95 protein-coding genes, 5 tRNA genes and 1 pseudogene are annotated in these 114,002 nt (G+C 61.4%); 47 read left to right on the top strand and 54 right to left on the bottom strand.

Annotated elements, in window-relative coordinates; all coding sequences use genetic code 11:
- Positions 1–418: 418 nt before the first annotated feature.
- From M5B99_RS14955 to M5B99_RS14910, 10 genes are all read left to right on the top strand, one after another.
- Positions 419–1,129 carry an SIMPL domain-containing protein gene (locus M5B99_RS14955; protein ID WP_248804772.1) on the top strand — a complete coding sequence of 237 codons (711 nt, stop codon included), beginning with the start codon at positions 419–421 and terminating at the stop codon, positions 1,127–1,129.
- A gap of 237 nt (positions 1,130–1,366) precedes the next feature.
- The gene (locus tag M5B99_RS14950) at positions 1,367–2,968 is read left to right on the top strand and encodes an ABC transporter substrate-binding protein (RefSeq protein WP_248804771.1); all 1,602 of its coding nucleotides are present in this window, start codon (positions 1,367–1,369) and stop codon (positions 2,966–2,968) included.
- Positions 2,969–3,225: 257 nt separating this feature from the next.
- Entirely contained in the window at positions 3,226–4,851 is a 1,626-nt protein-coding gene (locus tag M5B99_RS14945) for an ABC transporter substrate-binding protein (protein WP_248804770.1), read from the top strand.
- Between the two features lie 297 nt (positions 4,852–5,148).
- Positions 5,149–6,747, top strand: a complete 1,599-nt coding sequence (locus M5B99_RS14940; protein ID WP_248804769.1) for an ABC transporter substrate-binding protein — start codon at positions 5,149–5,151, stop codon at positions 6,745–6,747.
- 170 nt (positions 6,748–6,917) lie between these two features.
- Positions 6,918–8,333 (top strand): OprD family porin, encoded by a 1,416-nt coding sequence (locus tag M5B99_RS14935; protein ID WP_248804768.1) that lies wholly within the window; start codon positions 6,918–6,920, stop codon positions 8,331–8,333.
- 80 nt (positions 8,334–8,413) lie between these two features.
- Positions 8,414–10,009, top strand: coding sequence for an ABC transporter substrate-binding protein (locus tag M5B99_RS14930; protein WP_248804767.1), 1,596 nt, complete (start codon positions 8,414–8,416; stop codon positions 10,007–10,009).
- Positions 10,010–10,085: 76 nt separating this feature from the next.
- Positions 10,086–11,096, top strand: coding sequence for an ABC transporter permease subunit (locus M5B99_RS14925; protein WP_100941231.1), 1,011 nt, complete (start codon positions 10,086–10,088; stop codon positions 11,094–11,096).
- Between the two features lie 10 nt (positions 11,097–11,106).
- Entirely contained in the window at positions 11,107–12,018 is a 912-nt protein-coding gene (locus tag M5B99_RS14920; RefSeq protein ID WP_248804766.1) for an ABC transporter permease subunit, read from the top strand.
- Between the two features lie 10 nt (positions 12,019–12,028).
- A complete protein-coding gene (locus tag M5B99_RS14915) occupies positions 12,029–12,997 on the top strand; it encodes an ABC transporter ATP-binding protein (RefSeq protein WP_248804765.1) in 969 nt (322 codons plus the stop codon).
- Positions 12,997–13,968 (top strand): peptide ABC transporter ATP-binding protein, encoded by a 972-nt coding sequence (locus M5B99_RS14910; protein ID WP_248804764.1) that lies wholly within the window; start codon positions 12,997–12,999, stop codon positions 13,966–13,968. The genes M5B99_RS14915 and M5B99_RS14910 overlap by 1 nt, the downstream gene beginning before the upstream one ends.
- 114 nt (positions 13,969–14,082) lie before the next feature.
- On the opposite strand, the gene M5B99_RS14905 is transcribed toward M5B99_RS14910, so the two are convergent.
- Complete coding sequence (locus M5B99_RS14905) at positions 14,083–14,307, bottom strand: hypothetical protein (RefSeq protein WP_248804763.1); 225 nt, start codon at positions 14,305–14,307, stop codon at positions 14,083–14,085.
- A 313-nt stretch (positions 14,308–14,620) separates the two neighbouring features.
- On the bottom strand, positions 14,621–16,204 hold the full coding sequence (locus M5B99_RS14900; protein ID WP_248804762.1) for a peptide chain release factor 3: 1,584 nt from the start codon (positions 16,202–16,204) through the stop codon (positions 14,621–14,623).
- A 339-nt stretch (positions 16,205–16,543) separates the two neighbouring features.
- On the opposite strand from M5B99_RS14900, the gene M5B99_RS14895 reads away from it, so the two are divergent.
- The 6 genes and pseudogenes from M5B99_RS14895 to M5B99_RS14870 form a co-directional block, all read left to right on the top strand.
- Positions 16,544–17,260 carry an ABC transporter permease gene (locus M5B99_RS14895; protein WP_248804761.1) on the top strand — a complete coding sequence of 239 codons (717 nt, stop codon included), beginning with the start codon at positions 16,544–16,546 and terminating at the stop codon, positions 17,258–17,260.
- Between the two features lie 20 nt (positions 17,261–17,280).
- Positions 17,281–18,174, top strand: a complete 894-nt coding sequence (locus M5B99_RS14890) for a glycine betaine ABC transporter substrate-binding protein (RefSeq protein WP_248804760.1) — start codon at positions 17,281–17,283, stop codon at positions 18,172–18,174.
- A gap of 9 nt (positions 18,175–18,183) precedes the next feature.
- Positions 18,184–18,837 (top strand): ABC transporter permease, encoded by a 654-nt coding sequence (locus M5B99_RS14885; protein ID WP_248804759.1) that lies wholly within the window; start codon positions 18,184–18,186, stop codon positions 18,835–18,837.
- A complete protein-coding gene (locus M5B99_RS14880; RefSeq protein WP_248804757.1) occupies positions 18,834–19,991 on the top strand; it encodes a betaine/proline/choline family ABC transporter ATP-binding protein in 1,158 nt (385 codons plus the stop codon). Before M5B99_RS14885 ends, M5B99_RS14880 begins: the two co-directional genes overlap by 4 nt.
- A 337-nt stretch (positions 19,992–20,328) precedes the next feature.
- Entirely contained in the window at positions 20,329–21,492 is a 1,164-nt protein-coding gene (locus tag M5B99_RS14875) for a type III PLP-dependent enzyme (RefSeq protein WP_248804756.1), read from the top strand.
- A gap of 89 nt (positions 21,493–21,581) precedes the next feature.
- A pseudogene (locus tag M5B99_RS14870) lies at positions 21,582–21,983 on the top strand (type II toxin-antitoxin system HicB family antitoxin); the annotation flags it as partial.
- Positions 21,984–21,996: 13 nt separating this feature from the next.
- Here M5B99_RS14870 and M5B99_RS14865 read toward each other — a convergent pair.
- Together M5B99_RS14865 and M5B99_RS14860 are read right to left on the bottom strand one after the other, a co-directional pair.
- A complete protein-coding gene (locus tag M5B99_RS14865) occupies positions 21,997–22,785 on the bottom strand; it encodes a tetratricopeptide repeat protein (protein WP_248804754.1) in 789 nt (262 codons plus the stop codon).
- Positions 22,786–22,788: 3 nt separating this feature from the next.
- Positions 22,789–23,469 (bottom strand): Fe2+-dependent dioxygenase, encoded by a 681-nt coding sequence (locus tag M5B99_RS14860; protein ID WP_248804751.1) that lies wholly within the window; start codon positions 23,467–23,469, stop codon positions 22,789–22,791.
- A 213-nt stretch (positions 23,470–23,682) separates the two neighbouring features.
- Between M5B99_RS14860 and M5B99_RS14855 the strand changes: the two genes are divergently transcribed.
- Together M5B99_RS14855 and M5B99_RS14850 are read left to right on the top strand one after the other, a co-directional pair.
- On the top strand, positions 23,683–25,956 hold the full coding sequence (locus M5B99_RS14855; RefSeq protein ID WP_248804749.1) for a TonB-dependent receptor: 2,274 nt from the start codon (positions 23,683–23,685) through the stop codon (positions 25,954–25,956).
- Positions 25,957–26,122: 166 nt separating this feature from the next.
- The gene (locus M5B99_RS14850; RefSeq protein WP_248804747.1) at positions 26,123–28,654 is read left to right on the top strand and encodes a PepSY domain-containing protein; all 2,532 of its coding nucleotides are present in this window, start codon (positions 26,123–26,125) and stop codon (positions 28,652–28,654) included.
- 312 nt (positions 28,655–28,966) lie between these two features.
- Here the strand turns inward: M5B99_RS14850 and M5B99_RS14845 are convergent, their stop codons facing one another.
- From M5B99_RS14845 to ptsP, 4 genes are all read right to left on the bottom strand, one after another.
- Complete coding sequence (locus M5B99_RS14845; RefSeq protein ID WP_248804745.1) at positions 28,967–30,508, bottom strand: alkaline phosphatase D family protein; 1,542 nt, start codon at positions 30,506–30,508, stop codon at positions 28,967–28,969.
- Positions 30,509–30,580: 72 nt separating this feature from the next.
- The gene (locus tag M5B99_RS14840; protein WP_248804743.1) at positions 30,581–32,329 is read right to left on the bottom strand and encodes a PTS fructose-like transporter subunit IIB; all 1,749 of its coding nucleotides are present in this window, start codon (positions 32,327–32,329) and stop codon (positions 30,581–30,583) included.
- Positions 32,330–32,340: 11 nt separating this feature from the next.
- A complete protein-coding gene (gene pfkB, locus M5B99_RS14835; RefSeq protein ID WP_248804741.1) occupies positions 32,341–33,282 on the bottom strand; it encodes a 1-phosphofructokinase in 942 nt (313 codons plus the stop codon).
- Positions 33,282–36,143, bottom strand: a complete 2,862-nt coding sequence (gene ptsP / locus M5B99_RS14830) for a phosphoenolpyruvate--protein phosphotransferase (protein WP_248804739.1) — start codon at positions 36,141–36,143, stop codon at positions 33,282–33,284. Before ptsP ends, pfkB begins: the two co-directional genes overlap by 1 nt.
- Before the next feature lie 391 nt (positions 36,144–36,534).
- On the opposite strand from ptsP, the gene cra reads away from it, so the two are divergent.
- A complete protein-coding gene (gene cra, locus M5B99_RS14825; protein ID WP_248804737.1) occupies positions 36,535–37,530 on the top strand; it encodes a catabolite repressor/activator in 996 nt (331 codons plus the stop codon).
- A gap of 2 nt (positions 37,531–37,532) precedes the next feature.
- Positions 37,533–38,324, top strand: coding sequence for a TatD family hydrolase (locus M5B99_RS14820; protein ID WP_248804735.1), 792 nt, complete (start codon positions 37,533–37,535; stop codon positions 38,322–38,324).
- A gap of 260 nt (positions 38,325–38,584) precedes the next feature.
- On the opposite strand, the gene M5B99_RS30265 is transcribed toward M5B99_RS14820, so the two are convergent.
- From M5B99_RS30265 to M5B99_RS14800, 4 genes are all read right to left on the bottom strand, one after another.
- Positions 38,585–39,289: a methyl-accepting chemotaxis protein gene (locus M5B99_RS30265; RefSeq protein ID WP_412548737.1), complete on the bottom strand. Its 705-nt coding sequence runs from the start codon at positions 39,287–39,289 to the stop codon at positions 38,585–38,587.
- A 1,708-nt stretch (positions 39,290–40,997) separates the two neighbouring features.
- Positions 40,998–41,834 carry a regulatory signaling modulator protein AmpE gene (ampE, locus tag M5B99_RS14810; protein ID WP_248804731.1) on the bottom strand — a complete coding sequence of 279 codons (837 nt, stop codon included), beginning with the start codon at positions 41,832–41,834 and terminating at the stop codon, positions 40,998–41,000.
- On the bottom strand, positions 41,831–42,394 hold the full coding sequence (gene ampD, locus M5B99_RS14805) for a 1,6-anhydro-N-acetylmuramyl-L-alanine amidase AmpD (protein ID WP_248804729.1): 564 nt from the start codon (positions 42,392–42,394) through the stop codon (positions 41,831–41,833). Before ampD ends, ampE begins: the two co-directional genes overlap by 4 nt.
- Positions 42,395–42,522: 128 nt before the next feature.
- Positions 42,523–44,730, bottom strand: a complete 2,208-nt coding sequence (locus M5B99_RS14800) for a DUF1631 domain-containing protein (protein WP_248804722.1) — start codon at positions 44,728–44,730, stop codon at positions 42,523–42,525.
- A gap of 372 nt (positions 44,731–45,102) precedes the next feature.
- Here M5B99_RS14800 and nadC point away from each other — a divergent pair, with 372 nt between their 5' ends.
- On the top strand, positions 45,103–45,951 hold the full coding sequence (nadC, locus tag M5B99_RS14795) for a carboxylating nicotinate-nucleotide diphosphorylase (RefSeq protein WP_248804717.1): 849 nt from the start codon (positions 45,103–45,105) through the stop codon (positions 45,949–45,951).
- 8 nt (positions 45,952–45,959) lie between these two features.
- Here the strand turns inward: nadC and M5B99_RS14790 are convergent, their stop codons facing one another.
- The 9 genes from M5B99_RS14790 to M5B99_RS14755 form a co-directional block, all read right to left on the bottom strand.
- The gene (locus tag M5B99_RS14790; RefSeq protein WP_248804711.1) at positions 45,960–46,457 is read right to left on the bottom strand and encodes a methylated-DNA--[protein]-cysteine S-methyltransferase; all 498 of its coding nucleotides are present in this window, start codon (positions 46,455–46,457) and stop codon (positions 45,960–45,962) included.
- Positions 46,454–47,950, bottom strand: a complete 1,497-nt coding sequence (locus M5B99_RS14785) for a DNA-3-methyladenine glycosylase 2 (protein ID WP_248804703.1) — start codon at positions 47,948–47,950, stop codon at positions 46,454–46,456. Before M5B99_RS14785 ends, M5B99_RS14790 begins: the two co-directional genes overlap by 4 nt.
- Positions 47,951–48,115: 165 nt before the next feature.
- Positions 48,116–48,295 (bottom strand): hypothetical protein, encoded by a 180-nt coding sequence (locus M5B99_RS14780; protein ID WP_248804699.1) that lies wholly within the window; start codon positions 48,293–48,295, stop codon positions 48,116–48,118.
- A 4-nt stretch (positions 48,296–48,299) separates the two neighbouring features.
- Positions 48,300–48,782 (bottom strand): zeta toxin family protein, encoded by a 483-nt coding sequence (locus tag M5B99_RS14775; protein ID WP_248804695.1) that lies wholly within the window; start codon positions 48,780–48,782, stop codon positions 48,300–48,302.
- Between the two features lie 403 nt (positions 48,783–49,185).
- Positions 49,186–50,199, bottom strand: coding sequence for an IS110 family transposase (locus M5B99_RS14770; protein WP_248804694.1), 1,014 nt, complete (start codon positions 50,197–50,199; stop codon positions 49,186–49,188).
- Between the two features lie 23 nt (positions 50,200–50,222).
- A complete protein-coding gene (locus tag M5B99_RS30260; protein WP_412548735.1) occupies positions 50,223–50,543 on the bottom strand; it encodes a zeta toxin family protein in 321 nt (106 codons plus the stop codon).
- A gap of 98 nt (positions 50,544–50,641) precedes the next feature.
- Positions 50,642–50,717: transfer RNA gene (locus M5B99_RS14765), tRNA-Thr, on the bottom strand.
- A gap of 39 nt (positions 50,718–50,756) precedes the next feature.
- Complete coding sequence (locus M5B99_RS14760) at positions 50,757–52,124, bottom strand: O-antigen ligase family protein (protein ID WP_412548736.1); 1,368 nt, start codon at positions 52,122–52,124, stop codon at positions 50,757–50,759.
- Positions 52,125–52,246: 122 nt separating this feature from the next.
- Complete coding sequence (locus tag M5B99_RS14755; protein ID WP_248804691.1) at positions 52,247–52,669, bottom strand: pilin; 423 nt, start codon at positions 52,667–52,669, stop codon at positions 52,247–52,249.
- Between the two features lie 226 nt (positions 52,670–52,895).
- Between M5B99_RS14755 and pilB the strand changes: the two genes are divergently transcribed.
- From pilB to yacG, 5 genes are read left to right on the top strand one after another with little or no spacing between them, the layout of a single operon-like run.
- The gene (gene pilB, locus M5B99_RS14750) at positions 52,896–54,596 is read left to right on the top strand and encodes a type IV-A pilus assembly ATPase PilB (RefSeq protein ID WP_248804690.1); all 1,701 of its coding nucleotides are present in this window, start codon (positions 52,896–52,898) and stop codon (positions 54,594–54,596) included.
- A gap of 3 nt (positions 54,597–54,599) precedes the next feature.
- The gene (locus tag M5B99_RS14745; protein ID WP_248804688.1) at positions 54,600–55,820 is read left to right on the top strand and encodes a type II secretion system F family protein; all 1,221 of its coding nucleotides are present in this window, start codon (positions 54,600–54,602) and stop codon (positions 55,818–55,820) included.
- A 3-nt stretch (positions 55,821–55,823) separates the two neighbouring features.
- Positions 55,824–56,696 carry a prepilin peptidase gene (locus M5B99_RS14740; RefSeq protein ID WP_248804687.1) on the top strand — a complete coding sequence of 291 codons (873 nt, stop codon included), beginning with the start codon at positions 55,824–55,826 and terminating at the stop codon, positions 56,694–56,696.
- Positions 56,693–57,313 carry a dephospho-CoA kinase gene (coaE, locus tag M5B99_RS14735; RefSeq protein WP_248798765.1) on the top strand — a complete coding sequence of 207 codons (621 nt, stop codon included), beginning with the start codon at positions 56,693–56,695 and terminating at the stop codon, positions 57,311–57,313. Before M5B99_RS14740 ends, coaE begins: the two co-directional genes overlap by 4 nt.
- The gene (gene yacG, locus M5B99_RS14730) at positions 57,313–57,516 is read left to right on the top strand and encodes a DNA gyrase inhibitor YacG (protein ID WP_248798763.1); all 204 of its coding nucleotides are present in this window, start codon (positions 57,313–57,315) and stop codon (positions 57,514–57,516) included. The genes coaE and yacG overlap by 1 nt, the downstream gene beginning before the upstream one ends.
- A gap of 11 nt (positions 57,517–57,527) precedes the next feature.
- Here the strand turns inward: yacG and M5B99_RS14725 are convergent, their stop codons facing one another.
- Together M5B99_RS14725 and M5B99_RS14720 are read right to left on the bottom strand one after the other, a co-directional pair.
- Positions 57,528–57,743, bottom strand: a complete 216-nt coding sequence (locus M5B99_RS14725; protein ID WP_191486207.1) for a hypothetical protein — start codon at positions 57,741–57,743, stop codon at positions 57,528–57,530.
- A gap of 62 nt (positions 57,744–57,805) precedes the next feature.
- Positions 57,806–58,492 carry an energy-coupling factor ABC transporter permease gene (locus tag M5B99_RS14720; RefSeq protein WP_248804686.1) on the bottom strand — a complete coding sequence of 229 codons (687 nt, stop codon included), beginning with the start codon at positions 58,490–58,492 and terminating at the stop codon, positions 57,806–57,808.
- Between the two features lie 141 nt (positions 58,493–58,633).
- On the opposite strand from M5B99_RS14720, the gene M5B99_RS14715 reads away from it, so the two are divergent.
- The 3 genes from M5B99_RS14715 to M5B99_RS14705 all read left to right on the top strand — a co-directional run bounded on the left by M5B99_RS14715 (position 58,634) and on the right by M5B99_RS14705 (position 60,865).
- Positions 58,634–59,263, top strand: coding sequence for a DUF1780 domain-containing protein (locus tag M5B99_RS14715; RefSeq protein WP_248804685.1), 630 nt, complete (start codon positions 58,634–58,636; stop codon positions 59,261–59,263).
- Positions 59,264–59,329: 66 nt separating this feature from the next.
- Complete coding sequence (locus M5B99_RS14710; protein ID WP_100941192.1) at positions 59,330–59,503, top strand: DUF3094 family protein; 174 nt, start codon at positions 59,330–59,332, stop codon at positions 59,501–59,503.
- Positions 59,504–59,566: 63 nt separating this feature from the next.
- Positions 59,567–60,865, top strand: a complete 1,299-nt coding sequence (locus M5B99_RS14705; protein ID WP_248798754.1) for an NAD(P)/FAD-dependent oxidoreductase — start codon at positions 59,567–59,569, stop codon at positions 60,863–60,865.
- 154 nt (positions 60,866–61,019) lie between these two features.
- Here the strand turns inward: M5B99_RS14705 and M5B99_RS14700 are convergent.
- The 7 genes from M5B99_RS14700 to rluD all read right to left on the bottom strand — a co-directional run bounded on the left by M5B99_RS14700 (position 61,020) and on the right by rluD (position 66,229).
- Positions 61,020–61,096, bottom strand: a tRNA-Pro gene (locus M5B99_RS14700).
- A 93-nt stretch (positions 61,097–61,189) separates the two neighbouring features.
- Positions 61,190–61,265 (bottom strand) — tRNA-Lys (locus tag M5B99_RS14695).
- A 5-nt stretch (positions 61,266–61,270) separates the two neighbouring features.
- Positions 61,271–61,347, bottom strand: a tRNA-Pro gene (locus M5B99_RS14690).
- A gap of 9 nt (positions 61,348–61,356) precedes the next feature.
- Positions 61,357–61,432, bottom strand: a tRNA-Asn gene (locus M5B99_RS14685).
- Positions 61,433–61,849: 417 nt separating this feature from the next.
- A complete protein-coding gene (gene clpB / locus M5B99_RS14680; protein WP_248804684.1) occupies positions 61,850–64,414 on the bottom strand; it encodes an ATP-dependent chaperone ClpB in 2,565 nt (854 codons plus the stop codon).
- Between the two features lie 130 nt (positions 64,415–64,544).
- Complete coding sequence (gene pgeF / locus M5B99_RS14675; protein ID WP_248804683.1) at positions 64,545–65,270, bottom strand: peptidoglycan editing factor PgeF; 726 nt, start codon at positions 65,268–65,270, stop codon at positions 64,545–64,547.
- Positions 65,267–66,229 (bottom strand): 23S rRNA pseudouridine(1911/1915/1917) synthase RluD, encoded by a 963-nt coding sequence (gene rluD / locus M5B99_RS14670; RefSeq protein ID WP_248799487.1) that lies wholly within the window; start codon positions 66,227–66,229, stop codon positions 65,267–65,269. The genes pgeF and rluD overlap by 4 nt, the downstream gene beginning before the upstream one ends.
- A gap of 150 nt (positions 66,230–66,379) precedes the next feature.
- On the opposite strand from rluD, the gene M5B99_RS14665 reads away from it, so the two are divergent.
- The 4 genes from M5B99_RS14665 (at position 66,380) to M5B99_RS14650 (ending at position 70,775) form a co-directional block, all read left to right on the top strand.
- A complete protein-coding gene (locus tag M5B99_RS14665; RefSeq protein ID WP_248804682.1) occupies positions 66,380–67,393 on the top strand; it encodes an outer membrane protein assembly factor BamD in 1,014 nt (337 codons plus the stop codon).
- 223 nt (positions 67,394–67,616) lie between these two features.
- Positions 67,617–67,850 carry a PP0621 family protein gene (locus M5B99_RS14660; protein ID WP_248804680.1) on the top strand — a complete coding sequence of 78 codons (234 nt, stop codon included), beginning with the start codon at positions 67,617–67,619 and terminating at the stop codon, positions 67,848–67,850.
- Positions 67,840–69,429, top strand: coding sequence for a sensor histidine kinase (locus M5B99_RS14655; protein WP_248804679.1), 1,590 nt, complete (start codon positions 67,840–67,842; stop codon positions 69,427–69,429). Before M5B99_RS14660 ends, M5B99_RS14655 begins: the two co-directional genes overlap by 11 nt.
- A gap of 2 nt (positions 69,430–69,431) precedes the next feature.
- Positions 69,432–70,775 carry a sigma-54-dependent transcriptional regulator gene (locus tag M5B99_RS14650; RefSeq protein ID WP_248804678.1) on the top strand — a complete coding sequence of 448 codons (1,344 nt, stop codon included), beginning with the start codon at positions 69,432–69,434 and terminating at the stop codon, positions 70,773–70,775.
- Between the two features lie 38 nt (positions 70,776–70,813).
- Here the strand turns inward: M5B99_RS14650 and thiO are convergent, their stop codons facing one another.
- The 7 genes from thiO to M5B99_RS14615 form a co-directional block, all read right to left on the bottom strand.
- Positions 70,814–71,914, bottom strand: a complete 1,101-nt coding sequence (thiO, locus tag M5B99_RS14645) for a glycine oxidase ThiO (protein ID WP_248804677.1) — start codon at positions 71,912–71,914, stop codon at positions 70,814–70,816.
- Positions 71,915–71,969: 55 nt separating this feature from the next.
- Positions 71,970–72,383 (bottom strand): type IV pilin protein, encoded by a 414-nt coding sequence (locus M5B99_RS14640; protein ID WP_248804676.1) that lies wholly within the window; start codon positions 72,381–72,383, stop codon positions 71,970–71,972.
- Positions 72,384–72,395: 12 nt separating this feature from the next.
- Positions 72,396–75,518, bottom strand: a complete 3,123-nt coding sequence (locus M5B99_RS14635) for a pilus assembly protein (protein ID WP_248804675.1) — start codon at positions 75,516–75,518, stop codon at positions 72,396–72,398.
- Positions 75,505–75,945, bottom strand: a complete 441-nt coding sequence (locus tag M5B99_RS14630) for a PilX N-terminal domain-containing pilus assembly protein (RefSeq protein WP_412548734.1) — start codon at positions 75,943–75,945, stop codon at positions 75,505–75,507. Before M5B99_RS14630 ends, M5B99_RS14635 begins: the two co-directional genes overlap by 14 nt.
- 65 nt (positions 75,946–76,010) lie before the next feature.
- Positions 76,011–76,721 carry a PilW family protein gene (locus tag M5B99_RS14625; protein WP_248804673.1) on the bottom strand — a complete coding sequence of 237 codons (711 nt, stop codon included), beginning with the start codon at positions 76,719–76,721 and terminating at the stop codon, positions 76,011–76,013.
- A complete protein-coding gene (pilV, locus tag M5B99_RS14620; RefSeq protein ID WP_263860521.1) occupies positions 76,718–77,185 on the bottom strand; it encodes a type IV pilus modification protein PilV in 468 nt (155 codons plus the stop codon). Before pilV ends, M5B99_RS14625 begins: the two co-directional genes overlap by 4 nt.
- Positions 77,185–77,664: a GspH/FimT family pseudopilin gene (locus tag M5B99_RS14615; protein ID WP_248804671.1), complete on the bottom strand. Its 480-nt coding sequence runs from the start codon at positions 77,662–77,664 to the stop codon at positions 77,185–77,187. The genes pilV and M5B99_RS14615 overlap by 1 nt, the downstream gene beginning before the upstream one ends.
- Before the next feature lie 133 nt (positions 77,665–77,797).
- Between M5B99_RS14615 and M5B99_RS14610 the strand changes: the two genes are divergently transcribed.
- Positions 77,798–78,343 carry a GspH/FimT family pseudopilin gene (locus tag M5B99_RS14610; RefSeq protein ID WP_248804670.1) on the top strand — a complete coding sequence of 182 codons (546 nt, stop codon included), beginning with the start codon at positions 77,798–77,800 and terminating at the stop codon, positions 78,341–78,343.
- Here the strand turns inward: M5B99_RS14610 and ispH are convergent.
- From ispH to murJ, 6 genes are all read right to left on the bottom strand, one after another.
- On the bottom strand, positions 78,320–79,267 hold the full coding sequence (ispH, locus tag M5B99_RS14605) for a 4-hydroxy-3-methylbut-2-enyl diphosphate reductase (RefSeq protein ID WP_152742083.1): 948 nt from the start codon (positions 79,265–79,267) through the stop codon (positions 78,320–78,322). The two genes, M5B99_RS14610 and ispH, sit on opposite strands and share 24 nt — an antisense overlap.
- Positions 79,268–79,301: 34 nt before the next feature.
- On the bottom strand, positions 79,302–79,739 hold the full coding sequence (fkpB, locus tag M5B99_RS14600) for an FKBP-type peptidyl-prolyl cis-trans isomerase (protein ID WP_248804774.1): 438 nt from the start codon (positions 79,737–79,739) through the stop codon (positions 79,302–79,304).
- A 7-nt stretch (positions 79,740–79,746) separates the two neighbouring features.
- Positions 79,747–80,262, bottom strand: a complete 516-nt coding sequence (lspA, locus tag M5B99_RS14595) for a signal peptidase II (protein ID WP_248804669.1) — start codon at positions 80,260–80,262, stop codon at positions 79,747–79,749.
- On the bottom strand, positions 80,255–83,086 hold the full coding sequence (gene ileS / locus M5B99_RS14590; protein ID WP_248804668.1) for an isoleucine--tRNA ligase: 2,832 nt from the start codon (positions 83,084–83,086) through the stop codon (positions 80,255–80,257). Before ileS ends, lspA begins: the two co-directional genes overlap by 8 nt.
- Positions 83,083–84,033 (bottom strand): bifunctional riboflavin kinase/FAD synthetase, encoded by a 951-nt coding sequence (gene ribF / locus M5B99_RS14585; RefSeq protein ID WP_248804667.1) that lies wholly within the window; start codon positions 84,031–84,033, stop codon positions 83,083–83,085. Before ribF ends, ileS begins: the two co-directional genes overlap by 4 nt.
- A gap of 120 nt (positions 84,034–84,153) precedes the next feature.
- Positions 84,154–85,692, bottom strand: a complete 1,539-nt coding sequence (gene murJ, locus M5B99_RS14580) for a murein biosynthesis integral membrane protein MurJ (protein ID WP_248804666.1) — start codon at positions 85,690–85,692, stop codon at positions 84,154–84,156.
- Positions 85,693–85,945: 253 nt separating this feature from the next.
- On the opposite strand from murJ, the gene rpsT reads away from it, so the two are divergent.
- Positions 85,946–86,224 (top strand): 30S ribosomal protein S20, encoded by a 279-nt coding sequence (rpsT, locus tag M5B99_RS14575; RefSeq protein WP_016967023.1) that lies wholly within the window; start codon positions 85,946–85,948, stop codon positions 86,222–86,224.
- Between the two features lie 198 nt (positions 86,225–86,422).
- On the opposite strand, the gene M5B99_RS14570 is transcribed toward rpsT, so the two are convergent.
- The 5 genes from M5B99_RS14570 to rplU form a co-directional block, all read right to left on the bottom strand.
- Complete coding sequence (locus tag M5B99_RS14570) at positions 86,423–86,890, bottom strand: CreA family protein (RefSeq protein WP_248804665.1); 468 nt, start codon at positions 86,888–86,890, stop codon at positions 86,423–86,425.
- Between the two features lie 19 nt (positions 86,891–86,909).
- Positions 86,910–88,028, bottom strand: a complete 1,119-nt coding sequence (gene proB, locus M5B99_RS14565) for a glutamate 5-kinase (RefSeq protein ID WP_248804773.1) — start codon at positions 88,026–88,028, stop codon at positions 86,910–86,912.
- 205 nt (positions 88,029–88,233) lie between these two features.
- Complete coding sequence (gene cgtA, locus M5B99_RS14560; RefSeq protein WP_248799468.1) at positions 88,234–89,457, bottom strand: Obg family GTPase CgtA; 1,224 nt, start codon at positions 89,455–89,457, stop codon at positions 88,234–88,236.
- Between the two features lie 200 nt (positions 89,458–89,657).
- Complete coding sequence (rpmA, locus tag M5B99_RS14555) at positions 89,658–89,915, bottom strand: 50S ribosomal protein L27 (RefSeq protein WP_042934223.1); 258 nt, start codon at positions 89,913–89,915, stop codon at positions 89,658–89,660.
- Positions 89,916–89,950: 35 nt separating this feature from the next.
- Positions 89,951–90,265 carry a 50S ribosomal protein L21 gene (gene rplU / locus M5B99_RS14550; protein ID WP_003176051.1) on the bottom strand — a complete coding sequence of 105 codons (315 nt, stop codon included), beginning with the start codon at positions 90,263–90,265 and terminating at the stop codon, positions 89,951–89,953.
- Between the two features lie 241 nt (positions 90,266–90,506).
- Between rplU and M5B99_RS14545 the strand changes: the two genes are divergently transcribed.
- The 3 genes from M5B99_RS14545 to M5B99_RS14535 all read left to right on the top strand — a co-directional run bounded on the left by M5B99_RS14545 (position 90,507) and on the right by M5B99_RS14535 (position 92,541).
- Positions 90,507–91,475: a polyprenyl synthetase family protein gene (locus M5B99_RS14545; protein ID WP_248804664.1), complete on the top strand. Its 969-nt coding sequence runs from the start codon at positions 90,507–90,509 to the stop codon at positions 91,473–91,475.
- Positions 91,476–91,657: 182 nt separating this feature from the next.
- On the top strand, positions 91,658–91,999 hold the full coding sequence (locus tag M5B99_RS14540) for a zinc ribbon domain-containing protein YjdM (protein WP_248804663.1): 342 nt from the start codon (positions 91,658–91,660) through the stop codon (positions 91,997–91,999).
- Positions 92,000–92,283: 284 nt separating this feature from the next.
- On the top strand, positions 92,284–92,541 hold the full coding sequence (locus M5B99_RS14535; protein WP_248804662.1) for a hypothetical protein: 258 nt from the start codon (positions 92,284–92,286) through the stop codon (positions 92,539–92,541).
- 292 nt (positions 92,542–92,833) lie between these two features.
- On the opposite strand, the gene M5B99_RS14530 is transcribed toward M5B99_RS14535, so the two are convergent.
- Together M5B99_RS14530 and M5B99_RS14525 are read right to left on the bottom strand one after the other, a co-directional pair.
- The gene (locus M5B99_RS14530) at positions 92,834–93,451 is read right to left on the bottom strand and encodes an FKBP-type peptidyl-prolyl cis-trans isomerase (protein WP_248804661.1); all 618 of its coding nucleotides are present in this window, start codon (positions 93,449–93,451) and stop codon (positions 92,834–92,836) included.
- A gap of 109 nt (positions 93,452–93,560) precedes the next feature.
- On the bottom strand, positions 93,561–94,049 hold the full coding sequence (locus tag M5B99_RS14525; RefSeq protein ID WP_103497050.1) for a TIGR00645 family protein: 489 nt from the start codon (positions 94,047–94,049) through the stop codon (positions 93,561–93,563).
- Positions 94,050–94,217: 168 nt separating this feature from the next.
- Here M5B99_RS14525 and M5B99_RS14520 point away from each other — a divergent pair, with 168 nt between their 5' ends.
- Positions 94,218–96,044, top strand: a complete 1,827-nt coding sequence (locus M5B99_RS14520) for a hypothetical protein (RefSeq protein ID WP_248804660.1) — start codon at positions 94,218–94,220, stop codon at positions 96,042–96,044.
- 18 nt (positions 96,045–96,062) lie between these two features.
- Here M5B99_RS14520 and M5B99_RS14515 read toward each other — a convergent pair whose 3' ends face one another.
- Positions 96,063–96,383: a hypothetical protein gene (locus M5B99_RS14515; protein ID WP_248804659.1), complete on the bottom strand. Its 321-nt coding sequence runs from the start codon at positions 96,381–96,383 to the stop codon at positions 96,063–96,065.
- 351 nt (positions 96,384–96,734) lie between these two features.
- A complete protein-coding gene (locus tag M5B99_RS14510; protein WP_248804658.1) occupies positions 96,735–99,173 on the bottom strand; it encodes a Lon protease family protein in 2,439 nt (812 codons plus the stop codon).
- 274 nt (positions 99,174–99,447) lie between these two features.
- Between M5B99_RS14510 and M5B99_RS14505 the strand changes: the two genes are divergently transcribed.
- Both M5B99_RS14505 and M5B99_RS14500 read left to right on the top strand, forming a co-directional pair.
- Positions 99,448–99,936, top strand: a complete 489-nt coding sequence (locus tag M5B99_RS14505) for a DUF3015 domain-containing protein (RefSeq protein WP_248804657.1) — start codon at positions 99,448–99,450, stop codon at positions 99,934–99,936.
- A gap of 74 nt (positions 99,937–100,010) precedes the next feature.
- On the top strand, positions 100,011–101,864 hold the full coding sequence (locus M5B99_RS14500; protein WP_248804656.1) for a DUF4105 domain-containing protein: 1,854 nt from the start codon (positions 100,011–100,013) through the stop codon (positions 101,862–101,864).
- Between the two features lie 94 nt (positions 101,865–101,958).
- Here M5B99_RS14500 and M5B99_RS14495 read toward each other — a convergent pair whose 3' ends face one another.
- Positions 101,959–102,309 carry a hypothetical protein gene (locus tag M5B99_RS14495; RefSeq protein ID WP_248804655.1) on the bottom strand — a complete coding sequence of 117 codons (351 nt, stop codon included), beginning with the start codon at positions 102,307–102,309 and terminating at the stop codon, positions 101,959–101,961.
- 305 nt (positions 102,310–102,614) lie between these two features.
- On the opposite strand from M5B99_RS14495, the gene M5B99_RS14490 reads away from it, so the two are divergent.
- Positions 102,615–103,109: a GreA/GreB family elongation factor gene (locus M5B99_RS14490; RefSeq protein ID WP_248804654.1), complete on the top strand. Its 495-nt coding sequence runs from the start codon at positions 102,615–102,617 to the stop codon at positions 103,107–103,109.
- 288 nt (positions 103,110–103,397) lie between these two features.
- Here the strand turns inward: M5B99_RS14490 and ettA are convergent, their stop codons facing one another.
- Positions 103,398–105,062 (bottom strand): energy-dependent translational throttle protein EttA, encoded by a 1,665-nt coding sequence (gene ettA / locus M5B99_RS14485; protein ID WP_248804653.1) that lies wholly within the window; start codon positions 105,060–105,062, stop codon positions 103,398–103,400.
- Between the two features lie 294 nt (positions 105,063–105,356).
- On the opposite strand from ettA, the gene M5B99_RS14480 reads away from it, so the two are divergent.
- The 5 genes from M5B99_RS14480 (at position 105,357) to M5B99_RS14460 (ending at position 113,914) form a co-directional block, all read left to right on the top strand.
- Positions 105,357–109,208: a bifunctional diguanylate cyclase/phosphodiesterase gene (locus M5B99_RS14480; RefSeq protein ID WP_248804652.1), complete on the top strand. Its 3,852-nt coding sequence runs from the start codon at positions 105,357–105,359 to the stop codon at positions 109,206–109,208.
- A 248-nt stretch (positions 109,209–109,456) separates the two neighbouring features.
- Positions 109,457–110,710: a serine hydroxymethyltransferase gene (gene glyA / locus M5B99_RS14475; protein WP_248804651.1), complete on the top strand. Its 1,254-nt coding sequence runs from the start codon at positions 109,457–109,459 to the stop codon at positions 110,708–110,710.
- A 383-nt stretch (positions 110,711–111,093) separates the two neighbouring features.
- The gene (locus tag M5B99_RS14470; protein WP_248804650.1) at positions 111,094–112,407 is read left to right on the top strand and encodes a C4-dicarboxylate transporter DctA; all 1,314 of its coding nucleotides are present in this window, start codon (positions 111,094–111,096) and stop codon (positions 112,405–112,407) included.
- A 99-nt stretch (positions 112,408–112,506) separates the two neighbouring features.
- Positions 112,507–113,220 carry a FadR/GntR family transcriptional regulator gene (locus M5B99_RS14465; protein ID WP_248804649.1) on the top strand — a complete coding sequence of 238 codons (714 nt, stop codon included), beginning with the start codon at positions 112,507–112,509 and terminating at the stop codon, positions 113,218–113,220.
- A gap of 25 nt (positions 113,221–113,245) precedes the next feature.
- Positions 113,246–113,914: a GntR family transcriptional regulator gene (locus tag M5B99_RS14460; protein ID WP_248804648.1), complete on the top strand. Its 669-nt coding sequence runs from the start codon at positions 113,246–113,248 to the stop codon at positions 113,912–113,914.
- Positions 113,915–114,002 lie beyond the last annotated feature (88 nt).

Raw genomic sequence — 114,002 nt, 5'->3', positions numbered from 1 at the left:
ACCGGGCGGCCCAAAGGGTGTCGCTCATTAACACGCGTTCCATGCGAGTAGGGGCGCGCATCGAAACATGGAGAAGGATCAGGTTTCAAGGGGAAAACCTGACTAAAAATGTAGGAGCAATCTCCATAAGTCGCTGAAAGTACCGATCTGAAAATACGACAACATCTGAACGTGGCGTGACCGTGAAGTTTCTGGCGATCTTCAGAGCCTCTTCGCGAGCAAGCTCGGCTCCCACAGGGGTCGGGGTCGACCTGGAGTGATCAGTATGGAAGTCAACCTGATCGCCACACAGCCTCTACAACCTACGCTATATGTATTGAAGTTGTAACAACGCGAACCGGACAATCCCGGCGTAGTCTGATGCCTGCACGCGGGACTGCCCGACACCAGCCGCGCACCAAACCTCAAGGAGCTCTATATGCACTTCACTCGCCGCGCCGCCCTGCTCGCCCTCAGCCTCGGTACCCTGACCAGCCTGCCGGCCCTGGCCGCCGACGAGCCGCGTTACAACCAGATTTCCCTGCGCGCCGAAGCCAGCCAGGAAGTGGCCCGCGACCTGATGATCGTGACCCTCTACACCGAGGCGCAGAACAGCGATCCGGCCAAGCTCGCCGCCGATATCACCACCACCATGAACAAGGCGCTGGGCCAGGCCAAGGCGGTCAAGGAGATCAACCTGCGCCAGGGCAGTCGCAACAGCTACCCGATCTACGACAACAAGACCCAGAAGATCACCGGCTGGCGTGAGCGCGCCGAGCTGCGCCTGGAAAGCGCCGACTTTGCCGCGCTGTCCAAGCTGACCGGCGAACTGATGCAGGACCTGAAAATGGAAAGCATGGACTTCGCCATCTCCTCCGCCACCCGCAAGACCAGCGAGGATGCCCTGCTCAAGGAGGCCGTCGCGGCGTTCAAGGCCCGCGCCCAACTGGCCACCGAGGCCCTGGGCGGCAAGGGCTACAAGATCGTCAACCTGAACCTCAACAGCAGCGGTTATCCACAGCCGTTCCCACGTGGCGTGATGATGAAAGCCGCGGCCATGGAGGCCGCGCCGACGCCGGACGTGGAAGCCGGCAAGGCACAGGTCAACATGAATGCCGATGGGGTGATCGAGGTCCTGCCGCAACCATAAGCGTGCAGGCTGAACGCGTGCCTCTGCAGGAGCCCGGCTTGCCGGCGATGACGGCCGATCAGGCGATGCAAGGCTTACCGGCCTCATCGCCGGCAAGCCGGACTCCTACAGGATTTGTGGCGTTTTCCAGAGCGAAGTTTCTCAGTCGTCTGCATTAACGGTGGGCACCAAGGCCTCGATAGGGCGTGCTAGAGTCGGAACCCTCCCCGCTCTATTACGCACCTTCGAGGCTTTTCAATGGAAAAAATCGCCTTCAAACCGCTGCTGCTGGCCGCCACTTTGCTGGCCTGCACGCCCCTGGCCCAGGCCGCCTCGACCCTGGTCTATTGCTCCGAAGCCAGCCCCGCCGGCTTCGACCCGAGCCAGTACACCAGCGGTACCGACTTCGACGCCTCGGCGGAAACCGTGTTCAACCGCCTGGCCCAGTTCAAACGCGGCGGTACCGAGGTCGAACCCGGCCTGGCCACGAGTTGGGACGTTGCCCCCGACGGCCTGAGCTATACCTTCCACCTGCGCCCCGGCGTTAAGTTCCATACCACCGACGACTTCAAGCCGAGCCGCGACTTCAACGCCGAAGACGTGCTCTTCACCTTCCAGCGCCTGCTCGACGCCAATCATCCGTTCCGCAAGGCCTACCCTTCGGAATCGCCGTATTTCAGCGATATGGAGCTCAACACCACGATCAAGAACGTCGAAAAACTCGACGAGCAGACCGTACGCTTCACCTTGAACCATATCGACGCCGCCTTTGTGCAGAACCTGGCCATGAGCTTCGCCTCGATCCAGTCCGCCGAATACGCCGCGCAACTGCTCAAGGAAGGCCGCGCCGCCGACATCAACCAGAAGCCGGTGGGCACCGGCCCGTTCGTGTTCAAGCGTTACCAGAAGGACTCGCAGATCCGCTACGTGGCCAACAAGGACTACTGGAAACCCGAAGACGTCAAACTCGACAACCTGATCTTCGCCATCACCCCGGATGCCGCCGCCCGCCTGCAGAAGCTCAAGGCCGGGGAATGCCAGGTCAGCGGTTACCCGCGCCCGGCCGATATCGAGATCATGAAGCAGGACAAGAACCTGCTGGTGCTGCAGCAGCCGGGCTTCAACCTGGGCTTCCTCGCCTACAACGTCACCCACAAGCCCCTGGACCAGCTCAAGGTCCGCCAGGCCCTGGATATGGCCATCGACAAGCCGGCGATCATCAAGGCGGTCTACCAGAGCGCCGGCCAACTGGCGCAGAACGCCCTGCCGCCGGGCCAGTGGTCCTATGACCCGACTATCAAGGACGCGCCCTACGACCCGACCAAGGCCCGCGCACTGCTCAAGGAAGCCGGCGTGGCCGAAGGCACCAGCATCGACCTCTGGGCGATGACCGTGCAACGGGCCTCCAACCCCAATGCGCGGATGTCGGCGCAGATGATCCAGGCTGACTGGGCCAAGGTCGGGATCAAGGCCAATATCGTCAGCTACGAGTGGGGCGAGTACATCAAGCGCGCCAAGAACGGCGAGCATGACGTCATGATCTATGGCTGGACCGGCGACAACGGCGACCCGGACAACTGGCTCGGCGTGCTCTACAGCTGCGCCGCGGTCAAGGGCAGCAACTACGCGAAATGGTGCGACCCGGCCTATGATCAACTGATCCAGAAAGCCAAGCTCAGCAGCAACCATGACGAGCGGGTCAAGCTCTACCAACAGGCGCAGAAAGTCCTCAAGGAACAGGTGCCGATCACCCCGATCGCCAACTCGACGGTGTTCCAGCCGATGCGCAAGGAAGTACACGACTTCAAGATCAGCCCGTTCGGCCTGACCCCCTTCTATGGTGTCAGCCTGGGCCAGTGATCCAACGCCCCAACCGGGTGCGCCAGGCGCCCCGGTTGCCCGCTTGAAGTGCGTCCCGCGCACCTGAAAATCCCCTCGAAACCTGTCAAATGCGTCAGAATTTACACATATGCGACATTCGTGTACGTTCGTGCCACTCTTTGAGGCTTCGCACGTCTCTGCATCTTGCATTGGGTATGGGGCCTGCATAAGTATCCGCAGGTCGACTCACGAGGTCGTCCTCAAAACCAAAAATGACAACAAATCATGAGGCCACCATGCTTAAAAAAGCAGTCATTCCGTTTTTAGTCGGCGCAGGCCTCTTGGCCAGCGCACCGTTCGCCGTCGCCGCGACTAACCTGGTGTTCTGCTCCGAAGGGAGCCCGGCCGGTTTCGATCCAGGCCTGTACACCGCCGGAACCGACTTCGACGCCTCCGCGGAAACCGTTTTCAACCGTCTGAGCCAGTTCGAACGTGGCGGCACCGCCGTGATTCCTGGCCTGGCAACCAGCTGGGACGTGACCCCGGACGGCCTGACCTACACCTTCCACCTGCGTGAAGGCGTCAAGTTCCACACCACCGATTACTTCAAGCCGACGCGTAACTTCAACGCCGACGACGTGCTGTTCACCTTCAACCGCATGCTCGACAAGGACATGCCGTTCCGCAAGGCCTACCCGACCGAATTCCCGTACTTCACTGACATGGGCATGGACGGCAATATCACCAAGGTGGAGAAACTCGACGACAAGACCGTCAAGTTCACCCTGAAGACCGTGGACGCCGCGTTTATCCAGGACTTGGCCATGAGCTTCGCCTCGATCCAGTCCGCCGAGTACGCCGACAAGCTGCTCAAGGAAGGCAAGGCCAGCGACATCAACCAGAAGCCGATCGGCACCGGTCCGTTCGTGTTCAAGAGCTACCAGAAAGACTCCAACATTCGCTACACCGGGAACAAGGACTACTGGAAGCCTGAGGACGTCAAGGTCGACAACCTGATCTTCGCCATCACCACCGACCCGTCGGTGCGCGCGCAGAAGCTCAAGAAAGGCGAGTGCCAGATCACCGCCTACCCACGTCCGGCCGACATTGCCCCGCTCAAGGCCGACAGCAAACTGAAGATGCCTGAACAGGCCGGCTTCAACCTGGGTTACATCGCCTACAACGTGATGCCGGTCCTCAAGGACCAGACCGCCGCCAACCCACTGGCCGACCTGCGCGTGCGTCAAGCGCTGGACATGTCGGTGAACAAGAAGCAGATCATCGAATCGGTTTACCAGGGTGCCGGCCAATTGGCCGTCAATGCCATGCCGCCGACCCAATGGTCCTATGACACCACCATCAAGGACGCCAAATACGATCCGGAAAAGGCCAAGGAACTGCTCAAGGAAGCCGGCGTCAAGCCAGGCACCGAGATCACCCTGTGGGCCATGCCGGTGCAGCGCCCGTACAACCCCAACGCCAAGCTGATGGCTGAAATGCTCCAGTCCGACTGGAAGAACATCGGCCTCAACGTCAAGATCGTCAGCTACGAGTGGGGCGAATACCTCAAGCGTGCCAAGGGTGGCGAGCAGCAAGCCATGCTGATTGGCTGGAGCGGCGACAATGGGGACCCCGACAACTGGCTGGGCGTGCTGTTCGGCTGTGATGCGGTCAACGGCAACAACTTCTCGAAGTTCTGCTACAAACCCTTCGAGGATCTGATCAAGGAAGCCAAGTCCACGCCGGACCAGGCCAAACGCACCGAGCTGTACAAGCAGGCGCAGCACATCCTCAAAGACCAAGTCCCCTACACACCTATCGCGCACTCGACGGTGTACCAACCCATGAGCGCCAAAGTGCAGGACTTCAAGATCAGCCCGTTTGGCTTGAACTCCTTCTACGGCGTCAGCGTCAGCAAGTGAGGTTGCGCGAAGACGGCGTCCTAGGACGTTGTCTTCGCCTCCCCGCCAGAATTGCAGGAATTGTCCGGAGTCCGTCGGCGGTAACACGCAAACGGATGTCCGCTGCACAGAGCTTTCCTACAGCTCTCTAAGGCTCTACGCATTTACCGCATCGACTTGGCCTCGTAACGTCAAGACTTCGCTGATATGCGTTCACGAGCGGCATTGCTGCATTCACTGACTTGATCGGTGATCGTTCCCGTGTTCCCAACACGGCCATTGTTCGCCGATGACAATAACAAAAGGATTGGGACCGTCATGCGCCAGACCTTCACTTTATCCGCTTTGGTGGGAGCCGCCCTGTGGGCGGGAGCCCCTTTTGCCCAGGCTGCCGGCAGCCTGGTGTTCTGCTCCGAGGGCAGCCCGGCCGGGTTCGACACCGCGCAGTACACCACCGCTACCGACAACGATGCCGCCGAGCCGCTCTACAACCGGCTGGTGGAATTCGTCAAGGGCGAGACCAGCGTCGCACCGGCGCTGGCCGAAAGCTGGGATATTTCAGCGGATGGCCTGGTGTATACCTTCCACCTGCGCCGTGGCGTCAAGTTCCACACCACCGCCTATTTCACACCGTCCCGTGATTTCAACGCCGACGACGTGGTATTCACCTTCAACCGCATGCTCGATCCCGCGCAGCCGTTTCGCAAGGCCTACCCCACCGAGTTTCCGTACTTCAACGGGATGAGCCTGAACAAGAACATCGCCAAGGTCGAAAAGACCGGGCCGCTGACCGTGGTCATGACCCTCAATTCGGTCGATGCCGCATTCATCCAGAACATCGCCATGAGCTTCGCCGCGATTCTCTCCGCCGAATACGCCGACCAGTTGCTCGCGGCCGGCAAACCCAGCGAGATCAACCAGAAGCCCATCGGCACCGGGCCGTACGTGTTCCAGCGCTATCAGAAAGACGCGCAGATCCGCTACGTGGCCAACAAACAGTACTGGGACCCGGACAAGGTCCAGCTCGACCAGCTGATTTTCGCCATCAACACCGATGCCTCGGTGCGGGTGCAGAAACTCAAGCGCGGTGAGTGCCAGATCACCCTGCACCCGCGCCCCGCCGATGTCGAGGCACTGAAGAAAGACCCCAAGCTGCGGGTCATCCAGAAGCCCGGCTTCAACCTCGGCTATATCGCCTACAACGTGCAGCACAAACCCTTCGACCAGCTCCAGGTCCGCCAGGCGCTGGACATGGCGGTGAACAAACCGAGCATTCTCAATGCGGTCTACCAGGGCGCCGGACAACTGGCGGTCAACGCCATGCCGCCGAGCCAGTGGTCCTACGACGAGAGCATCAAGGACGCGCCCTACAATCCGGAAAAAGCCCGGCAACTGCTCAAGGCCGCCGGCGTCAAGGAAGGCACCGAGATCACCCTCTGGGCCATGCCCGTGCAGCGCCCGTATAACCCCAATGCCAAGCTGATGGCCGAAATGCTCCAGGCCGACTGGGCGAAAATCGGCCTGAAGGTAAAAATCGTCAGCTATGAATGGGGCGAGTACGTCAAGCGCACCAAGAATGGCGAGCACGATATCAGCCTGATCGGCTGGACCGGCGACAACGGTGACCCGGACAACTGGCTCGGCACCCTCTACGGCTGCGACGCGATTGGCGGCAACAACTACTCCATGTGGTGCAACCCGCAATACGACAAGCTGATCAAGCAAGCCAAGCTCGTCACCGATCACGAGCAACGCGTGGCCCTCTACCAACAGGCCCAGCAGTTGCTCAAGCAACAGGTGCCGATTACCCCTATCGCCCACTCGACGGTCAACCAGCCGTTAAGCACCAAAGTCGAAGGTTTCAAGGTCAGTCCCTTCGGTCGCAACGTGTTCTCGGGCGTCAGTATCGAACAATAAAACCGTGACCCGTGCCGTGGGGGCGAATTTCGCCCTTATGCAAACTTGTAGCCGAAATTCGGCAAAATCCTGTCAAGCAAACGATTGCGCAAGCAAATTGAGTGTCCACCAAAAAAGCCGGATCAGCCAAGAAGGCCGGTATTAAAAAAAGAAAATTAAGGAGCTTTACCTTGAAACTCTCTCAAAAAGCATTGTTAGCCTTAGCCATCAGTAGCACCACCGTGATGGCCCACGCTGAAACCCAGAGTCAGGATTTCGTACCGACGAGCCTGAGTTCGACCAATGCCCAGGAACAGACCAAGGGCTTTTTCGAAGAACAGAGCGTGAGCGGTCTGACCCGCAACTGGTACGCCAACGAGCAACTCAAGCGTGGTGGCAAATTCCACTACAACGACAATGGCGTATTGACCCCTACCGACCGTCGCATCAACTGGTTGCAAGGCACCATCGTCAAGTACAACTCCGGCTTCAGCGAGGGTACTGTCGGGGTCAGCACCGAAGTGGCGATGTACAACGTCGTCGCCCTGGAGCGCGATACCGAACGCCTGGCTTCGGCCAATGGCGGCGCACCGATTCCAACTGTCGGCGGTCTGGGCAACAACCGTACCCTGACCAAAAACGGCGGCGACGCGCAGGGCCAGTGGAGCAAACTCGGCCTGGCCAACGTCAAGTTCCGCGTGTCGAACACCACCCTGACCGCTGGCCGGCAGAGTTACAGCACACCGATCGTCGATGTGATGCCCAACCGTGTGCTGCCCTCGAGCTTCGAGGGCGTGAGCATCCATAGCGAAGAGTTCAACAACCTGTCGTTCGATGCCGCCACCTTTGATCGGGTGTCGCCAAGGACCGAAGAGAGCCTGTCGAAATTCCGCTCCGAATACACCAACATCGATGTCGAGACCGATCACGTCAACATGGCGGGCCTCAACTATCAGCCGTTCAAGAGCCTGAAAACCAGCCTGTACGCGTCCAACGTCGAAGACTTCTGGAACCAGTACTACTTCGGCGCCACCCATGAACTGGGCGACAGTTCGGTGCTGGGCCTGACCACCGGCCTGAACTACTACAAGACCCTCGACACCGGCAAAAAGAAGATGGGTGAAATCGACAACGACGCCTACTCGCTGTCGCTCGGTCTGACCCACCAGGCCCACAGCCTGACCTTCTCCTACCAGGAAATCGACGGTAACGAGTACTTCGACTACCTGCACGAAACCAACGGTATCTACCTGGCCAACTCCCTGCTGTCGGACTTCAACGGCCCGAACGAGAAATCCTTCCAGATCGCCTACGGCCTGAACATGGCCGAGTACGGCGTTCCGGGGCTGAAGTTCAATATCTACCAGGCCCGCGGCTGGGGCATCGACGGTACTCACTACACCGGCACCGCTTACGATGTGAAGAACATGCATGACGAGAAGCATTACGAATACGGCATCGGCGCGTCCTATGCCCTCCAGAGCGGTCCGCTCAAGGCTGCGACCGTCCGAGCCAGCTACACCGCCCACCGTGCAACGGCCAACCAGGGTGACGGCAGCATCACCGAGTTCCGCCTGGTCACCACCATTCCATTCAACATTCTCTAACCACACCTGACGGCCCTGGGACCGATTCGACGAGTCGGTCCCAGCACCTAATCTGACTCAATCGATCAAGGAAGGTTTACATGAAGAAGCTTCCCCTGCGTGCCGCCATCGCTGCCGCCGTGTTCAGCGTGGCTATCGGTGTTTCGGCCAAACCCCTGGTGGTCTGCACCGAAGCCAGCCCGGAAGGCTTCGATCCGGTGCTCTACACCACCGCCGTCACCGCCGACGCCGCCGCCGAAACGATGTTCAACCGTCTGGTGGACTTCAAGCCCGGCACCACCGAGATCCAGCCGGCCCTGGCCGAAAGCTGGGAGATCAGCCCCGACGGCCTGCAATACACCTTTCACTTGAGAAAGGGCGTCAAGTTCCACACCACCGACTACTTCAAGCCGACCCGCGAGCTGAACGCCGACGACGTGGTCTGGAGCTTCCAGCGGCAACTGGACCCCAACCATCCCTGGCATAAAGCCTCCACCGTGGGCTTCCCGTATTTCGAGAGCATGGACTTCCAGAACCTGCTCAAAAGCGTCGAGAAAGTCGACGACCTGACCGTGCGCTTCACCCTCAACCATCCTGAAGCACCGTTCCTGCCCGACCTGGGCATGGCCTTCACCTCGATCCACTCCGCCGAATACGCCAACCAGTTGCTCAAGGCCGGCAAACTCGACGAGCTCAACAGCAAGCCGGTCGGCACCGGCCCGTTCATCTTCCAGCGCTATGCCAAGGACGCCCAGGTGCGCTTCAAGGCCAACCCGGAGTATTTCCGTGGCAAGCCACCGGCGGACACCCTGATCCTGGCCATCACCGTCGACAACAACACCCGCCTGCAGAAGCTCAAGGCCAACGAGTGCCAGGTCGCCCTGTACCCAAAACCCGATGATGTGCCGAATATCAAGGCCGATCCGAACCTGAAGATCGACGAAATGGCGACCATGTCCACCGGCTATGTCGCGATCAACACCGAACACAAGTACCTGAGCGATGTGCGGGTACGCCAGGCCATCGAGCTGGCCCTGGACAAGCAGAACTACGTCGACACCCTGTATGGCAAGGGCAATGCCATCCCGGCGGTCAATCCCTACCCGTCCACCTTGCTCGGCTACAACAGCCAGCTGAAGAACCCGGCCCAGAACCTGGACAAGGCTCGCGCCCTGCTCAAGGCCGCCGGCGTTCCCGACGGCACGGTGCTCACCCTCTATACTCGCAACGGTGGTGGCCCGACCAATCCGAACCCGCAACTCGGCGCGCAACTGATGCAGGCCGACCTGGCCAAGATCGGTATCAAGCTCGATATCCGCGTCATGGAATGGGCCGAAATGCTCAAACGGGCGAAAAACGGCGAGCACGACATGGTCTCCGCCGGCTGGAGCGGCGACAACGGCGACCCGGATAATTTCCTTAGCCCGCTATTGAGTTGCGAAGCGGCGAAAAACGGCGAAAACTACAGCCGCTGGTGCAATCCTCAGTTCCAGGCGCTGATCGACCAGGCTCGCGCCAAGACTGAGCCCGCCCAACGTGCCGCACTCTATGAACAGGCCCTGGCCATCCTGCACGAGCAGGTACTGTGGGTGAACGCTGCCCATCCGAAGATGTTTACCGCTATGCGCAAGAACGTAGAGGGCTACCACATGAGCCCGCTATCCCTGAATAACTTCGCCACCACCCAGGTGAAGTAGAACAACAAACGCTCGTCGGTACCCGACCCCGGGTACTGATGAGCACGCCTAACCGGCTGATGAGGTACACCACACGATGTTTAGTTTTATTGCCCGCCGACTGGGGTTGCTGATCCCCACGTTCTTCGGCATCACGTTGCTGACTTTCGCGTTGATTCGCATGATCCCGGGCGATCCCGTGGAAGTCATGATGGGCGAGCGCCGGGTCGACCCGGAAATGCACGCCCAGGCGATGGAACGCCTCGGTCTTAACAAGCCGCTTTATGCCCAGTACATCGACTACGTCGGCAAGCTCGCCCACGGCGACCTCGGCGAGTCCCTGCGTACCCGCACCAGCGTGTGGACCGAGTTCACCACGCTGTTCCCGGCCACCCTGGAGTTGTCCATGGCCGCCCTGCTGTTCGCCGGCGTCCTCGGATTGCTCGCCGGGGTGATCGCCGCCCTCAAGCGAGGGTCCCTGTTCGACCATGGGGTGATGGGAATCTCCCTGGCCGGCTATTCGATGCCGATCTTCTGGTGGGGCCTGATCCTCATCATGTTCTTCTCCGTGAGCCTGGGCTGGACCCCGGTGTCCGGACGCATCGACCTGCTCTACGACATCGAGCCGAGAACCGGCTTCATGCTGATCGACACCCTGCTCAGCGACCAGCCCGACGCGTTCTGGGATGCGCTGCACCACCTGATCCTGCCGGCCATCGTGCTGGGCACCATCCCGTTGGCGGTGATCGCCCGGATGACCCGTTCCTCGATGCTCGAAGTGCTGCGTGAAGACTACATCCGTACCGCCCGGGCCAAGGGTCTGTCGCCGGCGCGCGTGGTATTCGTCCACGGTCTGCGCAACGCGCTGATCCCGGTACTGACCGTGGTCGGCCTGCAAGTCGGCACCCTGCTGGCCGGCGCCGTACTGACCGAAACCATCTTCTCCTGGCCCGGGATCGGCAAATGGCTGATTGAAGCCATCGGCGCCCGGGACTATCCCGTCGTGCAAAACGGCATCCTGTTAATCGCCTGCCTGGTGATTGTGGTCAATTTCGTCGTGGACATCCTCTACGGCCTTGTCAATCCACGCATCCGTCACCAGCGCTGAGATCAAGATCATGAGTACTACTATCGCTTCGACCACCGTCGATCAAAGCCTGCTCTACCCCTCTCCGTACAAGGAATTCTGGCAACACTTCGCCAAGAACAAAGGCGCCGTCGCCGGCCTGCTGTTCATGTCGCTGGTGGTGTTCTGCGCGATCTTCGCGCCCTGGGTCGCCCCGCACGACCCGAGCGAACAGTTCCGCGAAGCCCTGCTGACCCCACCGTCGTGGCTTGCCGGCGGTCAGATCCAATACCTGCTGGGCACCGACGAACTGGGCCGCGACCTGCTTTCGCGGCTGATCCACGGTTCGCGCCTGTCGCTGCTGATCGGCCTGTCCTCGGTGGTGATGTCGCTGATCCCGGGCATCTTCATGGGCCTGCTGGCCGGCTTCTTCCCGCGCATCCTCGGCCCGACCATCATGCGCCTGATGGACATCATGCTGGCCCTGCCCTCGCTGCTGCTGGCCGTGGCGATTGTCGCCATCCTCGGCCCGGGCCTGATCAACACCGTGATCGCCATCGCCATCGTCTCGTTGCCGTCCTATGTACGCCTGACCCGCGCCGCGGTGATGGGCGAGCTGAACCGTGACTACGTCACCGCCGCACGTCTGGCCGGTGCCAGCCTGCCGCGCCTGATGTTCATCACCGTGCTGCCCAACTGCATGGCGCCGCTGATCGTCCAGGCCACCCTGAGTTTCTCCTCGGCGATCCTCGATGCCGCCGCCCTCGGTTTCCTCGGCCTTGGCGTACAACCGCCGACCCCGGAGTGGGGCACCATGCTGGCCTCGGCCCGCGACTATATCGAGCGCGCCTGGTGGGTCGTCAGCCTGCCCGGCCTGACCATTTTGCTCAGCGTGCTGGCAATCAACCTGATGGGCGACGGCCTGCGCGATGCGCTGGACCCGAAACTCAAGAACGCCGCCTGAGGAGATTCCCATGTCACTGCTAGAAATCAAGAATCTCAACGTTCGCTTCGGCGACACAACCGCTGTGCCGGTGGTCGACGGCCTCGACATCAGCGTGGACAAGGGCGAAGTCCTGGCCATTGTTGGCGAGTCGGGTTCGGGTAAATCCGTGACCATGATGGCGCTGATGGGCCTGATCGAGCACCCTGGCATTGTCACCGCCGACGCCTTGCGCTTCGACGGCAAGGACATGCTCAAGCTCAGCGCCCGCCAGCGCCGGCAAGTGGTCGGCAAGGACCTGGCAATGGTTTTCCAGGACCCGATGACCGCGCTGAACCCCAGCTACACCGTGGGTTTCCAGATCGAGGAAGTACTCCGTCTGCACCTGAAGATGTCCGGCAAGGCGGCACGCAAACGTGCCATCGAACTGCTGGAAAAAGTCGAGATCCCCGGCGCCGCCAGCCGCATGGACGCCTACCCGCACCAACTGTCCGGCGGCATGAGCCAGCGCGTCGCGATCGCCATGGCGATTGCCGGCGAACCCAAGTTGCTGATCGCCGACGAACCGACCACCGCCCTGGACGTGACCATCCAGGCGCAGATCATGGACCTGCTGCTCAGCCTGCAACAAGAGCAGAACATGGGCCTGGTGCTGATCACCCACGACCTCGCGGTCGTTGCCGAAACCGCCCAGCGGGTCTGCGTGATGTACGCCGGCCAAGCCGTGGAAGTCGGCATGGTGCCGGGCTTGTTCGATGTACCGGCGCATCCGTACAGCGAAGCCCTGCTCAAGGCGATTCCGGAGCACAGCCTGGGGGCCGAGCGCCTGTCGACCCTGCCGGGCATCGTCCCCGGGCGTTATGACCGGCCGGTGGGTTGCCTGCTGTCGCCGCGCTGCCCCTATGTGCAGGAAAGCTGTCGGCAGCAGCGTCCGAGCCTGGACCCGAAAGCCAACAGCCTTGCCCGATGCTTCTTCCCGCTGAACCAGGAGGTGGCGTAATGGCCGTCGTTCTTACCGCCCGCGACCTCACCCGTCACTACGAAGTCTCCCGTGGCCTGTTCAAGGGCCATGCGCTGGTGCGCGCCCTCAATGGCGTGTCGTTCGAACTGGAAGCCGGCAAGACCCTCGCCGTAGTGGGTGAGTCAGGTTGCGGCAAGTCGACCCTGGCCCGGGCCCTGACGCTGATCGAGGAGCCGTCGTCCGGCTCGCTGAAAATCGCCGGCCAGGAAGTCGCCGGCGCCAACAAGGCCCAGCGCAAGCAACTGCGCAAAGACGTGCAGATGGTGTTCCAGAGCCCCTACGCATCGCTCAATCCGCGGCAGAAGATCGGCGACCAGTTGGGCGAACCACTGCTGATCAACACCAAGCTGTCCGCCGCCGAACGCCGCGAGAAAGTCCAGGCGATGATGAAGCAGGTCGGCTTGCGCCCCGAGCACTATCATCGCTACCCGCACATGTTCTCCGGCGGCCAGCGCCAGCGTATCGCCCTGGCGCGGGCAATGATGCTGCAACCGAAAGTGCTGGTGGCGGATGAACCGACCTCGGCGCTGGACGTGTCGATCCAGGCCCAGGTGCTGAACCTGTTCATGGATCTGCAGCAACAGTTCAACACCGCCTACGTGTTCATCTCCCACAACCTGGCGGTGGTCCGTCACGTCGCCGACCAGGTGCTGGTGATGTACCTCGGCCGGCCGGTGGAAATGGGCCCGAAGGAAGACATCTATGCCCGTCCCCTGCACCCGTACACCCAGGCCCTGCTCTCGGCGACACCGGCGATCCACCCGGACCCGTTGAAACCGAAGATCAAGATCGCCGGTGAACTGCCCAACCCGCTCAACCCGCCGTCCGGCTGCGCCTTCCACAAGCGCTGCCCGTATGCCACCGAGCGCTGCAGCACGGAAGAGCCGGCCTTGCGCGAGCTCGATTCGCGGCAGGTGGCCTGCCATTACGCGGAGCAATTCCTCGGCTGACAGGCAACAAAAAAGCGCTCTCCTGAGTAAGCGAGAGCGCTGAAAACGGTAGTAGGGCCTCTTGCGTCAAGCGCGTTAGCCGCTGGGCGCAAGAGGCTTTTTCATTTGTGCGAGTCAGTCATCGCTGTCACCATCATCACCGCTGTCATCGCCCTGATCATCCTGACCGGGATCGGCTTTTTTCTCGGTGTCATCGGCATAAAGCGCCTGCACCGCGGATTTCGAAGGAGAAACCGCCCCATGATCCGATACCGCATTACTGGCCCAGGCACTTGAAGCCCCCACCATCAACAGCACCAGCACCTTGATCAGTAGTACGCCGCGTTGAAGAATTTTCATCGTCGCTCCGTCCCTCTGTGGATAAGTCACCAGCACCTTGCAGCCGACTTCAAGAAGCCGATCACAACCTGTCTGAACCTAAACCCGTTGAACGGACTTTTCCATACTGGCCAGATGAAAACTGTTGGCTGGCGATAGAATTATTCTGAATTACAATTAGTCTCAAAAGCCATAAAAGCCCTTTCGACTGCCCGTCTTGGCGCCTACAAGGGGGGCCCGCGTCAGACCTCGATTTTTTGCAGCGCCCATAAAAAATCCGCAGCCGAGGCCGCGGATTTTTATGGGGGCGGCAAGAACTACCGCGGGAAAAGCCTTAGTGATGTTCGCGGGTTGCGCGGAATTTCACGTCCGGCCAGCGCTCTTCCATCAGCGCCAGGTTGACCCGGGTCGGCGCCAGGTAGGTCAGGTGACCGCCGCCGTCCAATGCGAGGTTTTCCACAGCCTTGACCCGCAGCTCATCAAGCTTCTTCTTGTCGCTGCAATCAATCCAGCGCGCCGACCACACGGTGATCGGCTCATACGAGCACTCGACCTTGTATTCCTCTTTCAAGCGGCTGGCGACCACATCGAACTGCAGCACACCGACCGCGCCGAGGATGATGTCGTTGCTGCGCTCGGGGAAGAACACCTGGGTCGCGCCCTCTTCCGCCAACTGCTGCAAGCCCTGACGCAGTTGCTTGGACTTGAGCGGGTCACGCAGGCGCACGCGACGGAACAGTTCCGGGGCGAAGTGCGGAATACCGGTGAAGCCCAGGGCCTCGCCTTCGGTAAAGGTGTCGCCGATCTGGATGGTGCCGTGGTTATGCAACCCGATGATGTCGCCGGCGTAGGCCTCTTCCAACTGCTCGCGCTCGGAGGAGAAGAACGTCAGCGCATCACCGATGCGCACATCCTTGCCGGTCCGCACATGGCGCATTTTCATGCCCTTGTCGTACTTGCCCGAACAGATGCGCATAAAAGCGATCCGGTCGCGGTGCTTGGGGTCCATGTTCGCCTGGATCTTGAACACGAAACCGCTGAACTTCTCTTCCACCGGCTCCACGGTACGCTCGTTGGCGACGCGAGCCAGAGGCATCGGTGCCCAATCGACCACCGCGTCCAGCACATGGTCGACACCGAAGTTGCCCAGGGCGGTGCCGAAGAACACCGGGGTCAGTTGACCGTCGAGGAACTCCTGGCGGTTGAACTCGTGGCAGGCGCCCTGCACCAGCTCCAGTTGGTCGACAAACCGATCGTACTCGTCACCCAGGTGAGCGCGGGCTTCGTCGGAGTCGAGCTTCTCGATGATTTTCACATCGGTGCGTTCATGCCCGTGACCGGCGGTGTAGACAATGATGTAGTCGTCGGCCAGGTGGTACACGCCCTTGAAATCGCGGTAGCAACCGATCGGCCAGGTGATCGGCGCGGCCTTGATTTTCAGGACGGCTTCGATCTCGTCGAGCAGTTCGATCGGATCACGAATGTCCCGGTCGAGCTTGTTGATAAAGCTGACGATAGGCGTGTCGCGCAGGCGGCAGACATCCATCAGGGCGATGGTCCGTGGCTCGACACCCTTACCGCCGTCGAGGACCATCAGCGCCGAGTCGACCGCGGTCAGGGTGCGGTAGGTGTCTTCGGAGAAGTCTTCGTGGCCCGGGGTGTCGAGCAGGTTGATCATGTGCTCGCGATACGGGAACTGCATGACCGACGTGGTAATCGAGATACCCCGTTGTTTTTCCATTTCCATCCAGTCGGAGGTGGCATGGCGGTCGGATTTACGGGATTTCACCGTGCCGGCCACCGCGATCGCCTTGCCCATCAGCAGGAGCTTCTCGGTGATGGTGGTTTTACCGGCATCGGGGTGGGAAATAATGGCGAAAGTGCGGCGTTTCGCGACTTCGGCGGCCTGGTGGGTCATGGGAAATCGCCTGGCAGGTGAGTCAAAAAAGGGCGGCGAGTATAGCGCAAACCGAGGTCCACGGACCACCGCTCACCCGCTTGCCGTGATTTCCAGGGTGGCTAAAAGCTGCCAATTATGGAACCTTTTAAAAGGTGGAGGCGTCCACTCCCCTGCTACCTGACTCGTAACAGGGGCTGAAATACCAGCAAGTCAGCCTGACGAGGCTGCGCTTATGGCCCGACCGCCTGCCGCTTTGCCGGCAGTGGCGAGCTGCATTTCGCGAACACTTTCTTCGGCGGCCAGGAATGGCATTGCCACACGAAGCGGTGTTCGCCGACAGAAAAAAGGAGTCTGCCTGTGGCTATTCGCTATGGCAAAGGGCTGATAGGAGGAGTGGTTGTCGTCGCTCTCCTGGCCCTGCTGGTCCACTGGATTGGCATCAACACGATCGAACTGTACCGCGACGATTTGCTGTTTTACCTGCAAGCGCACCTGATTCTGGTTCTTGTCTCCATGCTTGCCGCCCTGATCGTAGGGATTCCCGCCGGTATCCTGCTGAGCCGACCGAACAGGGTCGGGCGGGCGGAACGCTTCATGCAGATCTTCAATATCGGTAACACCGTCCCGCCCCTGGCCGTACTGGCCATCGCCCTCGGCGTACTGGGCATTGGCAGCGGCCCGGCGATCCTTGCCCTGTTCCTTGCCTCCTTGCTGCCTATCGTGCGCAACACCTACGAAGGCCTGAAAAACGTCCAGGGCTCCCTGAAAGAAGCCGCCGTCGGCATCGGTATGACCCCGCGTCAAGTGCTCTGGCGGGTAGAACTACCCAATGCCGTACCGATCATCATCGGTGGCGTGCGCGTGGCCCTGGCGATAAACGTCGGTACCGCGCCCCTGGCGTTCCTGATCGGTGCCAACAGCCTGGGCAGCCTGATCTTCCCCGGCATCGCCCTGAACAATCAGCCGCAACTGCTGCTCGGCGCCGCCTGCACCGCGCTGCTGGCCTTGCTGCTCGACGGCCTGGTGACCATGACCAGCCGCCTCTGGCTGGAGCGCGGGTTGCGCACGTCTTAAGGCTCGGCAAAGGAATCGATATGAAAAGACTGACTGTGATACTGGTCTGCGTCCTGCTGTCCGCGGGATTCGCCCAAGCCGCTGAAAAACCCTTGATCCGCATCGGCGCCCGGGTGTTCACCGAACAGACCCTGCTGGCGGAAATCACCGCCCAGTACCTGCGCACCAGGGGCTATGATCCCCAGGTGACCGGCGGACTGGGCAGCAACCTGGCGCGCAGCGCCCAGGAAAGCGGGCAACTGGACCTGATCTGGGAATATACCGGCGTGTCGCTGGTGGCCTACAACCATGTCGACGAGAAACTCGACAGCGAACAGTCCTACGCCCGGGTCAAGGAGCTCGACGCCAAAAAAGGCTTGGTCTGGCTGGCGCCGTCGAAGTTCAGCAACACCTATGCCCTGTCCCTGCCGGAGCAGGTGGCCAAGCAATATCCGCAGATCAACAGCATCAGCGACCTGACCCGGGCACTGGCCGAAGACAGCCGGGAAAACCGCCTGGTGGCCCTGGACACCGAGTTCGCCAACCGTTCCGACGGCATGGCCGGCATGGTCAAGTTGTACCGGATGAACCTGACCCGCAAGAACACCCGGCAGATGGACGCCGGCCTGGTCTATACGGCCCTGCGCAACGGCCAGGTGTTTGCCGGGCTGGTCTACACCACCGACGGCCGCCTCAACGCCTTTAAATTGAAGCTGCTGGAAGACGACAAGCATTACTTCCCGGACTACACCGCCGCCCCCGTGGTGCGTCAGGTCTATTTAGACGCCCATCCGCAATTGGCCGCCGATCTCAAGCCACTGGCGGCGCTGTTCGACAACGACACCATGCGCGAGCTGAATGCGCGGGTCGATGTCGACCATGAAAGCCCCTCCGCCGTGGCCGCCGAGTTTCTGCGCCAACATCCGATCAACTGAGGAGAAGACATGGAATTTCTCAACGCCTTTTCCCATCTTGACTGGGCACAAGTCCTGCACCTGACCTGGCAGCACATCACCCTGGTGGGCATCGCCGTCATTCTCGCGATTGTCGTCGGCGTACCCCTGGGCGTGCTGATGACCCGTTTTCCCACACTGGCCGGGCCACTGCAAGCCAGCGCCACCGTACTGCTGACCGTGCCGTCCATCGCCCTGTTCGGCCTGCTGCTGCCGTTCTACTCCAGATTCGGCCAAGGGTTGGGACCGCTGCCGGCGATCAGCGCGGTATTCCTCTATTCCCTGTTGCCGATCATGCGCAACACCTACCTGGCCCTGACCGGTGTCGAGCCGGGTATTCGCGAAGCCGCGCGCGGCATCGGCATGACCTTCAGTCAGCGCCTGCGCATGGTCGAGCTGCCTATCGCGGTGCCGGTGATCCTCGCCGGTGTGCGCACCGCCGTGGTGATGAACATCGGTGTCATGACCATCGCCGCCACCATCGGCGCCGGCGGCCTGGGGGTGCTGATTCTGGCGGCCATCAGCCGCAGCGACATGTCGATGCTGATTGTCGGCGCCGTCCTGGTCAGCCTCCTGGCCATCGCCGCCGATCTGCTCCTGCAATGGCTGCAACGCACGCTGACTCCAAAAGGACTACTCAAATGATCGAACTTCAAAACCTGACCAAGACCTTTCAAAGCAACGGCAAGACCATCACCGCCGTTGATTCCGTGAGCCTGACCGTCAACGAAGGCGAGATCTGTGTATTCCTCGGCCCTTCGGGTTGCGGCAAGAGCACCACGCTGAAGATGATCAACCGCCTGATCAAGCCCACCTCGGGCAAGATTCTGATCAACGGCGAAGACACCACCGACCTGGACGAAGTGACCCTGCGACGCAATATCGGTTATGTGATCCAGCAGATCGGCCTGTTCCCCAACATGACCATCGAGGAAAACATCGTGGTGGTGCCGAAACTGCTGGGCTGGGACAAGCAGAAATGCCACGACCGTGCCCGCGAGTTGATGCGCATGATCAAGCTTGAGCCCAAGCAGTACCTGCACCGTTACCCGCGTGAGTTGTCCGGTGGCCAGCAACAGCGGATCGGTGTGATCCGCGCCCTGGCGGCCGACGCGCCGTTGCTGCTGATGGATGAGCCGTTCGGCGCGGTCGACCCGATCAACCGCGAGATGATCCAGAATGAGTTCTTCGAGATGCAGCGGGCGCTGAACAAGACCGTGATCATGGTCAGCCACGACATTGACGAAGCCATCAAGCTGGGCGACAAGATCGCCATCTTCCGCGCCGGCAAGCTGTTGCAGATCGACCACCCGGACACCCTGCTGGCCCATCCGGCCGACGAATTCGTCAGCAGCTTTGTCGGCCAGGACAGCACCCTCAAGCGCCTGTTGCTGGTGAAGGCTGAAGACGCGGCGGACAACGCGCCCTCGGTGAGCCCGGAGACTGCGGTGGCCGAGGCCCTGGAACTGATGGACGAACATGATCGGCGCTACGTGGTGGTCACCGACGCCGGGAACAAGGCGCTGGGTTATGTGCGCCGCCGCGACCTGCACCGCCAGAGCGGCACCTGCGCGCAGTTCCTGCGCGAGTTCAACGCCACGGCGGTCTATGACGAGCACCTGCGTATCCTTTTGTCGCGGATGTATGAGTTCAACCGTTCGTGGCTGCCGGTGATGGACGCCGAGCGGGTATTCCTTGGCGAAGTGACCCAGGAGTCGATTGCCGCCTACCTGAGTTCCGAACGTTCGCGCGGAGCCAAGACCAGTATCGTCTCGCCCGCTGAAATGGCCCTGGCCTGACACCATCGGTCAGCGATCGGGAACATCAGACTGTCATCCGGGTCGGTTAAATAGGTGACTGATCCGGGCCACGCGACGGGTGCGTGCAAAAACGCGACATTTTTAGTTGATCTCAAGCCCCTCAAGTCCTAAAGTTCGCGCCGAACGTCCATGCTGGAAACGATCCATCCGGCTCAAGTACTGACGACGAGACAGCAAGGCCAAGGGAAGCAGTTGTTCCCATGGCCTTTTTGCTTTCGGCGACATGCCTTGGGAAGTAGGCGAACCAAAGTGGGGATACGGAGGACGTTCATTTGCACCCATTGATCAATCTAGTTTGCCAGTAGGAGTTCCCAGCATGTCGATTCAGGTCGAAGACTATTTCGCGCGCGCCACTTTTGACAAAATGAAGGCGTTCGCGGACAAGCACGAAACCCCGTTCGTGGTGATCGACACCGCGATGATCAGCCAGGCCTACGATGACCTGCGCGCCGGTTTCGAATTCGCCAAGGTCTATTACGCAGTCAAGGCCAACCCGGCCGTCGAGATCATCGACCTGCTGAACAAGAAAGGCTCCAGCTTCGACATCGCCTCGATCTACGAACTGGACAAGGTGCTGGGCCAGGGCGTCAGCCCGGATCGCATCAGCTACGGCAACACCATCAAGAAATCCAAGGACATCCGCTACTTCTACGAGAAGGGCGTGCGCCTGTATTCCACCGACTCCGAAGCCGACCTGCGCAATATCGCCAAGGCCGCCCCGGGATCGAAAGTGTACGTACGAATCCTCACCGAAGGCTCGACCACCGCCGACTGGCCGTTGTCGCGCAAGTTCGGCTGCCAGACCGACATGGCCATGGACCTGCTGATCCTCGCCCGCGACCTGGGCCTGGTGCCTTATGGCGTGTCCTTCCACGTCGGTTCGCAACAGCGCGATATCAGCGTCTGGGACGCGGCGATCGCCAAGGTCAAGGTGATCTTCGAACGTCTGAAGGAAGAGGACGGTATCAATCTCAAGCTGATCAACATGGGCGGCGGCTTCCCGGCCAACTACATCACCCGCACCAACAGCCTGGAAACCTATGCGGAAGAAATTATCCGCTTCCTCAAGGAAGACTTCGGCGACGACCTTCCGGAAATCATCCTGGAGCCGGGCCGTTCGTTGATCGCCAACGCCGGCATCCTGGTCAGCGAAGTGGTGCTGGTCGCGCGTAAATCGCGTACCGCCGTCGAGCGCTGGGTGTACACCGACGTGGGCAAATTCTCCGGCCTGATCGAAACCATGGACGAAGCCATCAAGTTCCCGATCTGGACCGAAAAGAAAGGCGAGATGGAAGAAGTGGTCATCGCCGGCCCGACCTGCGACAGCGCCGACATCATGTATGAAAACTACAAGTACGGCCTGCCCCTGAACCTGGCCATCGGCGACCGCCTGTACTGGCTGTCCACCGGTGCCTACACCACCAGCTACAGCGCCGTGGAATTCAACGGCTTCCCGCCGCTGAAATCGTACTACCTGTAATACGCCGGGCCGCTGAAAGGCGGCCTTGCGGACACCGCGCATGCTTGCCGAAAGGCCCGTGAATCCTCACGGGCCTTTTTATTTACACGCTGCAAAACCTTTCGAAGCAGTGTAGTGCTGCCTCATGGAAACACGCTTGGGGCGTGGAGGTTCCGGATATTCCGGGCTGCTTCTCGGCGGGCGAAGACCTGGACGACGCCCTGGCCATGGTCCGTGAAGCCATCGAAGGGCATCTGGAGATTCTCGCCGAGGACGACGCCCCCATACCGCGGGCGAGCACCGTGACCCAGCACGCGAAAAGTCCGGACTACGCGGGCTGCATCTGCGCCCTGGTGGACATCGATATCACCCAGTACCTGGGCAAGTCGGAAAAACTCAATATCACCTTGCCCGGATACCTGTTGAGCCGTATCAACGCCTATGTGCGCAATCATCCCGAGCAGAAGAGCCGTTCCGGCTTCCTGGCCACGGCGGCCTTGCGTGTGTTGCAGGGCACCTGCCCCTTCAACCCGCCAGCGCCTGTAATGCTGCAGCATCGGTTTCATCACCCAGCAACGCCGCGTGCTCGTGGTAGTCCAGCGCCAGCGCGCGGATCTCGGGATGCACCGCCGCCAGCAGGGCCTGGCGAGCGGCCCGCAGGAACTTCAGGTTGCCAGCGGCCAAGGCCTGGCGTAACCAGCCCTGCGCCTGGTCGAACTGCCCCCGCTCCGCCAACACCGCGGCATAACTGAACTGCCCCCGAAAGTCGCCGCCCTCAGCCGAGCGTCGATACCATTCGCAGGCCGTCACCAGATCGACCGGGCAGAAACGTCCGTCCTCCAGATAACGCCCCAGCAGGTTCATCGACTTGGCATGCCCCAGTTCAGCGGCGCGCCGGTAACAGGCCAGCGCCGTGACCTGATCCTCGACGACTCCGCGTCCGGTCGCCAGCAGATTGGCATAGTTGTACAAGCCCCAGTCCAGGCCGCCTTCGGCCGCCAGGCGATATTCCTGCGCCGCCGCCCGGGCGTCGGACGCACCACCCCAACCATGTTCAAGGCAACGCCCGAGCATATTGCGCGCCATCAGGTGGCCGCCGTTCGCCGCGATCCGGAACCAGCGCAAGGCCAGCGCCGGGTCCTGCTCGATACCCTGCCCGTCCAGCAGGATCTGCCCCAGCAGCGCCTGGGCTTCGAGGACGCCCTGGCCGGCCGCCAGCAACACCGCCTGGGCCGCGCGTGCCGGATTCTCTTCGAGCATTGCCTTGAGCGCATCGCCGTCCAGCACTTCCTCCCGACGCAGATGAAAACCCATGACCTAGACCTCGACCCAGCGCCGCAACAGATTGTGATAGGTCCCGGTGAGCTGGATCAGCGCCGGATGGTCGGGGACATCGCGGGTCAGCCCCTGGATCGCTCCGTCCATTTCAAACAGCAAGCTACGCTGGCTGTCTTCACGCACCAGGCTCTGGGTCCAGAAAAACGCGGCATAGCGGGCGCCACGGGTCACGGCATTGACCTTGTGCAAGCTGGTGCCCGGATAGAGCACCAGATCGCCAGCGGGCAACTTGACCTGGCGGTTGCCGAAGGTGTCCTGGATCTCCAGTTCGCCACCCTCGTATTCATCCGGATCGCTGAAAAACAGCGTGGACGACAGGTCGGTACGGACCCGCTCCGGGTTGCCCTTGGGTTGGCGCACAGCGTTATCGATATGGAAATCGAAACTGCCACCGGCCATGTAACAGTTCAGCAACGGTGGAAATACCTTGTGCGGTAACGCCGCCGACATGAATTGAGGATTTTTCCACAACCGCTCCAGCATCGCCGCGCCGATTTCCTGCGCCAGTGGATGGCCTTCAGGCAGTTGCAGGTTGTGCTTGGCCTTGGCCGACTGATAGCCGGCCGTCACCTTGCCGTCAGCCCAATCGGCCTGCTCCAGGGCCTGGCGTATGCGCAGCACCTCTTCGCGGGAGAACAAGCCGGGAATGTGCAACAGCATGGTCGATACCTGAAAAAAAATGAGCGCCAATGGTATTGATTCTTATTGTCACTGTAAAACCCTATCCGCCACCACGCCGAACCAGAAGGTAAAAACCGTAAAGAAAAGTCCAAGAATCACGACATTACTGAGAATAATAATATATCGCAGTTGATACAAATACTCGTTTACCCTATATTCCGCCGCCTCGAAAGCTTGGGGAGGGAACGTCACATGTCACGCCAACAACCGCATCTTCCAGTCAGTTCAGCACGTCTGCTCGCTTCGGCGATGGGTGTGGCCATGACCGCCACCGCCGCCCAGATGGCGCAAGCGGCCGAGGACACCGACGGCAGGAACCCACGCAACAGCATTGCGCTGGACGCCACGAGCGTGACCGCGCAAGCCCAGGAGTCGACGTCCTACCAGGTGGAAAAAGCCTCCTCGCAAAAGTACACCGCCCCATTGACCGACACACCACGTTCGGTGACCGTCGTCCCGCAGCAGGTGCTCAAGGACATCGCGGCCACGTCCTTGCAAGACGCGCTGCGCACCGTACCCGGTATCACTTTTGGTGCCGGTGAGGGGGGCAACCCGCAAGGTGATCGGCCGTTCATTCGTGGCTTCGATGCTCAGGGCGACACCTATGTCGACGGCGTGCGCGACACCGGCGCGCAATCGCGGGAAATCTTCGACGTCGAATCCATTGAAGTCAGCAAGGGCCCGAACTCGTCTTTCGGCGGCCGCGGCTCGGCCGGTGGCAGCCTGAACCTGGTCAGCAAGTTGCCCAGGCAGCAGGACTTCACCAATGGCGGTTTCACCTATGGTTCCGACCAGACCCGCCGCTACACCCTGGACGTCAACCGCCAGTTCCTCGACAGCGCCGCGTTTCGCCTGAACCTGATGAGCCATGAGCAGAACGTTGCCGGCCGTGACGCGGTCAACTACGACCGCTGGGGCGTCGCCCCCTCGTTGAGCTTCGGCCTGGGCACCGATACCCGCGTCAACCTCAGCTACTACCATATGCAAAGCAACGACCTGCCGGATTCGGGCATTCCCTACGGTTTCAGCTCGCCAGCCGCCACGACTCACGGTCACGACAAACCGACCGACGGCGGCGACAGCAACAACTTCTACGGCCTGAAAGACCGCGATTTCCGCAAGACCCGCACCGACATCAGCACCTTTGCCTTCGAGCACGACCTGAGCGATGCGATGACTATCAAGAACACCTTGCGCCACGGCAATACCGGCCAGGACTACATCCTGACGCAACCGGACGACAGCAAGAACAACGTCAACAAGTACGGGACGGTCTGGCGCCGTGCCAACACCCTGGTATCGAACACCGAAACCACCACCAACCAGACGGATCTATTCGGCAACTTCCACCTGCTGGGCCTGAAAAACACCTACTCGACGGGTGTCGAGTTCAGCCGTGAGGAAAGCCGGACCAGCAGCTACAACGTTGCCGGCAATACTGCCCGAGTCTGCAACCCGGGCACGACGCCAAGCTGCACCTCGCTGAGCAACCCCAACCCGAATGACGCCTGGACCGGCGCCATTACGCGTAACTACGCGGGCACCAATACCACTGGCGACACCCGGGCGGCCTATGTCTTCGACACCCTCGAGCTCGATCCGAAATGGTTGCTCAACGTCGGCCTGCGGTATGACGCCTTCAGCACCAAGGCCGACAATGCCACCACCGGCAAGACCAGCAACGACAGTCATTTCTGGAACTGGCAGAGCGGCCTGGTGTGGAAACCAGTCGAGAACGGCAGCGTCTATGTGTCCTACGCCACGTCCGCCACGCCACCCGGTGCGATGCTCGGCCAGGGTAGCGACGGCAACCCGCTGACCGCCGGCAACAGTACGCTGCGAAGCGATCTGCAACCGGAAACCACCACCAACTACGAGCTGGGCACCAAGTGGGATGTGTTCCACGACCGTCTGTCCCTGAGCGCCGCGATCTTCCGCACCGAGAAGGAAAACACCCGGATCCTGGTCGCCCGGAACATCTATGAAAATGCCGGCACATCCCGGGTCGATGGCCTGGAGCTGTCGGCCAGCGGCAAGATCACCGACAAATGGCAGGTGTTCGCCGGCTACAGCTATCTCAAGAGCGAGCTGGTGGATGCCGGACTGACCGGGCGCAACGGCGCGATCACGACCGGGGCCGCACAGGCCAGCGGCAACCAGATGCCAAACACACCGAAGAACAGCTTCAGCCTGTGGACCACCTATGAAGTGCTACCGAAGCTGACCGTCGGGGGGGGGGCCTTTTACGTCGATGAGGTCTACGGCGACGCGGCCAATACCGTCTATGTACCGGCCTACACCCGTTACGACGCCATGGCCAGCTACAAGCTGACAAAGAACGTCGACCTGCAGTTGAACGTCCAGAACCTGACCAACGAGACCTATTACGACAAGGCCTATGCCGCCCACTTCGCCAACCAGGCGCCGGGACGGACTGCGCTGCTCACCACCAGCTTCCACTTTTAACGCCCGGCCAGCGACGGTGCCGCAAGCCCCGCCCATGCCCATGAGCGGGGCTTTTGTCCGTCTTGTTACACGAAAAAATGTCGTGAATATTAATTCGTCGCATTCTCACAAACACACGGCATAATGCGCGCCGTAGGAATCACTTCGAGAGAGCAAGGCGGTCGCTGTGTTGAAGAAAACACTGTTCCAATTGCACTGGCTGTTCGGCATCAGCGCCGGGCTGGTGCTGGCCTTCATGGGGATCACCGGTGCCACGGTGTCCTTCCAGGACGAGCTGTTGCGTCTGTTCAACCCCAGCGTCCTGCAACTCGAAGTGCCGGCCCAAGGCGAGGCGCTGCCCCCGGCCGAACTGGTGCGCCGGCTCGAAGCGCGCGAAGGCAAGACTGTGGCCATGCTCTGGGTCTCCCCTCATGGCGACAATGCCGCGCGAGTCGCCTTCACACCGCAGCCCGGTGAGCGCCGTGGGCAGATGCGCTATTTCGATCCCTACACCGGGGATTACCAGGGTGAGGCGCAAGGCCAGGACTTCTTCGCCCTGATGCTGCAACTGCACCGGTTCCTCGCCCTGGGCGACACTGGCCGGCAGATCACCGGCGCGTGCACCCTGATGCTGGTGTTCTTCTGCGTCTCCGGGCTCTATCTGCGCTGGCCACGTCAAGTCCTCGACTGGCGGGTCTGGCTGACCTTCGACTGGGCGAAAAAAGGTCGCGCCTTCAATTGGAACCTGCACGCGGTGGCCGGCACCTGGTGCCTGCTGCTCTATCTGCTGTCGGCGCTGACCGGCCTGTTCTGGTCCTACGCGTGGTACAGCAATGGACTGAACAAATGGCTGGCCGACTCTCCAATCCAACATCGCGGGGGTGAACAGCGCAAGCCGCCACCCGACGGCCCGCCCCCCAGCGCCGACTACGACGCGATCTGGGCCAGTATCCAGCGGGCCACGGGGCCCGGCCTCAGCGCCTACAATATCCGCATGCCGGCGGTGGCCGGGCAACCGGCAACGGTCTACTACCTGCTCAAGGACTCACCCCATGAGCGCGCCCTCAACCAGATCAACCTGGACCCGGCCAGCGGTGTTATCAGCGAACAGTTGCGCTACGCCGAGCAGAGCTACAAAGCGCAGTTGCTGACCAGCATTTATGCGCTGCACGTCGGCAGCTACTTCGGGATCACCGGGCGGATCCTGCTGACGCTGTCGAGCCTGAGCATGCCGCTGTTCTTCATCACCGGCTGGCTGCTGTACCTCGATCGGCGGCGCAAGAAACGCCAGGTCAAGCAGGCCCGCCTGGACCTGGACCCCCAAGCTGGCGATACGCCCGCCTGGCTGATCGGTTTTGCCAGCCAGAGCGGTTTCGCCGAACAGATGGCCTGGCAGAGCGCCGGTCAGTTGCAGGCCGCCGGCGTAGCGGTACGGGTCAGCCCGCTGGCCGACATCAATGAGCACGACCTGCGCGAATCGCAACATGCGCTGTTCGTCGTCAGCACCTTCGGCGACGGCGAGGCGCCAGACAGCGCTCGCGGTTTCGAACGCAAGCTACTCGGCCAGCCGCTGCCCCTCGATACCTTGAACTATTCGGTGCTGGCCCTCGGCGACCGGCAGTACCAGCACTTCTGCGCTTTCGCCCGCCGCCTGCACCAGTGGCTGGAGGCGCGCGGCGGCAATCCCCTGTTCGCCCCGATCGAAGTCGACAACGGCGATCCCTACGCCCTGCGCTACTGGCAACAGCAACTCAACCGACTGACCGGTGGCACGCCCCCGGTGGCTTGGCAGGCACCGATTTTCGCCAACTGGACCTTGCGCCAGCGTGTCCTGCTCAATCCGGGCAGCGCCGGTTCCGCCGTCTACCTGCTGGGTCTGACAAGCGAGACGTCGATCCCATGGCAAGCCGGCGATCTGGTGGAAATCCTCCCACGCCAGAGTGCCCTGGCAGTGGAACGTTTCCTCGCCGGACTCGGGCTTGAGGCCGACAGCCCGGTGCAACTCGACGGTTTGCCGGAAAGTCTCGCCCAGGCCCTGGGCGGACGCCAGTTGCCGGAGAATCGGGCTCATCTGGTCGGCCTGCATGCCCAGGCCCTGGTGAAGGCGCTGATACCGCTTGGCCCGCGCGAGTACTCCATCGCCTCCATTGCACGCGACGGGCAACTGGAGTTGCTCGTGCGTCAGGAGCGGCATGCCGATGGCAGCCTGGGCCTGGGTTCGGGATGGTTGACCGAGCATGCCGCAGCGGGTTCGAGCATCAGCCTGCGGGTACGGCGCAACAGCGGCTTCCATTTGCCGACTGCGCCGTGTCCGCTGATTCTGCTCGGGAACGGCACGGGCCTGGCGGGATTGCGCAGCTTGCTCAAGGCCCGCATTGCCAATGGCCAGCGGGACAACTGGTTGTTGTTCGGCGAGCGCAATATCGCTCACGATTTCCACTGCGCGGACGAACTGCGGGGATGGCTGGCCAGCGGTGACCTGGCACGCCTGGACCTGGCGTTTTCCCGTGACCAGGCGGAAAAGATCTATGTCCAGGATCGCCTGCGCGAAGCGGCGGCAGAACTGCGCCAATGGCTGGCAGGCGGTGCGGCGATCTATATCTGCGGCAGCTTGCAGGGGATGGCGACGGGGGTCGACCAGGTGCTGCTGGAATTGCTCGGCGCCGAAGCCGTCGAGCAATTGATCGAGCAAGGGCGCTATCGGCGGGACGTGTACTGAGGCCCGGCGAGACACCGCGTTAGCGTTCATCACCGGCAAGCCAGCGCCTACCGGGTCCGCGTCGAGTCAGATTTCCGTATACGACGCAATAAGCTGGGGCCGGCTTGCCGGCGATGGGGCCCTCAAGTATTGCGGCGCCAGGACTGACGCTTTCGCGGGCAAGCACCGCTCCCACAGTCTTCTGTTGTTCAGCAATTTTGTGTACGACATAAAACTGTGGGAGCGGTGCTTGCCGGCGAAGAGGCCGTTGAGCCTTGCGCCGCTCATAGAGACACCATCGCCGACAAACCGACTCATACAAGGAGCCACGCCTCAGACCGGCTGTAACTTCTGCTCGAACACCGCGACGCCATCCAGGTCGCGCAGCACCACACTCATCCCGCCACTCTGCCCATCGATATTCACCTCGCCAAAAAACTGGAAGCCCGCGAAGGGCGAAGCGTTCTGCGTCGGCGGCGCCTTCTCGAACACCACCCGTGGACCAAAGGTCCGGTCCAGCACATTGGGTCCGAAGCTGCCGGCATTCAGGGGCCCCGCGACAAACTCCCAGAACGGCTCGAAATCCTGGAACGCCGCCCGATCCGGATGATAATGGTGCGCCGCGCAGTAATGCACATCCGCCGTCAGCCAGACCGTGTTGTGCACCTGTTGCGCCCGCAGGTAACCGAGCAACTCGGCGATCTCCAGCTCACGCCCCTGGGCCGGCCCCGGGTCGCCATTGGCAATCGCCTCCCAACGCGGCACGCCAGGGCTGACTTCACCGTCCGGCACACCGAGGCCGATGGGCATATCGGCGGCAATGACTTTCCACTGCGCCGCCGAGCCCTTGAGTTCCCCCTTGAGCCACTCCAGTTGCTCACGCCCGAGAAAGGCCTTTTCGCCACCGAGATTAGCGTCGTTGGGCCCGCGATAACTGCGCATGTCCAGCACGAACACATCCAGCAGCGGCCCATAGCTCAACTTGCGATAGATCCGTCCGCCCTGATCGGCCTGTTGCCGGCGCATGGGTGCATAGTCCAGCCAGGCCTGACGAGCGCGGCCCACCAGGCCGTGGATATCCTTGCTGGCATAGCGCTCGTCCAGTTGTTTGCTCGGCGACCAGTTGTTGCTCACCTCGTGGTCGTCCCACTGCCAGATCTGCGGCACCTCGGCGTTGAAGCGACGCAGGTTGTCATCCATCAGGTTGTAGCGGTAATTGCCGCGAAACTCGTCGAGGCTTTCGGCGACCTTGCTCTTGGCTTCGGTAGTGATATTGCGCCAGATACGCCCGTTTTCCGTGGTGATCTGCGCCGGCACCGGGCCGTCAGCATAGATGGTGTCGCCGCTATGGATAAAGAAGTCCGGCAAGCGCAGGCGCATGGCTTCGTAGATGCGCATGCCGCCGATATCCGGGTTGATGCCGAAGCCCTGGCCGACGGTGTCGCCGCTCCAGACAAAGCGGATATCCCGGCGTTGCGCGGGCACGCTGCGCAGGTGGCCGAACCAGGACTCGCTGGCGACGCCGGTCTGGGTATCTTCGAAGTGCACGCGGTAGAAGATCGCCTGGTCCACCGGCAAGCCGCTCAGCTCGACCCGGGCGGTAAAGTCAGTGCGGGCGTCGGCCAGGGTTGAAACGAAACGGCGCGGATTGCCGAACACACTGCGGGTGTCCCACTCCACCACCATCCGCGCGGGCCGGTCGCTGCGGCTCCAGATGATTGCCTTGTCGCCCGAAAGGTCACCGGATTGCACGCCATCGGTGAGTTGCGGACGGTCCTTGACCGAGGCGATGACGGCCGGGGCCAGACCGGGCAAAAGGATACCCGCGCCCACGGCCTGCATGACACGTCGTCGTCCAAGATTGAAGTCGCTCATGCTGAACCCCTGAAGAAAAGCCAAAGGCTGAACTTAACTTCAGGGGATGAAAGAGGTGTGACAGGGGGGCAATTACGCGCGCGCCGGCGCCGGCTCCACCGCCAACTCAACCACTTCCGGCCGCTTGAGCACGGCATAGGCCAGCGCCGTCAGCAGGCTGCCGGCGACAATCGCCAGCAGGTACAGCAACGTATGGTTGATCGCATTCGGGATCAGCATCACGAACAGGCCACCGTGGGGCGCCATCAGCTTGCAGCCAAAATACATCGACAAGGCACCGGTCAGCGCGCCGCCGGCAATGCTCGCCGGAATCACCCGCAACGGGTCCTTGGCGGCAAACGGAATCGCCCCCTCGGAGATAAAGCACAGCCCCAGCACAAATGCCGCCTTGCCCGCCTCGCGCTCGCTCTGGGCAAATTTGTGCCGCGCAATCAGCGTGGCAATCCCCAGGCCGATCGGCGGCACCATGCCCGCCGCCATGGTCGCCGCCATCGGTGCATAACTCTGCGACGCCAGCAGCCCGACCGAGAACGCATAGGCCGCCTTGTTGATCGGCCCACCGAGGTCGACACACATCATCCCGCCCAGCAACACACCGAGCAAAATGGCGTTGGTGGTACCCATGCTGTCGAGGAAATGGGTCAGCCCCTCGAGCATCCCGGCCACCGGTTTGCCCACCACGTAGATCATCACCAGGCCGGTGAACAGGCTCGCCAGCAACGGAATGATCAGGATCGGCTTCAAGGCTTCAAGACTGCTGGGCAGCCGCGCATAACGATTGATCGCCTTGGCGCTGTAGCCGGCGAGAAAACCGGCGACGATCCCGCCGATAAAACCCGCGCCCAGGGTGCTCGCCAACAGGCCGCCGATCATCCCCGGGGCCAGGCCCGGGCGGTCGGCAATCGAGTAGGCGATATAGCCGGCCAGCAACGGCACCATCAACTTGAACGCGCTCTCGCCGCCGATCTGCATCAAGGCCGCCGCCAACGTGCCCGGCTCCTTGAACGCGGTGATACCGAAGACGAACGACAGGGCGATCATCAAGCCACCCGCCACCACCATCGGCAACATGAACGAGACACCGGTCAGCAGGTGTTTGTAGACACCGGTCTTTTCCTGCTTGGCCGGCGCCCCGGTGTTGCCCGTCGCAGCCTGTTCCGGCTGACCTTCGGCCAGGGCCTTGTTGAGGGTCGCGTCCGGTTGCTTCAAGGCGATACCGGTACCGCAGCGGTAGATTTTCTTGCCGGCGAAACGCTCGGTGGCGACTTCGATATCCGCCGCCAGCAACACCACATCGGCCTCGGCAATCGCTGTCGCACTCAGCGGGTTACGGGCGCCGACGGAACCCTGGGTCTCCACCTGCAAGTCATAACCCAGGCGCTTGGCCGACTGCTGCAAGGCTTCGGCAGCCATGAAGGTGTGGGCCACGCCGGTCGGGCAGGCGGTCACCGCCACCAGCCGCGGGGGGCGCTTGAGCGCAGTAACCGGTTCGGTGGCCACCGCAGGCGCGACAAACACCTGGGCCTCTTCGGCACCGCGCCGCAACACCGCCTCGACATCCTGCAACGCCTGGGCCGGGGTGCTTTGAAAAACCCGCTTGCCGATAAACCGCGACATCTCCACCGGCACGCTGCTGACCAGCAGTACCCACTCGGCGGCCTCCACCGTCGCCGCCGACAACTGGCGCTCCGGGTGCTGGCTGTCGTGGACTTCGACGCTGGTGCTCCAACCCTGACGCTGGGCCGCCGCATCGAGCAGGCGGGCGCAGAGCACACTGGTGACCATACCGTTCGGACAGGCGGTAACAATGGCTAATTTCATCACTTTCCCTCTTATTGTTCTGTCAGGGCGTGCACGCGGACGCCGCTTTCAAGCTGCGCCAACTGCGCCTTGTCACTGATGCCGAAACCGATCTGGGTCACCGCCTGGGCGGCAATCGCGGTGGCGGTGCGCAGGGTCTGCTCGGCGGAGTGAGCGCTGAGCAGCCCGTGCAGCATGCCGGCCAGCAACGAGTCGCCGGCACCGACCGTGCTGGCGACCTTCACCTTCGGCGGCAAGGCCTGCAAAGCCTGCGCGCAGGAGAACCAGTTCACCCCTTCGGCACCGTGGGAAATCACCACGTGTTCGATCCCCTGGGCATGCAGTTGCGCGGCGGTTTCGGCCTGGCTCTGCACCGAGGTGACGGGCGTCTGCAAGGCCTCGGCCAGCTCCTCGCCGTTGGGCTTGATCAGCCAGGGCGTCGCCGCGAGACCGGCGCGCAACGCCGCGCCGCTGGTGTCCAGGGCGACTTTCAAACCGAGCGTTTTCAAGCGTAGCAGCAGCGCCTGCAACCACTCGGGGCTGACCCCTTGCGGCAGGCTGCCGGCGACCACCACGGCGTCGTGCCCCGGGGCGATCAGGTCGAGTTTATCCAGCAGGGCTTGCCGCGCCTGTTCACTGACCAGCGGGCCCGGGCCATTGAGATCGGTGATCCGTCCGTCATGCTCGGCCAGCTTGATATTGCTGCGGGTTTCCCCCGGCACCCGGACAAAGGCATCGACGAAACCGCGACGCGCCATCAAGGCCTCGAACGGCTGCGGATTGCTGTCGCCGAGAAAGCCACCCACAGTCAGTTGATGCCCCAGGTCCGCCAGCACCTGGGCGACATTCAGCCCTTTGCCGGCGGCATGGGTCTGCATCGCTTCACTGCGGTTGACCTGGCCGGGCTCCAGCCGCGCCAGCTGCACGGTCAGGTCCAGCGCCGGGTTCAGGGTCAGGGTCAGAATCCGCGCCATTACAAAGCCTCCACGAGGGCACGCACTTCATCGCCGCTGCCGACCGCCAAGGCGGCCTGGGCCAGCGCCTGGGCCTCGGATAGGTTCAGCTCGCGTACCCGCGCCTTGACCTCGGGGATACTGCGTGCCGAGACGCTCAGTTCATCGACGCCCAGCCCTACCAGCACCGGCACCGCCGAGGGGTCCGCCGCCAGTTCGCCGCAGACGCCGACCCATTTGCCATGGGCATGGGCCGCGCGCACGGTGATATCGATCAGTTGCAGCACCGCCGGGTGCAGGCCATCGGCCTGGGCCGAGAGGGTCGGATGACCGCGGTCGATGGCCAGGGTGTACTGGGTCAGGTCGTTGGTGCCGACACTGAAGAAGTCCACTTCCTTGGCCAACACCGGCGCCAGCAGCGCCGCCGACGGCACCTCGATCATGATCCCCAGTTGCAGGTCGGCCACCGGAATTTCCAGGCGCAGGCGCTCGGTCATGTCCCGGGCCTGGCGCCATTCGGCAACGCTGCCGACCATGGGGAACATGATCCGCAACGGACGGTTGTCGGCGGCCCGCAACAAGGCACGCAACTGCCCTTCCATGATCTGCGGGCGTTGCAGGGTCAGGCGAATGCCGCGCACACCGAGGAAGGGATTTTCCTCTTTGGCGATCGGCCAATACGGCAGCGGTTTATCGCCGCCCACATCAAGGGTCCGCACCACCAACGGCCGCCCCGCCAGCCCATCGAGCACACGACGGTATTCGGCTTCCTGGGTCGCCTCGTCCGGCGCCTGCTGATGGGCCATGAAAATCAGCTCGGTGCGCAGCAGGCCGACGCCTTCGGCCCCCTGCTCCACCGCACTGGCAACGCCGGCGCTTTCGCCGATATTGGCGAACACCTCGACCGCGTGGCCATCGCGGGTCAACGCCGGTTCGTGGCGCTGCTCCGAGGCCAGGCGCAGGCGTTGCTCGCGGGTGTCACGTTCCTGCAAGGCGCGCTGCAGGGTCACCTCATCCGGTGATACATGCAGGCGACCGCGTTGCCCGTCGATCAGCAAGGACGTGCCGGGCGCCAGCAGCAGCACCGCCTCGCCGGCACCGACCAGGGCGGGAATGCCCAGGGCCCGAGCCACGATCGCACTGTGGGCCGTGGCCCCACCGCGGGCCGTGAGAATCCCGGCAACCCGTGCCGGATCCAGGCGCGCCACATCCGAAGGCCCGACTTCATCCATCACCAGCACATACGGCTGGTCGGGCTCGGCCAGGGTTTCGACACCACACAATTGCGCCAGCACGCGCCGGCCGACATCCCGCAGATCCGCCGCTCGTTCGGCCAGCAAGGCATCCTGCAAGGACTCTTGCTGACAGGCTGCCGCCTCGATCACCGCCATCCAGCCGACCTCGGCGCTTTCGCCCTGCTTGAGGCGGGCTTCGACGTCATCACTGAGTTCCGGGTCGTCGAGCATTTCCTGGTGGGTAATGAAAATTTCCCGAATGGCCTTGGCCTTGCTGCGCTGGATCAGCCCTTCGATGTCCGCGCGCACCAGGTCCAGGGCCTGTTGCAGGCGTTGACGCTCAAGCAGCGCGGACTCGCCGCGCAACGGGTAATCGAACTGCGCCAGCACCTGGACATGGGCCGGGCCGATGGCGATTCCCGGTGCGGCGGCGATGGCCTGGAGCTGGCTGCCGGCACTCGGCGCCAGCAGGGGCACGAGTACTTCTTCCGCCGCAGGGCTCGCGGCACTGATCGCCGGCAACGGCTCGACTTCCTCGCCGAGGCCTGCTTCCACCGCCGCCAGGAGCGCGGGCAAGGCATCGGCGGCAATGCTCGGTTCAGCGATGAATTCCAACACCTGGGCACGCCGCGCGCCCAGGCTGAGCAGCTTGCTCAGGCTTTTGACCGACACCGCGGTGGCCGTGCCATCGACGATGCGCACCCGGATATCGCCTTCAAAATTTTTCGCCAGTTGTGCCAGGACCTTCGCTGGCCGCGCGTGCAGGCCATGGGCATTGGCCAGGGCGATCCGTGCGCTCGGCCAATCGGCCGGCAACTCACCGCCAAGGACTTCGAGCACCGCACGGCTGCTGGTGGCGCGGCCCAGTTCGTGACCACGGCCTTCGATCAACAGCGCACACAAGCGTTCGAGCAGCGCCTGGTGCGCTTCGCCGAGACTGGCCAGGCAGAACAGGCCGCTCAGGGGCTGACCGAGGTAACGTATCGGTTTGTTCGGGGTCACGAAGGCCAGGCCCGGGCGCTTGACCGTCTGTTCGCTGTGCAGCCACCAGAGGCCATCGCCCAGGGGCAAGGCTTCGACCTGCTGCAACACGGCGGCAAACCCGTTGCTGACGCAATCCGCCTGGCGCAACAGGCGTGCGCCGCGCCAGACCAGCTCTTCGAAATCGTCCGCGGCCACGCCCAGGCCGATCATCTGTGCATCCAGTGCCAGTTCCTGGGGCGCGCCCTGCAACAATTTCAGCAGGGCTTCGGCGGAACTGGCACGCCGCAGGGCCTGGCCCAGATCGGTTTCACCGAGGGCGCGGGTCAGCAGTTGCAGTAGACGCAAGTGCTCGTCGGAGCGAGCCGCAATACCGATGGCCAGGTAGACGATCTGGCCGTCGCCCCAGTCCACGCCCTCGGGAAATTGCAGCAGGCGCACGCCGGTGGCGAATACCTGGTCGCGGGTTTCCGGCGTGCCGTGGGGAATCGCAATACCTTGGCCGAGAAAGGTCGAGCCCTGGGTCTCACGAGCCTGCAAGCCCGCCAGGTAACCCTCGGCTACCAGGCCGTCGGCCACCAGTCGGTTCGCGAGCAGTTGCAGGGCCGCAGACTTGTCCACGGCCGACTGGCCCATGGAAATCTGCTCTACGGTGAGCTCGAGCATGCCTTTCTCCTATTCAGCGTCAGGTGGACGCTAGGTATTGTTTTGAATGAGTCAGCTTAGGCGGATGGCCCGAACAATGTGCAACGGTCTTCTGGCAGGACTGTGACACGGGCTGAATACCGCAAAAATACGCTTGCTGAAACGTTTAATCTAGAGTGTTCGTCACGTTACTAGATTATTGTTCGGTGTTGAAGCCCAACCTGTCGGCTACAGACCGATCGCTCCCAGGCAAATGTGGCAACGTGGGCACCGCGTGTGTCAGCGAATCTTTTGCTGGGCTCACCGGCCTCTTCGCGGGCAAGCTCCGCTCCCACACAGTCGGCTGCCGGAATAGGATACGATCAACGAAAATGCAGACATGAACGCTGCAGCAAAATAAGGAACTCCCCGTTTGAAACTCAGTGATATCGCCCAGTTGGCCGGTGTGTCCGTCACCACCGCCAGCTACGTGATCAACGGCAAGGCCGAGCAACAGCGTATCAGCAACAGCACCGTGGAACGGGTGCGGGCAGTGGTCGAGCAACATGGCTTCACACCCAACCCCCAGGCCGCCGGGCTGCGCAATCGTAATACGCGAACCCTGGGTTTCATCCTGCCGGACCTGGAAAACCCCAGTTACGCACGCATCGCCAAACTGCTGGAGCAAGGCGCTCGCGCCCGTGGCTATCAGTTGCTGATCGCCAGCTCCGACGACGCCCCAGACAGCGAGCGGCAACTGCTGCAACTGTTCCGCGCACGGCGCTGCGACGCGCTGTTCGTCGCCAGTTGCCTGCCGGCCGATGACGACAGCTATCACTTGCTGCAGGCACGCGGCACACCAGTGATCGCCATCGACCGGGAAATGGAACCGGCGCATTTCTGTTCGGTGGTCAGCGATGACCATCAGGCCAGCCTGCAACTGACCCGCAGCTTGCTGCGGCCTTTGCCAAGGCATATCGCCCTGATCGGTGCCCGCGCCGAATTGAGCATCAGTCGCCAACGGGCGGCCGGCTTCCAGGAGGCCTTGCACGGCTTCAAGGGCGAGGTGCTGATCGAGCATGGCGAGGCGTTCAGCCGCGAGTGCGGGCGTCAGTTGATGGAAGGTCTGATCAAGCGTCTTGGCCATCTGCCGGATGCCCTGGTCACGACTTCCTACGTGCTGCTGCAAGGCGTGTTCGACGCCCTGCACGATCAACCGCTGAAATCTCAAGCGCTGCGCCTGGGCACCTTCGGCGATACCCAACTGCTGGACTTCCTGCCGTTGCCGGTCAACGCCATGGCCCAACAGCATCAACTGATTGCCGAAAAAGCCCTGGAACTGGCCCTGGCCGCCATCGAGGAAAAGAACTACCAACCTGGCGTCCAGGCCATCGCCCGGACCTTCAAGCAGCGAATCCACGAGGCCTGAAGGTGGAGTTGATCGACACCCACACCCACCTCGACTTTGCCGATTTCGATACCGATCGCGACGAGGTCCTCGAACGCAGCCGTGCCCTGGGAGTGGGGCGGATGGTGGTATTGGGGGTTTATCAAAAAAACTGGCAGCGGCTCTGGGATCTGGTGCAAAGCGACTCGCGGCTGCACGCCGCGTTCGGCTTGCATCCGGTGTATCTGGATGAGCACCGCCCGGCCGACCTCAGCGAACTGGGCGACTGGCTGAGCCGTTGCGCCGGCCATCCGCGGCTGTGCGCGGTGGGCGAGTTCGGCCTGGATTATTTTTTGCCGCAACTGGATCGCGAACGCCAGCAAGTGCTGTTCGAAGCCCAGCTAAAACTCGCGGCGGACTTTGCCCTGCCCGCGCTGCTGCATGTGCGCAGAAGCCACGCGGCGACCATTGCCACCCTCAAGCGCTTTCGCCCGGCCCGTGGCGGCATCATCCACGCCTTTGCCGGCAGTCGCGAGGAGGCCCGGGAATACTGCAAGCTGGGTTTCAAGCTGGGCCTGGGCGGCGCCGGCACCTGGCCGCAGGCCTTGCGCCTGAGCAAGGTGATCGCCGACCTGCCGCTGGACAGCGTGGTGCTGGAGACCGATTCACCGGATATGGCGCCAGTGATGTTCGCCGGCCAGCGCAACAGCCCCGAGCATTTGCCGGCGATCTGTGCGGCGCTGGCCGGGCTGATGGGGGTGAGCCCGGAAACCCTGGCGAACGCCAGCACGGCCAATGCCTGTGGGCTGTTCAACTGGCCGACGACAGTGACATAAGCGCTGGCAAGCCCCAATATCCTTCAGCGAAGAACAAGCTCAAGCCTGGCGAGACCTGTGGCGAGCGGGCTTGCCCGCGTCCGGCCGCGAAGCAGTCGCAAAACCGGTTTTCTTGGTCTGCCTGATAAACCGAGCTCGCCGGTTTCAGGGCCGCTTCGCGCCCCCGAGCGGCGGTGCGGCGTTCCGACAAGCCCGCTCGCCACAAGACCGTGCTCGGCGACACATGACCTTAACTGAACGACATTGCGCCAACCCCCGCCTCAGACCCTGAACGCGCCGATCAATTGCTTGAGTTCCACCACCTGCACCGAGAGCAGACGACTGGCACTTTCAGTCTGGTGCGCGCCCTCGGCCGTACGCTCACCCGCGCGGTTGATCTCGACGATGTTCTGGTCAATATCATGCGCCACGGCGGTTTGCTGCTCGACGGCGGCCGCGATCTGCTGGTTCTGGTCGACGATCATACCCACCGCGCCGAGGATATTGTCCAGCGCCTGCTGGACCTTTTCCGACTGGCTCACGGTAGTGTTCGCCATCCCATGGCTGATGCCCATGGCCTTCACCGCCGCCCCCACGCCGCCATGAAGCCGGCTGATCATCTGCTCGATTTCCCCGGTCGAATGTTGGGTGCGCTTGGCCAGGGTCCGCACCTCGTCGGCCACCACCGCGAAGCCGCGGCCCTGCTCGCCGGCCCGGGCCGCCTCGATGGCCGCGTTGAGGGCCAGCAGGTTGGTCTGCTCGGCGATGCTCTTGATCACTTCCAGCACCCGGCTGATGGACTGGCTGTCGGTGGCCAGTTGATTGATCACCTGCACCGACTGATCGATCTCGCCGGCCAACTGCACGATGCTGTTCTGTTGCGACTCGACCAGGCCGCGGCCACTGAGGGTTTCGCCGTTGACACTATGGGCACTGCTCACCGCGGCTGCCGCGCTACGGGCGACCTCCTGGGCGGTGGCCGACATCTGATTCATCGCGGTCGCCACCTGTTCGATCTGGCTGCGCTGCCCGGCCACCGCCTGATTGCTGCGGGCCGACACCGATTCGACCTGGCCGGCCTGGCGCTCGACCTCACTGACGGTCTGCCCGACCCTCTCGATCAGGTCATGGATCTTCGCCACGGTGCCATTGAACACGCCGCCCAGTTCGCCCAGTTCATCGCGGCTATGGGCAACGAAATTGACCGTCATGTCCCCGGCCGCGACCTTGTGCATCATTTCCCCCAGGCGCCGCAAGGTGGTCCGGGTCGAGGCATAGAAGCCGCCGTACAGGTAGACGATGGAGAAAAACACCGCCGCCAGCGCGACCACCAGTGACAGCATGTGCAGGCGATTTTGCCCCAGGCGCTGTTCAAGCTCCTGGCCGAGATAGGCCAGGGTTGCGTCATTGAGCTGGTAGGTTTGCGCCATCAGGGCGCTGACCTGATCGTAGAAAGCCGGCCAGGGCGCATCGAGGGTTTCGGCCATGACCACCTGTTCTTCGAACAGCTCGCTGCCTTTTTTCAGCGACGCCTTGCTGCCGGCGGCCTGTGTATCCAGGGCGGCGTGGGCATTTTTACTGCTGCCCAGGGCATCCTGGAGTTTCAGGGCGTATTCGCCCTGCAACTTCTCGATCTGCTGCAACAACTCATCGAAGCGCGTGCTCGACGCCGAATTGAGAAAGCCCTGCCCCAGGGAATAAGCGCCCATGGAGCGACCTTCGCCGAGGATCTGGGTCACCTGCGGCGTGACGCTGGTCACCAGTTCGCTCAACTGCCGCAAATCGCTCTGGTTATCACGGCTGAGCCCCGATTGACTGGCAATGATCTGGCTGAAAATCTGCGCCTTGGCCAGCAGTTTGGTAATCAGCGCGCTTTTGCTTTGCAGGGAGGTTTCGGCCTGCTGGGCCTTGAAAGCGCCGATCATTTCATCGCGTTTGGCATTGAAGGCATCGACCTGCTCGGGGTCGATCGTCACCGGCGCCAGACCTTGCAGGCGGGCCAGAACACTCTGCTCAAGGGTGTGAATTTTGCCTTCCAGGTCCCCCGCCTTGCCGGATTGACCGAGGACGGCATCGATCTGCACCTGGTTGTTCAGGGTTTCCAGGTCGCGCCGCAGGCTCAGGCTGCTGCCCAGCAGGTCGAGGCTTTGCAGCTCGATCTGGGTACCGGAGAATTCTCGATAGGAATCGCGTACCAGGTAGAAGTTGGTCACCAGCATCGGCACGAAGAACAGCACGCTGATCAAACTGAACTTCTTGCCGAAGCTCAGGCGGTTCATCAGGGCGACGGCGGGATATAGCAAGCGCTTCACTGGAATGCTCCCTTTCGTATTATTTTTATAGTGGCAGGCACGGCGAGGCACAAAGCCAGTATCCGCAGCTACTGCCTGTATAACGTAATTTGAAAGGGAGTTTTGTAACTTAAGGTTAATGGCGGCACAGCCGGCGGCCTGACAACAGTGCCTTTGGCGGCGCCCGAACGGGGCTCTTCGCGGCGGTGCGGCGATCCGACAAGCTCCGCGCCCACAGAATCGAGTCACACCGCAAACCTTCGGTCAGCCCCGGACATTGTGGGAGCGGAGCTTGCCCGCGAAGAGGCCCTTGAGCCTTGCATCGCTTCCAAGGACGCCATCGCCGGCAAGCCGGGCTCCTACAAGGTCCGCGCTGTTGGTGAGGGCAGTGTCTCCAACCGGATCAGATCAACACGGTCCACAGGGCAAACCCGGCATACCAGAGCACCGCTGCCCGCAGCAGCAGTTCCCACAGGCTGTCCAGGCTGGTGACGCCATCGGCACCGACTACCGGCGCGGGGACTTCCCCGGCGACGCGACCGACTTTCTCCACCAACTGCCGCGCGGTGATATCCCAATTGAGCAGCTCATGCAGCATCACCCGGCTGACCCCGACAAAGTTGCCGACCAACGCCAGGCTGGCCGCCAGCAAGCGCACCGGCAACCAGTCGAAGGCGTGCCGCAGCAACGTCGCGCGCTCCACCAGCGCCGGGCTCTGGCCATGGTCCGCCGCCAGCGCCAGCAGCCGATAACTCAGCGCCGCCACCGGCCCCAGCAGGAAATACCAGAAAATCACCACGAAGAAACTCTGGTAGGCCTGCCACAACAGATAGCCCTGGACCTGCTCCAGCAATTGCTCATCGTTGTCGGCGCAGACATTGAGGTCACGCTTGGCCACATGCACCGCCGCCTGTACATCGCCACGCCGCCAGGCATCACGAAACGGCCCGAGGGCCGCCAGCAGATCGCCACGGCCCAGGCTGTAAATCACCACCAACAGGTGCACCGGCAAGGCCAGCAAACCATAGGCCAGCGGTTGCAAGGCCATCAGCAGCAGCGCAAGCACGACCACCGGCAACAGCACCAGCAGAACCAGCACCAGCCAGGGGTGCCCGGCTGTCCGTGGAGCGGTTTCCAGCCGGGCCAGCTCCCGCAGCCAGGCGCCGTCACGTTGGACCCGTTGGCGCAAGGCCGAGAACTTTTCGATCCAGACCGCCAGCAGCAACACCAGAAAACTCATTGTGACTCTCCTTTTTCCAGCACGGCGGCACGAAAGCGCGCCCAGTCGAACGCCGGTCCCGGATCGGTCTTGCGGCCCGGGGCAATATCGCTATGGCCGCAAATCCGTTGCGGGGTAATGGCCGGGTAAGCGGCCCGCAGCTGACGGGTCAAACCGATCAGCGCCTCGTACTGCGCCTCGGTGAAAGGCAGGTCGTCCGTGCCTTCCAACTCGATGCCCAGGGAAAAATCGTTACAGGTTTCCCGCCCCTCGAAAGACGAGATCCCGGCATGCCAGGCCCGCTCCAGACAAGAGACAAACTGAGTGACGACACCGTCACGTTCAATCAGGAAATGCGCCGACACGCGCAGGTCGGCGATGCCTTCAAAGTAGGAATGTTCCGTGACATCCAGGCGGTTCTGGAAGAACTCCTGCACCTTGCCCGTCGCGAACTGCCCAGGCGGCAGGCTGATGTTGTGGATCACCAGTAGGGAAATTTCCTCGGCCGGACGCTGGTTGAAGTTGGGCGACGGACAGTGACGCACGTCCTGGCACCAACCGCTGGCGGGATCCAACTGCATACCGATTCCTTCGAAGACAAAACGACAGGCTCAGTATGCCGCGATAGACACGGGGATGGGTCAGCAATCCACGCTTATGCAGGAAATTTTCTTGAGCGACGCCCCGCGCCGGGACAAGCGAGGCGCACTCAGCGCATCGTCATCCGCCGCAGATTGCCGATGACCGACGCCAGCGCCCGGTCGAACAACAAGGCGTCGTCGAGCAGCCGGACCGCGCCACGGCGGAACTCCACGGCCAGGGCCTGGGCCGTTCGTTCCAGCACCTTCATGCCGGTGCGATTGACGAAAATGTACTTGCCGCCCGGCTCGATGATCGCCGTCAGCTTGCAACGCAGGCTGTTCTCCGCGTCCTCGCGGATTTCCACCCACTGGCCGATATGCAGTTGCCGGACCCAGAGCAGGGCGGCGTCATCGGCCGGTAACTCGAAGGCGGTGTCTTCGGCCAGGGGCTCGTGGGGCGCACTGAGGACAATCTCCTCCACCACCTCGACCATCGCCGGTGCCCTGGCGCTCACCACCGGTTCGGCACTCTGCCGGGCAAGCTGCTGGAGCACCTGCACATGCAGACCTTCCAGCTGGCTGAAAAACTCGCTGGTGGCGAAGGGGTCGAATGCCGCGCTGGTCAGGCCATCGCGCAGCGACTTGAGCAACCCCGGTACCCGCTCCAGCAGCTTGAGGCGCGCATCCACCGGGTCCTGGGGTTCGACACTCCAGATCAAGTCGTCCATGGTCTGCACGCCGGCCTGCCATTCGGCGGACGCTTCGCCCTGCTTGAGCCAGGTCAGCAACAGCACCTTGCTCCAGGCTTCCTGGAGCAGACGCACCACCACCTCGGGCAAGGTCCGCCCCAACAGCCGCTCGTTCAAGACTTCCTGGACCCGCTGACGCGCCTGTTCGGCCTTGGCCCGGCCCTCTTCGGCATCGCGGGTACGCTGTTCGAGCAATTCGCTGCGGCGGCGCTCGTCGCTGGTAAAGGCGAGGAACTCCACCAGCAGCTCGGCAAAGATCGCCGGATCGTCGACGAAATCATTCAACAGGCGCTGCACGATCTGCTCGATGCGCACATACAGGGCGTCACGTTGATAGTCGTCACGAGCCCCCCAGCCCAGGGCGGCGGAGGCTATTTCATTCAGCAGGCGGCGGGCCGGATGGCTGCCACGACTGAAGAAGCTCTTGTCCAGGACCGCCACTTTCAAAATCGGGATCTGCAAGCGACCGATCAGCGCCTTCAGCGAATCCGGCAGGACACGGTCATCAAGGATAAATTCGAAGAGCATGGCGACCAGGTTGATCACATCCTCGTCCATGCCCCCGACCACCCGGGACTTGCCGCTTTTCACGCTGACCCGGGTCAACAACTGTTCCAGCTGATTGCGCAGGTCGAAGTCTTCCGCCGAGCTGGGCTCCGGCACATATTGCTGCAGATGCGAGAGCAGGCGCAGCAAGTCATTGGTGGAAATCGGCTGGACCTCGGAGCCGGCCTCGAGCTTGGGCGCCACGCTGCCACGCACATGCAGCAGGAGTTCCTGCAAGGCGGCGAACACCTCCTGCACGCTTTCATCCAGGGGCTTGGCGCTGGCGGTCGGCGCCTGACGAGCGTGGGCGCTGGCCGCCGCGCGATCACTGGCGCGGCGCGCCGGGGCGGCCTTGAGCTCCGGCAGTACCCCAGTGGCGATCAGCAACTGATTGGCCTCGGCGTACAACTGGTCGGCGTCGCGCAGAACGTATTTCTCGAACAGCTTGAGAATGATCAGCTTGACCTTGATCTCCACCCCGAGGTTGCGCCCGGCCTCGAGGAAGTACTCACAGAGCATCGCCGGGCCCATGGGATTGCTGGCATCGTCGACACGCCGGGTGATCAGCGCATTGAGGCGGGTGCTGAGTTGCCCGAGGGCGAAACTGTCGCGGCTGAGGACCTTGGCGACCATGGCATCAAGGGCCACGGTGCGTTCCAGCTCATCGTTGGACACCAGCGCCAGGGCTTCGTAGGACACCGCCGAGGACAGCGTCGGCTCACTGGTGTCGTACTGGCCAAGACCGTCAAAGGCTTCGAAAAAACGCTCAAGAAAACCACGTACGATACTTTTGCGCTTGAGGCGCAGGTCGCGCATGGCTTCGAAAAAAGTGTTCTGGTCGACATTGTTCTGGGCCTTGTCGGCCATTTCGAACAAGGTGTCGTCGGCGTTATCGAACAACGCCTGCAGGCCTTGCTTGAGCTGCAACGCGGCCTTGTCACGGACCTGGACGAGAACCACGGGCAAACGGGCCAGCGGCGACGGCGTCGCCTGATCGTCGGCTGCCTTGTGCAAAGGCACGACCTTCCCGTCATTGTGCATCAAAGCCTCCTGCCGCAGCGGTTCTGTCAGTTCGGGTGAAAGATCGGTGTGTGCGGGGAGTGAGCAGCATGCCTCACGACCGCTTCTCGGCGAACACCCCAGGCGCTGACCGGCTATCGATAATCGGGGAATAACAGAGACGTCAAAGCTATGACGTCAATTACAAGGCAGATTATCTTGTAAAAGATGTCACTTTTACTAGTGTCTCGGCCAGTCCTTTTCATATCGCTATGAAAATAGACCGTCGATCGGACAAAAACGCTCGCGGCAAGCGACCAAAGGCCAGGATCGGGATGCCGGTATCGACCAGGCGCCTTGGGTTGGGCGGCGCCCTGCCCCTATAATCAAGGCACTTTGTTTGTGGAGTCCGTTATGCCGAATCTACGCCTCGCCGACCTGACCGCCGAAATCGAAGCCAACGTGCGCCGCGCGTTGCTCGAAGACATCGGCAGTGGCGACATCACCGCCCAGCTGATCCCCGCCGAGCGCCTGGCCAAGGCCACCATCATTACCCGCGACGCGGCGACCATCGCCGGTACGGCCTGGGTCGATGCGGTGTTCCGCCAGCTCGACCCACGGGTGGCCGTGCATTGGCAGGTGCGCGACGGCGACCGGGTACAGCCGAACCAGCCGCTGTTCCACCTGGAAGGCCCGGCACGCTCGTTGCTCAGCGGCGAACGTTGCGCCCTGAATTTCCTCCAGTTGTTGTCCGGGGTCGCGACCCATGCGCGTTATTACGCCGACCAGGTCGCCGATACCGCGGTCAAGCTGCTGGATACCCGCAAGACCTTGCCGGGCCTGCGCCTGGCGCAGAAATACGCGGTGACCTGCGGCGGTTGTCATAACCATCGGATTGGCTTGTACGATGCGTTCCTGATCAAGGAAAACCATATCGCCGCGTGCGGCGGGATCGCCCAGGCGATCAGCGCGGCGCACAAGATCGCCCCGGGCAAGCCGGTGGAGATCGAGGTGGAGAGCCTGGACGAGCTCAAGGAGGCGCTGGCGGCGGGGGCGGACATCATCATGCTCGATGAGTTGAGCCTGGACGACATGCGCGAAGCGGTGCGCCTGAATGCCGGCAAGGCCAAGTTGGAAGCCAGCGGCGGGATCAATGAAAGCACCCTGCGACCGATTGCCGAGACCGGTGTCGACTACATTTCGATTGGTGCGATGACCAAGGATGTGAAGGCGGTGGATCTGTCGATGCGTTTGAGCCTCTGAGAAGAGGCTCAACGCAACGAAAAGCGCCGCGACTCAAGCTCCAGCAACCATTGCTTGGCCGCCAACCCGCCGCCAAACCCGGTCAGGCTGCCGTTGCTGCCGATCACCCGATGACAGGGCACGATCACCGGCACCGGATTGCGTCCATTGGCGGCCCCGACCGCCCGTGAAGCCTTGGGTCGATTGATCTGCCGGGAAATTTCGCCATAGCTGGTGGTCACGCCATAAGGAATGGTCACCAGGGCTTGCCAGACGTCTTTCTGGAAATCCGTCCCCTGCATATTGAGCTTCAGGTCGAACTCGACACGCTCGCCGGCAAAGTACTCCTCCAGTTGCGTACGAACCTGCGCCAGTTTGTCCGGCGCATGCACCCAACTGTCCAATGGCGTCTGTGGCCGATAGTCCAGCTCGAAGCGCAGTTCGCGCAGCCCGTCGTCGTCGGCCAGCAGCATCATGGGGCCGATGGGCGAAGGGATGATGTCGTAGTAAATCGGGTTTGCTGTCATTTTTGACTCCTGCGTATCGATTCTGCCTCACTCGCCCCGCGCCACAGGTACATCACCGTATAGGCGCGCCACGGCCGCCAGTCTTCGGCGAGCAGTTCCAATGCCTTGGTACTCAAGGGCGGAACATCCCTGACCACTTCGCGACGCAGGATCAGGTCCGCCGCCGGGAAAGCATCTGGATGATTGAGCGCACGCATGGCGATGTAGTGCGCGGTCCATTCGCCAATACCCGGTAAGGCGACCCAGCTTTTGACGAAATCATTGAGACGTTGCTCTGTACGAAAACTCACCCGACCGTCCAGCAAGGCTTGGGCGATGCCTTGAATGGTGGCGGTGCGTGTCCTGATAACGCCGATTGAGCCCAGGTCCGCGTCGACCATCTGTTCTGGAGACGGAAACAAGCGATCCAGGCCCGGTGCCGGCGGTGCCTCAAGGACAGTGCCGAAGCGGGTCAGCAGTCGCGATGCCAGGGTACGTGCCGCCGCCACACTGACCTGCTGCCCCAACACTGCCCGCACCGAAATCTCGAAACCATCCCAGCCGCCTGGCAGACGCTGCCCAGGATAGCGCTCAACCAGTGGCGCCAGCACCGGGCTCGAACCCAGGGTAGCGGCGATGGACTGGGGGTCGGCGTCCAGGTCAAACATCCGGCGAATTCGCGTGACCACCGGCAGCATCTGCCCGGGCGGGACATTGAACAGCTCCAGCTTCAAGGCATGACCGCCATCGGGCCAGGCGCTGACCTGCAGCCAACTGGGCGATTCGCGGTTACCAAAGACTCGCCGATAGCCTTGCTCGTCGACCACTTCGATACCCGGCAAGGCACGACTGGCGAGAAACCCCAACACAGCCTTGAAATCGTAGGGAGGTCGATAGCCCAGGCGCAGGACCAGCGCGCTGTTGGCATTGGCCAATGGCTTGCGGCGAAAATCCCGGGGCGGTGCATGGTTGGCTTCGGCAAAGGCCGAGTTGAAGCGACGCAGACTCTGGAAGCCCGAGGCCAGCGCCACTTCGGTGATCGGCAGCGCGGTTTCGGTCAGCAGTTGCTTGGCGAACAACAGGCGCTGGGTGGCATGGACCGCGATGGGCGGAGCGCCAAGGTGTTTGACGAACAGGCGACGCAATTGCCGGGCGCCGACATCAAGTCGGGCAGCCAAGTCGTCGAGGGACTGTTCGGCGAGAAAACCTTCATGGATCAGCTTCAGGCCACGGCCGACCAGATGTTCGCCATGCAGCCAGATCGTGTTGCCCGGCGCCAGTTCTGGGCGGCAGCGCAGGCAGGGTCGAAAACCCAGGGCCTCGGCAGCGGCGGCACTGGGGTAATACTGCACATTCTCGACCTTGGGCGGACGCGCCGGGCAGACGGGACGGCAGTAGATCCGGGTGCTGAGGACCGCCGTGAAAAAGACCCCGTCGAAGCGCGCGTCGCGGCTCAGGCGGGCCTTTTCGCAGATATCGGCCGAGGGGAATGTGGAAGCAATGGTCGTGTTCATGGGCAGAGACTAGCACCGGTGATGGGGCTGTTCTCGCCATTTTCGGACGTGGATGAATCGAAAACTCATCATCAACACAGATCAGGATTCAAACGTCGAGGATGAAACGCCAAGCATTCAAACCCACGGCATGGGCTGGGTTTTGACTAAAGACGCGACTCAGTCTCAAGCTTTCGCGTCCACGGACCGAGCAGCTTTGATTGCCTCCGCTTTCTGCAAGACATCCCGCTGTGCGGCAATAGCCTTGCTGATCACCACATTGAATACATCCCGCTTGGTTTGCGCACTGGCATTGGAAAAAAAATCAGCCAAAACACTGAGCTCACCAGTCTTTGCTGTAGTCATGACGTCATACCTCGGTTAAACGTTCAACAAGCTCGGCCTGATCATAGGTTTCAGGGATCAGGGCGTCAATCGTGGAGCTATCCGCATCGATCTCTACCACACGGCCGGCGAAATCGATGTCCTTGATGAGAAGTTTTACCTGTATCCGGTCACCATACAAGCGCTTGAGCTCGACAATATTGCTGCGTGCGGCGACAAACTGCCTGGAAAATTCCAACAAAGGGATATTCCTACCTTCAGTGATTTCCCTGGCCTGCACGAATTGCCAGGCAAGCTCGGGTCGTTGGTAGACGTACATGATCTGGGCGTTTCTTTGGCTCCCCAAGACTCGATCAATGTTACGGCGCGCCACTTCGAAATTGGCCATTGTTCCATCCAGGATAAACGAAAGGCGCTTTTCAAAAGCGCGATCCAGGACTTTTTCCAGGATTTTGGTAACAGCCCGCTGAAACAGATAGGAATTGCGACCTTCATACCCAGGGACCACCCATTAGCCGGTCTCGAGTCAAGGCTAAAAGCCAACTCGCTCTGCAGTTTTTAACTGCAGAGTTTTCCCTCTTTCTCGACCTGTCTGGTTGAACCCGTCGAATCCGTTTCCTCGTCATTGGCTACGACCGAGTCGTGCCTGACACCCATGTGGATCAAGCGGTAGCGGTATTGCATGCACCGCCCTGGCAGAGAACTGCCCCAGAGAAACGTTGGTGCCGCCATTGTGTCCAAAACGTGTCACAGAACTGTGGCTCGTGCAAAGCACGTCCAGTCCCAGCGGGCTCACTTGGCAGACGACCCGGTTACAACACACTCAGGCGGTGACAGCCGGACGCCACTCAGATTTCATGGTTCGCGCCCAGTCCCTTTTTGGTTGGCCGGCCATCACCTTAATCCGCTCCTCAGGCGAAACAGCGTTTAGCATCGAAAGGCTGTTTCTCCTTCAGAATGTGGTAACTCGCCCGAGCCAGCTTGTGAGCCAGCGCTTTCGTGGCGACCACAGCATTGGTCTTGGCTTTCTTTTTCTCGAAAAAGCGTTTGGCATCATCACTGAAACGCCGAGCGAAATTCGCCGCTTCGATAAAGGCCCAGATCAAGTAAGCATTGCCGTTCTTGGTGTTACCTTCGCCCTTTTTCTTGCCGTTGGAGTAATGCGCGCTCTTTACACATCGGGCATAAGAAGCGAAGTTGCCGACGTCGGCAAAGCGCTCAATATCTCCCGTTTCCAGCATGATCACCGTAGCCAGAACTTCGCCAATCCCGGGCATCGTTTTCAATAAGGAAAACTCTGGGCGCAGACTGGCTTCCTGCAGCAATCGGTCCTCAAGAAAATCAATTTGAGCCTGCACCGCCTGGATGATGGCAACATTGGCTTTCATCGCCAGCGCCACATCCGTTGACAGGCCTAGCCTGTCCACGGATGTGGCTGACAGCCCTTTGACGTCATTGCAGCTCAACCGGTGGCCAAACTGACGCGCCATGATGTTTTCGACGGCCAGAATGTGCTGAGTCCGACTGCGTACCAACTGAATGCGTTTACGCGCCAAATCTCGTAGCGCTCGTTCTTGCGGCGGGTGGATGTACCCCGTTGGCAAAATCCCGAGCCGCAGCAAATGTGCCAGGAAAGCCGCATCATCCTTGTCGTCGGAATGCTTTAAACCGTCGTAGCGTTTCATCGCCACGGGGTTCGCCAGTTTAACCTCGAAGCCCGCCGCCTTGAGGCCATCGACCAACCAGTACCAGTTGTACGTCGACTCAACCACGACACCGACCAGTTCGGCACGATGAGGCTCGAGTAGCGAGAGGATTGGCGTCAGCTCATTGGGGCACCGTCGACTGACCAGCACCCGGTCCATTTCGTCGGTTACCACCACAACACTATTGTTCGAATGCAGGTCTATGCCACAGAATTTCATCACGGCCTCCTCACAGCAAAAGACTAAGTTCGCACCTTGAATTTTGCGCCACCTCCGTGAGGTGGGGAGGCCGGCCAGATGATTCTCAGATTTCTGAAATCGTCGGGATCAATGCGCAAGACTCGTCGTGGAGGAGCATAACCATTTGACGACTCAAGGGTTTCGGCTATCGCCTTGGCTACTTCTGTTTTTCCTGCTCCAGGCGATCCTGCCATGAAAACGGTAAATGGAGAGGCCTCACTGGGAAACACCGCTATATCCGCGATTTTCCTGGCAAGGGCGGCGCGGTTCGTCCGTGCGAACTCAAAAGCCGCCTGCTCGATAGCGGACTCCTCCGGTGTCATAAAAAGTCCATTCCTTGCATTCCGCTCCTTTAGACCAGCAGCATCCATGGATCGGCGGAGATTCTTGGGGTGGGCTGAAACGAGCGGATAACTTGATGTGGTGCCGGAGATAGGAATCGAACCTACGACCTTCGCGTTACGAGTGCGCTGCTCTACCGACTGAGCTACACCGGCGTGGCGCTAAAGCTAGCATCCGATTCCGGAGCGGGCAAGCTAGTCGGGCTTGATCGCGATCACGCCCTGGGTCCAGAAGCGCGGCTGGAAATGGCCGCCGTATTGCTGCTGGTAGAGTTTGTTGCGCTCGTCCAGATGGGGAACGTCGCGGATCACTACATAGACCAGGAACAGCACGGCGGCAGTGCTGATGCCCATCCACGACCAATGGATAAAGGCATTGGGCTTGGCCGGCTCGCCCTTCCAGACATGCAGCGCCATCAGCCAGCCGACCACCAGCGACAGCCAGAGCTGGGAGTACGGCATCACGATCACCCCGTCGACCATGGACTGGGTCAGGGCGCCGATCAGGCTGGCGAACAGGCACAGGCGCAGCAGATCGGTCGGGTCGTCGGAAGTCGAGCGCTCGCGGATCAGGCGGAAGGTTGCCCACAAACCGCGTCCGACTAGCCACATGACCAGCAAGGTGGAAGGGATGCCCCACTCGCTGGCCCATTGCAGGATGGCTTGATGCGGGTGGGCGGCGACGGGGTTGTGGATATCGGCGAAATGCATGGGGCCGAAGCCGAGCCAGGGGCGTTCGCGGATCATGTCCCAGGCTTGTTGCCAGATAGGGCCTCGACCTGACAAGGAGGTGGTCAGTCGATCACTGGCGAAGTTGCTCACTTCTATGCCGAGGTAGCCAGTGAGAACGCTGAACAACAGCCAGTAAAGTGTCACGCCCACCACGACGGCGGGCAGTTGCCAGGTGATCCATCGTTTGCCGGAGTGACCGCAGATGAAGAGCACGCAGGCAGCTACGCCCATACCCAGCCAGGTGCCGCGAGTGCCACCCGTTACTGCGATCAGCCACCAGAGACTCAGGAGTGAGAAGACCCAGACTTGGGTGGAGCGTTTGGTAGTAGACAGCAGAAGAGGGAGCGCTAAAAGCGGCAGGGTGAAGGTCTGGAATTGGCCGTAGAAGCGCTTGTTGGAGAAGCCAGTTATCAAGCGATCCGCGTCTATAGCTGAAGCTCCGCTCGTAAAGGCAGTAAATGCGATAGATAAAAATTGAACACTTTTCAATGAGCACAGAAAAATCAGAAAAACAATAACCTTTCTATTACCACCGTCCTCAGAACGCGCACCAGAAAATACAGACACCATCAAAACTGAAGAAACCACTAAAGCGACCTCAACAAAGGCCCATTCTGGCTGATGCGCCTCTAATGAGGAGAATATTGCTTGAATGAAAATCAAGACACCCACACACAACGTATATCGATCAAAAAACGCGTGAAACTCAGATTTACCCCATAAGAAAAATAGCGCACCAAAAGCAATCACCACTTGAACACTACGCTGAGCGTCATGACTACCTAGTAACGGGATAGCAGAGAAGAAAATGAAAAGCGCATAATAAAAAATAAACCGCCCTCCTCCAAACCCTCAAACAACTTTCTACACCAATAAACCGTCAACCACCCACAAAAACCCACATTAAAAAAGGCACCTCACGGCGCCTTAATTAACAGGTACTCAGAGCACTCTCAACGGCATGCCGCAGGGAGAAACTTTGAATCAATTGTGCTACCAGTACCCGAACATGTCCAAGTAAGCTGCCCACCGGAAATATCCGTTGGCTTAAATACAAGCGTACCCGTAGCTCCCGTCACAACAGAAGTTACGGTAACTTCTCCAGTTGTATCTTTAATAGTCACACCAGAAACTTGAGCAGTAGCCCCTGGAAACACATAGCCACTGTTAGCTGAAGTTACCTTACTCAAACCACCGAGCGATGCGGCCGTTTCAGATACGGCCACTTTAGCAGGGTCCGCCATAACAATAACTTCACTCACTTTTGCACGAGTTGTATAGTCCTGATAAGCAGGCAATGCCACAGCAGCCAAAATACCGATAATAGCAACCACTATCATTAATTCTATCAGCGTAAAACCCTTTTGAGTGTTCATATAGCGTCTCCAAGCATGAGGGGAATTTTCGCAACCTGATAAATAGCTAGCATAGTCCGTGCCACTGCCTCGTCCTCCGATTTCGCTGCATCATCAGCACTCCGAACTCAATGACGATGCTCTGAAGCAACACAACCTGACATTTTTTGTCACCATAACGTCCTGAATTTGGCATGCATCGCCCGACTACGCTATAAGAGTCCAACTGTTTGTGTTTGGTGCTCTAATGAATGATATCGCCCTTTCCGGCCTGGCCAAGCAACTGGTAGCAGCCGAGTTACTCACCGACAAAAATGCTCAGCAGGCATATCAGCAAGCCCAACGCAATCGGGTTTCCCTCGTCAGCTATCTCGTCCAGAACAAGCTGCTCAAAAGTCGACAAGTGGCCGAAATTGCCTCTGAACACTTCGGCGTAGCCCTGCTCGACCTGAGCTGCCTGGACAAAGAAAGCCAACCCAAAGGTCTGGTCAGCGAAAAGCTGATCCGCCAGCACCATGTGCTACCGCTATGGCGACGCGGCAACAAGCTGTTCGTCGGCATTTCCGACCCAAGCAATCACCAGGCTATTACCGATATTCAATTCAGTACCGGCCTCACCACCGAGGCGATTCTGGTCGAGGACGACAAACTCAGCGACGCTATCGACAAATTTTTCGACAGCAACTCCAGCGGTTTTGATGAAATGGGCGACGTCGACCTCGAAGGCTTGGATATCGAATCGGTTGACGACAAGAAGCAGGAGCAGATTGCCGGCCAGGACGCCGACGATGCCCCCGTGGTGCGCTTCGTCAATAAGATGCTTCTGGATGCCATCAAGGGCGGCTCCTCAGACTTGCACTTCGAGCCCTATGAAAAGACTTATCGGGTTCGCCTACGTACCGACGGCATCCTACGTGAAGTCGCCAAACCGCCTATTCATCTCGCCAGCCGTATCGCCGCCCGCCTGAAGGTCATGGCGAACCTGGATATTTCAGAACGTCGCAAGCCCCAGGACGGCCGGATCAAAATGCGCATATCGAAGACTAAGGCCATCGACTTCCGGGTCAACACCTTGCCGACGCTGTGGGGCGAAAAGATCGTAATGCGGATTCTCGACCCCTCCAGCGCACAAATGGGCATCGACGCGCTGGGCTACGAACCGGATCAGAAAGCCCTCTATATGGCGGCGCTGAAGCAGCCGCAGGGGATGATCCTGGTCACCGGCCCAACCGGCTCGGGTAAAACCGTTTCGCTCTACACCGGCCTGAATATCCTCAACACCGTGGATATCAACATCTCCACCGCTGAAGACCCGGTGGAAATCAACATGGAAGGCATCAACCAAGTCAACGTCAACCCCAAGCAAGGGTTGGACTTTGCCCAAGCACTTCGTTCCTTCCTGCGGCAAGACCCGGATGTGATCATGGTCGGTGAGATCCGCGATCTGGAAACCGCCGAGATCGCCATCAAGGCGGCCCAGACCGGCCACATGGTCCTCTCCACCCTGCACACCAATAGTGCCGCTGAAACCCTGACCCGACTACAGAATATGGGCATCGCCGGTTTCAACATCGCGACGTCGGTAAACCTGATCATCGCCCAGCGTCTGGCCCGCAAGCTGTGCAGCCACTGCAAGAAAGAAATCGAGATCCCCGAAGAAGCCCTGCTCAAGGAAGGTTTTCCACAAGAACGCATTGGCACCTTCAAGATTTATGAGCCGGTTGGCTGCGAGCAATGCAACGGCGGCTATAAAGGTCGCCTCGGGATCTATGAGGTGGTGAAAAACACCCCCGACCTGCAACACTTGATCATGGCCGAGGGCAATTCATTGGAAATCGCCGCGCAAATGCGCAAAGACGGCTTCAATGACCTGCGCACTTCTGGTTTGATAAAAGCCATGCAAGGCGTAACCAGCCTGGAAGAAGTCAACCGAGTCACCAAGGACTAAACAATGGCAACCAAAGCAGCAGTCAAGGTCAGCGTTTACTCCTGGGAGGGCACCGACAAAAGAGGTGCCAAGATGACCGGTGAACTGAGCGGTCACAACCCTGCACTGATCAAGGCTCAGTTACGTAAACAAGGTATCAATCCCGGCAAAGTGCGCAGAAAGACCAGTTCGATTTTCAGCAAGGGCAAACGCATCAAACCGCTAGATATAGCCCTGTTCACCCGCCAGATGGCAACCATGATGAAGGCCGGCGTGCCGCTGCTGCAATCCTTCGACATCATAGGCGAAGGATTCGATAACCCGAACATGCGCAAGCTGGTGGATGACATCAAGCAGGAGGTCGCCGCTGGTAACAGTTTCGCCACATCCCTGCGCAAAAAACCCGAGTACTTCGACGATCTTTATTGCAACTTGGTGGATGCAGGGGAACAGGCCGGTGCTCTGGAAGCCCTGTTGGAACGTGTAGCAACCTATAAAGAAAAAACTGAAGCACTGAAGGCTAAAATCAAAAAAGCCATGAACTACCCCATTGCAGTAGTTGTGGTAGCAATAATTGTTTCCTCGATACTATTGATCAAGGTTGTCCCTCAATTCCAGACCATCTTCTCAAGTTTCGGAGCACAACTGCCGGCCTTCACACTGATGGTGATTGGCATTTCCCAGATACTGCAAGACTGGTGGCTTATATTTATAGGGGCATTCATTGCTGCCATTTTCGGATTCAAGTACGCGCATAAAAACTCCGAACATTTCCGCAACTGGCTTGACCGCGCCGTCTTAAAACTCCCCATCATCGGCGCTCTGCTCTACAAGTCCGCCGTAGCCCGCTATGCCCGCACTCTCTCCACTACCTTCGCTGCCGGTGTGCCGCTAGTCGAAGCTCTTGATTCCGTCGCTGGCGCCACAGGCAATATCGTCTTCAAAAATGCCGTCAACCGTATCAAGCAGGACGTCTCCACCGGGATGCAGCTCAACTTCTCCATGCGCGCTACCGGCGTCTTCCCCACCATGGCCATTCAGATGACCGCAATCGGCGAGGAGTCCGGCGCTCTGGACGATATGCTCGACAAGGTCGCGACCTACTACGAAGGCGAAGTCGATAATATGGTCGACAGCCTTACCAGCCTGATGGAACCTATCATCATGGCCGTGCTCGGCGTCGTTGTCGGCGGTTTGGTGATCGCCATGTACCTGCCCATCTTCAAGCTTGGCCAAGTGGTTTAACCGATGCCCCTACCCGACTTCCTGGCCAGCCACCCGCTGGCCTTCGTTTTTTTCGCCCTGCTCCTCGGCCTGATCGTCGGCAGCTTTCTCAACGTCGTGGTCTGGCGCCTGCCGAAAATGCTCGAACGCGACTGGCGCAACCAGGCCCACGAAGTCCTTGGCCTCCCGCAACCCGCGCCCGGCCCGATCTACAACCTGCTCCTACCCCACTCCCATTGCCCGCACTGCAACCACCAGATCCGCGCCTGGGAAAACCTGCCACTCGTCAGCTACCTGCTCCTGCGCGGCCAGTGTTCCCAATGCAAGGCCCCCATCAGCAAACGCTACCCGCTCACCGAAATGGCCTGCGGCCTGCTCTCGGCCTTTGTCGCCTGGCACTTCGGCTTCGGCTGGCCCGCCGGGCTGATGCTGCTGCTGACCTGGGGCCTGTTGGCGATGAGCCTGATCGACGCCGATCACCAGTTGCTGCCTGACGCCCTGGTCCTGCCACTGCTCTGGCTCGGCCTGATCGCCAACCACTTCGGCCTCTTCACCAGCCTTGACGACGCCCTGTGGGGCGCCGTGGCCGGTTACCTGAGCCTCTGGTCGGTCTACTGGCTGTTCAAGCTGTTCACCGGCAAGGAAGGCATGGGCCATGGCGACTTCAAGCTGCTGGCGATGCTCGGCGCCTGGGGCGGCTGGCAGATCCTGCCGTTGACCATCCTGCTTTCCTCCCTGGTCGGCGCCGTACTCGGCCTGATTCTGCTGCGCCTGCGCAACGCCCAGACCTCGACCCCGATCCCCTTTGGTCCCTATCTGGCAATTGCCGGCTGGATTGCCTTGCTCTGGGGTGGTCAAATAACCGCTTCCTATCTGCAGTTTGCCGGTTTCAAATGAGCACAGCCGTTTCAACACCCTGGATTCTCGGCCTTACCGGCGGCATCGGTAGCGGCAAGAGCGCCGCAGCCCAACACTTCAGCGACCTCGGCATCCACACCGTGGACGCCGATCACGCCGCCCGCTGGGTGGTGGAACCCGGCCGTCCGGCGCTGGAAAAAATCGTCGAACACTTCGGCCCCGGCGTATTGCAAGCCGACGGCCAACTGGACCGCGCCGCCCTGCGCACGCTGATCTTCGAAGCGCCGGAACAACGCCGCTGGCTCGAAGCCCTGCTGCATCCGCTGATCGGCGAGGAGATCGCCAGCCACCTGGCCCGGGCACAATCGCCCTATGCGATCCTGGTCTCGCCGCTGCTGATCGAATCGGGACAATACAAGAACACCCAGCGCGTGCTGGTGATCGACGCCCCGCAGGCGTTACAGATCCAGCGCACCCGGCAACGCGACCAGACCAGCGAACAACAGGTGCAGGCCATCCTCAAGGCCCAGGCCAGCCGCGAAGAGCGCCTGCGCCATGCCGACGATGTGCTGGTCAACGACCGCGACCTGGCCTGGCTGCACAGCGAGGTCGAGCGTCTGCATCACTTTTATCTGACTTTGCGTGGAGGCCACTGATGAGCCAACCCTTGACCGTTGAATGCCCGACCTGCGGCGCCCCCGTGGAATGGACCACCGCCAACACCTATCGGCCGTTCTGCTCCGACCGCTGCAAACTGATCGACCTCGGCGCCTGGGCCGCGGAGGAACACAAGATTCCGGTCAGCCCCGACGCCGAGGACGATCTGTTCTCCGACGATCTGCCGCCCCGCGCCCATTGATCGCCAGGCGATCAGGGCCGCATAAAGGCGTAGTCCTGGTCGTCATCGAGGTTCTCGGCGAGAAATTGCAGCTCGTCAGCCAGATCCTCGGCACTGCGCACTGCCTTGCTCTGCTGCACCACCGCGCTGAGCAAGGCGCGCAAGCCCAGCCCCGGCTCGAACCCCTCCACTTGCGCATCTTCCAGACTGGCCTGTACCTGCTGACGCGCCCATTCGTACACACTCATGACCTTGCTCCCGGTTTTTTCCGCAGCATGGTCGCCGGGCCGGCCGCTGTAATTGATGCAGATCAACGCGGCCCATCGTCCTTCCATGGCGCCGACAGGTAACGGGTGCGGTTGAAGGTCTCCAACCATTCGGGGCAAAACACCACCAGCGCGCTGACCAACATACCGTTGATAAAAGCCTCGGGAAAAATGATCAGCCACAGGTAACCGACAAAATCACCCAGCCACTCCGGCAAGGCGAAACGCCCGTCGAACCACAACACCCCCAGGCTCGCCAACAGGCAGAGCAAGGCCGCCAGGGCGGCGGCAAAAAAGCCCGAGCAGAAGATATACACAAAGGGATTACGCGGCTGCGCCCGCTCCACCAGGATGGCGCAGACCTCCGTCACCAGTACCGGCAGCAGGATCAGCAAGCTGCCATTGACGCCGAGCGCCGCCAGGTCCTGACGCCCCAGCAACACCAGGCCGAGTTGCGCCACCAGCGCGCCGACAATCGCCAGCGGCCAGTCCAGCAGCAGGGTCACCGCGGTCAACCCGATAAAGTGATAGGACACCCCGGTGTCGAAATCGCGTCGCACCAGCCAGAGCAGGAACAGGGCGAACACCGTGCCGAACAGCAAGTGCTGGCGGCGACTGTCGGTGAACAGTTCGACCCAGGGTGAACGCCAGATCGCCCAGAGCACCACCGGCAGATAGATCAGCCAACCGATCACCAGGCTGGCCGGCGACAACAGTTGCGCGCCGATCATAAAATCATCTCCCTCCTCCGCAGCCCCGATCACACTTGTCGGCTTGAGCCCTGAAGTCTACACCGCCCGCTACAACACACCCCGTCGACAAAAATTTCGCCAGACTTCCAGACCTTACAGTTTCAACGCTAAGCTTGGGCCATGGACGACTCGGATTTTTTACGCTTGCTGACCATTCAGGCGGAGCAAGCCAACACCTTTCTTTCCAATGCCCGCAAATGGGAGCGTGAGCGTTGGGTCTGCCAGCGCCTGTTGCAAGGGCTGAACATTGCCTATCGCGCCGAAGACTTCCACCCCGCCGGACAGGAACCGCCTGACGTGCTGTTTCGCGACGCCTGCTTCGAGGTGTTTTTTGTCCTCGACGAAGGCCGGCGGCTCAATGATGAGTGGCGCGAAGAGTTGCAGCGCCGACGCAGTGCCTTTTCCCTCAGCCAACTGGTACGCCGCGAGGCCAAGCCCAGGCGCATTCCCGCCTCCGAGCTACTGCAGCGGCTGGCCCCGACCCTGCGCAAAAAGGCCCATAACTACAAGGAGCGCGGACTGGACCTGGGCGAGCTGGACATCATCGCCTTCGCCAGCCTCAAGCGCGAAGTACTCGATCTCAACAGCCACTTCCCGCCGCCGACCGAATACCTGCGCCAGGGCTGGCGCTCGCTGTCGCTGGTGGGGCCGACCTTCGCCCGGGTGCTGTTCGCCCACCCCGACGCGCCGGACTTCCTGCGCGGCAACCTGGGGCGCAGCATCGTTTTCGACGTCGGCATCAGTTTGTAAGCCATGGCGTAATCACTGCACCAGTGATACAAAGCACCTTAGTGACGTCTACCTGACGAGGCTCCCATGACCAGCCGCCTGAACCCCGACGACCAGCAGCATGTCGATCAGTATCTGCAGCTCCCCCAGCACCAAGTCGAGCGCCGGCCATTTCGGCCGTGGATGCTCCTGGTGGTGGTGCTCGCCGTGGTCATCGGCCTGGGCCTGTTGAGCCGCTTCCTGAGTTACCTGGTGCTATGAGCTGCCTCGCGCTCGCCCGGATAACGCAGGCACAGATTTCCTTTAGCCTTGCGAGATATCCCCATGAACCATCGTATCGTGATCGTCGGCGGCGGCGCCGGCGGCCTGGAACTGGCGACCCGCCTGGGTAAGACCCTGGGCAAACGCGGCATCGCCAGCGTCATGCTGGTCGACGCGAACCTGACCCACATCTGGAAACCCCTGCTGCATGAAGTGGCGGCCGGCTCGCTGAATTCTTCGTCCGACGAACTCAACTATGTCGCCCAGGCAAAATGGAACCACTTCGAGTTCCAGCTGGGGCGCATGAGCGGGCTCGACCGTGAGCAGAAAAAAATCCAGCTGGCGGCTACCTACGACGAAAACGGCGTGGAGTTGCTGCCTGCCCGTGAACTGGGCTACGACTACCTGGTGATCGCGGTCGGCAGCACCACCAACGATTTCGGCACCGAGGGCGCGGCGCAGCACTGCCTGTTCCTCGACACCCGCAAACAGGCCGAGCGTTTCCACCAGCAATTGCTCAACCATTACCTGCGCGCCCATGCCGGGCAAACCGATGCGGTGGAGCAGATCAGCGTGGCGATTGTCGGCGCCGGCGCCACCGGCGTGGAACTGGCGGCCGAGCTGCATAACGCCGCCCACGAGCTGGCGGCCTATGGCCTGGATCGGATCAAGCCGGAAAACATGCACATCACCCTGATCGAGGCCGGCCCCCGGGTGTTGCCGGCCTTGCCGGAGCGCATCGGCGGGCCGGTGCACAAGACCCTGGAAAAACTCGGGGTGCGGGTCATGACCAATGCAGCCGTCAGTGAAGTGACCGCGGACAACCTGGTGACCGCCGACGGCCAGGTGATTGCCGCGAGCCTCAAGGTCTGGGCCGCGGGGATTCGCGCACCGGGTTTCCTCAAGGACATCGACGGCCTGGAAACCAACCGGATCAATCAGCTCCAGGTCTTGCCGACGCTGCAGACCACCCGCGACGAAAATATCTTTGCCTTCGGCGATTGCGCGGCCTGCCCGCAGCCGGGGAGTGACCGCAATGTGCCGCCACGGGCGCAGGCCGCCCATCAACAGGCGTCATTGCTGGCCAAGTCGCTGAAACTGCGTATCGAAGGCAAGACCTTGCCCGAGTATCGCTATACCGACTACGGCTCGCTGATTTCACTGTCGCGTTTTTCCGCCGTCGGCAACCTGATGGGTAACCTGACCGGCAGCGTGATGCTGGAAGGCTGGCTGGCGCGGATGTTCTATATATCGTTGTACCGGATGCACCAGATGGCGCTGTATGGCACCTTCCGCACCCTGATGCTGATGCTGGGCAGCCGGATCGGACGCGGGACGGATCCACGCTTGAAATTGCACTGATAGCGGGCTTGCCAGCGAAGCAGTCGTCCTTGCGGCCGCCAAAAGCTTCGCTGGCAAGCCAGGCGCCTACAAGACCAGCGTCCGAGCCCATCAAGAACACCGAGTAAAATACAGGCAAAAAAAAGCACCCTTGCGGGTGCTTTTTTTCTGAAGATGGTCGGGGTAAGGGGATTCGAACTCCTGACATCCTGCTCCCAAAGCAGGCGCGCTACCGGACTGCGCTATACCCCGGTAAAAAAAAGGCACCCGTTAAAGGCGCCTTCTGCGATCAGCGCTTTTGGCCTCTGATCTTAAGATTCAATCCCAGCGAACTGGTATCAAAAATGGTGGGTCGTGTGGGATTCGAACCTACGACCAATTGGTTAAAAGCCAACTGCTCTACCAACTGAGCTAACGACCCAAAAATGGTCGGGGTAAGGGGATTCGAACTCCTGACATCCTGCTCCCAAAGCAGGCGCGCTACCGGACTGCGCTATACCCCGATTTGAAATTGGCTCCGTGACCAGGACTCGAACCTGGGACCCAATGATTAACAGTCATTTGCTCTACCGACTGAGCTATCACGGAACTACATATTTCAAGTTACAACCTTTACCGCAGACTTCCATCGCTGAAAGCTTCCTCAACCAGGCTTTTGCATCGCTGCGTTCGCTTGTCTGAGGCGCGCTATTCTACAACTCTGGAAACCTCTGTCAACCCCCTAAATTGCTTTCAAGACAATGATTTGCAATCTTTTTTCCGAATTTCCCTTGTGGGAGAAATCCGAGGGGTGACGTACTGCGGGGCGCACTTTACAAGCCTTTGCCCCTGAGTTCAACGCCCTTTCGAAAAAAAGCCCTCAGAAATTGCAATACCCCTTTGCGGGAGCCGGCTTGCTGGCGATGGACGTCAACGATAACGCGGAGAATCCGGATCACCGCGCCGCGCCTGCGTTCATCGCCAGCAAGCCGGTCCTACAAGGGGATCGAGTACATCCCCAGGGACTCAGGCAAACACGATCTCGTCGTTGACCACCGTGGCCTTCACGCTGGTTCCCGGCAGGAACTGCCCCGACAGGATCAGTTGCGCCAACGGGTTCTCGATCCAGCGCTGGATCGCGCGCTTGAGCGGCCGCGCGCCATAGACCGGGTCGTAACCCACTGCGATCAGCTTGTCCAAGGCCTCGCCGCTCAGCTCCAGCTTCAGCTCGCGCTCCGCCAGACGACTGCGCAGGCGACCCAACTGGATCTCGGTAATGCCGGCGATCTGATCTCGCGCCAAGGGCTCGAAAATCACCACCTCGTCGATCCGGTTGACGAACTCCGGCCGGAAATGCGTACTCACCGCATCCATCACCGCAGCCCGCTGCGCCTCGCGATCCCCTACCAGCTCCTGGATCTGCGCCGAGCCCAGGTTGGAGGTCATCACGATCACCGTGTTGCGGAAATCCACGGTACGCCCGTGGCTATCGGTCAGGCGACCGTCTTCCAGCACTTGCAGCAAGATGTTGAACACGTCCGGGTGGGCCTTCTCGACCTCGTCCAGGAGGATCACCGAGTAAGGCTTGCGCCGCACGGCCTCGGTCAGGTAACCGCCTTCCTCATAGCCTACATAGCCTGGTGGCGCCCCGATCAGACGCGCCACGGAATGTTTCTCCATGAACTCCGACATATCGATGCGCACCATGGCCTCTTCGGTATCGAAAAGGAACTCGGCCAGCGCCTTGCACAGCTCGGTCTTGCCCACGCCGGTCGGGCCGAGGAACATGAAGGAGCCGCTCGGACGATTCGGGTCGGACAAGCCGGCCCGGGAACGCCGCACCGCATTGGCCACCGCCACCACCGCCTCGTTCTGGCCGATCACGCGCTGGTGCAGCAGGCTTTCCATTTTCAACAGCTTGTCGCGCTCGCCTTCGAGCATCTTGGACACCGGAATCCCGGTCCACTTCGACACGACTTCGGCGATTTCCTCTTCGGTGACCTTGCTGCGCAGCAACTGGTTCTCGCTCTTGCCGTGCTGGTCGACCATCTGCAGGCTGCGTTCCAGGTCCGGAATCACACCATATTGCAGTTCAGCCATGCGGTTGAGATCACCCTTGCGGCGCGCCGTCTCCAACTCCTGGCGCGACTGTTCGATTTTCTGCTGGATCTGCGCCGAACCCTGCACTTCGGCCTTTTCCGAGGTCCAGACCTCTTCCAGGTCGGCGTACTCGCGCTCCAGGCGGACAATTTCTTCCTGGAGTTTTTCCAGGCGTTTTTTTGCCGCCTCGTCGTCTTCTTTCTTCAAGGCCTGGGATTCGACCTTGAGCTGGATCAGACGCCGCTCCAGACGGTCCAGCACCTCCGGCTTGGAGTCGATCTCCATGCGGATACGGCTGGCGGCCTCGTCGATCAGGTCGATGGCCTTGTCCGGCAACTGGCGGTCGGTGATATAGCGATGACTGAGCTTGGCCGCCGCGATAATCGCACCGTCGGTGATCGCCACCTTGTGGTGCACTTCGTAACGTTCTTTCAGGCCGCGAAGGATGGCAATGGTGTCCTCTTCGCTCGGTTCATCCACCAGCACCTTCTGGAAGCGCCGCTCGAGAGCCGCGTCCTTCTCTATATATTGGCGATATTCATTGAGCGTGGTCGCCCCGACACAATGCAGCTCGCCACGGGCCAAGGCCGGCTTGAGCATGTTGCCCGCATCCATCGAGCCCTCGCCCTTGCCGGCGCCGACCATGGTATGCAGTTCGTCGATAAACAGAATGATCTGCCCTTCCTGCTTCGACAGCTCGTTGAGCAGCGACTTCAGGCGCTCTTCGAACTCGCCGCGGTATTTGGCGCCGGCAATCAGCGCGCCCATGTCCAGGGACAGCAGGCGCTTGCCCTTCAGGCCATCCGGCACCTCGCCATTGATGATGCGCTGGGCCAGGCCTTCGGCAATGGCGGTCTTGCCCACGCCGGGCTCGCCGATCAGCACCGGGTTGTTCTTGGTCCGCCGTTGCAGTACCTGGATGGTGCGACGGATCTCGTCGTCACGGCCGATCACCGGGTCGAGCTTGCCCTCTTCGGCACGCTTGGTCAGGTCGACGGTGTACTTGTCCAGGGCCTGGCGCGCGCCCTCGGCGTTGGGGTCATTGACCGCCTCGCCGCCGCGCAGGTTGTTGATGGCATTCTCCAGGGCCTTCTTGCTCACGCCCTGGCCGAGCAGCAACTTGCCCAGCTTGCTGTTCTCGTCCATGGCGGCGAGCAGCACCAGTTCGCTGGAGATGAACTGGTCGCCCTTCTGCTGGGCCAGGCGGTCGGCCTGGTTGAGCAGGCGCGCCAGATCCTGGGACATGTTCACGTCGCCGGTGGGATTCTGGATTTTCGGCAAGCGGTCGAGCTCTTTGCTCAATTCCTTGCGCAGGCTGTTGATGTCAAAGCCGACCTGCAACAGCAGAGGCTTGATCGAGCCGCCCTGCTGCTCCAGCAGCGCCTGCATCAAATGCGCGGGTTCGATGGCCGGATGATCGTGGCCGACCGCCAGGGATTGGGCGTCTGACAACGCCAACTGCAATTTGCTGGTTAAACGATCTATACGCATGAGTCACCTTCCTTTGGAGCAGGCCGGAGCAAAGGACGCACCTGAATAAAGAAACCTGCCAGATGCCCCAGTAGATGCGGCCTATTCTGAGAGATTCAAGCGTCACAAGCTTGACCAAGATCAGAAGAGTCTAGTCTTGCAGCCAGATCAGGGAGGCGAAGCGACCGGTACGCGGACTGCGCCGGTAGGAGAAAAAGCGCGGGTCGCTGACCGTACACAGCCCGCCGCCATGCACGGCGGTGACTCCGCATGCCGCCAGGCGCAAGCGCGCCAGGGTATAAATGTCGGCCATGAAGCGCCCGGCATTGACGCTGGGGACGAAGGCTTCGATTGTTTCAGGATGCGTAGCGAGAAAGGCTTCGCGCACTTCCGCGCCCACTTCGAAGGCCCCGGGACCGATGGCCGGGCCGAGCCAGACGAGAATTTGCGAGGCCGGCACATCCAACCGCTCGACCGTGGCTTCCAGCACCCCTGCGGCCAACCCGCGCCAACCGGCATGGGCGGCGGCCACACGGCGGCCGGCACGGTCGCAAAACAACACCGGCAGGCAATCGGCGGTCATCGAGGTACAGGCGATGCCCGGCGTGCTCGTCCAGCTAGCGTCGGCTTCGGCGCTCAGCGTCGGATCGGCCTCGACCACCCCGACACCGTGCACCTGGCGTAGCCAGGCGGGCTGAATGGCGAAGGTAGCGGTGAGGCGACGGCGATTTTCCGTGACGGCGAGCGGATCGTCGTCGACATGATCGCCGAGGTTGAGACTGTCGAACGGCGCCAGGCTGACGCCGCCCGCCCGCGTGGTCACGCAGGCCCTGACCCGATCCGGCGCGGGCCAGTCTGGGATCAGGAAATCACTCACCCGACGAACGCCTCGCGGTCCTGCTTGAGCAGCGTCAGCAACCAGACGAAATCGTCCGGCAGTGGCGATTCCCAGCTCATGCGCTTACCGCTGGTCGGATGATCCAACTCGAGGAAACGCGCATGCAGGGCCTGGCGCGGGAAGTTTTTCAGCGATTCGACCATGGTCACGCTGGCCGCCGGCGGAATACGGAAGCGACCGCCGTAGGCCGGATCGCCGACCAACGGGAAGTTGATGTGAGCCATGTGTACGCGAATCTGGTGGGTACGACCGGTTTCCAACTTGACCCGCACATGGGTATGGGAACGGAAGCGCTCCAGCACGCGATAGTGACTCACCGCCTGCTTGCCGCCTTCCATTACCGCCATGCGCTGGCGTTGCTGGCCGTGACGACCGATGGGCGCGTTGATCTTGCCGCCGGCAGTGACCACGCCGATCACGATGCACTCGTAGATCCGGCTGACGCTGCGGCTCTGCAATTGCGTGACCAGCTGCGTCTGGGCCTGGATGGTCTTGGCCACCACCATCAGACCGGTGGTGTCCTTGTCCAGGCGGTGCACGATGCCCGCGCGCGGCACATTGATAATGTCCGGCACGTGGTGCAACAAGGCGTTGAGCAGGGTGCCGTCGGCATGACCGGCGGCCGGATGGACCACCAGGCCCGCGGGCTTGTTGATCACCAGGATGTCGTCATCTTCATAGACGATATCGAGTTCGATGTCTTGGGCGATCCACTCACCCTGAGCTTCCTGCTCGGCAGTCAGTTCAAGAACAGCGCCACCGTGGACAATGTCGCGCGGGCGGATAACCGCGCCATCCACAGTCAGGCGGCCGTCCTTGATCCAGGCGGAAAGGCGCGAGCGTGAGTGCTCAGCGAAGAGTTGGGCGGCGACTTGATCGAGGCGTTGGCCGCCCAGTTCGGACGGCACCTCTGCGCGAAGTTCAATTTTATCGGACATGCTCGGACTAGGCGTCGGCACAGCCTTTGGTTTCGGCTGCGCGCTTGTGGTTAAATACGGCGTCTTTTGCCCCGAGGCTATCAACGGGGCACTCATCATAACAGGACGGCCCCGCCCAAGACAGCGGCCGTCATAGGGACGCAAGCCGCCATGCAAGTGAGACACCTGCTGCTGATCGCCATCCTCGCACTGACTGCTGCTTGCTCGTCGAAGGAAGTCGTCGACGAAAACTTGAGCGAAGTCGAGCTGTACCAGCAGGCGCAGGCCGACCTGGACAACCACAGCTATACCAGCGCCACCGCCAAGCTCAAGGCTCTGGAGTCGCGTTATCCGTTCGGTCGCTACGCCGACCAGGCCCAGCTCGAACTGATCTACGCCAACTACAAGAATGGCGAACCGGAGGCTGCCAAGTCGGCCGCCGAGCGTTTCATTCGCCTGCACCCGCAGCATCCGAACGTGGACTACGCCTACTACCTCAAGGGCCTGACCTCGTTCGACCAGGACGTCGGCCTGCTGGCGCGCTTCCTGCCGCTGGACATGACCAAGCGTGACCCGGGCGCGGCCCGCGACTCCTACAACGAGTTCGCCCAGCTCACCAGCCGCTACCCGAACAGCCGCTACGCGCCGGACGCCAAGCAGCGCATGATCTACCTGCGCAACCTGCTGGCGGCCTACGAGATCCACGTGGCCGACTACTACCTGACCCGTCAGGCTTATGTCGCCGCCGCCAACCGCGGGCGCTACGTGGTGGAAAACTTCCAGGAAACCCCTTCGGTCGGTGACGGCCTGGCGGTGATGGTCGAGTCCTACCAGCGTCTGCACCTGGACGAACTGGCGGCTTCGAGCCTCGAAGTGCTGAAAACCAACTACCCGACCCATCCATCGCTGGTGGACGGTCAATTCGTGCCACGGGTGGCCGAGAGCGACAACCGTTCGTGGATGAGCAAGGTCACCCTGGGCCTGATCGAATCCCGTCCACCGCTGCCGCCGGGCGAAACCCGCGCCAACCAGGACGTGGTCAAGCAGTTCCAGGACGCCAAGGATTCGATTCCGTCCGACCTGAAGCCTGAAGGCGATGCCGCCCAGGAAGAGCAGCACCAGGCCGAAGGCAACAACAGCAACCGCTCCTGGTTCAGCTACATGACCTTCGGCCTGTTCGACTGAGTCCACGAACACGCTCTCTATGGAGCTTGTCGGATCGCCGCAGCGCCCCTTGAAGCCAAAGCTTCGCGGGCAAGCTCCGCTCCCACATGACCGGCGACAAGCATCAGAAAAGAGCCTTTCGAGGCTCTTTTTTTTGCCTTCCTGACGCCCCCCATCAAATGCGCTGTGCGCCCGGCATGTCCTTGGCTAAACTGCCGGATCATTTGCCAATAAGCGGGTTGCCATGGTTCGCCTACTGTTCTGGATTGCACTGATTGCGGCCGCCGTGTGGTTCTGGCGCAAATTCAATCGGCCCACCGCCACCACCCGCCCGAACGACACGCTGGAAGCCGCGCCCATGGTCCGCTGCGCCCATTGCGGCGTGCACCTGCCCCGTGACCGTGCCCTGAACGTGGAACAGGCCTGGTATTGCAGCCAGGCCCACCTCGAGCAAGGCCCCGGTCCTCGTGAGCGCTGAGACCTTCAGTCTCGGCGGCGCCCAGGCCCAGCGCCTGCTCCGGCTTTATCACCTCTACCGCCTGAGTATCGGCATCGCCCTGGTGTTGCTGATCTCCAGCAAGATGGACGACAAGTTGCTGGCGCTGGCCGACGGCGAACTGTTTCGCACCGGCAGCTGGATCTACCTGATCCTGAATATCCTGGTGGTGGCCCTGCTGGAAAACCCCAGGCGCCAGGGCCAGGTCTTCATGCTGGCGTTGGCGGATGCGGTGATGCTGTCCGGCCTGTTCTATGCCGCCGGCGGCGCACCGAGCGGTCTCGGCAACCTGCTGATCGCCTCCGTGGCCATCAGCAACGTGCTGCTGCGCGGCCGTATCGGCTTTCTGATCGCCGCCGTCTCGGCCATCGGCATCATCTACCTGACCTTTTACCTGAGCTTCAGCCGACCGGCCGCCGCCAGCTATTACGTGCAGGCCGGCTTGCTGGGCATCTTGTGCTTCGCCGCCGCGGTACTGGTGCAGGGCCTGACCCGCCTGTTGGCGGTGAGCGAAAACCTTGCCGAACAACGCGCCAGCGACGTCACCAACCTGGAAGAGCTCAACGCCTTGATCCTGCAACGCATGCGCACCGGTATCCTGGTGCTCGACGAGCAGCATCGGGTGCAGTTGGCCAACCAGGGGGCGCTGACGCTGATGGGCGAGCAGGACCTGAGCGGTCATGTGATCGACGCTTACTCCGTGGAACTGGTCGAGCGCCTGCTGGTCTGGCAAAGCAACCCGAGCCTGCGCCCGCGCAGCCTGAAAATCCTCGGCGCCGGCCCCATCCTGCAACCCAGCTTCATCGCCCTGAAACGCGGCGAACACACCCAGACATTGGTGTTCCTCGAAGACCTGTCGCAGATCGCCCAGCAGGCACAGCAGCTCAAGCTCGCCGCCCTCGGGCGCCTGACCGCCGGGATTGCCCATGAGATCCGCAACCCGCTGGGCGCCATCAGTCATGCCGCCCAACTGCTACAGGAGTCGGAGCAGATGCCGGAGGCGGACCGCCGTCTCACGCAGATCATCCAGGATCAGTCCAAACGCATGAACCTGGTGATCGAGAACGTGCTCCAGCTGTCCCGGCGACGCCAGACGCAAACGCAATTGCTCGACCTCAACAAGTGGCTGCAGACCTTTGTCAACGAATGGCGCGAGCGCTCCCGCCCCAAACAGTGCCTGCACCTGCAGATCGACGACGCGTCCCTGCAAACCCGCGCCGATCCGCTGCAACTGACCCAGGTGCTGAACAACCTTCTGGAAAACGGCCTGCGCTACAGTGCCCAGTTGCATGAACTGGCACAGGTCTGGCTGACCTTGTCCGTGGACCCGAACAACGGGCTGCCGACCCTGGAAGTCGTGGATAACGGCCCCGGCGTCGCCGCCGAGCAACGCCAACACCTGTTCGAACCCTTCTTCACCACCGAGAGCCAGGGCACCGGCCTGGGCCTCTATCTGTCCCGCGAGCTATGCGAAAGCAACCAGGCGCGCCTAGACTACTCGGTACGCCAAGGCGGCAGTTGCTTTCGCATCACCTTCGCTCACGCACGTAAACAGAGTTGAACATGAGCCCACGGCAGAAGATCCTGATCGTCGACGATGAGCCGGATATCCGCGAACTCCTGGAGATAACCCTGGGCCGGATGAAACTCGACACCAGTAGCGCCCGCAACGTGGCCCAAGCCCGGGAAAAGCTGGCCCAGGAAAGTTTCGACCTGTGCCTGACCGACATGCGCCTGCCGGACGGTACCGGCCTTGAGCTGGTGCAGCATATCCAGCAACGTTATCCACAACTGCCGGTGGCGATGATCACCGCCTATGGCAGCCTCGACACCGCGATCAACGCCCTGAAATCCGGGGCCTTCGACTTCCTGACCAAGCCGGTGGACCTGGCACGCCTGCGCGAACTGGTCGCCAGCGCCCTGCGCTTGCCGAGCAGCGGCAGCAAGCAGCCATCCATCGACAGCCGGCTGCTGGGTGATTCGCTGCCCATGCGCGCCCTGCGCAAGCAGATCGACAAACTGGCCCGCAGCCAGGCGCCGGTGTATATCAGCGGTGAGTCGGGCAGCGGCAAGGAACTGGTGGCGCGGCTGATCCATGAACAGGGACCGCGCGCCGAACGGCCATTCGTGCCGGTGAACTGCGGGGCGATTCCGGCGGAACTGATGGAAAGCGAGTTTTTCGGCCATCGCAAAGGCAGTTTTACCGGCGCGGTGGAGGACAAGCCGGGGCTGTTCCAGGCGGCCAATGGCGGCACGCTGTTTCTCGATGAGGTCGCCGACCTGCCGCTGGCCATGCAGGTCAAGCTGCTGCGCGCCATCCAGGAAAAGGCCGTGCGCAGTGTCGGCGGCCAGCAGGAGGAAATCGTCGATGTGCGGATCCTCTGCGCGACCCACAAGGACCTGAACGCCGAGGTCAGTGCCGAACGCTTTCGCCAGGACCTCTACTATCGCTTGAATGTCATTGAATTACGGGTGCCATCCTTGCGCGAACGGCGCGACGATATCGAACCCCTGGCCACCAATGTCCTCAAGCGACTGGCCTCGGGCAGCGGCATGCCGGCGGCCCGTCTGCATCCACTGGCGCTGGATACGCTCAAGGGCTACCGCTTTCCCGGTAACGTGCGGGAATTGGAGAACATGCTCGAGCGGGCCTACACCCTGTGTGAGAACGAGCAGATCGAAGCCGGCGACCTGCGCCTGGCCGAGGGTGGCGGGAGCTGCGCGCAAATCGGGGAGCCGAGCCTGGCGCAGATCGACAATCTGGAGGACTACCTCGAAAGCGTGGAGCGCAAGCTGATTCTCCAGGCGTTGGAGGAAACCCGCTGGAACCGCACGGCGGCGGCCCAGCGTTTGAACCTGTCGTTTCGTTCAATGCGCTATCGACTCAAGAAGCTCGGGCTGGATTGAGCGCTCATTGACTGACACGGTCAATTGTAGGAGCAGTTTCAGATCCGGCCCTCGGCGGCATAAGGCGCCGGGTCGATGATCGGCGCACGCCCCAGCAACAGATCGGCAAACAGCTGGCAGGACGCCGGCGCCAGCACCAGACCGTTGCGATAATGCCCGCAATTCAGCCATAGCCCGTCGAACCCCGGCACCCGGCCAATATACGGAATGCCCTCGGGCGAGCCCGGTCGCAACCCCGCCCAGTGCCCGACCACCTCGGCCTGCGCCAACGCCGGAATCAACTCAACCGCCGAAGCCTTGAGGCTTTCCAGCGCCGACAACGTCGGCGTCTTGTCGAAACCTTCATGCTCCAGCGTGCTGCCCACCAGGATATGCCCGTCACGCCGGGGAATTGCATAACGGCCTTTCGCCAGGACCATGCTCGAGAGGAAATCCGCCGCGCACTTGTAGAGGATCATCTGGCCCTTGACCGGCTCCACCGGCAGCGCCAGCCCCAGGCTGCCCAACAGCTCGCCGCTCCAGGCGCCCGCCGAGAGCACCACCTGATCGGCGCGCAGCTCACCCGTTGCCGTGCGCACGCCGACCACGCGCTCGCCGTCACGGAGAAACCCGGCGACTTCGCACTGTTCGCGAATCGTCACATTGGGCAAGGCCTGCAAGGCCGTCTTGAGGGACTTCACCAGACGCGGATTACGCACATTGGCGACATCGGCCATGTAGATGGCCCGGGAATAGCCGTCACCCATCACCGGCACCGCGTCGTGCACCGCCGAGATATCCACCGCGCTCAGGGGACGCCGTTCACGTTCGGCCCAGGCCAGGGCCTCGGCTTCGTCATCCAGGTCGAGCCAGTACAGGCCGGTGGTATGAACCTCGGGATCGACACCGGTGGCGGCGAACAAGCGCTCGCCCAGCTGTGGATAAAAGTCCTGGGACCAATGGGCCAGGGCCGTGACCGCCGGACTGTAACGCCAGGGGTACAACGGGGAAACGATACCGCCACCGGCCCAGGAAGACTCCTGGCCAAGGCCGGAGCGATCGAGCAGCGTCACCTGCCCGACCTCGGCAGCCAGATTGAAGGCGGTCAGCAGGCCAATCACACCGCCGCCGATGATTACCACGTGTTGTTGCGTTGCCATCGAGTCATCCAACAGAAAAAGAAGCCGGCGCGGGGTGCGCCCTGGAAAGCGGCGCTCAGCGCCCCCAGCAATCTTTGCTCGTCAACCCCGCGGTTGCCCCTGGATTGGTGAGCGCGCCGGTATTAGTGATGGTGAAACCACCGCACTTGTCACCGACCATCATCGACCCGGCCACCGCCGTCGCCGCCAGGGTGAAATCCTGGGCATTCAAGGTCGCGGCAATTGTGTAATAGGCATTGCCGGCACTGACCGTCGGCACAGTCGGCGCTGTTCCCGAGTAGGTACCGTTCTTCGAGTAGAACCGCTCGAGGTTCTGGGTCTGCTCGGACAACAGCCCGGCAATCTCCGAACGGTGCGTGCGCTTCACATACTCGCTGTAGCTGGGATAAGCCACCGCCGCCAGGATAGCGACAATGGCGACCACGATCATGAGCTCGATCAAGGTGAAGCCTTTCGAGACTGTTTGCATACGCTGCCTTCCCTATTGGATTTGTCGCCACATGATTCGCCGACTGCCACCGCCACCCTTTTCCGCCATGGAGGTAGTACCACCACTGGAGTCACTGAAAATCTTGGCGGTGGATTGGTTGAGGATACTCGTCAGGTTCGGAATACCGACAGAAAAAATAAACCCGCTGGATTGCAGATCGTTGGCATCGACCACACCACTGCCATTGGTATCCAGTACCGGATAGCTGAGCATCTTGCCGGTAAACGCATCCAGCTCCACCACCTTGCCCGTACCGAAGCTGACGCAAGGGTCGGTGGTATCCACCGCGGCGGTGGTGAAAATGATCCGACCGAGGGTGATCTGCGCCGGGTAGATCACTCGCTCGCCGGCCGCGACGTTGTTGTAGATCAGCGGCAGGTACCAGCCCTTTTGCGTCGGATAGGTCACGGCATTGGTACTGGTGGTGAAGAACTGGATGTTGTTGGAGGTGAACAGCCCGGTAATCGACTGGGCTTGCAAGTTACTGACCGTCAATTGCCCGGTGCTACCGCCGGCATCCCAGACGGCATAGAAGCCTTGCACGGCCTTGCTCAGCTTGTCCGCGGTCTCGTTGAACTTGCCGGTACCAAAAAACACCATAGTGCCACCCGCCGGGTTGGCCGCCAGCAGCGGCTGTGCGGTAATCGGCTGGTTGGTGGTGCCCGGCGCCGTGAACAGCGGGCTGCCGGCAAAGGCCAGGCCCCAGCCGGAGGGCGATGTGGCACTCAAGTCGAATTTCCACATATTCCCCTTGAGATCGCCACCGTAGGCGGCCTGCACCACGTTTTGCGCGTTCACGGTCAACTTCACCGAGGACAGGCCGTTGGTGGTGTCACTGGTGTTGACCACTATCTTGCTGATCAGCGAACCGTCGCGAATATCCACGACATACAAAGCCGCCACCCCGGAGTTGCTGCCATAGCCATTGGCGATGAACGCCGCCCAGCGGCCATCGGAAAGCTTCGCCACTTCGGGTTTGGCATAGGCGTACCCCAGGTCATTGAAGGCGTTTCCGGTGTTAGGCGTATCCGGAGCACGCATTTCCCAAAGGGCGTTGTACACGTTGCCGGCCGACGCATCGAACAGCTGGACCGCGTAGAAGGCCTTGCCTCCGGCCCCGACGCCGCCCAGGGCCACGGTCTTCCAGGCACTGTTGCTGAACTGGGCATCGTAGACACCCACCTGACCGTCATTGAGAAATTTGTGCCCGGTGCCGCTGACATAAGCCGGGTCCGAAATGAAGTGCAGCGAAGGCAGCACGCTGGAAGGCATATAGGCATAGAGCCGGGTGCCCTTGGTCGCGTCGATGACACTGAAGAAGCCGTCATTGGCATTGACCACCAGACTGCTGTTCATCCCCGTGGCCTTGGTTGCCAGGTAGTTGGTATAGCTGCTGTCACCCACCAGATCGGAGGCGGTCTGCGCGGTTGGCAGCGCCACCACCACCGGCGAGTTGATGATATCGCCGAGCAACACGGTACGCACCTTCAAACCCGTCTTGTTGGTGCCTTTGCTCCACTCCACCAGATCGGTGCCGAGGATGCCCGTGGGCAGGTTCAGGTTGAGAGTGGCCTGCTGCGTTGTGGAAAAACCGGTGAATGCCAGGCTGATCGCTGCGTTGCTGGTGGTATTCCAGGATTGATACAGCGGCGGGGTAGCCCCCGGAAGGATAGTGCTGTCGGTCGTCCAGTTGACCGCCGCGAGATTGACCGTGCCATTGGTATTGAGGCCATAGGACTTGATCGTGCCGCGCCAGTCCTTGGGGTCGTAGGCGCCCTGGAAATAACTGGTCGCGGTTCCGGCGCTCGCCGAATTGGACGCCCCGCCGCCACCGGAACCGGCCTTGGACGTGATGTCGCTGAAAGCGGACGAAAGCGCCGTACTCAAGCCGGCCTTGTCGATGGCCTGGTAGGACTTGCCATGACCATAGTTGGCCGCGTTGGCGAGCATCTGATTATTGGCCGTCAGCCCCACGGTGTAGGTAAACATGTTCTGCTTGAGAAAGTCGGGGCTGTCCCAGCTTTTCCCGGCCGCATCGTTACCCGCCGAACGCATATCGATGTCATAGGCAAACTTGGCGATATCGTCCAGGTACAGGGTGTCTCCCTCATTGTCGCCATTGGGGTTATTGCCATCGACGACGCCGTCCCAATTGGGCAATGAGGGAGGCCCGCCCTGCGCCTGGGGATCGTTTGTCGGGAAGGTGCGGTCGTAGGTCGGCAGACCATCGGTGATCACCACGCCGTAGTTTTTCTGGCAACGATACTGGATCGGACTGGTATAGGTACTGGGCGATGAATTGTAATACGGTGTCATGCCGCGGAAGTAGCGGGTGATTTCATAGTAGGTTTCGGCGAGGGGCGTGTTGGCAATCGAGCTCAACCCGGAGATGGAGGACAACAGGTTGTTGTAGTTCGTATCGGCCTGGGCCTGCGTCACTGTGCCGCTGACCGGCGACAGATCGCTGATCGCGCGAACGATATAGCCGCCGGGACCCGGGTCGTAGTAACTCGGCGGGTTGAAGGTCGCCAGACCGATACGCAGGTTGCGGTTGTTGGTCACCAACGACGAGGCCACGCTGCGCGCAACGTTGATCCGGTAATCGGTGGGAATCGTCCCGTCGGTGTAATCCTTTTGCAGGGACGTCATCCGGCTGATCAGATAGTAAAGATACTTGTTGGAAATCCGCGTATTGCCGCCCCCCAGCGGGTCCGGCAACTTCAGGCAGTAAACACTCGCGTTTCTGCTGGTCGACAAGGTGAAACCACTGTAACCGGACGGGCAACTTCCCGGATACAGATTGCCGATAAACTGGTTGTCACTGGTCATGTCCAGTGTTTGCAGGCTGCCGCAATTGGAATAGGAATAGCAGTTGTAGACCTGCTGCGGGACCTTCGTCTGATCGAAACCCGTGGCCCAGATCAGGTTGTCCATGCTGCCGGAGTCGTCCACCAGCAGCATCACGTTCGGGGCCACCGCCGCCGCGCTCAACAGCGGTGAGTCCGAAGGCGTGAACGCATACACCGGCGCCGCCAGATAAAGCCCCAGCAAGGCGCCGACAAACCGCCGCGACCAGGCTGAAAAACGGCTTTCGCGGGCCTTAATACTTGGCATAGACACTCTCCACAATTGACCGCGAATTGCCGTTGATGGCCACTGCCGTCACGCGGTACAGGGTCGCCGAGGTATTGCTTGGCACGTTGACCGCCGCCATCGTGGTACCGAGGTTCTGCACACCGTAGAAACCGCTGCCGGCCGCGATCCAGGTCACCCCCGAGGTGCCATTGGTCCCGGCGGCCGATACCGTGGCGGACTCCGCCGGCGGCGCACAGGTGACGTTGGTGGTACACACCGCCAGGACGTAGGTACTTTGCTCCACCGCGCTTTCACCGGTGCGCAGCGCCGCCTCGGCAGTCTGGAACGAGGTGTTGCGAAAGGTCACGCTCCCGGCCATCTTTTCCTGCATCGTCGCGTTGCGCATGGAGGAAATGCCGATCAGGGTCAGCAGCAACAGGAAAATCAGGCTGATCAACAATGCCATGCCGCGCTGTGAGCCGGGTCGTAAAGCAGTGTATCTTCTGGGTGAATACGTCATACAAAGTCCACCTACTGGAGCCGGTTGCGCAGAGCCGCGACCACGCTGTACTGCTGATCCGCGACTTGGCCGAGGGGATCGTACAGGGTCATTTGCAAACGCACGCTGCGGATGGTTGCCGGGTCTGCGGGATTACTGCTGTAGGAACTGACCGCGATATCGGTCGCGGATATCGCGACACCAAAGGAGACGGTGAAGCTCCTGACGTTGCTCACCAGTCCAGCCGCCTGGCCGGCTCCGGTGGCGACGGTGATCTGGTTGTTGCTGAAGGCATAGGTCTGCTTGCGCAAGGGAAAGGCCATTTGCCCGGCGGCCGGGGTGGCCGCACCCTGGGTGGCCGTCGCCGTACTGCGACAATCGGAAACGATCGTCCAGGTCGGTGCCCCGCCATTGCCGCCGATATCGGCGGTCACCAGCGTCAGGGTATTGCTGGCGCTGCTCCAGGTAATCGGCGTGGGCACAATCGCCAGGAAGTCCGCCGCCGCCGAGGTATTGATGGCACTGGTGGCCAGGCAGCCGAACATGCCGACCATACGAATTTCCTGCACCATCTTGCTGAGGATGAAACGCGCATCCTCCTGCATCCCGGCAGCCTTGTTCTGGCTGATGTAAGTGCTCTTGGCCGCGACGAATATCTGGGTGATGCCCAAGACGACGATCAGCCCCAGAGTAATGGCGATCATCAACTCGATCAGGCCGAAACCTCTGCTACGACGGCTCATGGCCCGGCTACCGGATCGACTGCAACGCGGCTACTGAGCGTGAAGCTAGCGGCCGCCGTGTCTTTGGCCATGTTGGCGGCCCGCTGATCACTCCAGTTGATTTTGATAGTGACCGCCCTGCCATTCACAACAATGCTCCCATCCCCGTTAACCCCGGCAAAATTATTGATGTTGGTCTTGAAGTCATAGAAATCGGCATCCCGGGCCACTGTCGAACCCGCCGTTGCGGTGCTGGCCTTAGCGCTGGCCAGGGTGTAGTCCGCATCCGGATTGGCACGGATACGGTCCATCATGTCGTAGGCAATGAAACTGGCCTGACTCCTCATCTTCGAGCTGTCCGTATAGATCAGCGCATCAAGCTGAATCGCCGCCGCCCCCAGCAGGCCGACAGCAAGGATCAACACCGAAATCAGTACTTCCACCAGGGTCATCCCTGATTGCCTCGCGCTCCTCGTCCGTCGCATCAACAACCTCCGCCCAATGAAACCCGGCCATTGAGGCACACATTGATCACGCGACTTTGTGTGCCCAGCGTGTAGGTGAAAATCACCGCGGAACCCGGGACGGACAAGCCGCCCAGATTATTGAAATCGAGGGTGGTGACTCCGGAGGTTACCACCAGGGTCGCCCCACTCGTCATGGCCGGCACGACCCGAATGTATTTGGCCGGACTGGCGCCCTCATCCGAGACCTGCAGAACCCCCAGATCGGTGGTCCAGGCCGCACCGCTAGTGGTGGGCCTGACACGAATGGAAACACCACGGTTCATGGCCTCGAGGCGCGCAAAGTTCAGCCCACGAACCAGATCGCTGGCCTCGGTATCGGCCTTGGAGCCCTGGATCGAACTGGTGAACGACGGCAAGGCAATCGCCACCAGGATCGCGAAGACCGCAAGGGTGACCATCAATTCGACCAAGGTAAAACCGTGGGTACTGCGGCGCATGAGAAATCCCTCGATGCCATCGACTATAACTAGCGGTACAACCCAAAACATTCTTCATCAGGACGTACGGTTGTTTTCTCAGGATCAACGCCCGGATCGTGGCGTAACACCCAGTCTCCAGGAGGGAGCCCGAATGAACCAGAAAGGATTCAGTCTTGTTCAGCTACTGATTGGCCTTGCCGTCATCGGCATTCTTGCCCAACTCACCCGCCCGGCATTCAGTGAACTGATCGCCTCACAGCGCCGCCAGGTGAGCGCCGATGAACTGGCAAATGGCCTGCAAGTGGCGAGAACCGAGGCGATTCTACGCCAGCAAACCGTTGTCATGCATGCATTGGAAGAGGATTGGAGTCGAGGCTGGCGGATCATCATCGACCGCAGCGGTCAAGGTCACCTGGACCCGGACAATCCGGTGCTGGTTGAACGACGTGGCGATGGACGGACACCGATCAGAGGCAACCGCTGGCTCGAGCAGTTTGTCCGCTTCACCCCTGTCGGATGGCTCAACCCGAACAACAGCACGTCAATGGGCGGAACCCTGCATATCTGCGCCAGGGACCAAGCGGTCAGCCACCATCAAGTGATCCTGGCGGCAAGCGGCCGGATCCGCCTGGAAAAAAGAGAAATCCCGGAGGCGCTCTGCGCCTCCCAAGGTTTACAGCAAGGAGCGAACGCGTAGTTCCTTGGGCATGGAGAAGGTCACATTCTCCTCCCGCCCGGCCAACTCGTCGGCACCGGTCGCGCCCCAGGCCTGGAGCTGCTGGATCACGCCACGCACCAGCACTTCCGGTGCCGAAGCCCCGGCGGTGATGCCGATCCGTTCGACACCGTCGAACCAGCTGCGCTGCAGGTCTTCGGCACCGTCGATCAGGTAGGCCGGGGTCGACATGCGCTCGGCCAGCTCGCGCAGGCGATTGGAGTTGGAGCTGTTCGGGCTGCCCACCACCAACACCACATCGCATTCGTCCGCCAGTTGCTTGACCGCGTCCTGGCGGTTCTGCGTGGCATAGCAGATATCGTCCTTGCGCGGCCCGCCAATGGCCGGGAAGCGCAACCGCAGGGCATCGATCACACGGCTGGTATCGTCCATGGACAAGGTGGTCTGGGTCACGAACGCCAGTTTTTCCGGGTTGCGCACCTGCAAGGCGGCGACGTCTTTCTCGTCCTCCACCAGATAGATCGAACCGCCGTTGGCATCGTCGTACTGACCCATGGTGCCTTCGACTTCCGGGTGACCTGCATGGCCGATCAGGATGCATTCACGACCGTCGCGGCTGTAGCGCGCCACTTCGATATGCACCTTGGTCACCAGCGGGCAGGTCGCGTCGAACACCTTCAGGCCACGGCCAGAGGCCTCCGTGCGCACAGCCTGGGAAACACCGTGGGCACTGAAGATCACGATCACGTCATCCGGGACCTGCTCCAGCTCTTCGACGAAGATGGCGCCACGGGCGCGCAGGTCTTCGACGACAAATTTATTGTGGACCACTTCATGGCGCACATAGATCGGCGGGCCGAAAACCTCCAGGGCCCGGTTGACGATTTCGATGGCCCGGTCCACGCCGGCGCAGAAGCCACGGGGGTTGGCGAGTTTGATATGCATGCTGTGCCTCGTGTCTTGCGCGCAAGGGGAAAGATTAAAGCGCCTTGACCTCGATGATCTCGACATCGAAGGTCAGGGTCTTGCCCGCCAGCGGGTGGTTGAAGTCGACGGTCACCTGGGTGTCGTCGAATGCCTTCACCACACCGGGCAGCTCGGTATTGGCCGCATCGTTGAAGATCACCAGCAATCCTTCCGACAGCTCCATGTCCTGGAACTGCGAACGCGGGATGACCTGCACATTCTGCGGGTTGGGCTGGCCGAAGGCATTTTCCGGGGCCACGGTGAGGTTACGTTTGTCGCCGGCCTTGAAGCCGAACAACGCCACCTCGAAGCCCGGCAGCAGGTTGCCGTCGCCGACCTTGAAGGTCGCCGGAGCCTTGTCGAAGGTGCTGTCGACGGTGTCGCCGTTTTCCAGGCGCAAGGCGAAGTGCAAGGTGACCTGGGTGTTCTGAGCAATGCGTTGCTCAGCCACTGCGTGTTCAGTCATGAACGGGTTCTCCGGACTTTTTGCTCTTGAACATATCCAGCGCCAGCATCACCGCACCCACGCTGATGGCGCTGTCGGCAAAGTTGAACGCCGGGAAGTACCAGCGGTTCTGCCAGTGCACCAGGACGAAGTCGATCACATGGCCCAGGGCGATGCGGTCATACAGGTTGCCCAAGGCACCGCCGAGCACCAGGGCCAGCGCAATCGCCAGCCAGGTTTCGTTGCGTCCCAGGCGCTTGAGCCAGACCACCAGCACGGCGCTGACCACCAGCGCGATCAGCGCGAACAGCCAGCGCTGCCAGCCGGAGCTTTCAGCCAGGAAGCTGAACGCCGCGCCGGTGTTGTAGGCCAGGGTCCAGCTGAAGTAATCGGGGATGATCACGATCTGCTGGTACAGGGTCAGCGAGCTTTCGAAGTGGAGCTTGCTGACCTGGTCGATGACCAGGACCAGCACGCTCAAGCACAACCAGCCCAGGCGGCCGAAACGGCCGGCACTGGCATTAGGCATAGTGGCGCACCTCGCCTTCGCCGCTGATATTGTCCACGCAACGACCGCAGATTTCCGGATGCTCCGGGTTGACCCCGACATCCTCGCGGTGATGCCAGCAACGGGCGCACTTGGCATGGGCCGACTTGACCACCTTGAGCTTGAGCCCGGCGACTTCGGTGACCACCGCATCCGCCGGGGCCAGCGCGAATGGCGCGACGGTCGCGGTGGAGGTGATCAGGACAAAACGCAGTTCGTTGCTCAGCTTGCCCAGGTCGGCCACCAGGGCCTCTTCGGCGAACAGGGTCACTTCGGCCTGCAGGTTGCCGCCGATGGCCTTGGCCGCCCGCAGGTTTTCCATCTCTTTGTTGACCGCGACCTTGACCGCCATGATCCGCTCCCAGTAGGCACGGTCCAGCTCGAAGCCTTCCGGCAGTTCGCTGAGACCTTCATACCAGGTGTTGAGCATGACCGACTCATTGCGCTCGCCCGGCAGGTACTGCCACAGCTCGTCGGCGGTGAAGGCCAGGATCGGCGCGATCCAGCGCACCAGCGCTTCGCTGATATGGAACAGCGCGGTCTGGCAGGAACGCCGGGCCTTGCTGTTGGCACCGGTGGTGTACTGGCGATCCTTGATGATGTCGAGGTAGAAACCGCCCAGCTCCTGCACACAGAAGTTGTGCACCTTGGAGTAGACGTTCCAGAAACGGTATTCGCCGTAGTGCAGTTCCAGCTCGCGTTGCAGCAACAGCGCGCGGTCCACGGCCCAACGGTCCAGGGCGAGCATCTCGTCGGCCGGCAGCAGGTCGGTGGCCGGGTTGAAGCCGCTCAGATTGGAGAGCAGGAAACGCGCGGTGTTGCGGATCCGCCGGTAGGCGTCGGCGCTGCGTTGCAGGATCTGGTCGGAGACCGCCATCTCGCCCGAGTAGTCGGTCGAGGCCACCCACAGGCGCATGATATCGGCGCCCAGGGTGTCGTTGACTTTCTGCGGCGCGATCACGTTGCCCAGGGACTTGGACATCTTGCGACCGGCCTCGTCGACGGTGAAACCATGGGTCAGCAGCTCGCGGTACGGCGCGTGGTTGTCGATGGCACAACCGGTCAGCAAGGACGAGTGGAACCAGCCGCGATGTTGGTCCGAGCCTTCCAGGTAGAGGTCGGCACGCGGACCGCTGTCATGGCCCATCGAATGCGAACCGCGCAGCACGTGCCAGTGGGTAGTGCCGGAGTCGAACCAGACGTCGAGGGTGTCGCTGATCTTGTCATACAGCGGCGCCTCGTCACCCAGCAACTCGGCGGCGTCCATCTTGAACCAGGCCTCGATGCCTTCGACTTCGACGCGTTGGGCCACCAGTTCCATCAATTCAGTGGTACGCGGGTGCAGCTCGCCGCTTTCCTTGTTCAGGAAGAACGGGATCGGCACGCCCCAGTTGCGCTGGCGGGAGATGCACCAGTCCGGACGGTTGGCGATCATCGAGTGCAGGCGCGCCTGGCCCCAGGCCGGGACGAACTGGGTCTCTTCGATGGCTTTGAGCGCACGCTCACGCAGGGTGTCGCCGGCCACCGGGGCCTTGTCCATGCCGATGAACCATTGCGCGGTGGCGCGGTAGATCAGCGGGGTCTTGTGGCGCCAGCAGTGCATGTAGCTGTGGCTGATGGTTTCGGTGTGCAGCAAGGCACCGACTTCGCTCAGCTTGTCGACGATGCCCGCGTTGGCCTTGAAGATGAACTGGCCGCCGAAGAACTCCAGGGACTCGGCATACACGCCGTTGCTCTGCACCGGGTTGAGGATCTCATCGTTGACCATGCCGTACTGCTTGCAGATCTTGAAGTCGTCCTCGCCGTAGGCCGGAGAGCAGTGCACGATGCCGGTACCGGCGCCCAGTTCGACGTAGTCGGCCAGGTACACCGGGGACAGGCGGTCGTAGAACGGGTGACGGAAGTTGATCAACTCCAGGGCTTCACCCTTGGCAATGGCCAGTACCGAGCCTTCCAGCTTGTAGCGCGCCAGGCACGACTCCAGCAGTTCTTCGGCCAGCACCAGCAGGCGGTCACCGACATCCACCAGGGCGTAGTTGAATTCCGGGTGAACGTTCAGCGCCTGGTTGGCCGGGATGGTCCACGGGGTGGTGGTCCAGATCACGATCGCCGCCGGTTTGCTCAGCGACGCCAGGCCGAACGCGGCGGCCAGCTTGTCCTGGTCGGCAATCGGGAAGGCCACGTCGATGGTCGAGGACTTCTTGTCCTGGTATTCGACTTCGGCTTCGGCCAGGGCCGAAGCGCAATCGAAGCACCAGTTCACCGGCTTGAGGCCCTTGAACACGAAACCGCCCTTGACGATTTCGGCGAGGGCGCGGATTTCACCGGCCTCGTTCTTGAAGTCCATGGTCCTGTAGGGGTTGGCGAAGTCGCCAAGCACGCCCAGGCGGATGAATTCGGACTTCTGTCCTTCGATCTGCTCGGTGGCGTAGGCACGGCACAGTTCGCGGGTCTTGTCCGCGCCCAGGTTCTTGCCATAGGTCACTTCGACCTTGTGTTCGATCGGCAGGCCATGACAGTCCCAACCCGGCACATAAGGGGCATCGAAGCCGGCCAGGGTCTTGGAACGGATGATCATGTCCTTGAGAATCTTGTTCAGCGCATGACCGATGTGAATCGTGCCGTTGGCATACGGAGGACCGTCGTGAAGCAGGAACTTCGGACGATCCTTGCCAATCTCGCGCAACTTCCCGTACAGGCCAATGCTGTCCCAGCGCTGCAGGATCTGCGGTTCGCGCTGTGGCAGGCCGGCCTTCATTGGGAAGGCGGTGTCCGGAAGGTTAAGCGTGGCTTTGTAGTCGGTCATTTCAGGCTCTTTTTAAGCGGTGAACCCTGCCAGTGGGCACGGGCGGCGGCGACGTCCGCATTGATCGCCGTCTTGAGCGCCTCCAGGGAGGCGAATCGCTGCTCATCGCGCAGCTTGTGGTGGAAAACCACAGTCAAACGCCGGTCGTACAGATCACCGGCAAAATCCAGCAGGTGCACTTCCAGGTGAGCGCTGCCATCACCTGAAACCGTGGGTCGCACGCCGATATTGGCGACGCCCGGCCACGGCTGGCCGTCGATCTCGACGCTGACCAGGTAAACCCCGGTCAACGGCACGCGACGGCGCTTGAGCTGCACGTTGGCCGTCGGCGTGCCCAATTGGCGCGCCAGCTTCTGGCCATGCAGCACCCGTCCGGCAATGCGGAACGGGCGGCCGAGCAAGCGCTCGGCCAGGGGGAAATCCGCCGCCGCCAGGGCATTACGCACCTGGGTGCTGCTGACCCGCAGGCCATCGAGCTCGACGGTCTGCGCCGCCTCGACGGTGAAACCGCGGGCACTGCCGGCTTGTTGCAGAAACGCAAAATCGCCGACGCGATCGCAGCCGAAGCGAAAATCGTCGCCGACTTCCAGATGCTGCACGCCGAGCCCCTCCACCAGGATGGTATCGACGAACTCGGCGGCGCTGAGTTTGCTCAGACGCTGGTTGAAGGCCAGGCACAGGACCCGGTCGACACCCTCGGCAGCCAGCAGCTTCAGCTTGTCGCGCAGGCGCGCCAGACGCGCCGGCGCGGTATCCGGAGCAAAGAATTCACGGGGCTGCGGTTCGAAAATCACCACGCAGCTGGGTAGGCCCAACTCCAGCGCGCGCTCGCGCAGTCGAGCCAGGATAGCCTGGTGACCACGGTGAACACCGTCAAAGTTGCCAATGGTGGCGACGCAGCCCCGATGCCGGGGGCGCAGGTTGTGAAGGCCTCGAACCAGCTGCATAACGCGCTTCTTGCTCATAAAGTGGTCGATTATAACCACACCCGGCGGCCGACGACAGGCAACAGCGCTACCCAAATCGATCGAACCGACAAAACTCGCCCCCCATGGGGGCACCACGGGCTAGGTCAATGATTTGCGATTGAAATGCCAAAGGCGCATGCCCAGCGCCAGCAACATGCCGAAATAGGCCAGTACACCGGCCGCCACCAGAGCCCCCAGACGCAGGAAACGCTCCAGCATATGCCCCTGGTCCCAGGCCGGCATGAAGTGCATCAGCCCCAGCAATACCGCCGACATCACCGCCACCGCCAACACCAGCTTCGCCAGATAAAGGCCCCAGCCCGGCTGCGGCACGAACAACTGCTGCTTGCGCAATTGCCAGAACAGCAGCCCGGCGTTGATGCAGGCCCCGGCGCTGATCGCCAGCGCCAGCCCGGCATGGGCCAGCGGCCCGATAAAGACCAGGTTGAGCAACTGGGTGACCGTCAGGGTGAAAATGGCGATTTTCACCGGCGTGCGAATGTTCTGCTGCGCATAGAAACCCGGCGCCAGCACCTTGATCATGATGATGCCCAGCAAACCCAGGGAGTAGGCCACCAGCGCCCGCTGGGTCATGGAAGCATCGAAAGCACTGAACTGGCCGTACTGGAACAACGCTACCGTCAGCGGTTCGGAGAGAATCGCCAGCGCCAGGGAGCATGGCAGCACCAGCACGAAGCACAGGCGCAGGCCCCAATCGAGAATCCGCGAATACTCGTGGCGGTCCTTGCTGGCGTAGGTCTTCGACAGGATCGGCAACAGAATGGTGCCCAGGGCCACACCGAGCACACCGGACGGCAACTCCATCAAACGGTCGGCGTAGTACATCCAGGACACCGAGCCCGCCACCAGAAAGGAGGCAAAGATGGTGTTGATGATCAGGGAGATCTGGCTCACCGAGACGCCGAGAATCGCCGGCAGCATCTGCTTCATCACTCGCCAGACACCGGCATCACGAAGATTCAGCCGTGGCAGCACCAGCATGCCGATTTTTTTCAGGCTCGGCAGTTGGTAGAGCAGTTGCGCCAGGCCACCGGCCAGCACCGCCCAGCCCAGGGCCATCACCGGCGGATCGAAGTATGGTGTCAGGAACAGGGCAAAAATGATCATGCTCACGTTCAGCAGCGTCGGCACGAAGGCCGGCACCGAAAAACGGTTCCAGGTATTGAGGATCGCCCCCGCCAAAGAGGACAGCGAGATCAGCAATATATAAGGGAACGTCACCCGCAGCAGGTCGGAGGTCAGCTTGAATTTCTCCGGCGTATTGGTGAAACCCGGAGCCGTGGCCCAGATCACCCAGGGCGCGGCAACCAAGCCGAGCACCGTCACCAATGCCAGCACCAGGGTCAGCAGGCCGCTGACATAAGCAATAAACGTACGGGTCGCCTCCTCGCCCTGCTGGCTCTTGTATTCCGCCAGGATCGGCACGAAGGCCTGGGAAAACGCCCCCTCGGCAAAGATCCGCCGCAGCAGGTTGGGCAGTTTGAAGGCGATAAAGAAGGCATCGGTGGCCATTCCGGCCCCGAAGATACGCGCGATAATCGTATCGCGAACGAACCCCAGAACCCGGGAAATCATCGTGATAGAGCTGACGGCAGCCAACGATTTGAGCAGATTCATTAAAAGAGTGTGCGCCTTTGGAGAAAGAGCAGGCGAACAAAGCGCCCAGTTGTGCGATACTCCGCGCCGCAACAGCACAGAGCCAAAGCTCGCGAGTTTACAGGTCAGGCGCCGGAAATAAATCACCCGTCACTTCAAGATCGACCACTCAGCGGAACGCATCACCCGCCCTTGACAAGACTTCAACTCATCGGCATGATTCGCGGCCTATTTTGTTTGCTATTTCCCAAAAAGTCTTTCGAGGAGCTCGACGGTGGCCAACACACCTTCCGCCAAAAAACGTGCAAAACAGGCTGAGAAGCGTCGCAGCCACAACGCCAGCCTGCGTTCCATGGTTCGTACCTACATCAAGAATGTGGTTAAAGCCATCGACGCAAAAGACGCTGCCAAAGCTCAAGCCGCTTATGTTCTGGCTGTTCCTGTTATCGACCGTATGGCCGATAAAGGCATCATCCACAAGAACAAGGCCGCTCGTCACAAGGGTCGTTTGAACGGCCACATCAAGGCTCTGAACCTTGCTGCTGCAGCCTAAGCGACACGCTTGTTAAAAAACCGACCTTAGGGTCGGTTTTTTATTGCCCGAAAGAAAGCATACCTATCGAATGTGGGAGCGGTGCTTGCCCGCGAAGCTTTTGGCGATCTTTAGCCCTCCTCGCAGGCAAGCTCCACTCCCACATTCCGAGCTTGCGCTCGACAACCGAAACCCCGCCGAGCCGACAACCTCAAAGCCTTACTGATGCGACCAAGGCAGGATTGGAATCGCCGTCACCGCATTCTGCGGACTGCCTTCGATCAAACGGTCGCTGTAGACCAGATACACCAGGGTATTGCGCTTCTTGTCGAGGAAACGCACCACCTGCATGGTCTTGAACACCAGCGAGGTGCGCTCCTTGAACACTTCCTCGCCATCCTTCAACTCACCGCTGAAGCGAATCGGCCCGACCTGACGACAGGCCAAGGAGGCCTCGGCACGGTCCTCGGCCAACCCCAGGCCACCTTTCAAGCCGCCGGTCTTGGCCCGGGACAGGTAGCAGGTCACTCCCTCGACCTTGGGGTCGTCAAACGCCTCGACCACGATACGATCGTTCGGCCCGACAAACTTGAAGACCGTCGACACTTGACCAATCTCTTCCGCCGACGCCAGCAACGGCATCACCAACAGCACCCCCAACCCCAACAATCCCTTTGCGATACCCATACCCATATCCCTCAATCCATCACACCAGAATCAGGTTATCGCGGTGCACCAGCTCAGGCTCCGCCATATACCCCAGCACACCGACAATCGCGTCCGACGGCTGACCGATAATCTTTTGCGCCTCAAGCGCACTGTAGTTCGCCAACCCGCGAGCGATCTCGCGCCCGTCCGCCGCCACGCACACCACCATCTCACCACGACGGAAACTGCCCTGGACCAGCTTCACCCCTACCGGCAGCAGGCTTTTGTGGTCCCGCGCCAGCGCATTCACCGCGCCATCATCGAGCACCAGCGTACCGCGGGTCTGCAGATGCCCGGCCAGCCACTGCTTGCGCGCCGCCAGCATGCCGCGCTCGGGCGAGAGCAAGGTACCAATGCGCTCGCCCGACTTCAGACGATCCAGCACCCGCTCCAGGCGCCCGCCGACAATGATCGTGTGCGCCCCGGAGCGCGCCGCCAGCCGCGCCGCGCGCAACTTGGTCTGCATGCCGCCGCGCCCCAGCGCGCCACCGGTACCGCCCGCCACCGCATCCAGCGCCGGATCATCGGCACGCGCCTCGTAAATCAGCTGGGCATCGGGGTTGTTGCGCGGATCGGCGTCGAACATGCCATCGCGATCAGTGAGAATCACCAGCAGATCCGCTTCCACCAGGTTGGCCACCAGCGCCGCCAGGGTGTCGTTGTCGCCAAAACGGATTTCATCGGTGACCACGGTGTCGTTCTCATTGATCACCGGAATGACCTTGAGCTCCACCAGCGCCCGCAAGGTGCTGCGCGCATTGAGGTAGCGCTTGCGATCGGACAAGTCGTCATGGGTCAGGAGGATCTGCGCGGTATGCCGGCCATGCTCGGCAAAGCTCGACTCCCAGGCCTGCACCAGACCCATCTGACCAATGGCGGCGGCGGCCTGCAACTCATGCATGGCCGTCGGTCGCACCGTCCAGCCCAGGCGACTCATACCCGCCGCCACCGCACCGGAAGACACCAGCACCAGCTCGACACCCGCCTCATGCAACGCCACCATCTGCTCGACCCAGACGCCCATTGCGGCGCGATCCAGCCCCTTGCCGTCCGCCGTCAGCAGTGCGCTGCCGATCTTCACGACCCAACGCTGCGCACCTGTCACCTTGCTCCGCATCATCTTTCAACCTTGGCTTGCGGACAGCGCGACCGAGCGCTGCCCATGCGATTGTTCAGAGTAGCCGGCTCCCAGAAACCAGAACGCCGCTCGAATGAGCGGCGCCAGGTGGAACAGGCCGATGACGATGATAACACCGCCTCCAGTCGGATAGACCGCCCACTCACCCTCGAGCAGCGGCCAATCCGCACAACAAAGCCTAAGATCAGTCGCGCACGTAGATGATTTCCGGGCCATCTTCGTCATCGACATCTTCTTCGTCCCAGTCATCGTCGCCGATGTCATGGACGCTCTTGACGCCACTGCGGCGCAGGGCACGCTGGTCATCCAGGGCCTGCAACTGGGCACGCGCCTCATCTTCGATGCGCTGATCGAGATCGCGCAGCTCGTCGGCATAAGCCGGATCGTTGGCCAGGCGATCAAGACGATCTTCCAGATAACGCATGATGTCACGAGTCAGGCGCTCGGTCCCTTCCTTGGCAATCGCCGAGATCACATAGACCGGACCGGTCCACTGCAGGCGCTCGACCACTTGCTTGACCCGCTCCTCATGCTCTTCCTCGAGGATCTGGTCGCACTTGTTCAGCACCAGCCAGCGATCACGCTCAGCCAGGGACGGGCTGAACTTGGTCAGCTCGTTGACGATCACTTCAGCGGCATCCGGCGCACTGCTGTCATCCAGCGGCGCCATATCGACGAGGTGCAGCAGCAAACGCGTGCGCGCCAAGTGCTTGAGGAAACGAATCCCCAGACCGGCACCCGCCGAGGCCCCTTCGATCAACCCCGGGATATCGGCGATGACGAAACTCTTCCAGCGGTCGACACTGACCACCCCCAGGTTCGGCACCAGGGTGGTGAACGGATAATCCGCCACCTTCGGCTTGGCCGCCGAAACCGAACGGATAAAGGTACTTTTACCAGCGTTCGGCAAGCCCAACAGACCGACATCCGCCAACACCTTCATTTCCAGCTTGAGGTCGCGCTGCTCGCCCGGCTTGCCCGGCGTAGTCTGGCGCGGCGCACGGTTGGTGCTGGATTTGAAACGGGTATTGCCCAAACCGTGCCAGCCGCCATGAACCACCAGCAGGCGCTGGCCAGCCTTGACCAGGTCACCGATGACTTCCTGGGTAGCGGAATCGATCACCGTGGTACCGACCGGTACGCGCAGCTCCAGATCCTCGCCCTTTTTGCCAGTGCAGTCGGTGCTGCCGCCATTGGAACCGCGCTCGGCATCGAAGTGCCGGGTATAGCGGTAATCCACCAGGGTATTGAGGTTTTCGTCGGCGACCATATAGATCGAGCCGCCGTCACCACCATCACCACCGTTGGGGCCACCGTTTTCGATGAATTTTTCCCGACGGAAACTCATGCAACCGTTGCCGCCGTCGCCAGCTTTTACGCGAATCGATACTTCATCAACGAACTTCATAACACACGCCTCTCGCCACCAGGACGAGCCGAAAAAATCACAGATACAAGTATAAGACTCTTGCAAAGATGAGCGCGGCGACCTCAATCAACGACCGAAAAATCCAGCGCCGGCAGCCCATACAAACAGCTTTGCAAGAGACTCACCCCACAAACGAAAAAGCCCCGTCGCAAGACGGGGCTTCTCCAGCATCCTCGCGATTAAGCCGCGACAATGCTCACGTAACGGCGGTTGAACGCGCCTTTTACTTCAAACTTGATCACGCCTTCGACTTTAGCGAAGAGAGTGTGATCTTTACCCATGCCAACGCCGTAACCGGCGTGGAACTGGGTACCGCGCTGACGCACGATGATGTTGCCCGCTTTGATAGCCTGGCCGCCATACATCTTCACGCCAAGGCGTTTGGCTTCTGAGTCGCGACCGTTACGGGTACTACCACCAGCTTTTTTGTGTGCCATGAGTTCAATTCTCCAAAAAGGGGATTAGGCTGAAATTAAGCCTGAATACCGGTGATTTTGATCTCGGTGTACCACTGACGGTGGCCCATACGCTTCATGTGGTGCTTACGACGACGGAACTTGATGATGCGGACTTTATCGTGACGACCTTGGGAGATCACTTCAGCCACAACGGTAGCGCCAGCAACCACTGGAGCGCCGATGTTCACGTCATCGCCATTGGCGACCAACAGAACGCGATCAAAGGTAACGGATTCGCCAGTGGCGATTTCCAGTTTCTCGATCTTCAGGTATTCACCTGGAGCGACTTTGTACTGCTTGCCGCCGGTAACGATTACTGCGTAAGACATGGTATTTCTCCGATAATCCTGCTCACCCAGCGCTTTATAGGTAAAGGTATTGGCTGGCATGGCTGCATGGGGCTGGAACGGCCCAGATGCAATTGCGTAAGGCAGGTGCTGCCCAGGAAGTTCAGGGTGCGCGATTGTACGCAAGCCACCAGGTCATTGCAAGCCTGCGGACCGCGTGCCTTGACAGCGTAGACCCCCCGCCCTAGCATGCCGCGCAACCCTTCTGGAGCGACTCCCGCTGATGCAACCCCAAGCTTTCTACCGCGCGGTGGCGGACGATTTTAGCGCCGTCGACGGCATCATCAAGAAGCAGTTGACTTCGCGGGTGCCACTGGTCTCGAAAATCGGCGATTACATCACCTCGGCCGGCGGCAAGCGCCTGCGTCCTTTATTGGTGCTGCTGTGCGGCAAGGCCCTGGGCCGCGAAGGCGATGACCTGCGCCTGCTGGCCGCCACCATCGAGTTCCTGCACACCGCCACCCTGCTGCACGATGACGTGGTCGACATGTCCGGCATGCGCCGTGGCCGTTCCACCGCCAACGCCATGTGGGGTAATGCCCCGAGCGTGCTGGTGGGCGACTTCCTGTACTCGCGCTCCTTCGAGATGATGGTCGAGCTGGGCTCGATGCCGGTGATGAAGATTCTTTCACAGGCCACCCGCATCATCGCCGAGGGCGAAGTGTTGCAGTTGTCCAAGGTCCGCGACGCCAGCACCACTGAAGAAACCTATATGGAAGTCATCCGCGGCAAGACCGCGATGCTCTTCGAGGCCTCGACCCACAGCGCCGCAGCCCTGTGCCAGGCGACACCGGAACAGACCGAGGCGCTGCGCACCTTCGGCGACCACCTGGGTGTTGCGTTCCAGCTGGTGGACGACCTGCTGGACTACAAGGGCGATGCCGAGACCCTGGGCAAGAATGTCGGCGACGACCTGGCCGAAGGCAAGCCGACCCTACCACTGATCTACACCATGCGCGAAGGCACGCCGGAACAGGTGGCCCTGGTGCGCCAGGCGATCCAGAAAGGCGGCATCGAAGACCTGGAAAGCATTCGCGAAGCGGTACAGGCCTCCGGCTCCCTGGACTACACCGCGCAACTGGCCCGCGACTACGTGGCACGGGCGATTGCCTGCCTGGAAGCGCTGCCGGCGAGCGAATACCGCGACGCCCTGGTGGAACTGAGCGAGTTTGCGGTCGCCCGCACGCACTGATTCTCCCCTGCAAGCACCGCTCGTGGGAGCGGAGCTTGTCGCCGCGAAGGCGCCAGTAAGGCCACTAAAAGCTTCGCGGGCAAGCTCCGCTCCCACAGTTTCCAGTCACCGCCGCTACACATCCGCCGATAAAAACCCTATATAATGTGCGCTTTTCGCCTTCCCGAAACCGAGGAACCTTAGTGAGCACGCTGCCACCCTGCCCGAAATGCAATTCCGAATTCACCTACGAAGACGGCACCCAGCTGGTCTGCCCGGAATGCGCCCATGAATGGTCCGCCGGCGGCGAAGCCGAGACCGCCAGCGACGACGCCGTGAAAAAGGACTCCGTGGGCAACGTCCTGCAAGACGGCGATACCATCACCGTGATCAAGGACCTGAAGGTCAAGGGCACCTCCCTGGTGGTCAAGGTCGGCACCAAGGTCAAGAACATCCGCCTGTGCGATGGTGACCATGATATCGACTGCAAGATCGACGGCATCGGCCCGATGAAGCTCAAGTCCGAGTTCGTCAGAAAGGTCTAAGCCCCCAACGCTGCAATTCTTGTGGGAGCCGGCTTGCCGGCAATGAGGCCCTTGAGCCATACAGCGACCCAGCGGACGCTATCGCCGGCAAGCCGGCTCCCACAATGCTCCGCGCCGACCCTGGTTGCGACGCCCGGCTCAGGAGCGCGTCTAGCGCCACACCACCTCGCCTTCGTTGACCTCAGACAAATCCCCCCGCAGAAAACCCGACAATCGGCCAATAGGCACTTGCTATTCTACGAATAAGAATTATTCTCATTGATACCCATCAAGGAGATGAGAACATGACTTATTTGATCGATGCCTGGCTGGACCGCCCACACCCTTACCTGCGCATCCTGCATCGGGAAACGGGGGAAGTCTGTGCGGTGCTGGAAGAAGATGCCTTGAACGAGCTGCAGGAGCAGGGCGACCTGGACGTCAGCGGCCTGAGTTCCAGCGAACCGCTGGTGCTCAAGGAGCTGGTGCGCAATCTGTTTCTGTTCTGCTATGCACGGGCGTTGCGCCCGACGGAAGACCTGAACAGCAAGCTGCGGGTGTGACGGGAATAGCTGTCTCAATGCCCCCCCCCGGACAGGACGGGCCGCAGACTTGTGGAATACCACTCCAGACAGCATCTGGACCTTGTGGAATGCCTACCCAGACAGCATCTGGAACTTGTGGAAGCCTACCCAGACAGCATCTGGAGCTTGTGGAATGCCTACCCAGACAGCATCTGGACCTTGTCTTGTGGGAGCGGAGCTTGCCCGCGAAGAGGCCAGTGGACCGCTACAAAGCTTCGCGGGCAAGCACCGCTCCCACACAAGCACCGCCCCAACACAGAGGCAGTTCGTATTACAGAACGTCGAGCAGTTCGACGTCGAACACCAGCACGCTGTGCGGCGGAATGCTACCGACGCCCTGGGCGCCGTAAGCCAGTTCGCTCGGCACATACAGACGCCATTTGCTACCGGCGTTCATCAGTTGCAGCGCCTCGGTCCAGCCGGCGATCACGCCGCCGACCGGGAATTCGGCTGGCTGGCCGCGCTCGTAGGAGCTGTCGAACACGGTGCCGTCGATCAGGGTGCCGTGGTAGTGAGTGCGCACGCTGTCCTCACGGGAAGGCTTGGCACCCTCGCCCTGGGTCAGCACTTCGAACTGCAGGCCGGAAGCCAGGGTGGTGATCCCTTCGCGCTTGGCGTTTTCCGCCAGGAATGCCAGACCGGCACCCGCCGCGGCTTCAGCCTTGGCAGCGGCCTCAGCCTGCATGACTTCGCGGATCACCTTGAAGCTGGCGGACAGCTCTTCCTGGCCCACGCGGCTTGGCTTGCCGTGAAAGGCGTCGGTCAGGCCGGCCAGGATCGCATCGAGGCTCACGCCCGGTGGCGGGTTATCACGCAGTTGGTCACCCAACTGACGGCCGATACCGTAGCTGACGCGGGTTTCGTCGGTGGACAGATTTACTTCGGACATAACACTGCTCCGCTGTGGGCTGCGACGGGAAATACCGGTTGAACCTGGTATCGCCCCATGCACCCGGAACCAAAAAGGGCCAGCAGACTAGCACACAAGCACCGCGGGGTCAGTGCTTGGTCAGCTTGTCCAGGTAGCCCATCGCAAAGGCCGACACGACAAAGGTCATGTGAATGATCACATACCATTGCAGGTGCACCGGATCGACGTTCTTGGCGTCCATGAACACCCGCAGCAGGTGAATCGAGGAGATCGCCACGATGGACGCCGCCACCTTCATCTTCAGCGAGGTGGAGTCCATCTTGCCCAGCCAACTGAGCTTTTCCTTGCCCTCATCGATGTCCATCTGCGACACGAAGTTCTCGTAGCCGGAAATCATCACCATCACCAGCAAGCCACCCACCAGCGCCATGTCGATCAGCGACAACAGCACCAGGATCAGGTCGGCCTCAGCCATGGCAAACACGTTGGGGATAACGTGAAACACTTCCTGGAAGAATTTCAGCGCCAGGGCCAGCAGGCCCAGGGACAGGCCGAGGTAAATGGGCGCCAGCAACCAGCGCGAGGCATACATCGTATTTTCGATAAAACGTTCCATGGATCTCATACCAACTGAAAATGGCCGCGAGTATACCAGCGCCAAAACCCAAGGGAAAAAGCCCCCGCGGGTGCTCGTTCAACATTGGGACAACGGCGCCGCGACGATTTTCTGCTAGTGTCGGCATCAACGACATCGCGTGTGCACTGTGTACAGGAAAACTGAACAATGGATTTGCGACTTCCCCTGGGTTGCCTCGGGCTATCGGTGGCTCTGCTGGTGAGCGGCTGTTCCCCCAAAGACAAGCAACACCCCACCAGCCTCGAGGAAAGGACCGCGCAGTTCGAAAAAACCCTCGACACCCTGCAGGACCCCAAGCTCAAAGATGCCGTGGCCGACCTTGGCGGTTCGCTGCTGTTGCTCGAACGGGCCCGCCTGCGCCTGCGCGACAAGCCCATCGAAACCGAATACAGCGACGATGCCCTGGCACTGCTCAAGCACTACCCCAGCCCGCAGGCCCTGGCCGACACCTATATCAACGGCCTCTTCGTGCTGCGCAAGAGCGCAAGCTCCGACTACCTGACCGACCTGCAGCCGATCTTTCCGTTCAGCTTCAACTACCCCACCGAATTCCCGTTTCCCCACGCCCTGGAATGGCAGTCGGTGACCCTGAGCAACCAACAAGTGATCCCCTTCCAGCCCGAATGGTCGGAAACCGATCCCGGGATCCAACTGAGCCCCTCCAGCTCGAACACGACCAACCCCGACGACCTGACGATCACCTACCCGTACGTCGAAGGCATGGAAGTCGACTCGAAAAAACAACCGCAGCCCCTGACCCTGCATGGCAAGGTCGAGGTGATCGCCCCGCGCAAGGTAGTGACCTTCAACCTGACCCGCCAGGACGTCGGCAAACTGCAAAGCAGCGACAACATCAGCCTGACCCTGGTGTCGCTGGACAAGAACAATGCCGAAATCGAACTGAATAGCAGCGCCGCGCAAGCGCCCCAGGTCGGCGACACCCCGCTCAACCCACTGATCGTCCAGGCCATGGACAACACCGGACAATTTCTTTCACGTGCCGGCGCGATCAACGAAAACACCGCGCAGATTGCCTTCTACCAGAAGCAACTGGACGAAATGCTTAAACAGAAGACCTGGAGCGACAGCTTCGAGAAAAAACTCGACGACGAGCAAAAGGCCTTCGAGGCGAAGCAGACCAGCCACTACACCCGGGTCTACTTCAACGGCATGATCGACAAGCTGGAAATCAGCGTGATGGATTTTTCCGGTGCCACGGTCAACCGCAAGGAGCTGGACCTGCCGGTGCGCGAGTTCGACAACACCACCAGCAAGGATATCCAGCCGCTGCCCATGCCGGTGGTGGTCTACGACGACCAGGCGGCCAGCTATCTCAAGAACGCCAACCTGGATGCCGAGAAGCTGAAAAAGAGCGTGATCATCAGCCAGTCGGTGGACGATGCCAGCGCGGCGAGTATCGAGTTCGACCACCCCAAGACCTTCAACGATGAGTTGCTCGGCACGCCGACCGCCCCCGTCGACAGCCCGGTGACCTTCTTCACCGAAGACGACCAAGGCAAGCGCGGCGAGCCCCTGGAACTGCCCACCGAGGCCTTCGAGGTCAACCCGCTGGAAGGCACCATCACCTACGACCTGAACCTGTTCCCGGAAACGCCGGCCTATGCCGTCGGCTCGATGCCCTTGTTCCTGGCCGACATCCAGAAAAACACCCTTGACGCCCAGCAGTTGCCTGCCGGCCTGGAGCTCAAGGGCAACGCCCTGATCGTCGACCAGAAGCGCTTCCCCGCCGAGGCCTGGCGTTTCTACGCCAAGGACGACAGCGGCAACTACCTCAAGGAAATCATCGCCACCAGCCATAGCGACAAGATCGACTCGCCGCCGGTCTACGACGTGCACTATTTCTACGGGCAACCGACCCGGCTGGAAAGCTACCAGCGCACGGCCTTGAACACCATCGAGTACGGTTTCGAGGTCAAGCTCGACAAGGCCCAGGTCTCAGGCCCAGCCGAATGATCCTCCCGGAACCGGCGCCTAGTGTTCCAGGCCTCTGCCTCGCGTGCCGTTGATCTCCCGTAGCTGGGCCTGCAAATGCAGGCTCCAGATCTGCGGATCCTCGGCCAGCTGATAGCCATGCAAGGTCAGGCTTTCGACAATCGACTCGAGGATGGACTCGGCCACGAGCGAGCCATGGAACGGCCCCTGGGCCTTGATGGCCGAGGGCTGTTCACCGGCCATTCCGGCGGCGAACAGCAGGGTCCACATTCCATTATCGCCGGCAATCGGGCGAATACAGCATTCGATACGGGTCACAAGACCCAGGCATTGGCGGGTAAGACAAAGGTTGCGCGGCATGGCGGCGACCCTCGGTAGATCCTGTCTTCAGCCTCCGGTGGGAGGTTGCATCGGTCCAGTGACTACAGTGGATGTCCTTGCCCAGAGAATAGAATAAAACCACGGGCAGCAAGCATTTGCAGGACCAACGGGCGTCAGCTTGGCATGCGCCAAAGCATTGACTCCCACAAGTCCGAACCTTATCGCAGACTTTCGACATACGCTAAACACTGTGGGAGCCGGCTTGTCGGCGATGGCGGCCGATCAGGCGATGCAAGATTCACCGACCTCATCGCCGACACGGCTCCTACAGGGACCGTGTCGGCCTTGAGCATTGGAGCAATGCCCCCTACAACACGGTCCGCCCCTGGATCAGGACGGTTTGACCTCCGCCAGCGCCTGCTCGGCCGCCTCTTTCTCCGCCTCCTTGAGGTCATCCTCGCTGATCATCTCGGCGATCACCCGCAGGCGTTCCACCACCCGCGCATTGACGCTGCCCTCCGGGAACTGCCCATCGGCATCCGGCTCACCCGCCGGCTCGCCCACCAGCAGGCTCAATGCCTCGTCGGCCTGGCGCACCGCATAGACGTGGAACTGCCCGGCTCGCACCGCCTGCAACACACGCTCATCGAGCATCAGGGTGGCGACGTTCGCCTGGGGAATGATCGCCCCCTGCTCGCCGGTCAGACCACGAGCCTCACAGAGCCGGAAGAAGCCTTCGATCTTCTCGTTGACCCCGCCCACCGCCTGCACTTCGCCGAACTGGTTGATCGAACCGGTGATAGCAAAACACTGCTTGAGCGGGGTTTTCGACAAGGCCGAAATCAGCGTGCAGGCCTCGCCCAGGGACGCACTGTCGCCGTCGACATAACCATAGGACTGCTCCAGGGCGATACTCGCGGAAATCGCCAGGGGGAATTCCTGGGCATAACGGCTGCCCAGGTAACCGGTGAGGATCATTACGCCTTTGGAGTGGATCGGCTGGCCAAGGTTGACCTCGCGCTCGATATCGACGATCCCGCTGCCGCCCGGGTACACCGTGGCGGAAATCCGCGCCGGCACGCCGAAGGCCGAATCGCCGACCTCCAGCACCGTCAGCCCGTTGCACTTGCCCACGGCCGCGCCCGCGGTGTCGATCAGGATGATCCCCGCCAGCATATCGTCGAGAATCCGCGCCGAGACCCGCCCGGTGCGAGTGGCCTTGGCCTTGAGCGCCCGCTCGATGTGACCGGCATCGGTCATCTCGTCATTGGCCAGGTGGCGAATGAAATCCGCCTCGCTGACCAACTGGAACAGATCGCCGATCCGCGCCGACAACCGCCCCTGGTGCTCGGCCAGGCGCGCGCTGTAAGTCGCCAGGCGTGCCACCGCATCGGCGGTCAGCGGTGCCATGCCCTCTTCCGAAGTGCGGGTCTTGAGCAACTGGGCAAACTGCTCCAGGCTCTCGTCGACCATGGGAATGTCTTCGTCGAAGTCCACCAGCACGCGGAACATCTCCTGGAAGTCCGGATCCAGGTCCTGCAACGTGTAGTACAACTGGCGGGCACCGATGATGATGACCTTGACCTGCAACGGGATCATCTGCGGCGTCAGGGTCACGGTAGCCAGGCGTCCCAGCTCACCGAGCGGCGACTCCATCTTCAGCTTGCGCGATTGCAGGGCACGCTTGAGCGCATCCCAGACAAAGGGCTCGCTGAGCATCTTCTCGGCTTCGAGAATCAGGAAGCCGCCGTTGGCCCGGTGCAAGGCACCGGGGCGCAACTGCCGATAGGTGGTGTAGAGCGCGCCCTGATCGGTGCTGTACTCGATGCGACCGAACAGGTTGTCGTAGGTCGGGTGCGGTTCGAAGACCACCGGCGCACCGCCATTGAGCGGTTGCCCCACCACCAGGCTCGGGGCGTACTGCTCTTCCAGCAGCTTGCGGGCCACGGCGTCGGTCTTGCTGTCGTCGACCAACTGCTCGACCACGGTTTTCAGCAGGTAGACCTGCATGGCTTGCAGGTAACCGCAAACCGCGGCGTTCTCCGCGTATTTTTCCGACAACGGCGCCAGCAAGGGTTGCAGGGCCAGGGTGATGGTTTCTTCGTTCAACTGGCGCAGTTGATTGCTCGACTCGCGCTTCCATTGCGGCAGGCTGGCGAGCTCCTCGTTGAGGCGCTCCTCCAGGTCGGCGATATCGGTATGGAAACGTTCACGCTCGGCTTCCGGCAACTGGGCGAACTCCGCCTCGTCCAGAGCCTTGCCTTCGCTCATCGGGGTAAAGGCGATATTGCTGCTGTCGCGATACAGCGCGACTTCCTTCTCCAGCGCCAGGCGCTCGATCACATCCAGGGCGCGGTCGTAACGCTGGTTGAAGGCGCGGTCGATGGCGCTCTTCTTCTGCTGGTAGGACGGGTGCTCGAACACCGCAGGAAAGGTCGCCAACAGGTTGTCGATCAAACCATTGATATCGGTGATGAACGCGCCCGCCTCGCCCGCTGGCAACTCCAGCGCCCGTGGCTCGCGAGGTTCGTCGAAATTATTGACATAGACCCAGTCGGACGGGGTCTGTAGGCGTTTTCCTTCGGCTTTCAGATAGCGTTTGACGAACGAGAAACGCCCGGTACCGGGCTCGCCCATGACAAACACGTTGTAACCGGGGCGCGGCATCGCCACGCCGAACTGCAAGGCTTCAACAGCACGTTCCTGGCCAAGCACACCGCGAAAAGGCTCCAGATCATTGGTGGTAGAGAAGCTGAACTGTTCAGCGGAAAAAGGACGGGTCAGCGCATCAGGCGCTAGTCGCAAGCTGGCAGCAACAGAATCAGGCATCGGGCTTCCTTACATCAGGCGGGGCAGATGAAAGCATTCTGGCGCTCGCCATACCTGACTGGCAAGGCGAGCGAGGGCTGAATCGCTACGGCGTGGCAAAAGTCCTCAGACAGGGACTACAAACACTTTCTCTCATTCACATCAGGAAAAAACAATGGAACCCTGGGAACCTGCCTAAACTCCAACGTGCGAGGCTGGATTGATAACCAGCCTACTGGCCCTGAACCAGGCCAGATCCCCTTGTCATTGGCACGCACATAAAGAGAACAAAGCTATGAAACGGATTCTTCTGGGTACTCTCTTCACGGTTGCCTCCCTCAATGCCATGGCCCAGGCGCCAGGCGGGCCGGATTGCGGCTGGGGTAACATGCTGTTCAAGGGCCAGCGCGGCACTCCCGCCCACATCCTGGCGTCCACCACCAACGGCACCTCGGGCAACGCCACCTTCGGCATGACCTCCGGCACCAACGGCTGCTCCACCCGTGACTCGCTGACCTATGGCGGGCGCTCCTGGATCGCCATGAACGGCATGATGAACGAACTCTCCGAAGACATGGCCAAGGGCCAGGGCGAAGCCCTGACCACCTACGCCGTGGTCCTTGGTGTAGCCCCGGAAGACCGCGAACATTTCGCGGCCGTCACCCACGAGCACTTCCAGCAGATCTTCAGCAAGGCTGACGTGACCGCCGACGATGTGCACACCAATACCCTCGCGGTCCTGAAAAGCGATCCGCGCCTGGCCAAGTACGCGACCCAGGCTTAAGCTCGACCCGCCCGCTCCTTTCGGGGCGGGCTTCGTGTGCGTTGCCTCTTTTCGCCTGACAACAGTTGCCCACCATGCTCAAACGCCTTGCCTACCTGGCGCTCTGTGCCTGCGCCCCGCTGTACGCCGCACCGCACCTCGACACCCAGCGTTTGCAGCAATTGGCCCATGACCCGTTCTGGATTTCCCTCGGCCATTATGAAACCGCCAAGCTCGGCGGCTGGCGCAGCTATGTCAGTGACAAAAAATATTTCCTCGCCGCCGACGGTGCCCATCACCCGGACGCGGAACTGCAAGCCACCGTCGACGCGCTCTATGCCCCGGCCGGCCTCGGCAACCAGCATCCCCAGTGTGTCTATCCGGCCCGCACGCGCTGGCTCAAGGCGCAACTGCAACTGACCGACCTACCCGTCCCGGACTGCGCGGAATTCAAGCAGTGGTTCAAGGATGTCGCGCCCCACAGCACAGTGATGATCTTTCCGGCGGCCTACCTGAACAGCCCGTCGTCGATGTTCGGCCATACCTTGCTGCGTATCGACCCGGCCGGTGTGCAGCGCGACCAAACCGCCCTGCTCAGCTACGCGATCAACTTCGGCGCCTATATCGAAGGTTCCGACAACAGCATCCTCTATGCCTGGAAAGGCCTGGCGGGTGGCTACCCGGGCCTGTTCGCCCTGGTGCCCTACCAGGAAAAACTCTCCGAATACCGCAGCCTGGAGAACCGCGACCTGTGGGAATACCGGCTGAACCTGACCCCCGAAGAAACCCAGCGCATGGTCGAACATGTCTGGGAGTTGAAGCAGATCCAGTTCGACTACTTCTTCTTCGATGAAAACTGCTCCTACCGCCTGCTGGAACTGCTGCAGGTGGCGCGCCCGAGCCTGCACCTGACTGAACAGTTTCCGCTGACCGCAATTCCCACCGACACCGTCAAGGCAGTGAAAGACGCCGGATTGGTGGAAAGAATCGACTACCGGCCATCCCGCGAGCGTGAACTGCTGGAACGGGCCAAACCGCTGAATCCGGAAGAACAGCAATGGGTACTGAAAGTCAGTGGCGATGCGCAGCAACTGCAATCAAGCGGTTTCAAGCAACTGCCAAAGGCTCGCCAGGCACTGATCATCGACGCCGCCTATCGGCTGGAGCGCTACCGGGCCAATGGCCAGGAGCGTGATCCGGTGCAGGCTCAACGCAGCTTCGAGCTGCTGCGGGCGATCAACCGCAACCCGCCGCCGGACCTGCGGATCGAACGTCCGGGCCTGCCGGAAAACGGTCATGAATCACGCACCTGGCAAGCCGGGATCGGCACCCGCGGCAGCCAGGCGTTCGGCGAATACGGCTTGCGCATGGCCTATCACGACCTCACCGACAACGCCGAGAGTTTTCCCCTCGGCGCGCAGATAGAAATCCTGCAAATGAAACTGCGCCAGTACGAAGGCAATCACTGGCAGTTGCGGCAACTGGACCTGGCGACCATTCGTTCGCTGACGCCACGCAATGCGCTGTTGCAACCGTGGTCGTGGCAAGTCACCGGCGGCCTGGAGCGGGTGCCGGGCCGGCACGACGACCAGACCCTGGTCAGCCATGTGAATGGCGGCGCGGGGGGCACCTGGCAATTGGCCGACGATGTGCTGGGCTTTGCCTTGGGCACCGTGCGGGTCGAGCACAATGCCGACTTCGCGGCGGTTGTTTCGCCGGCGGCGGGGTTCGACAGCGGTCTGTTGTGGAAAACCCCGCTGGGCAACCTGAGCCTGGAAGCCAAGGGTGACTACTTCACCAATGGCGAAGTCCGCCGCAGCCTGAGCCTCAATCAGCAATGGGAACTGTCGCGCAACCTGGGCCTGCGCCTGAGCGCCCAGCGCGAGTTCAGCAAGCTGGCGACGCCGGAGAACGAGGTGATGCTGGAAGTGAAGTGGTATCACTATTGAGCGGCGCCCAAGGACCTCATCGCCAGCAAGCTGGCTCCTACAGGGGGCCATGTCCAGGCAGCATTTGGTATTCCACGCGGACTGCCAGCGGACGCTACTCACACCCTGGGTTCGGCTGCCCCGACTCGCGCAGCAGCAACTCGCCATGCCGTCGCAGGCAGCGCTCGTAATCGCGCCTGGCCATATTGTCGATGCTGATATTGCCCACCGCCTCCGGCGCCGTCCGCTCGCCGAAGCGGATATCCACCAGCGGCACCTCGGGCCGCAACTGAAACAGTCTGGGCGACTTCTCGTCAGACGTCTGCACCTGAGTCGCCACTGGCAACTGCTCCGGCGTTACGCCATAACGGCCCAGCAAGGAACTCTCAGGTAATGGCTCGCCCACGGCGACACAGGCGGACAAGGTCAGGCCGACACCCACGCCCTGGGTTTTGAAACAACTCATACACAACGCTCGCTTTCTTTGACTACCATCGTTCCCCACGCGCCTGCGCTGGGCTGAAACACCCGGCGTAGAGCACCCGGTGCCGCATGACCCTACAATAAAAAAGAACGACCGCCGATCGAAAAATTTACCACCCGGGCTCACAAACCGCTTATTGCCCCCGCTCCAGGCCCGAATCAGCGAACCTTGAGCCCCGTTCGAAAAACCGACACGGTGCGGATCCAACCACCACAGGTCGCTTACGGATATACCGGCAAACCCAAACCCTGCGAGCATGCACCGATACCCATGCACGGGAGAGCAGCATGAGCCGCGCCTTCGTCAACGAGGACAACGCCGCCGCCCAGGCCGAACAGCCGGTGGAGCGCCAGGTCAGTACCCAGCCCAATTACGTCACCCCACGGGGCCTGGCGCAATTGCACGCGCGTGTCGCGGCGCTACAAGCCGAATACGGCCAGCAAAGCGCCCTGGGCGAGGCGGCCGACAAACAGCGCCAGGCCGATATCGAGCGCGACCTGCGTTACTTCAATCAACGCCTGTCCAGCGCCCAGCTCGCCGCACCGGCGACCTCCACCGAGGTGGTACAGATCGGCAGTCGCGTGACCTTCGCCAACGAACAGGATGAAGAACAACAGGTGCAGTTGGTCGGCGAGGACGAGGCGGATGCCCCGCGCGGCTTGATCAATTGGGGCTCGCCCCTGGGTCGGGCGCTGCTGGGTGCGCGCCTGGGCGATGAAGTGCTGTGGAAGCGACCGGCGGGGGATCAGTTGATCGAAATCGTGCGGATCGAACCGGCTTAGCGGCACGCAATAAAAAACAGAGCCCCGAAGGACATGATGCCATTCCGTCAAGGGCATTTGAGGCGTAGCGCGGTCTTGTGGCGAGCGGGCTCGCCCGCGCTGGGGCGCGAAGCGCCCCTCAAGTCAGTGACTTCATTGTGTCAGGCAGAACGCAGTCGCAGGCTTCAGGGCTGCTTTGCAGCCCAGCGCGGGCAAGCCCGCTCGCCACAAATATCGGTCAGACTCAAGATCGCTCTTAACCGACAGGCGTGAGCCCCGAAGGGCTCCGCTTTTCAAGCACCGACCCGATCAGGCCAGTTTCTTGTGCCGTACACGGTGCGGCTGGGCCGCGGCATCACCGAGGCGCTTCTTGCGATCGGCTTCGTACTCGGTGTAGTTGCCTTCGAAGAACACCGCCTGCGAATCGTCTTCATACGCCAGGATGTGCGTCGCCACCCGGTCCAGGAACCACCGATCGTGGGAGATCACAATCGCCGCGCCCGGGAAGTCCAGCAGGGCTTCTTCCAGGGAACGCAGGGTTTCCACATCGAGGTCGTTGGACGGTTCGTCGAGCAGCAGGACGTTGCCGCCCTCTTTCAAGGTCAACGCCAGGTGCAGGCGCCCACGCTCACCACCGGACAGGTCCTTGACGAACTTCTGCTGGTCGCCGCCCTTGAAGTTGAAGCGGCCCACATAAGTGCGCGATGGAATCTCATAGTTGCCGATACGGATCTGGTCGGAACCGTCGGAAATCTGCTGGAACACCGTCTTGCTGCCGTCGAGGTCGTCGCGGCTCTGATCCACACAGGCCAACTGCACGGTTTCACCGACTTCGATGCTGCCCGAGTCCGGGGTTTCCTTGCCCATCAGCATGCGGAACAGGGTCGACTTACCGGCACCGTTACCCCCGATCACGCCGACAATCGCGCCCTTGGGCATGCTGAACGACAGGTTGTCGATCAGTACGCGGTCACCATAGCCCTTGCTGACGTTCTTGAATTCGATGACTTTGTCGCCCAGGCGCGGACCGGCCGGGATGTAGATTTCGTTGGTCTCGCTGCGCTTCTGGAATTCCTGCGACTGCATTTCTTCGAAACGCTGCAGACGGGCCTTGGATTTCGACTGACGAGCCTTGGCGCCTTTGCGCACCCACTCCAGTTCTTCCTTCATGGCCTTTTCATGGGCCGACTGCTGCTTGGATTCAGCGGCCAGACGGTCGGACTTGGCTTCCAGCCAACCCGAGTAGTTGCCTTCGTACGGGATACCGGCGCCACGGTCGAGTTCGAGAATCCAACCGGCGACGTTGTCCAGGAAGTAACGGTCGTGGGTAATCGCCACCACGGTACCCGGGAAATCGTGCAGGAAGTGCTCCAGCCAGGCCACGGAATCGGCATCCAGGTGGTTGGTCGGTTCGTCGAGCAGCAGCATGTCCGGGGCCGACAGCAATAGGCGGCACAGGGCCACGCGGCGCTTCTCACCACCAGACAGGTGTTCGACCTTGGCATCCCAGGCCGGCAGGCGCAGCGCATCGGCGGCGACTTCCAGCTGGCGCTCCAGGTTGTGGCCGTCGCTGGCCTGCAGGATTGCCTCGAGCTTGGCTTGTTCGGCGGCCAGCTTGTCGAAATCGGCATCGGGGTCGGCGTAGGCGGCGTAGACTTCATCCAGGCGCGCCTGGGCGTCCTTGATCACGCTGACCGCTTCCTCGACCACTTCACGCACGGTCTTGCTCGGATCGAGCTGCGGCTCCTGGGGCAGGTAGCCGACATTCAGCTCAGGCATCGGCCGGGCTTCACCGTCAAACTCGGTGTCGACACCCGCCATGATTTTCAGCAAAGTGGATTTACCCGAACCGTTCAAGCCGAGCACGCCGATCTTGGCGCCCGGGAAAAACGACAGGGAGATGTTTTTCAGGATTTCCCGCTTCGGCGGAACAACTTTGCTCAGCCGATGCATGGTGAAGACGTATTGAGCCATGGAGAACCTAGCGTCAGTGACGGATGAATAAAGGCGCGAGCGGTACCCGCAGTGAACAGGCCCCGTGTGTCAGCCAAGAGTTCAATCCATGGCCGCACCGGTCGATACCCTTGCAAAGGGAGCGTGAATTGCTGGCGCGTAACCGGTAAAACTACCTGAATGCGGCAGACAGGGCAAACCGCTCGGCCGAACAGGACTGGCACTTTGCCACAACTCAAGGCATGCTAGCCGCCCTTCGGGCGTCCGGCTTATAGTGCATGTCGCGCCAATCCAGCCCAACCGCAGGATCACAGTTTGACCAACGCCAATCCGCCATCGTCCGCGCGCGCAGCCAGCCCTGTCTCGGCTACCCCCCTGCGCGGGACACTCAAAGGCATACTGGCCACGCTAGTGCTGTTACTGCTCGCCCTGCTGTTTTGGCAACTGATCGATCAATTCCAGCAAACCCGCCAGTTGCAGCGCCAGAATAGCATCGACGCCAGTGCCGAGCTGGCCGAACACGTCAGCCTGAACATGGCGCTCACCGCGCAGATCGCCCTCAATCTGCTGCCGATCTTCGACAAACCCAATAACCGCGCAGAACTGCAGGCCTTGCTCGACCGGGTACGCGTGTCGATGCCGGACCTGCAAAGCATCGCCCTGCTCGACGACAAGGGCGCGCTGATCAGCGACAGCGCCGCCGACAGCCATGACGCGGCCTTCCTCGCCGAACAGGTCAAGCACAGCAACCGCAAACAGGCCTACTACTTCACCAATGACGATCGCGGCTCGGCCATTCACCTGCTGTTGCAGCAAGCCAGCGGCGAGAGCAACGGCTATTGGGTCCTGCGCCTGTCGCCCCGACTGTTCCAGGACCTCACTCGCCAGGGCAACCAGGACCCGGGCGCCAGTTGGCTGATCGAAAACCGCAACGACCACCTGGTGATCAGCCGGGACGATGACATTGCCCCCACGCCTGTGCTGCTGAACCCCGACGAAGACGCCAACAGCGTGCTGGTGGCGCCCTTGTCCAACAGCGACTGGCAACTGCGCGGCCTGTTCGATCCGCGCAAGGTGATCGAGGATCTGCTGCCGGCCCTGATCGGCAAGTGCCTGCTGGGGCTGGGACTGTCGCTGCTGCCGGTGCTGGCGCTGCTCAACATGCGCCGACGCCAGCGCCAGGTCACCGAAGGACGCCGGCGTTACCAGGATATTTTCGAAGGCACCGGTGTTGCCCTGTGCGTCCTCGACCTGTCCGGGCTGCCGGGCTTTCTCGAACAGCATCACCTGCTGGACAGCGAGTCACTCAAGCAGTGGATCGCCCATGACCCCGAGCACCGCCGGCTGTTGTTGCAGGAACTGCGGGTCACCGAGATCAACCTGGTGGCCCTGCGCCTGCTCAGTGTCGACTGCCGCGAAAGCGCCTGGGCCAGCCTGATCGAAGGCTCCCCGAGCAATGCCGCCGGTATCGGCTACCCGCTGGTCGAAGCACTGCTCAACCATCAGAGCCAGCTGGAACTGGAGATCAAGCTGACCGACGCCCACGGCCAGGATCAGCACCTGTGGTTGGTGCTGCGCCTGCCGCAAGACCCTGGCGATTATCAGGCCGTGATCCTCAGTATCACCGATATCACCAGCCGCAAGCTGATCGAACTGTCGCTGCTCGAACGCGAGGGCTTCTGGTCGGATGTGGTGCGTACCGTGCCGGATCACCTGTATGTGCAGGATGTGATCAGCCAGCGGATGATCTTCAGCAACCACCACCTGGGCCAGACCCTCGGCTACAACAAGACCGAACTGCACCAGATGGGCGAGTACTTCTGGGAGATCCTGCTGCACCCCGAAGACGCCGAGCACTACCATCGCCTGCGCCAGCAGCAGCGCCATGCCGGTTACAGCCAGTTGCTCCAGTGCCAACTGCGTTTCCGCCATCGCGACGAGCACTGGCGGCACTTCGAGGTCCGCGAGCAGGCCCTGGCCCGGGACAAGTACGACCAGGTCACGCGCATCATCGGCGTGGCCAAGGACGTCACCGACCAGATCGAGGCCAGCGAATCCCTGCGCGACAGCGAGAAACGCTACCGGATGCTCGCCGAAAGCATCAGCGACGTGATTTTCTCCACCGACAGCCGACTGAGCCTCAATTACGTCAGCCCGTCGGTCCATGCGGTGCTCGGCTACGAAGTCGACTGGGTGTTCCAGCATGGCTGGCAGTCGACCATTGCCAACCCGCAGCAACTCAATGGCATCTACCTGTTGATGGAGCGGGTCAACAAGGCGCTGGACAAACCCGAGGAACTGGCCGAGCTTCGCGAACAGGTGCAGACCCAGTTATTCCTGTTCGACTGCCTGAAGGCCGACGGACGCAAGATCCCCATCGAATTGCGCCTGGTATTGGTATGGGACGAGCACGGCGCCTTCGAAGGCATCCTCGGCGTCGGCCGCGACATCAGCCAGCAGCGCCGCGCGGAAAAAGACCTGCGCATGGCCGCGACGGTTTTCGAGCACTCGACCTCGGCGATCCTGATCACCGACCCGGCCGGCTACATTGTCCAGGCCAACGAAGCGTTCAGCCGGGTCAGCGGCTACGCCGTGGCCGACGTGCTGGACCAGTTGCCGAGCCTGCTCACCGTCGACGACCAGCAGGAAGCCCACCTGCGTTATGTGCTCAAGCAACTGGAGCAGCACAACACCTGGGAAGGCGAAGTCTGGCTCAAGCGCCGTAACGGCGAGCACTATCCGGCCTGGGTCGGCATCACCGCGGTGCTCGATGATGAAGGCGACCTGGCCAGCTACGTGTGCTTCTTCACCGACATCAGCGAGCGCAAGGCCAGCGAACAACGGATTCACCGCCTGGCCTACTACGACGCCCTGACCCACCTGCCCAACCGCACGCTGTTCCAGGACCGCCTGCACACCGCGCTGCAACAGGCCGAACGGCAGAAGTCCTGGGTGGTGCTGATGTTCCTCGACCTGGACCGCTTCAAGCCGATCAACGACTCCCTGGGCCACGCCGCCGGCGACCGCATGCTCAAGGAAATGGCCACCCGCCTGCTGGCCTGCGTGGCCGACGACGATACCGTGGCGCGCATGGGTGGCGACGAGTTCACCCTCCTGCTGCAACCGCGAGCCACCCGGGAAATGGCCTTGAACCGGGCTATCAATGTCGCCGAGCAGATTCTCACCAGCCTGGTGACGCCGTTCGTGCTTGAAGGCCGCGAGTTCTTCGTCACCGCCAGTATCGGCATCGCCCTGAGCCCGCAGGATGGCAGCGAGCTCAGCCAGTTGATGAAAAACGCCGACACCGCGATGTACCACGCCAAGGAACGCGGCAAGAACAACTTCCAGTTCTACCAGGCCGACATGAACGCCAGCGCCCTGGAGCGCCTGGAGCTGGAGAGCGACCTGCGCCATGCCCTGGAGCAGAACGAATTCGTGCTGTATTACCAACCGCAGTTCAGCGGTGACGGCAAACGCCTGACCGGTGCCGAAGCCCTGCTGCGCTGGCGCCACCCACGGCGCGGACTGGTGCCGCCGGGGGATTTCATCCCGGTCCTGGAAGAGCTGGGGCTGGTGGTGGATGTCGGTGACTGGGTCCTGACCGAAGCCTGCCGTCAACTCAAGGCCTGGCACCTGGCCAAGGTGCGAGTGCCCAAGGTCTCGGTGAATATCTCGGCGAGGCAGTTCTCCGATGGCCAGTTGGGCACGCGGATCGCCACCATTCTCAGGGAGACCGGTGTATCGCCGGCCTGCCTGGAGCTGGAACTGACCGAAAGTATCCTGATGCGCGAAGTCAGCGAGGCCATGCTGATTCTTGCCGGTCTCAAGAATCTCGGACTGAGCATCGCCGTGGACGATTTCGGCACCGGTTACTCGTCGCTGAACTACCTCAAGCAGTTCCCCATCGACGTGCTGAAAATCGACCGCACCTTCGTCGATGGCCTGCCGTCGGGCGAACAGGATGCGCAGATCGCCCGGGCAATCATCGCCATGGCCCACAGCCTGAACCTGGCGGTGATCGCCGAAGGCGTGGAAACCCACGAGCAGCTCGACTTCCTGCGCGAGCACGGTTGCGACGAAGTGCAGGGCTACCTGTTCGGCCGACCGATGGCGCCCAATCGCTTTGAAGCGCAGTTCAGCAATGATGCGCTGTTCATGTTCGACTGAAGTCCCGCGGTGCCTGGCCTGGCGCCTTCGCGGGCAAGCTCCGCTCCCACAGGGTTTGAGTCAAGCCTGAGTCGTGTGCACGACGGAAAACTCGTGGGAGCGGAGCTTGCCCGCGAAGGCGTCAGTTCAGGCACCCAAAATCCCAAGTGAGCGCCGCTTATCTGCGACATGATGCCCTTTCATATGCCAGATAAAACCCATTGGGTTAGAATGGCTTCTTTTCTGCCCCCCGATCCTTGAGGACCGCCATGTTCAGCCGTGATTTGACTATTGCCAAGTACGACGCCGATCTCTTTGCCGCCATGGAGCAAGAAGCTCAGCGCCAGGAAGAGCACATCGAGCTGATCGCCTCGGAAAACTACACCAGCCCCGCGGTGATGGAAGCCCAGGGCTCGGTCCTGACCAACAAGTACGCCGAAGGCTACCCGGGCAAGCGTTACTACGGCGGCTGCGAATACGTCGACGTGGTTGAACAGCTGGCCATCGACCGCGCCAAGCAACTGTTCGGCGCCGATTACGCCAACGTCCAGCCACACGCCGGTTCCCAAGCCAACTCGGCGGTCTACCTGGCCCTGCTGCAAGGCGGCGACACCATCCTGGGCATGAGCCTGGCCCACGGCGGTCACCTGACCCACGGCGCCAGCGTCTCCTCCTCCGGCAAGCTGTACAACGCCGTGCAGTACGGCATCGACGCCAACGGCCTGATCGACTACGACGAAGTCGAGCGCCTGGCGGTCGAGCACAAGCCGAAAATGATCGTGGCCGGTTTCTCCGCCTACTCGCAGATCCTCGACTTCCCACGTTTCCGCGCCATCGCTGACAAGGTCGGTGCCTACCTGTTCGTCGACATGGCCCACGTGGCCGGTCTGGTTGCCGCCGGTGTCTACCCGAACCCGGTGCCGTTCGCCGACGTGGTCACCACCACCACCCACAAGACCCTGCGCGGTCCACGTGGCGGCCTGATCCTCGCGCGTGCCAACGCCGAGATCGAGAAAAAGCTGAACTCCGCAGTGTTCCCGGGCGCCCAGGGTGGCCCGCTGGAACACGTGATCGCGGCCAAGGCGATCTGCTTCAAGGAAGCCCTGCAGCCTGAGTTCAAGGCCTACCAGGAACAAGTGGTGAAGAACGCCCAGGCCATGGCCGAAGTGTTCATCAAGCGCGGTTTCGACGTGGTTTCCGGCGGTACCAAGAACCACCTGTTCCTGCTCTCGCTGATCAAGCAGGACATCTCCGGCAAAGACGCCGACGCCGCCCTGGGCAAGGCGTTCATCACCGTGAACAAGAACTCGGTGCCGAACGACCCACGCTCGCCGTTCGTCACCTCCGGCCTGCGTTTCGGTACCCCGGCTGTCACCACCCGTGGCTTCAAGGAAACCGAATGCCGCGAACTGGCCGGCTGGATCTGCGACATCCTGGCTGACCTGAACAACGAAGCGGTGATCGACGCCGTTCGGGCGAAGGTCAAGGCCATCTGCGCCAAGCTGCCGGTTTACGGCGCTTAATCAGCCCGTATCCCGCCGCCATAAAAGAGCCCGGTCAGCGATGACCGGGCTTTTTTTCGCCTGGAGAAAATCCGCCGTCCGCCCCCCCGTGGCAAAGCAGCGACTTACGCTGGAACATCTTTTTTGTGGGAGCCGGCTTGCCGGCGATGAAGCCAGTCACTCTTGCATCGCCTGATCCGCCGCCATCACCAGCAAGCCGGCGCCTACAGGACCGGCACCACTGGTCAGACCGGTCCAACCAATTTTGCGAAAACCCCTTGTGATTCCGGAAAAATCGGGCGTAGACTGGCCTCGCACTGGACATACCGGTAAGACCACAACAATTAAGTTCCGAAGCTGCGGCCACCGGCCCGGATCACGGAACGCCGACCAGGATCCTCCCCATGCTCAGATGGTGCTCGCGTTCGATTTTCCTTCAGGTTGTCCTTGGACTGGTGCTCGGCATCATCTGCGGACTCGCCCTTCCCGAATTCTCCGTCCAACTCAAACCCCTCGGCGACGGCTTTATCAAGCTGATCAAGATGCTGATCGGACTGATCGTCTTCTGCGTGGTGGTCAGCGGCATATCCGGTGCCGGCGACCTGAAGAAAGTCGGGCGGATCGGCCTCAAATCGGTAATCTACTTCGAAATCCTGACCACCATCGCCCTGTTGATCGGGCTGGTCCTGGCCTTCTCCACCGGCATCGGCAGCGGTGCCAACATTCATCTGGAGCAGCTGTCCAAGGTGGCCCTGGGCGACCTCGCCGACCGCGGCCAGCACCTGCGCGGGACCACGCAGTTCCTGATGGAACTGATCCCCAATTCGGTGATCGGCGCCTTTGCCGACAACAACATTCTCCAGGTCCTGCTGTTCTCCGTGTTGTTCGGCAGCGCCCTGAACCTGGTGGGCGAGTCGGCGTCGGGGATCTCCCGCTTGATCAATGAGCTGAGCCACGTGATCTTCCGCATCATGGGCATGATCGTGCGCCTGGCGCCACTCGGCGTCTTCGGCGCCATCGCCTTCACCACCAGCACCTACGGCCTGGAGTCGCTGCGCCAACTGGGCAGCCTGGTGGCGCTGTTCTACGTGACCTGCCTGACCTTCGTGCTGGTGATCCTCGGTCTGGTGATGCGCCTGTCCGGCCTGCGGATCCTGCCCTTCCTCAAGTACCTGCGCGAAGAACTGCTGATCGTGATGGGCACCGCCTCCTCGGATGCCGTGTTGCCGCAGGTGATGCGCAAGCTCGAACACTTGGGGATAGGCAGTTCGACAGTGGGCCTGGTGATCCCGACCGGCTACTCGTTCAACCTGGACGGTTTCTCGATCTACCTGACCCTGGCCATCGTCTTTATCGCCAACGCCACCGGCACCCCGCTGGCGTTGACCGACCTGCTGACCATCCTGCTGGTGTCGCTGATCACCTCCAAGGGCGCCCACGGGATTCCCGGTTCGGCCCTGGTGATCCTCGCCGCCACCCTGACCGCCATCCCGGCGATTCCGGTGGTCGGGCTGGTGTTGGTGCTGGCCGTCGACTGGTTCATGGGCATCGGCCGGGCCATGACCAACCTGATCGGCAACTGCGTGGCGACCGTGGCCATCGCCCGTTGGGAAAAGGACATTGACGTGCAACGGGCCCACAAGGTCCTCGATGGCCAGCAAGGTTATGCCTTTACGCCGAGAAAGCCGGCAACACCGGCTCATCAGCAGGATTTTTGATGCGCGGCGCCCGGGAACGGGCGCTGATACCGGCCCCGGGCCCGCGAAACAAGTGCTGGACTGGGGCCGTAGCCTGACCGTTTTATCTGGGAGCGAACCGTGATTACCTCGTCAACCGTCGTCAATTCAGTCGTGGAAAAACTCCGGGCCGCTCTGGCCCGGGGCCAATGGCGCCACGGTGAGATGCTGCCGGGCCAGCGTGAACTGGCCGAACAGCTGGGCATCAGTCGCCCGAGCCTGCGCGAAGCGGTGACCGTACTGGAAACCCTCGGCCTGGTGCGCTCGATGCCGGGCAAAGGGGTGGTGGTGCTCGATGCCGCCCCCAGCGAAACCGCCACCGCCCATAGCGGCGTGGCCGACGCCAGTCTCGAAGATGTACTGCAACTGCGCTACACCCTGGAGCCGTTTATCGTCGGGCTGGTGGCGCAATCGATCAGCAGCAAGGAGGTCGGCCAGTTGCGCCTGACCCTGATGGACATGCGCGAAGCCCTGGAGGCCAACGACAGCGAAGCCGGGATGAACGCCTATATCGCCTTCCATGAAGAGCTGTTCGCCCTGACCTCCAACCCGATCTTCCAGAACGTGGTGCAGCAGACCAGCAATGCCCTCAAGCAGAGCGCCGAGGTGCTGCGCAACTCACCGGAACACCTGGCCGAACGCCTGCTGGAAAACGAAGCCGTGGTGCGCGCCATCCGCAACAAGAACAGCGCCCTGGCCAGCGCGGAAATGCGTCGGCACATCCTCCAGGAGGGCCGGCGCATGGGCATCGAACTCACCATCCCGGACGACCATCTGGGCAGTACCGAGCAATAAACCACCCGCCAAGGGGAGACCGGATATGAACAGCGTTGCGATACCCCTGCCCTTCACCGCCCGGCGTGCCGTAGTACCGTCACCGCGCCTGGTTGTCAGCGCCGAGACACTCTACGCCCAGGTGTTCGAGGACATCCTCGAGCGCCAGTTTGCCGAGGGTTTGAGTGAGGAGGTGCTGATGCGCGCTTATGGCGCCGGCCGTAACCAGGTGCGACGCGTGATGACCCGCCTGGCGCGGCAACAGGTCATTCTTGCCCGCCCCAACCAACGAGCCCGGGTCGCCGAACCCGACGCCGAACAGATCCGCCAGACCCTGCAGGCGCGGCGATTGGCGGAGACCAGCGTTATCGAGTTGGTTTGCGCCAGGGCTGGCGGAGCAATTCTCGAGCCGCTCCGCGCGCTGGTTGCCCGAGAACGCCAGCATGCCGAAGCTGGCCGGCAGAGCACGGCGACCCGACTCGGTGGCGAGTTTCATCTGGAGTTGGCCAGGCTGGCTGGCAACGCGCCCCTGGCGCACTTTCTCGGTGGGCTGGTGCCATTGACCGGATTGGCCCTGGCGCAACATTCGCCGCATAGCGCGGATTGGCGGGTGCGTGAGGCTATCGTCAATGCCGTGGAGAACGGCGATGCAGGGAGCGGCGTCGAGCGGCTGACGGAGTATCTGGATCGGCTTGCTGTCTTGCAGTGGGCCTGAGTCCGCCAAAAGCTTCGCGGGCAAGCTCCGCTCCCACAGGGTATTCAGGTGCCTGCAAACGCTCGGTTCGCCACGGGCTGCGGGTCGA

Source organism: Pseudomonas sp. MWU13-2100, assembly GCF_023242365.1.
Classification (GTDB): domain Bacteria; phylum Pseudomonadota; class Gammaproteobacteria; order Pseudomonadales; family Pseudomonadaceae; genus Aquipseudomonas.
Note: the sequence above shows the minus strand (reverse complement) of the source record. Positions and strands in the feature narration are given on the sequence as shown.

Bases quoted from the DNA above. Each gene is read 5' to 3' on its own strand.
- M5B99_RS14635 (WP_248804675.1), bottom strand. From the start codon at position 75,518: ATGCCAAGTATTAAGGCCCGCGAAAGCCGTTTTTCAGCCTGGTCGCGG.
- M5B99_RS14785 (WP_248804703.1), bottom strand. From the start codon at position 47,950: ATGAACACGACCATTGCTTCCACATTCCCCTCGGCCGATATCTGCGAA.
- M5B99_RS14505 (WP_248804657.1), top strand. From the start codon at position 99,448: ATGAAACGGATTCTTCTGGGTACTCTCTTCACGGTTGCCTCCCTCAAT.
- ileS (WP_248804668.1), bottom strand. From the start codon at position 83,086: ATGACCGACTACAAAGCCACGCTTAACCTTCCGGACACCGCCTTCCCA.
- M5B99_RS14860 (WP_248804751.1), bottom strand. From the start codon at position 23,469: ATGCTGTTGCACATTCCCGGCTTGTTCTCCCGCGAAGAGGTGCTGCGC.
- coaE (WP_248798765.1), top strand. From the start codon at position 56,693: ATGAGCACAGCCGTTTCAACACCCTGGATTCTCGGCCTTACCGGCGGC.
- M5B99_RS14490 (WP_248804654.1), top strand. From the start codon at position 102,615: ATGAGCCGCGCCTTCGTCAACGAGGACAACGCCGCCGCCCAGGCCGAA.
- ampE (WP_248804731.1), bottom strand. From the start codon at position 41,834: ATGAGTTTTCTGGTGTTGCTGCTGGCGGTCTGGATCGAAAAGTTCTCG.
- clpB (WP_248804684.1), bottom strand. From the start codon at position 64,414: ATGCGTATAGATCGTTTAACCAGCAAATTGCAGTTGGCGTTGTCAGAC.
- pilV (WP_263860521.1), bottom strand. From the start codon at position 77,185: ATGCGACGGACGAGGAGCGCGAGGCAATCAGGGATGACCCTGGTGGAA.
- M5B99_RS14950 (WP_248804771.1), top strand. From the start codon at position 1,367: ATGGAAAAAATCGCCTTCAAACCGCTGCTGCTGGCCGCCACTTTGCTG.
- M5B99_RS14740 (WP_248804687.1), top strand. From the start codon at position 55,824: ATGCCCCTACCCGACTTCCTGGCCAGCCACCCGCTGGCCTTCGTTTTT.
- ettA (WP_248804653.1), bottom strand. From the start codon at position 105,062: ATGGCTCAATACGTCTTCACCATGCATCGGCTGAGCAAAGTTGTTCCG.
- yacG (WP_248798763.1), top strand. From the start codon at position 57,313: ATGAGCCAACCCTTGACCGTTGAATGCCCGACCTGCGGCGCCCCCGTG.
- M5B99_RS14780 (WP_248804699.1), bottom strand. From the start codon at position 48,295: ATGACTACAGCAAAGACTGGTGAGCTCAGTGTTTTGGCTGATTTTTTT.
- lspA (WP_248804669.1), bottom strand. From the start codon at position 80,262: ATGCCTAATGCCAGTGCCGGCCGTTTCGGCCGCCTGGGCTGGTTGTGC.
- M5B99_RS14715 (WP_248804685.1), top strand. From the start codon at position 58,634: ATGGACGACTCGGATTTTTTACGCTTGCTGACCATTCAGGCGGAGCAA.
- M5B99_RS14855 (WP_248804749.1), top strand. From the start codon at position 23,683: ATGTCACGCCAACAACCGCATCTTCCAGTCAGTTCAGCACGTCTGCTC.
- glyA (WP_248804651.1), top strand. From the start codon at position 109,457: ATGTTCAGCCGTGATTTGACTATTGCCAAGTACGACGCCGATCTCTTT.
- M5B99_RS14890 (WP_248804760.1), top strand. From the start codon at position 17,281: ATGAAAAGACTGACTGTGATACTGGTCTGCGTCCTGCTGTCCGCGGGA.
- M5B99_RS14615 (WP_248804671.1), bottom strand. From the start codon at position 77,664: ATGCGCCGCAGTACCCACGGTTTTACCTTGGTCGAATTGATGGTCACC.
- cgtA (WP_248799468.1), bottom strand. From the start codon at position 89,457: ATGAAGTTCGTTGATGAAGTATCGATTCGCGTAAAAGCTGGCGACGGC.
- M5B99_RS14915 (WP_248804765.1), top strand. From the start codon at position 12,029: ATGTCACTGCTAGAAATCAAGAATCTCAACGTTCGCTTCGGCGACACA.
- M5B99_RS14630 (WP_412548734.1), bottom strand. From the start codon at position 75,945: ATGGCATTGTTGATCAGCCTGATTTTCCTGTTGCTGCTGACCCTGATC.
- M5B99_RS14470 (WP_248804650.1), top strand. From the start codon at position 111,094: ATGCTCAGATGGTGCTCGCGTTCGATTTTCCTTCAGGTTGTCCTTGGA.
- rpmA (WP_042934223.1), bottom strand. From the start codon at position 89,915: ATGGCACACAAAAAAGCTGGTGGTAGTACCCGTAACGGTCGCGACTCA.
- M5B99_RS14725 (WP_191486207.1), bottom strand. From the start codon at position 57,743: ATGAGTGTGTACGAATGGGCGCGTCAGCAGGTACAGGCCAGTCTGGAA.
- M5B99_RS14545 (WP_248804664.1), top strand. From the start codon at position 90,507: ATGCAACCCCAAGCTTTCTACCGCGCGGTGGCGGACGATTTTAGCGCC.
- M5B99_RS30260 (WP_412548735.1), bottom strand. From the start codon at position 50,543: ATGACACCGGAGGAGTCCGCTATCGAGCAGGCGGCTTTTGAGTTCGCA.
- M5B99_RS14510 (WP_248804658.1), bottom strand. From the start codon at position 99,173: ATGCCTGATTCTGTTGCTGCCAGCTTGCGACTAGCGCCTGATGCGCTG.
- nadC (WP_248804717.1), top strand. From the start codon at position 45,103: ATGCCGAATCTACGCCTCGCCGACCTGACCGCCGAAATCGAAGCCAAC.
- M5B99_RS14515 (WP_248804659.1), bottom strand. From the start codon at position 96,383: ATGCCGCGCAACCTTTGTCTTACCCGCCAATGCCTGGGTCTTGTGACC.
- M5B99_RS14905 (WP_248804763.1), bottom strand. From the start codon at position 14,307: ATGAAAATTCTTCAACGCGGCGTACTACTGATCAAGGTGCTGGTGCTG.
- pfkB (WP_248804741.1), bottom strand. From the start codon at position 33,282: ATGGCGCGGATTCTGACCCTGACCCTGAACCCGGCGCTGGACCTGACC.
- M5B99_RS14910 (WP_248804764.1), top strand. From the start codon at position 12,997: ATGGCCGTCGTTCTTACCGCCCGCGACCTCACCCGTCACTACGAAGTC.
- M5B99_RS14790 (WP_248804711.1), bottom strand. From the start codon at position 46,457: ATGACAGCAAACCCGATTTACTACGACATCATCCCTTCGCCCATCGGC.
- M5B99_RS14845 (WP_248804745.1), bottom strand. From the start codon at position 30,508: ATGAGCGACTTCAATCTTGGACGACGACGTGTCATGCAGGCCGTGGGC.
- M5B99_RS14660 (WP_248804680.1), top strand. From the start codon at position 67,617: ATGGTTCGCCTACTGTTCTGGATTGCACTGATTGCGGCCGCCGTGTGG.
- M5B99_RS14705 (WP_248798754.1), top strand. From the start codon at position 59,567: ATGAACCATCGTATCGTGATCGTCGGCGGCGGCGCCGGCGGCCTGGAA.
- M5B99_RS14570 (WP_248804665.1), bottom strand. From the start codon at position 86,890: ATGGGTATCGCAAAGGGATTGTTGGGGTTGGGGGTGCTGTTGGTGATG.
- M5B99_RS14710 (WP_100941192.1), top strand. From the start codon at position 59,330: ATGACCAGCCGCCTGAACCCCGACGACCAGCAGCATGTCGATCAGTAT.
- M5B99_RS14460 (WP_248804648.1), top strand. From the start codon at position 113,246: ATGAACAGCGTTGCGATACCCCTGCCCTTCACCGCCCGGCGTGCCGTA.
- M5B99_RS14665 (WP_248804682.1), top strand. From the start codon at position 66,380: ATGCAAGTGAGACACCTGCTGCTGATCGCCATCCTCGCACTGACTGCT.
- M5B99_RS14610 (WP_248804670.1), top strand. From the start codon at position 77,798: ATGAACCAGAAAGGATTCAGTCTTGTTCAGCTACTGATTGGCCTTGCC.
- rluD (WP_248799487.1), bottom strand. From the start codon at position 66,229: ATGTCCGATAAAATTGAACTTCGCGCAGAGGTGCCGTCCGAACTGGGC.
- M5B99_RS14625 (WP_248804673.1), bottom strand. From the start codon at position 76,721: ATGAGCCGTCGTAGCAGAGGTTTCGGCCTGATCGAGTTGATGATCGCC.
- M5B99_RS14940 (WP_248804769.1), top strand. From the start codon at position 5,149: ATGCGCCAGACCTTCACTTTATCCGCTTTGGTGGGAGCCGCCCTGTGG.
- M5B99_RS14530 (WP_248804661.1), bottom strand. From the start codon at position 93,451: ATGTCCGAAGTAAATCTGTCCACCGACGAAACCCGCGTCAGCTACGGT.
- M5B99_RS14520 (WP_248804660.1), top strand. From the start codon at position 94,218: ATGGATTTGCGACTTCCCCTGGGTTGCCTCGGGCTATCGGTGGCTCTG.
- M5B99_RS14945 (WP_248804770.1), top strand. From the start codon at position 3,226: ATGCTTAAAAAAGCAGTCATTCCGTTTTTAGTCGGCGCAGGCCTCTTG.
- proB (WP_248804773.1), bottom strand. From the start codon at position 88,028: ATGCGGAGCAAGGTGACAGGTGCGCAGCGTTGGGTCGTGAAGATCGGC.
- ampD (WP_248804729.1), bottom strand. From the start codon at position 42,394: ATGCAGTTGGATCCCGCCAGCGGTTGGTGCCAGGACGTGCGTCACTGT.
- M5B99_RS14720 (WP_248804686.1), bottom strand. From the start codon at position 58,492: ATGATCGGCGCGCAACTGTTGTCGCCGGCCAGCCTGGTGATCGGTTGG.
- M5B99_RS14900 (WP_248804762.1), bottom strand. From the start codon at position 16,204: ATGACCCACCAGGCCGCCGAAGTCGCGAAACGCCGCACTTTCGCCATT.
- M5B99_RS14525 (WP_103497050.1), bottom strand. From the start codon at position 94,049: ATGGAACGTTTTATCGAAAATACGATGTATGCCTCGCGCTGGTTGCTG.
- M5B99_RS14535 (WP_248804662.1), top strand. From the start codon at position 92,284: ATGACTTATTTGATCGATGCCTGGCTGGACCGCCCACACCCTTACCTG.
- M5B99_RS14955 (WP_248804772.1), top strand. From the start codon at position 419: ATGCACTTCACTCGCCGCGCCGCCCTGCTCGCCCTCAGCCTCGGTACC.
- M5B99_RS14800 (WP_248804722.1), bottom strand. From the start codon at position 44,730: ATGCACAATGACGGGAAGGTCGTGCCTTTGCACAAGGCAGCCGACGAT.
- M5B99_RS14865 (WP_248804754.1), bottom strand. From the start codon at position 22,785: ATGGGTTTTCATCTGCGTCGGGAGGAAGTGCTGGACGGCGATGCGCTC.
- M5B99_RS14840 (WP_248804743.1), bottom strand. From the start codon at position 32,329: ATGAAATTAGCCATTGTTACCGCCTGTCCGAACGGTATGGTCACCAGT.
- M5B99_RS14880 (WP_248804757.1), top strand. From the start codon at position 18,834: ATGATCGAACTTCAAAACCTGACCAAGACCTTTCAAAGCAACGGCAAG.
- M5B99_RS14885 (WP_248804759.1), top strand. From the start codon at position 18,184: ATGGAATTTCTCAACGCCTTTTCCCATCTTGACTGGGCACAAGTCCTG.
- murJ (WP_248804666.1), bottom strand. From the start codon at position 85,692: ATGAATCTGCTCAAATCGTTGGCTGCCGTCAGCTCTATCACGATGATT.
- M5B99_RS14925 (WP_100941231.1), top strand. From the start codon at position 10,086: ATGTTTAGTTTTATTGCCCGCCGACTGGGGTTGCTGATCCCCACGTTC.
- ribF (WP_248804667.1), bottom strand. From the start codon at position 84,033: ATGCAGCTGGTTCGAGGCCTTCACAACCTGCGCCCCCGGCATCGGGGC.
- M5B99_RS14745 (WP_248804688.1), top strand. From the start codon at position 54,600: ATGGCAACCAAAGCAGCAGTCAAGGTCAGCGTTTACTCCTGGGAGGGC.
- M5B99_RS30265 (WP_412548737.1), bottom strand. From the start codon at position 39,289: ATGTCGGCCACCGCCCAGGAGGTCGCCCGTAGCGCGGCAGCCGCGGTG.
- M5B99_RS14650 (WP_248804678.1), top strand. From the start codon at position 69,432: ATGAGCCCACGGCAGAAGATCCTGATCGTCGACGATGAGCCGGATATC.
- M5B99_RS14495 (WP_248804655.1), bottom strand. From the start codon at position 102,309: ATGAGTTGTTTCAAAACCCAGGGCGTGGGTGTCGGCCTGACCTTGTCC.
- ptsP (WP_248804739.1), bottom strand. From the start codon at position 36,143: ATGCTCGAGCTCACCGTAGAGCAGATTTCCATGGGCCAGTCGGCCGTG.
- M5B99_RS14930 (WP_248804767.1), top strand. From the start codon at position 8,414: ATGAAGAAGCTTCCCCTGCGTGCCGCCATCGCTGCCGCCGTGTTCAGC.
- M5B99_RS14770 (WP_248804694.1), bottom strand. From the start codon at position 50,199: ATGAAATTCTGTGGCATAGACCTGCATTCGAACAATAGTGTTGTGGTG.
- M5B99_RS14920 (WP_248804766.1), top strand. From the start codon at position 11,107: ATGAGTACTACTATCGCTTCGACCACCGTCGATCAAAGCCTGCTCTAC.
- M5B99_RS14640 (WP_248804676.1), bottom strand. From the start codon at position 72,383: ATGCAAACAGTCTCGAAAGGCTTCACCTTGATCGAGCTCATGATCGTG.
- M5B99_RS14500 (WP_248804656.1), top strand. From the start codon at position 100,011: ATGCTCAAACGCCTTGCCTACCTGGCGCTCTGTGCCTGCGCCCCGCTG.
- thiO (WP_248804677.1), bottom strand. From the start codon at position 71,914: ATGGCAACGCAACAACACGTGGTAATCATCGGCGGCGGTGTGATTGGC.
- M5B99_RS14875 (WP_248804756.1), top strand. From the start codon at position 20,329: ATGTCGATTCAGGTCGAAGACTATTTCGCGCGCGCCACTTTTGACAAA.
- pilB (WP_248804690.1), top strand. From the start codon at position 52,896: ATGAATGATATCGCCCTTTCCGGCCTGGCCAAGCAACTGGTAGCAGCC.
- M5B99_RS14755 (WP_248804691.1), bottom strand. From the start codon at position 52,669: ATGAACACTCAAAAGGGTTTTACGCTGATAGAATTAATGATAGTGGTT.
- ispH (WP_152742083.1), bottom strand. From the start codon at position 79,267: ATGCATATCAAACTCGCCAACCCCCGTGGCTTCTGCGCCGGCGTGGAC.
- rplU (WP_003176051.1), bottom strand. From the start codon at position 90,265: ATGTCTTACGCAGTAATCGTTACCGGCGGCAAGCAGTACAAAGTCGCT.